Below are 111421 nucleotides of genomic sequence, written 5' to 3'. Positions count from 1 at the left end.
AACAGGCATTTGCAAACATCGGTGCGCCTTGTCAGTTATCGTTGCCCCGGACAAAACTATTTGAATAAGAACTATGGATCTCAAACGCACGCGCTGGGTTCGCCGTCTTGAAGATGGCTCCTACACCATTGAATCGAACACTAGCCTGAACAAACAGAAGTTGCTCTGCGACCTGTGCGGCATTGCGTCGAAGTGCCCGATTAACGAAACCCGGCTCAAACTCCACGACGCCGGGGCGCACTTCCACCTGAACAACTGCATACGTTACGTGCCACTGCTGGCATTTCGTAAACCGATCATCGGATTAGACGCACCCTACTTCAACACACTCCGCTCTGGTGTAACATGGCGAGACCGGGTCGAACCTGGCAAGCTCGTTTGTCTGGTTGAGGCTGATACTGGAAATATCATCCGGTTCGGGAGAGTCGATAAGGTCTACTCCGGCCCGGTGGATGAGATGCTGCGGAAACACAGCCGGTTTAACCATCTCTGCATGGGTGGAGAGAAGATCGAGAAGGTTGGCGAAGTGATCCGCAAATCCTACGGACACTTCCTGAACGACGACAGCCTTCTTACGGCCATCTACATTCGCCATGTCGATCGGGAGTTCGATACGGAGTATCACAGTGCTGAAGAGTTGAATCTTGTCGACCCTCGCCCAAAAGCTGGGGTAATCGACATCAGCGTAGCGCGTCAGAAGCCCCCTGAGACGTTTTAAACGTAAACTCATGGTTTTACCGGGGCATAAAATATGGTGTCTTAGAAAGACACTGAGAGCTTTAGGGATTAATACATGAGTGAATTTTATTCAAGGGCAGCAACTGTGGCAGACATGCCATTTATCATGGGTGAGTTCGAAGACGGCGCACGCAAGGGTCACTTCTACGAAGAGATCCTCACATCAAAGGGGGGTAAAACCTTTGAGAAGCAGACCAGGCTGGCCATCAAGACGAACGAGCAGGGCCAATACTCCGGGCATTATATCTACATCCTGCTGCGCCGTTCTGATGACAAAAAAGCAGGGCTAATCTGGTTCTGTGCCGCACTCGATCCAACCGGTGCGCCACGACTTGAACTCCGTGCCGTCAGTATCGTCAAAGAGCTACGCGGGAAAGGCTATGGGTCAATGCTGGTGTCCGACATGATCGATTCAAACCCGAGCCAGCCGATGATGGCGAAGTGCTACGTCAAATCCTCGCAAATGGCCGACATGCTAAAACGCAGAGGTTTTCACCTTTTCGACACGTCCCCCAAAGGCACGCAGATGCTGTTTCGCGATCCGAAGTAATAAGCCCCCATACGGTTGAGATATTGTCACCACCATAAAAATAAGTAGGTATTTACTTATATATTTTGTCATAATCGTGTGCCTGTAGATTTTCTTCTGTGCCGTGTTGTCTGGGTTGCTCGCCTCTCAAACACGCTTAACATCTGTATCAAAATAACCACAAAGGAAAAGACACATGACATTGCCATACGGGGTGATATCAGATCCCCATTATCATCGTTGGGATGCTTTTGCGACAACAAACGCTGACGGGCTGAACTCTCGACTGGAGATCCAACTGGACGCCACGAAAGAAGCAGCCAAAGCCATGAAAGCTGCGGGCTGTAAGTACATGCTGGTGGCTGGTGATACTTTCCATGTTCGTGGTGCTATATCACCTTCCGTCCTGCATTTCGTGACTGAAACTTACGAGTGGATCATCAAAGAGTTGGGCCTCGAAGTGGTTATGCTGGCCGGCAACCACGACCTCGAAACCAACGATTCCGTATACAGCGCCAATGCAGCGGCCTCTCTGCGCTCAATCGGTGTGGAAATTGTCTGCGGCAAACGTCCTCACTCCATCAAAATGGGCGACGTAACCGTCCACCTGATTAGCTGGCGTAACAACCACGCAGAGCTTATTAGCGACCTCAAAACACTGCGTTCCGGGCTGGATGGCGACAATCACGATGTCGTTGTGCATACCTCGATCAACAAAGCGATCCCCACCATGCCAGATGTCGGCATCGACGCACAGGAACTGAAAGATATCGGCTTCCGTTTGTTGCTGTCCGGACACTACCACAACCACAAAGAAGTGCTGCCTGGAGTGGTTAGCATCGGGGCGCTGACGCACCAGAATTGGGGCGATGTTGGCTCGCTGGCTGGCTTCATGATCGTCAACCCTGACGGCACATTCACCCACTACGAAACCTCCGCACCCAAGTTCGTCAACCTTGAGGACGATGTGGAAGACGACCAAATTCGCGGTAACTACGTGCGCTTCCGTGCCGTTGTGGAGAGCGATGAAGAAGGCATCAAAATCCAGAACGTCCTGAAAACAATGGGCGCGAAGGGTGTCGTCTGCAACTTCATCCGCAAGGCATCGATGATGGAAGGCACTGCCAGTACTGCGGAGACCAGCAAAATAGACAGCCTGGGCGAGTCCGTCGCGGCGTACTGCAAAATCGTTCACGACACTGACGGCGGCTTCGACCTGAGCAAGCTGGACATGCTATGTCAGGAGATCCTGACCGAAGCGGAGAGTGCGGAGGCAGTGTGAGAACGAGCCATTCTGGGAGCTTTCGGGACTTCATCTCCACGATGAAAAGACTTGAACGAGGCCAGACGGTGATGTTCCACAAGCCCTACCCACCCAACGGAAACCCTGTGGCGTTTTATCTGGGAAGACTGAGCAAACAAGGCGTACTGAAACGGAGATCTTTCCCGGCCCACACAGAGTTTCAACTGCGAAAAGGCCAGCATTTGAATCAAAAAGTTAGAGGCATTGTATGAAATTTCTAAAGCTCCAGGTTGAGAACTTCATGGCGTTAGCCAGCGCCGAAGTTGAGTTAGACCAACGCGGTCTGGTGCTCATTCAGGGTGTTAACAGTGGCGACTCTTCTGCTGCCAGCAATGGTGCGGGCAAATCGACATTGATGAACAGCCTGATGTGGTGTCTGTATGGCGAAACTGCGCATGGCGTCAAAGGTGACGACGTGCTGTCTACAGGTCACGAGAAAAACTGTCGTGTGATGGTGACTGTTGAGGATGAAGGAAAGCGTTACGCCATCATTCGCCACCGCAAACACAAAGAGTTCAAGAACCGGCTGATCGTCCGTGGCGAAGACGGTGATATGACCAAAGGCAAAGACACACTGACGCAGGAGTTCGTTGAACGCCTGATTGGTGCATCGAAAGAGGTGTTCATGGCGTCCATCTACGCCAGTCAGGAAGCAATGCCTGATCTGCCGGGTATGTCCGACAAGAACCTCAAAACCATCGTTGAAGAAGCCGCTGGCGTCGACCGGTTAACGCGAGCCTATGCCATTGCTCGCGAGCGTGCTAATGCAGCTGCCGCACGCATGGATGTTACCAAATCCAAAATGGACGCCTGTCTCACGCTTATCGAGACCGCGCAGTCAGAGATTGAGGCGGCCAAAGCGTCCTCTGATAGTTGGGAGCGCGATCGCGGCGAACGTCTGGACAAGGCCCGCGTCGATTTGGCTGGCGCGGAGGTAACGCTGTCCGAAGTCGTGATGGAAATTCGCTCGCTGCCGGAACAGATCCGGGATACGGAAAACGCGATTGCTGGCGAACGCAGTAAGCTGGCCTCCAAAGAAGAGCATGACGCCAAACTGCTGAAGGTGCGCGGTGCGATTACGGAGATCCGCTCAAGCATCCGCACTTCAGAAGCGGCACAGAACGAGTCCATGAACCGTGCTCGCTCGTTTAAAACCAAAGCAGAAGAGGTTGGCACAAAGGTCGGAGCACCTTGTGTTACGTGCGGAAAGCCCTACTGCGAAGAAGATTTGTCCACCGTAAAGGAGAGTTTCATTGAACAAGCGCGTAATGAGATCGGCCAGGCGCAGGCATCAGCAGCGGCAGTGGCTCAACACAAAGCTCGTCTTGAGAAAGCGCTCGGCATCGAGTCTGCACTGGTCGCAGCCACACCCGACGTATCAGAAATCATCGCCAGAATCGAACGCCTGACCAATGAGCTAAGTGCGCTGCGTCATCGAGAACGTGAAGTTGTGGCCGTCGAAGCGATGGTGGCGCGGGCACGTACCGACATGAATCGCATTATGGCAGAGGTAAACCCATTTCTGGCCGTTATTAAACGTCATGAAGACAACCTTGCTGCCAATAAATCTAATCATTCAGTACTTAAAAATGAGTTAAAGAGTATTCAGGAGCAGGCTCTGTTGCTGGAGAAAGCTCGCCAGGTTTACTCCCCAGCTGGTGTGCGTTCACACATCCTGACCTCTGTTACGCCTTTCCTTAACATCAGAACTGCGGAGTATCTCAACACGCTGTCGGACGGCAACATCGTTGCCGAATGGTCGACAATGGAGACAACGAAGAAAGGCGAGTATCGCGACAAATTCAATATCAGCGTAACCAAAACAGGCTCCAGCAAATCCTTCCAGACGTTGTCTGGTGGCGAGAAGCGTAAGGTACGCATTGCGTGCTCTCTTGCTTTGCAGGATCTGGTTGCCAGTCGCGCCAGTAAGAATATCGAGCTGTTTATCGGCGATGAAATTGACGACGCGCTCGACACTGCCGGTCTGGAGCGTCTCATGGGGATTCTGGAAGCCAAAGCGCGTGAACGCGGCACAGTGATGATCATTTCCCACAAAGAGATGAAATCGTGGTTCCGGGAAACCATCACAGTCGAAGTCAAAGAGGGTCGCAGCTATGTCGTTTAACTTGAGCCGAACGCAGTTTTTGCAGATGTTTGCCGTGATGCAGTCTATAAAGCTGATAAACCACCATACGGCAAAAGCAGCTGCGCCTGCACTTTTGTGGAAAAACGAAAACATCAATGACGACCAGTTCTCGGTATTAACCAGTCTGCTGTCATCGACTCCGTTGATGCCGAGTTTGTCTATGCTGCCGTCAGGAAGCACTGCGCCGATCCTTATTAATCCATTTACGGAAGGTGGATATCTCCCACATTCTGGGCCGGGGTTCGTTGTGATTCCTGAAACCGGAACGCTGAACATCCAAGAAAATGCGCTCTTCAATGCGATGGAGACGCACATCAGCACCGCATTCACTAATCTGATTCGACACGCTAACGCACGCGCGGATCACGTTGCAATGCCGGGTGCTGCTTTCGCCAGCTTCTCTGTTGACTATGACCGACACGCGCCAATTTCAAAGCGGGCGAAACTCTGCTTTTACGAGGAGGGATGTGAAGTAGCGATTATTGAAGTACTTCTCCCCCATGTATTCAGCGCGAATGAAACGGCTGCACGCCATCTGATCGACATCATGCGGCATTTCATCGGCCAGAGCATGATCGATGCAGACATTGCTGCAGGCGTTCTAACCAACGATAGCATTCACGTTGTTAGCGACATTCCGAAGCCGCCAACTCGCGAGCCGGAAAAGACACTTGAACAGAAACTAATGGAATGCCCAACCTGGGCTACGTGGTAAGGAGACCAAAAATGAGTAAAACCATTCGTGTGGTCGGCGTCGACCCTTCAATGAGCAACTTTGGCCTGGCGATTGGCACGCTGGATCTGGAAACGGATAAGCTGGACATTCATGGCCTGACATTGGTGGAAACCAAAGCTGGCGGCAACAAGAAGACGGTTCGCGTAAACAGCGACGATCTGCGCCGCGCTAATGAAATCTGGCGTACCGCCAAGCCCATAATCGAGCAGGCTCATATGGTGTTTTGCGAATTGCCGGTTGGTAGCCAATCGAGTCGCTCTCAGACCTCATACGGCATCTGTATTGGCGTACTGGCGTGCGTGGATAAGCCACTGATACAGGTCACGCCAAACGAGATTAAGCACTATGTCGGGAATAAGCTGACCACGTCGAAGGAAGAGATCATTCAGTGGGCTACGCAGAAGCAGCCAAACGCCCCGTGGTTGCGCCGTAAGCAATCTGGTAAGGAAGTGCTGGTGAATAAAAACGAGCACCTTGCGGACGCTGTCGCGTCGATTTACACCGGTATGCAAACAGATCAATTCCGTCAGGTTCGCGATGTTCTTGCAGGAATTTTATAAGTCGGTAATTGATAGGTAAGTACTTATCTATTAACATGAGGCCACTATATTTAGTGGCCTTTTTTATTGGGTGATACATGATAAGCATCGTAAAACGTAACGGTTCCACTGAGCCGTTGTCAGAGGAAAAATACAACCGCGTTGTGATGTGGGGAGTCGAAAACATTCGCAACGTTAGCGCGTCTGCTGTCGCTATGGGCGCTGCTGCCAGCATTTTCGACGGAATGACCACCTGCCAGCTGCATGAGGCGCTGGTAAAGTCCGCTGCCGATCTGATCTCTCCGGAAACCCCGAACTACTCGCAGGTTGCCGCGCGACTGAGCCTGTTCAAGATCCGCAAGGACGCCTTCGGCCAGTATGACTACCCGAATTTCTACAATCACATCGTCAGCAACGTCAGTCGTGGCGTTTACGATGAAGACCTTCTCAAGTACTACTCTCAGGAAGAAATTGCCGAGCTGGGCGTGTACATCAAGCCTAAGCGCGACGAATACTTCGGCTATGCCGCCACCGTGCAGCTGGCGAGCAAGTATCTCGTTCAAAACCGAGTAACTGGCGCTATCTACGAAGGGCCACAGCAACTCTACATGCTGGTCGGCATGTGCCTGTTCCAGAATTGGGAAGATGGCTGCGCCGGTAAGACGCGTCTGGAGATGGTCAAAGGCTTCTACGATGTGACCAGTACATTCAAGCTGTCTCTGCCAACGCCAATTATGGCCGGCGTGCGCACCCCTACTCGCCAGTTCTCCAGCTGCGTGCTGATTGAAGCTGCTGATAGTCTGAAAGGGATTAGCGCTGCGTCTTCCGCAATCATTGACTACGTGTCACGTCGCGCGGGAATTGGTATTGGCTTTGGGCGTCTGCGTGCGCTGGGAAGTGAGATCCGCAATGGCGAGGCCACCCACACTGGCGTTATTCCATTCCTGAAACACTTCCAGACAGCTGTGAAATCCTGCTCTCAGGGCGGTGTTCGCGGCGGCGCTGCTACAGCGTTCTATCCGATCTGGCACTTGGAAGTTGAAAGTCTGCTGGTACTGAAAAACAACCGTGGCATTGAAGAGAACCGCGTTCGTCATCTCGACTATGGCGTGATGATTAACCGTCTGATGTATCGCCGCCTGGTGCGCAACGAAAACATTACGCTGTTCAGCCCACACGATGTGCCGGGCCTGTACGACGCGTTCTTTGTTGATCAGGACAAGTTCGAAGAGCTGTACCTGAAGTACGAAGCCGACGAGAGCATCCGTAAGAAATCTATCCCGGCCGTCGACCTGTTCTCTACGCTGATGCAGGAGCGTGCCTCTACTGGTCGTGTTTACATTGCCAACGTCGACCACATGAACGATCACGGCGCATTCGTTCCGGAAATTGCACCGGTACACCAGTCCAATCTCTGCATGGAGATCACGCTACCGACCAAGCCACTGGCGTTCACTGACGATCCGAACGGGGAAATCGCGCTTTGCACTCTGTCTGCGTTTAACCTGGGCGCGATCCGCACGTTGGACTCACTGAAAGACGTGGCGTTCTACGCTGTGGCGGCACTGGACTCTCTGCTCGACTATCAGGACTACCCGATGGCTGCTGCAGAAATCCCGGCTAAAGCACGTCGTAGCCTGGGTATTGGCGTAACCAACTTTGCCTACTATCTGGCGAAGAACGGCTTTAACTACTCTGACACTGCGGGCAACCAGCTGGTGCATGAGACCTTCGAAGCCATTCAGTACTACCTGCTCGATGCGAGCTGCCGACTGGCCGAAGCGAAAGGTGCATGTGACTGGTTCTCCCACACCAAATATGCACAGGGCCAGCTGCCAGTCGACCACTATCGCAAAACGCTGGATACCAACCCGGAGACCTCTTTCGAGCTGAAAATGCCGTGGGAAGAGCTGCGTGGCCGTATCCGTGAGCATGGTCTGCGTAACTCCACTCTGACCGCCCAAATGCCGTGCGAGACGTCCAGTCAGATCACCAACTCCACCAATGGTATTGAGCCGCCCCGCGGCCCGGTGTCCGTGAAGTCGTCCAAAGACGGCATCGTGAAGATGGTCGTTCCGGACTTCGCGCAACTGAAAGACCAGTACGAGTACCTGTGGGATATGCCGGACAACCGCGGCTATCTGACTAAGGTGGCCATCATTCAGAAGTTCTTCGATCAGGCCATCTCTGCGAACACCAACTACGACCCGACTCGCTTCCCTGGCGACAAGGTTCCAATGATGAAGCTGCTGGAAGACCTGCTGTTTGCGTATCAGCAAGGTGTGAAGACGCTTTATTACCACAACACGCGTGATGGCGCTGGTAAGCGTGATGACGACGATCAGGTGTCAGAACCTTCCGCTGCGGAGGTTGTTGAGCCAGAAGATGAGTGCGATGGCGCGTGCAAAATCTGATGAGCGTGGGGAGAAATCCCCACCTTTTCATTGAGTTGAGTACCTTGTTTAAACCAATAAGATAACAATTTGTTTAAAGCCACTCGATAACATTCAGAGGGAAATACATGACTTATTCTACTTTCCGTTTGGGCGCTAACGACGCAACGAAGGAACCTATGTTCCTCGGCCAGTCTGTCAACGTAGCACGCTACGATCAGCAAAAGTACCGTGACTTCGAAAAGCTGATTGAGAAACAACTCTCGTTCTTCTGGCGCCCTGAAGAAGTCGACATTACCACTGACCGCATCGACTTCAATACCAAGCTGCAAGAGCACGAACGCCATATTTTTCTGAGCAACCTGCGTTACCAGACGCTGTTGGATTCCGTTCAGGGTCGCAGTCCAAACGCAACACTGCTGCCGCTGATCTCCATTCCTGAGCTGGAGACATGGGTTGAGACCTGGTCGTTCTCTGAGACGATTCACAGCCGCAGCTATACCCACATTATCCGCGGTATGGTGGATGACCCGAGCATCGTTTTCGACGGCATCGTCACGGACGAAGAGATCATCAGCCGGGCTGTAAGCATCTCAAGCGAATATGACAGGCTGTACGAAATGACCTGCGCTCGCCAGCATCTTGGCGAAGACGAATTTGAACGGCTGTATGTCAGCGAGTTTGATGGCAAGCCCTACCCTCTCCAGCGCCAGCTGTTCCGAACACTGGTGTCGGTGAATGCACTGGAGGCGATTCGCTTCTACGTGAGCTTTGCGTGTACGTTCGCCTTTGGTGAGCGGAAGCTGCTGGAGGGCAACACGAAGATCATGCGCTTCATCGCGCGCGACGAGGCTCTGCATTGCGAAGGTACTGAACGCATGATCCGCTTTATGCGTACCGGTCGTGAAGGTCTGATGTGGAAGATGATTGCCGCAGAAGAAGAGAGCTTCATCTATCAGACCATGATGGACGTGGCCGGGCAGGAAATGCGCTGGGCTGACTATCTGTTTAAAGACGGCTCAATGATTGGCTTGAATGCCGACATCCTCAAAAGCTATGTGAAATACCGCACCAACCTGGCAATGCGTCGTCTTGGGCTGCGACCGCTGTTCCCGGAAATCAAAGACGATCCACTGGTATGGATGAATAAATGGCTGCTGTCAGACACCCTGCAGATCGCTCCGCAGGAAGCTGAACAAAGCAACTACCTCGTTGGCCAGATTGACTCCGCTGTCGATCGCTCCGGCCTGAGCCAGTTCGCAGACCTTTAAGCCGAGTTTAACCACTTTGTGGCCTGGCGCTGCTGGGTCACAATTGACGTATCAAATGAAGTCCAAAGGAAAGAAAGAAGACATGAAATTTACGAAACTGACCGATCATCTGAAACTTGCCGCAGACAAACTCGTGGGATTTAAGCCAGAGCCTTACGAGTTGAATCCCGGTTTTGGCAAGGCAACGGAAAGCATCTACCTGATGGTTGACCAGTTCCACACACTGTTTCAGCACCCACGCCGTGCCATTCCAGATCCGGCACTACTGCGTCTGCGTGCCAAGCTGATCCACGAAGAAGCTGTTACCGAGGGCATCCCGGCAGCTAAAAACGGGGACATGACGGCACTGCTGGACGCGATGGCTGACTTCCTTTACGTGGGCGTCGGCACAATGGTGGCCATCAAAGGCGGCATCTCGACGGGCATGAGTTACTACACCCAAGAGCAGAGTGTTGATCGCTTCATCCACACCATCATGGTTCCAGGCAACACGGTCTTTGACGACATGGCCATCCCGTTTGAAGAAGCAAAAGAAGCTGCATTAATGCTGAATGCGCTGGCTGACAAACTCGAAGCGAAGCCGATTAGCGATTCCGAATTGGTGCAGGAGCTGCGCCGCGTGATGAATAAAATCTACGTTGCCTGCATGATGACCTACCGCCTGGCTGATTTTCTCGGTATCGATATTGTTGAGCTGGTGGCAGAAATCCATCGTTCCAACATGACCAAGCTGTGGCCGGCTGACGCCGAAGAGCGTCGTGTGGCGGTAGAGAATTGCAAATACGACAAGGAAGATCTGGGCTTCCGCCACGCTGAAGGGACTGACATGATGATTGGCTTCAGAGTTTCTGATGGCAAGATCCTCAAATCCCCAACCTACAGCGATGTGGATCTGACTCGCTTTGTTGAGAAGGCGAAAGCCTCATCTCTTTACGAGATGGTAAAAAAATAATTGTAAGTATCTACTTATCATTATATATTGCCTTGGCGTGTTTTATTGTCCAAGTTCTTAATTGCTCATTGCAATGGTGGCCTAAGAGCCACCATTTTTTTTACTTCCCTCCTAGCCTTACACACTTCTGACAGATAAACTTGTATAAAATAATATGTATGTACTTACTTATCTTATGTGAGGTTGATTTTGTCTATCCTACTGAATCGAGACTTTACGAACGGTCAGTTTGCCAGTGGTTCGTATGCCAAAGTGGTTGAAACGGTACTCAACACTGGCGTTCACGCGGGTGATCGCACCGGAACCGGCACAAAAAGCGTTTCATATGTCCCTTCCTACTACATGCTGACGGGCGGCTCTGTTCCACTTATCTCCGGAAAAGCCGTCAACCTGAAGCCGTTACTGGTTGAGCTGGAGTGGTATCTCAAAGGAACGGGCAACATCCAGTTCCTGAAAGACAATGGCGTCAAAATCTGGGATGCCTGGGCTGATGAAAATGGCGATTTAGGCCCGGTCTATGGCAAACAATGGCGTCGGTGGGAAGATACCCGCATCGTGAGCCATAGCGAGTATTTGAGCAAAATCGACACGTTCCGTGAGCGCGGGTACAAGGTCGAGGGGTATCTGGGCGTAAGTGAAGATCGCGTTGTGTTGTCCCGTGAAATCGACCAGCTACAGCGTATCGTTCACACGCTTCGCACCAACCCGACAGATCGTCGCATCCTGCTGAATGCCTGGAATGTTGGCGAACTGGAAGATATGAAGTTGCCGCCATGCCATTTCGTGTTTTCACTGTGGAGTCGCGAGCTGGACTTTGAGACCCGACTGACGATGGCCACCGACATTGGCATTCAGCACAACCGCCACGGCCACGAGTCCATTTACACCCAGATGCTGTGTCTTCTGGAAAGAGATGGCGGCATTACTGAGAACATGCTGGACGAGCTGGGCATCCCGAAACGCATTCTGAACTCATGCCTGGTGCAGCGCAGCGTCGATACCTTTGTTGGTATGCCGTTCAACATCGCCGGTTACGGCATTCTCACCCACTTCCTCGCGAAGATCACCGGCCACATGGCTGGCGCATTCGTGCATTTTGGCTTTGACGTTCATCTCTACGACAACCACATGCAAGGCGTTGAGGAACTGATGAAGCGCGAGCCGCCCAAAGAGTCCGACCCGGTTGTCATCTTCCCGCATGAATGGGCCGAACTGGACGACTTCAAATGGGAAGGTGTGCAGGTGTGCGGCTACAGCCCTCTTCCGTGGATCAAGGTTCCAGTGGCGGTGTGATATGGCCAGAGGGATGTATGTGTTGTGTGAAATTGAAGGTGTGCTGGCGAGAGCCAGCCATCGCAAAGCAGTGTCTGATGCGGATGCAGGCGCTCTCATTGCCGGTGATGAACTCATCTTTCCCACCAGCCGCATGTTGCGTGGTTTTGCTCGCTCCGGTGCTGAAGTGGTGCTTATCAGTAGTCGTCCGGAAGCGCTCGAAGGCCCAACCAAACGCTGGCTGAAGGACTTCGGCATTGATTATGACTGGCTCCACCTTGTTCCGCGCGGTGTCAGTTTTGAAACCCATATCAAGCGCACGCTGGCAGAGCACAAAGGCGACTTACTTATCGCCGCACTGGTTCATGATCCGCGTCTGCGTTCTGCGCTGGCAGATTCTCACCAGCGACCAACCATCTATGAGGTAAGCCAATGAAGATGATTGCAGCTGTCGGCCGCAACTATGAAATCGGCATTGGCAACGAACTTCCCTGGCGTTGCCCGACCGATCTGAAACTGTTCAAACAACTCACCAAAAACGCCACTGTCGTGATGGGACGCAAGACGATGGAAAGTCTCAAGCGCCCGCTGCCAGAGCGCCATAACCTCGTTTTGACGCGCTCTCGTGGGTATATCCCCAATGGGTTCTACCCCGCTGGCATCGATGACGTTTTGAGACTGCCAGATCCGGTATGGGTGATTGGTGGCGGGCAGATTTACTCGCTCTTTATGCCACACGTAGAAGAGATCTGGCTGTCGCATATTGGCGTGGATGTGCCGGGCGCGGATGCGTTCTTCCCGGCGCCAATGATGCGTTCTTTAGGGTTCGTACCAGTCGAAACGGCTTATACCCAACGTGCAAATGAGGATGAGTCTGGCTTTTTGCAGATCGTATACAGAAGGTCGTAATGGATTACCGGATTGGAATCACTGGCGCACAGGGCAGTGGAAAAACAACCCTGGCAAAATACATCGATGCGCATTATGGCATTCCGTATGTGGATGCCGGTGTTGGCAAGCTGATGAGCAGTCTGGGGGTGAAGGTTGGCGAGCGTTTGCCTCTTTACGAACGTCTTCAGGTTCAGATGGAGATTGCCAGACACATCGAGATGATCACCCGCGGCGTTGAAGGTTTTGTCATCGACCGCACGCCAGCCGATGTCATGGCTTATACGCTTGACCTGGTCGGCCAGACCAACGAAGACCGTTGCATCGAGCTTGCTCTCGATATTGAGCAGTTTTGCCACAAAGCGGCCATTTCCAACTTCAATGCTATCGCGGGTCTTCGCCCGGGCGTTGAGCTTTCCAGCAAAGATCTCGCGCGTCCCCAGCGAGGATCGCTTGACCGTCTCTATGTTGCTCGCATCGATGCACTTATGTGCGGTGAGCTGACGAAAATCAACACCCTTCCCCAAACCGGCGATCTGCAGGTGTTCGTTATCTCTGAAAAGTGTCGCACGGTTGAAGCGCGAGCCAGATCGGTATTGCGAGTGCTGGACAGAGCCGCTGAAAACATTGAGCGCCGTATAACAGGACGAGTGACCTTCCACTGAATGTTGCTCCCCTGTTGGGCAGTGTAACAATAAGACACACGAAATGAATCGAGGAAAAACAGAATGATAGACGAACTTCCCCTCTCGGATGAATTAGATCGTAAAGCGATTGAAGCACTGATCCGCATTGCTGACGAACAATCCCGCTCTTTGATGAGTGAACGTGAAGCACGTCTGGCTATCCGCGCAGTGTTTGAGTCCGTTCAAGGGCTTGTTGGGGAAGAGGTTGGCGAAGCCATCAATGTGGCGATGTCGCAGTTCAATGGCGGCACCAAGCGCCCTCTGTTTCCTATGCACCTCAAACTCTCAGGCGGTACGGTTCTGTACGTGTCCGTTTGCCTGGAGACCAACCAAATCCAGATCCTCAACACATCAACGGGCGAATGGCGCGAGCCGGTCGTCTGCGAAAGTGGCGAGGACGCACTGAAAAAGGCTGCTCAGTTTGTGCGTGGCGCACTGCTGAAAGGCGCGAAGAAGCTGTAAGGAGTACGAATGACCACGATTGTCGGTGGCGTCGATATTGAGTCCACAGGGCTGGACTTCACATCCGGCCACAAAATTATCGAAATCGCGATAACCCGTTATGAACTGGAAACCCAGAAGCACATCGACAGCCTTGAGATGCGCTTCAACCCGCGTCGCAGTATCGATCCGAAGGCGCAGGCAGTACATGGTATTTCGCTGGAAGATCTGGCAGCAGAACCGCTACTGGCTGATCACGCAGGCAAGATTGCTGCATATATGGGTGCATGTAGCGCGTTAGTTGCCCATAACGGAGAGGCTTTTGACCTTCCGTTCATTCGCCACGAGTTCGGTAGCTATGGGGTGAAATTGCCAGATATCCCTCTGGTTGACTCCATGCTGGATGGCTTGTGGGCTACCGAGGATGGGAAGCGCCCACGCCTGGAAGAGCTGGCGTTCTCACTTGGGTTCACTTACGACCGTGAGAAGGCCCACAGCGCTCTCTACGATACTGACCTGATGATGCAGTGTTTCTTCAAAGCCCGAGAGAAATACGGCTTCTTCAAACTCCCATTCGAAAGCGCCTGATGGCGCTTTTTCTTTGCCTTCAGTTCTTCTAACTGCCTGTAATTATGACTTTTCCGCCTGATAGGTTTTGCCAGAATACGCTCAACCAAAACGCGGAAACGCACCAACGAAAACATAAGGAGTTAAAAATGAGCGCAGTTACAAACACTGTTAAAAACGATGACCTGGACGAACTGACTGCAATGTTGCAATCTCTCGACGAACCAGTGCAGAAAGCTGCGAAAATGAGCGGTGTCGACGAGATCGACGATCTTCTCTCTGGTCTGGATGACGCAATCGCAAAACCAGTCGAGGCGGTGGCGGATGAAGTCATGAATGCCAGCTCTACCGGCGATCTGAGTAGCGTTCTGGAAGAGCTTGAGATTGAGCACGAATCGGTGAAGGTCGAGGAACCAGAGCGTGACCTTGTTGCGGAGATAGTGAACGAGCCAGCGCCTGAACTTGACGCTCGAAGTACTGAGACTACCGGTACAGATCCAACCCCTTTACCTTCAGTGGCGTCAGAGCCTAAACCTGAAGAAGAGCAGCCAAAACGCCAGAAGGCAAAATCAGAGCGTACCCCGGCCAAACCTCGCTTCACGCTGGAAGGTAAGGACGAATCGTTCTATGCGACAGCCGGTCTGGAAAGTGAGAGCTTTACTGCCGCATTCGAAGGGGCGCCAGTCAAAGCGAAAGACAAGATCTTAAACCTTTTGAACTGGTTTAGTGGTGGGCCGGAAATCAGCGTCTACACGGTAATCGCAATGCGCCATATCCTTGACGCGAACACGGCGACCAGCAATAGCATTAAACTGGCGCTAATGAGCAACCCGGAGAAACCATATCCGCTCAACACCGCTTCGACTCAGGCTGGCCAGATGATGGCTGTGTTTCCAACTACTGGCATTGCCACCAGGGAAGGTGGAAATCTAACCCTTAATAAAGAGTCGCCGATCGTCAAAAAATTCATAGCGGAGTATTCCATTGGATGATGTTCCCCTACCCGATCTAAAGCCCCCTGACAGCTTTAGGACGCTGGGTAAGCTAATTGCATACCCAGCATCGATAAAACGCGCCAGAGAGCTTCCCGTTTGCGAATCTGGCGCGTTCTTCTTTGTTTGCTATCCGTTGGATTAAATGAAAAAATAGGTAAGTGTTTACCTATTAAAGCAAAGTAATGATCGCAGCCGAAAAAATCAAAAAGCGAGAGCGTGATGCCTCTCTTCGCGACCTTTGGCGCACACCGCAGTGGTTGTTTGTCGCCATCCAACGTTACATAGGCGTAAAGTTCGATGTGGACGTCGCCTGCAACAAAGATAACGCTCTCCTGCCGAACTTTATCGGTGTTGAGCGTGATGCGCTCAAGTGCAGCTGGGGAGAACCTGGCACTGTGGCGTTCCTTAACCCGCCCTACTCCAAAATCACCCCCTGGATAGACGCAGCCATCCGCGAGCAGGCGCGTGGAGTGACGACGGTCATGTTGATACCACAATCCCTCGATACGCAGTGGTACGAGCGTGCGGCTGAATGCGCCAACGAAACCGTCATCTTGTCTGGCGGCCGCGTGGCGTTCGTTGAGCCAGATGTTGAACTTGGGCTGGTGGAGGTGAACATCAACCCTGGTGGCAGCATGTTGCTTATCTTCCGTGGCTACTGTCAGGAAGCTGGGCACACCATCAACAAGATACCGCTGGCGGTGATGAAAAAGCTGGGTGGTTATGATCCTGCCAATGTTGTCAGGAAGAAGAGACCACGTAAAAAGGCAGCGTAAACACCAGTCTGGGAGTTAGTTTGAGAACCTGCGTCTGTATATATAAATAACTAAGTACTAATTATTAATATATACAGACGCAGGCTTTTTAAGACGTGATTTCCAAACAACTCCCAGACCGTTTTACACCTCCAGAACCCACTGGAACCCCTCTTCAGACGCTCTAGAATCGATTTTATGAACCACAGTAAGGAAAACTATCATGGTATACCCGACGAACGTCGTAGCGCTCGTTGAGAGCGATTTTCTGGCCAAAGTGCGCGACATGATGAAAGATCGCGATAAGGCTTTCAGTCTCTACGAATGGTCGCTCAAATGTCTTCATTCAGGCGAGCACAAAGAGCTGGTGGAGCAGCTGTTAGGGGAACTCATCAATGAGGTGTTTGCCCTGAACGTCCAGCTTCATGGGCGAGAAAATAATCAATCGAAATAATCGGTAAGTACTTACCATTTAAAACGCAGATCGCCAGTGATAAAATCTACCCGCTTTCCGGATTGATTCCGGCAGCTCGACCTGATGGGTGGGGGATAGCGTCACTGGCGTCAGGTTTAAAAAAGCTCACTACCAGCGTAGAACCGGCACCGTTTAGGGGTTGGGGAAGGGGGAACCAAAGTGAGCAGAGAGAAGGGTCACTTTATGATTGTCGAGTCTGGAGTGTTTCGAGAGGTTGAATCCAGTACTCCCCTTCATAAAGTGTGGGAAGATCTCGGTTCTGGGGTGCTGTCATCCATAACTTCCCAAGCCTAAGCTGGCAGTAGACTTAGGTCATAACTTTTCAGGTTATGTAACGACCAGGTTGGTGAGGAAATTTTGTACTCACCTCCCTGGGAGAGTATTACCTGAAAAGACAACCTCTCACTTCGTTCGAGGTGAACTTCACTCACTTCGTTCGTTCAGTTCAGGTTTTAATAAAACCTGTTCTGGGAAGTAAGTTTTTCTTTTCTAAAAATTTTTAATATTTACACGCACGCGTGCGCACACGCGCGAGGGAAAAAAAATCGTCGCGGCGCGCGATTCTGGAGCCAAAATGACGACCAAGACCCCAGCCCGGCAACATACTGGCTGCCGCACGAAGTCCAAAGCCAGATACCAAACCCACCAGCAATCCCGTACCAACTTCAAAACCCCCGTAGTCGAGTTCAATCCCCAGCTCAAAACCGTAAAAGTATTCAGTGATGGCTCTTGCCTCAAAAATCCGGGCGGGCCGGGCGGTTACGGCATCGTTCTCCAGTATCGAGGCGAAGAGCGCGAGCTTTCTGAGGGCTTCCACAGCACGACCAACAATCGGATGGAGATGATGGGCGCCCTGATTGCGCTGGAGCGTCTGAAGTACCCCTGCAACGTGATCCTGCATTCCGACAGCCAGTATTTAAAAAACGGCATGACGCTCTGGATGAAAGGCTGGAAGCGTAACGGATGGATCACGTCTGAGAAGAAGCCAGTCAAAAACGTCGATCTCTGGAAACGTCTCGATTCGGCCGCCAGCCGTCACAATGTCCGCTGGAAGTGGGTTAAAGGTCATGCCGGTCATCGCGAGAACGAAATGTGTGACCGCCTGGCGAAGATCGCCGCCTACTCCGCAGCTGATATGCCTCACAAGCGTGACATTGGATTTTTGTCACAAAATGATAAGTAAGTATTTACCTATCATTTTAAATCAGGTATCTTACCGTTCGTCAGGATGACGAAGTACCGGTTAGGTACTGTTCCAGGATGGAACGCCAAAAGGCGGCTGGCCAAGCCAGCCGCAACTCTTTCTGACACAGAATGGAATCCAAATGGCACGTCAAACGCCTTTCACTTCTTTCAATAAACGTCCCCGTTCAATTCGCCTGGTTCTGGCCGAGCTGTTTAGCGGTCGTGTTTCTGCACGCCTTGCGGAACTGGAAGAACGAGTGTTTGAGCTGGAGAAGCGCATTGATGCGCAAGCTACCGCCATAGCAAATCTGGGTGCGACAGTAGGCATGGGGAAGGTGCGTGATTCCGTCGCCTCTCGTGTGTTGCGTGAATCCCAGGCACACAAGGACAGTTCCCATGGAAAATTTTCAACGAAATCGACTGAAGCCAATGGCCTACGGAGTAATTTTAGCAACCCTGGCAGCGGTAGCCGTGCCAGCCGGTCAGAGTCTGTTGATACCGGACACAACTACTTCCACCACAACCTTGCAGACGACACCCCTGCCAGAACGACCTCCTGTCTCTCTGGATGGGATGCTGCTGGACACGATTCCAGCTCGACCTGCAACTCCGGATCTTCCTTCTACTGTGACTGAGGCTATTGCATGAAATGGAGCTTCCAGAAAGTCACCGCGATGATTGTTGGCCTCGCCATTTTTCTGCTTGGTGGCTGGATCATGAATCTGGTGAAACTCGTGAACGGTGGCGATCTTCAGTTTGATGCCGGAATGACACTTGCGCGTGTCGTGGGAATTTTCGTTGTTCCGGTGGGCAGCATTCTCGGGTTCTTTTGATGCCGAATCCATTTTCGGCACTGTTAAAACAAATTGTTTAGCCAATTAACCAATGAGAGTTAACAACAAGGGCCACTGACGGCCCTTTTTACACTGAATGGAGAATGTATGTTTGAGATGACTACTTTATCGATTCCCGGTGTGCTCCCGGACAGACCATTGATGTCCTCAAAAGAAATCTCAAAGCTGACCGGTAAACGACACAGCGACATTCTTCGCGACATCCGTAGCGTGCTGAATGAGCTGTATGCCGACGATTACCATAACGCAAAATTGCGTTATGAGAAAAATCAGTTACTTACAATTGTTGAAGGCATTGTTGTCAACATCGATTACCGGGGAATGGAAGGCGAGTACATGCTCGACCGAAAGCATACCGATGTTCTCATTACCGGCTACTCGTTGAAGTACCGCGCTGCTGTCATTGAGCGCTGGCATGAGCTGGAAATGAGTGTTTCAAGCGGGGCGCTTTACGGTGCCTACCCCAGCATCCCGGAAACCTTTTCAGAAGCACTTCGACTGGCAGCCGATCTTGAAGAACAGCGTGCTGATCTTGAGCGCAAGCTGTCGGTGGCAAGGCCAAAAGCCATTCTCATGGACACCATTTGCGGCACTGCTGATGAGCTTTATGGGCTGAATGAAGCTGGTCGCATTCTCAGAACGTCCGGGGCTGTTCTGGGTGCGCTGATGGACTCGCTGGGTGATGTGTACGTTAAGCGCAAATACACCACTGTTAACCGCCAGTTCCTCAAGATCTTCATTGACCGCGGATATGGCAAAAACGTTGTCATCGGAAACGGACGCAACCAGGCCAAGTTCACTTTTAAAGGACTTTGCTTTGCTGCCGTGAAGCTAATTGCTGCCGGGAAAATTACCGCCAGCGCCATTGAGTATGAGCCGTGTCGTGAGCATGTCGAACGTGAAATGAAGGAATCCAAACGTCTTCATTAACCGTCAGTGTGGGCGTCCGCCTTTACGTAGCGTTTGCCCACCTTTTCAGTCACGCCACGATAACGCCATCGAGAAAACAACTTGTTTAAAAACATAAGGAAAAAACACATGTGCGAAAAATGCAAAAAAACTAATGCCAAAGTTGAAAGCGTGATTAAAAAAGTTGGTGCGGCCGAACTGGTTGAGATCATGGGTCTTGTGGTTGGTCACGAAGACGACGCCTCCCCTATCGACCGCCTTTTCAGCGTTCTCAAGTTCTCAAGCATGATTGATGATCCGATTGAAATTGTGATGCTGGCGCGTCATTTCGGCGAAGCGTATCTGGAAGAGAAAGAACGCGCCGACAAACTTCAGGCAACTCTGGAAATGGTAAGCAAGCCGAAGTGCTCACCGGATTCAGTCAAGGCAGATGAAACCAACGCCAGCAAAGATCGCGAAATCGCCGGACTGAAGTCTTCTCTGGCGATGTTGCTGGCCGCCTTCAAACTGATGTCTTCCCAGGCTGGGTTCAAAATGCCTGATCTGAACAGCGACGATCCGATGGCCGTTCGCCAGCTGCTGGGGACAATGGCCGACCAGCTTGACGACACCAAGAGCCGTCTTGAAGACATGATGCGCGAGCTGACCCATCGCCACGACCTGAACAAACAGCCGCACAAAACGCAGCACGTACACCACTAATTTCTCACCTGCCGACAGGGGGCGAAAGCCCCCTTTTTTACGCCTTAAATCAGCTGCAACGCCTGTGAATGCTGCTTTTACGCCTTTTCAACTTTGGGAAAATAACACCAACAAGAAAACAATTTGTTTAATGGTGCAATCATGAATACAGCCCTTTCCATCATTGACGCTATCACCCCAAACACTGATATCGACTACCGGCAGGAAATGAACGTCATCCACGAAATTGTGGCCGAGTGCGAGAAAGAGATCGCATTTATGCATCAGGTTCACGACTTCGTTTATGGCGACGAACGCCACAACATGATTAACCGCCTGCTGCGACTCAACCACCGGCCGGATGACGAGCGCACACGCTTTAACAGAGCCTGGCTGGACAAGGTCGACCTTGAATGGGTGAAACAGAATATCTGGGCCGAGTACTGGAAGAAGGTCACGGATATGACAAACGTTCTGCTGATCATGCCAGCTTCCCGCCGCGACGAGTGGCGTGAGCAGTTTATCGAGGGCAAGCAGGAGACCATCAGGACTGACAGAACCGGCTACCAGATGAAGGTTAAGGAGTTCGTTGGTGTGCCGGAGTTCAAAGCAGAAACGGTCATCCCAACGATGCTCAATCTGCTGAATGACAGGCACAAATATCTCTCTGAGCGCGTGTATGGCTTGTTTAAAGCGCTGAGTCCTGCCCACAAGACCAATAAGACGAACGGCTTTAGCGAGCGTCTGATCATCGCCAACTGCATTTCCGAGTTCTGGCGGGACAGCGTCAGCGTGAACTACCGGAAAGAGGACTACATCGACGACCTGCGCGTCATGCTTCATTTCTTCGCACACAAAGAGTTCATCACCATCAACCGCACAACTGAGATGCTATCAGCTGCGTACCGGGCAAACGACTGCCAGACCGGTGACTGGATGAATGTCGACGGAAACCTGATGCGCGTGAAGATGTTCAAGAACGGCAACGTTCACTTTGAAATACATCCTGACGTGGCCTGGAAGCTGAATGAGGTGCTGGCTTACAGTATGCCTGCAGCAATCCCGGCGCCATGCCGTACTGCACCCAAAACACGGGCACCAAAAGAGTTCGGGTTAATCCAGAAGACGATCTCCGAGCCGGTTCGTACCGCGCTGCGCGACGGGCGATTCAGCAAAGACAAAGGCGTCTGGTACTTTTCTGATTCCAACCTCCAGAAGTCGCAGGTGGAAGAGCTTGAGCGCACACTGAACTTCATTGGCGGCGTACAGGAGAAAAAGCACTGGCAGTTCCCGTATGAGATCGGCCATACGCTCAATACGATTGTGGCCACCGGCTTAATACCGGATACAAAATCACACCAGTTCTACCCTACCCCACGTCTGATAGCGGAGTACGTTGCCAGAGCCATTGAGCTGAAGCCAGGTGAGAAGCTGCTGGAGCCTGAAGCCGGGCGCGGAGATCTGCTGGCCTGCATCGACGCCAATCCGGAAGACGTTACCTGCATAGAAGTCGCACCTCTCTTCGCTGATATCCTGCTTGGCAAGGGGTACACAAATACGGTCTGCTGCGACTTCATGAAGTGGTCTGAGGACAACGCAGGTTATCAGTTCGACAAAATCGTCATGAACCCGCCCTACTCTCTTGGCCGTCACAGAGAGCATACGCTGGCCGCGCTGGAGCATCTTAAAGTCGGCGGGCGACTGGTGGCTGTACTGCCGGGTGATGCGCCAGTTCTGAACTGGATGTCGCTGGATAATTACGTTTATGCCAAAGGGAAGTCGTTTACTGACGAGTTTGAAGACACCGGAATCACTGTCAGCGTATACGTTTTCAAACGTGTAAAATGATAGGTAAATACTTACCTAGTTTATGTAAGAATAGAGCCACTTTATCAGAGGTAAACACATGAGCGAAAAATCGAGAATTACATTCGCCAGCGTTGAGCAGGCGAAGCTGCCATTTAATTTAGTGCTACAGGGGAACGCAGGAGCGCCTGCCGGAACCATCAAAATCGACAAGGAGCTTGTGACGTTCGAAGGTAACTTTGATGAATCGGCGCAGGTTTTTATCGACCATCTGGCACGCCGTTGGAGCCAGCAGTGGAGAGACCTTGAGAAACGCGCCAATGAGTTTGCCCGGTTCATGGACGCAATGGACACAGCAAAAGAGGCTCTGGCTGCCGGCACTCCGTTAGATCTGGAGCGCGTGGGAGGCTGCATGAAGGTCGAGAAATTAGATGTTCTTTCCTTTGTGCTGACGGATCTGGAACGTCTCGACCCGGTACGCGTAATGATTGAAAACTACGAGCCGGGTAAGGGAAGAGTCACCATAACCTGCTATGGGAAAGCGTGGACTGCCGCCTGGTTTGCGATGGGCGGTGATGATGTTCAGACATTTATTAAGCGAGTGAGTGATGATTACTTGATTGGCTGCCTCGCCCCTCAACTGCGAAGTACGGTCGGCGATGACAACGACGCAAATCTGATTTTCGTAAAGTCCGAAATCATAAAGTTGCGCAGAGAGAGGGAAATCGACGCAGAAACGGCCAGAAATATGTGGGACGAAGCTGAAAACGCTGATGACGTAAAAGAGAGTTGCTGCTGTTTCGGAGTAGGTAACGAACTGCTGAGTTTGTTTGGCGATGAACCGTGGTATGCAGGCTGGCCAACGGTGCCAAATCCAGCATACCAATACCTTGAGCGTATGTCAGAGCGGTACGTGATGGACTGAAAGTGGTTGACGATCAGTCGAGAGAAGCAGTTGGTTAAGTGATATAGTCAGGCGCTTTTGTATTTATGGAGTGAATATGAAAAATATCCTACTGGCATCATTGTTGGTGGCATCGCCGGTCTCATTTGCAGCCAGCTTTGACTGCCAAAAGGCTTCGACAGAAATCGAACACAAAATCTGTGACAACGAACGCCTGTCAAAATTAGACGAACAACTTAGCGCAACCTATTCCAGCGCGCTCAAGGCTAACCCAGAAAATGCAGATACCCTAAAGACGGTTCAACGACAGTGGGTAAATATGCGTGGAAAACTCACTGATGATAAGGCTCTGGAGCTGGCTTATCTTATCCAAATTAATGGTCTCAATGGCTTAGGTGTTCCGGCCGCTACAGCAGCGGTCAATGAGACACCGAAGCCGACGCAGAAACAGCCTGAAGTTCAGGAAAAGACAAGCAAGGCAGACGCAAAGCCGGCCAAGAAAGGTAATGAGCTAACTCTGGAATCATTCCGGGCTAAGTATATTGAGGTCAATGGTGAGTACTACAGTACGACATCTCTTCCCAGAGGGAGTTCGTTTTTGTTCACCTGCGCCAGTCGCATTGCTGACGACCAGGTAAATGTCTGGAAGAAGCACGCAGCAAAAGAGGGCAAGATCGACCTTTTCTTTGAGCTTGAGAATCGCATACACACCGCGATGTTGAATGCCAATTTTCAGCAGCTGAATAGTGATTTAACTAAAACAGGCATTTGCGATCTGATTACCGCTGTGCCATAAGACAGATAAGGCCACTAATTGTGGCCTTAAACAATTTGTTTTATTGATGGTGAAATCAATGGAACCCCAGGCGAACTAAATCCATTGGGCAGAACAGACCTTCCACACCTTCGATAGACACGCAGTCAGAGCGGCGTAATTGTTCTTCTGATTTGCCTTCTCCACAGATTTCCCAGATGACTCCCGTTGCACCATTCGTTGCCACCATCACCCGGCTGCCGGCAGTGATAGCGTTACGGTTGCGATCATAGGTCTTCATCGTTTCCTCCTTTCACATGGGTCAAATCAGGTCTCAAACGTTGTCGTTTTCCATGTATGTGCAATTACCGAAATCTCAAGTGCCGAAACAAATTGTTTTCACCACCTAGTTATTTAATTAACCATCAAAGTTGATTCATTGCATCTAAAATACTACTGTTTATACATACAGTATTGGGGTGTGTGAAATGGGCAGAGAAAATTCCAAATATGTGATCGTCTACAGGGGAGAAGTGCTCAAGTACTTAATACCTGGACAGTTCGTTTTCTTCCAACGTAAAAAAGAATACGGCGGTGGATTCTGGCTTGGTAAAACGCATGAGAACGGGTTCGAGTTTGTGCTGGAACAACCCACTTCACTTAGTTACGGGCTTGCATATCTGATCAGACTGTCTAGTGTTGAAGCCAGACATATGGAGTTCGTGGACGACATAGATGACTTTAAATTGACCTAATTACCCCTTAAACATTTTGTTTTCAGCCTTTTGTTATCTGAGATAATAACGAATATAAGAAAACAATTTGTTTAAGGAGTTGGTATGTTGAAGTTCACGGAAGTCTACAAAACGGCAGTGATCAGCACCGCCCACGTAACGGCAGCGGATTCAGAGCGGCTACCCATTGCCTGCTTCGACCCACTTACCGATCGCGGGTTGAATTGGGTACACGGTACACAGTACGGCTGGATTGTTCGTGCTGGAATGCGTGGCAGTGACTGGAAAGAAGAGCTAAGTGAATACGGCATTTCGAAAGAGGCGATCTCCAACATACAGGCCATACTGGATGCCGGCTTTGACGCGGTGCAATTCGATTGCGACGCCGAGCTGGTGGATGGGCTGCCTGCATGGGACTGGTAATTGCTTGTTCCGAGTGGACAGATCGGCTCTCTGTGTGAGATACAAGACGGCAGAGTCGATCTAATCAGGGACACTTTATGCATGGAACTATTCCAGTACCTTCAGTCGCGATACCCGCCGCTGACCCCACAGAACTGCAAAATTCATTTAGCTAGCACCAACGAGTATAAAGAAAACCCGATAACGGAGTTCGTAAACAAGACGTTTGATAGTTGGCAATGTCTACAGAAGCATAAAAGCTTTGATAGAACTTATGTTGTCTCACTCATTCAGACTGAAGATAAGGAACGATTTCTCTATGCCGGGACCTATATCAAGAAGGGGTGTAGTCTGACGGCATCTCATTATGTCCCAGGTCGGAATGAAACATACAATCTCTATCAACTGACCCCTGTTACTGAACTGGATGAATATCGTGGGCGTATGTACGTTCGCACGGCTCGTCCTCGCAACTTTATCCTGAAAGGTGAGACGCTAGCTGGGACGATGCAAATCGTCGAGATCTCCCCTGTTTGTCTCTCGTTTGGTGAGTTTCCCGGCTACAAAAACGTGGTACTGGATAGAGTCAGTCTGGGAGCCATCATCCGGCAGGAGCTAAAATCGTGGAAAACAGCGCTGAGTATTGTCAAAGGCATTTACCTGCTAACCGATGTCGATGGAGAGAAGCTGTATGTTGGCCAGGCTAACGGCAAAGACGGAATATGGGGAAGATGGAAGACCTACTTTACGACGGGACACGGTGGGAACGCCGGACTGATTGAAGCGTTCGGTACCTGCGACGAGGAACGGCTCAAAAACGTCACGTTTTCCATTCTGGAGATCATGGACAACAACAGCGACAAACACGAAATCAACAGGCGTGAAAAACATTGGAAAAGTATCCTGCTTTCGCGCTCAATAGGTCACAACCGGAACTGAGCACCGGTGAGTTCGGATTATGGTTTTGTTTGCGAATATAAGAAAACAAGTTAATAACACCGATAAGTAAACAAGGAGAGTCAATGAATTTTCGTTTGACCTGTGCTTTCGCGTTGGGCATATCGTTTTCCGCAGCGGCTGCTGAAAGCACAGATGAATTGATACGCACAGCGCCACCGGCAGGACGCGATACCATGCTGCTCTGCAACGCAGAGCTTCTTTCAGGCAAAACCGCGACCCAATTGTCTGGAAAAGCCTACCTAGAAGGCGTGGGAGAGCAGATCTTGTTTGCGATAATCCCAACCACTAAATCTGACGAATACATGCAGGCATTTTTCAGCGCTTGGGGATTCACGCCATTTGGACAGGTCGAAAGCCGCGAGCAATTCCACAACTGGGCACTGATTCATCTTGGACGGCAAAATCTCGTTCGTGGGAAGACTTCCGATTACACCTTCGTTAATGCTACGCCACAGGACAACATCGATTTTCAGATGCGGGATATCCTCCGCTTTTACGACTGTCAAAACCAGAATGCACGTCCTGACTGGACCCGACAAGAATCCGCCACCCAAAAACACTTCAATGGGAATGTCTATTAGACATTGAGCCAGGACTATCAATCCATTGACATTGGCGGTCACAAATTGAGGATTTCTATAAGAGTCCGTTGATCGCCACTTTCCCCACCCTTCCAACCTACCCCAGCCCAGGCGTGACAAGGCATTTAAGTCAATTACACTCATAAGAAAACAAATAAATAACACATCAACGAAATGTCAACGATTTCCCCTGATTTGGTCTAAAAAGTTGACGTTTTCGCACGCCATCTCTTATACCCAAAATCCTGCGCACCAGAACCCATCTCCCTGCGACCAAAACGTCAAAAACGACTCGTGATACCACCCAAAAATAGACATGCTCAGAAGCGCTCCCGTTGCGTTGTATTGGATATCTAAACAAGTTGTTTTCAGGTACAGGAAAACAAGTTAACCACACCCACAGGAAACCCAGAGACGCCATTACCCAAAATCCCGGAAACACCCACCTCTTCCTGTCAGGCTACCGGAAAGACCCACCTCTTTGCCCCAGGCTACAGACCACCCACCTAATCTTCCCAGGCAATCGAGAACGCAGCTCGCGCACGCAAACCCCGAGACGCCATTACCCAATACACGGAGAAGAACAGCCAGAACGAAACCCCGGACAAACCAAGACCAGAACAGAACCGTCGCAATCTCGCTTACCCACTATTACCCCGAAAGATTACGCAAATTCCTGAATAGCAGGGAACGCCATTACTTCATATGCGGAGAACAACAAAAGCGCCCTACTGCCATTACCCACACTTCCATCATTTCACGTAAACGAAGAGAAAAGCGCACCTGCCATTACTCCATACACGGAGAAGAACACTCACCAAAACGACGAGAACGACCCAGACGAAAACACAGAGAAGAGCCACCTCAAGAAGAACGAAACCACATACGCCGGTAGAGAGAACAAACCTCCCGTTTCACCCAAAGAAATACTCGCCGTATAGAGCGTTATCAGGGGGGAGGTATACGCCCCCATAAGAGGGAGAATTAGAGGTAGGTATAAGTGGGAAGGGGAAGAGGGGGATCGCTACTTCCTCCGTAGAAATTCAAGCCATAGTTTTCATCCCCCGTGACGTCCATTTTCACCCCTTCGGTCAGCCTTCGGGCCATCCAGGGAAAAGGTCATGTCCCTTTTCAGGAACGGGAGCGTCGCCGCAGGGAAAAGGCTGGAGGTTTTCAGGGAAACGGTGGGAATCCCGCTATACGAACCGGGAAAAGGCTGGCTGCCGGTCGGGGAACGGGTACATCCCGGTACAGAGAGAGGGACGACTGCGGGAGTATGCCTTATTCCTCATTCACCTGAAGAGTGCGGGAAATGGTGAATCCCGCAGTTAAGCGTTGAGACCAGATCAGCTTCGCACGCTCATGTCGGGAAGCCAGATCTAGTGTAAAGGGTTACGGGTTTTGGTGGCGAAATCGCCGATGACGCTTATTCGAAAATCTCACTGCCCTGATTCGCATCGTCCCTGTTGTCCCACAAATCATCGAGCGCCTCTTCTCTTGTCCCGAAGGGGCCGGAGACGACAGGTGCGTCTGAACTGGTGTCGTCCAGCTCTGTATAAATCTGACCGTTGGTCAAAATGATGCGTCCGACAGAGATACCGCCATGTAGCAGTTCGCCTCTCTCGACGTCGATGCTGAAGTAACCGTCTGTGTAGTTGTTAGTGCTCATCACATTCCCTCTGAGTTAGCCAGATACATACATAGCAATAAATCGACACAAACACATCAGCCTTTAATGAATACTTTTTCCCCGCTTTCTTATTGCGATAATAACAACAACAAGAAAACAACATGTTTATTTAACGGAGATAAGCGCATGACCATTTTCATTTGCCAGCACTGTGGCCGCGAGTATGAAGGCGCTACAGTTTGCGCCTCTGACGATTGCCCGGGGAATGAAATTAAGATGCCTGTGCTGGTGGAGGTATGGAGTGTGGATTCGCTGGCCGAATGTCTGGATGCTGTAGGGCCGGAACTGCACCGCAAGCTATGGTCGTTCGTCCCGGCAGAAGGGGAATCGCCCAAAGGGAAGGATATCTGGCACCTGCTCAGTGAAGATGAACAGCGGGAGCTGGTGGACGCGGTACACATTGAGTTCCCGGACGACGAAGATTAAGAGTGAGGCCACCAGCACGGTGGCTTTTTGCTGTTTGCAACCTCCGGGGCAGCGCAGCGCCGTAACGCTATGCTTTGTAGCCGTTTTCTCGCTGGTATTATTTACACAAATAAGAAAACAAGTTGTTTACGGAGTGAATTATGAAAAACGCGATGATCACCAAACTGAGTGCGGGCCAGCCACGTAAAGAAAAACCAACCGCAATGAGCCAACTGACCCTGCTCGATATCATCGCCAATGGCACTGCCATTCGCCTGTTCAAAGAGACGCTGGTCTCGTTCGACAATGGTTCCCGCACGCGTTACGTAATGAGTGTGCGTCGCCAGAGTGGAAGAGGGTGGATGGCAAAACAAGTTATCTGGCCGGAAGGAGAACTGGAAATGGCGCTACTGGAAGCGAACAAAGTCGCCCAGCAAGAAATCCAGCGTGCTTCTCTTCTGGCGACAGCCTGACATGTGCAAAAGCGATTAGTCGACCCTACGACAGCCCCGTTCATCCTTCGGGGCTTTTTTAGCCTCTTGTATTGTAAGTACATACCTATGACAATAATATAGGTTAGTCAACTACAGGGAGATAAAGATGACTGTTTTACGCGAAAATCTTGTGATGGATTTACATTATGCGTCCGAAACCACCTTCGGCGAGAAAGTTGCCAAACTGACCGTCGTTCTGCGTGACAACACTACCGGAACGGAGGTTCACACCAGCACCTTAGTGCGCGAGGGAGAAGGTGAAAGTGCGGTATACACCGTAGGTTATCAGAACATCAGCAACGCAACCGACCCGCTGCTGCTAACGCTGGAAGCGTATTTCCGCACCGCAGACAAGGCGATGTTCGATAAGCTGATGACCAGAGTGGATACGCTGTTTACCTCTGATTTGAACTCTAACAGCACCTGGATGGGTCAATACGGTCTGCGTATCGTTTCCAGCGCGATGGTAGACGAATTTATTCCCGAAAGCGTGTTTGAATAATCCCTCCAATGGCGCGTACCCCGCGCCATTTTCTTATCCCCGATAACAAAATGTTTTCTGCCTTATCCACACTGCGATAATTAAACAAACAAGAAAACAAGATGTTTACGCATGGAGGATATGCACATGACCGATTTCACTATCTCACCTAAAGCTGAAAACGTATGGCTGGAATCCTGGCTCGACCTGTCGCCGGAAGAGCAGCTGGAAATGGATCACATTGAACAGGACGAACAATGTGATGCCCGCTTCTTCCGCTTTGAGGACAGCGTTTATGACATTGCCGACTTCATGCGCGATGACCGCTTCCCGGACTGGCACGCAGGCTACCCATTAAATGCCTTCGCCATGCTGATGATCCGCGTGGATGGCTCAGGCGATACCATCGACGTCGGTCTGCTCCACTAAGAGAACGAGGCCCCCATGCTGGTGGCCTTAAATGACCATCCTGTTTCCCGCAGGCAAAAAACACCCACCTCTTGTCGCCAGGCTACCGAACAACCCTCCGACTCCCTGCCGGCCACCAGCTGCCGGAACAGAACGCTTGGACGCCTTATGCGCGTAGCGATAATTAAACCAACAAGAAAACAAGTTGTTTAAAGGATTATCACCATGAACTTTATCGCTACCGTTAACACCCCTGCGCATGGCCATATTTCTGTGACGTTCTCTGATAACGAGAAAAGCGTGCTGGGCGCCTGGCGTGACAATGTAACCATCGAGCTGTCCGGAAAAGAGAAACAGCAGATCACCAATGACATAATCTGCAACCGTCGCCATAAGCGCGTATTTGAGAAAGCGTATGTCTCCACTTCGGGATTTGGCATATTCATCTTCCCGGTACGCAGCGGTCGCTTCTGCCAGTCAAAACTCATCGAGTTCGCCACGCAGATCGCGCTATGGGTTAAAACAGAATCTGGGTTCGACTTCAGCGAACAGGAAGCAGTGGGGGAGGGGATGCGTATCGCCAACAATGCCATCAAGTGCAAAAACGTCATCTACGAAGCAGGAATCGACTCGTGGAGTGTCTCGTGCGGAGACTATGTGAAAGAGGTGTACGGAAACAACCGCATTCACATCATGGCTGGCAAGTAAGAGGGAGGGGCTGGAAACGGCCCTCTCTTTTCGTCCACCAGCTGCCGCAGGGATATTCAGAAACGGCCAGAGAGCTGTCCGGGGAACCGAAGGGAAACGGCCAGGGAATTTTCGGGAAACGGCTGGGTTTGCCTTTATGTAGAAAACCGAGCGGGAGAAGCCCAGAATCCTGCGAGAAAATATCGCAGGGTCGCTGGGGTAGCGCTGGTGGGGTTTCAGCCCCTGAGCCATCCAGATAGCTTTCGCTATGTGATTATGTGAATCCGTGGGTAAACCACAGGAAGCGCGTACACGTCGCGCCAACGTGCTAATGATACGCGAGCGCCCACGGATAGCGCCAATATTGCCGACACGTCCCGAAGGATAGCGCGGATCACGTCGCCAGATATCGCCAGACGATCACGCCCACGACACGACAAAATAAGCCACGCGCTAAAATGCTGTAAAACGTGCTATAACGTGTTTTTTATTGTGGGTAATGGATATGTACCACCACACATAAAAACGCGTTAAATTGGCGCGTTTATGGCGCTTATTTTGGTCTGTTTTGGCTGACTTCAGACAATAAAAAACGCGCCAACAATGGCGCGTTATGGTGTGCGGATCTTGAAACGAAAAAAGCGCCCATGGTGGGCGCTATTGCTTAAATGCTGTTTTGCAGTTTTCCGATCATTTCAGATAAGCGCAAATATTCACGTTTGCGTTTACAGTCTCTTTTGCTGTTAAGCAAATCAGAAAACGTAAAATTTAATTTGTCACGTTGCGCTTTTAAGTCGTCGATTAATTCAAGTTTATAAGTGCGATATTTTGCGCGATATTCCGCGCGGATCTGGTCATAACTAATCATGATTTTTATCCTTAAAACTAGCGGCCATAGTGGGCGCTATATCCGTCTAATTACGCTTTGAAAGCATCAGCCAGATAGTTATAAAAATCATTCTTGATAAAGCGATATTGCTGAGATCCGTTTTTCGCTGCGCCCATTCCTTTGATCTTCTCCACCAGTCCAAGACGCTCGCAAAGATTGATTAACTGGTTGGCTTGCGTATAGCCAGCGTCCAATTTAATTTCATTTTCTTTTTTCGCTTCATTCATCAAATCGAAAACAGCGCCATTTGTGAATGTTTCTAATTCATCATTAATCATTTCGATTAATGCGAATACGCGAGATCCGGACATATCAGCGACGGAATAAACGCATTTACCAGACTTGATAGATTTAACCAGATAAACCAATTTTTCGAGAGAATAGCTATTTGTCATAGCTTCGCGGAAAAACACTTCTGGCGCTTGTTTACTTGCTTTAATCGCGTAGTAAAACACGCCAACCAGTTTATCATCATTAACAGCGTTTAAAACGTTGTTGGTGAAATAAGCCAGTTTAGTAGTCGCTGCAAGCATGTTAGCTTTATCTGCTTTTGTGTGCGTACCATTCTGATAATGATTGTTATAAGTCTGAGTAGCATTGTTGGCAGCTACTTGTAATTCGTTAGCGATAACTACAGCAGCGTCGATGATGGATTTTTTAGAGATAGCAACGTTAGACATGATATTAATCCTTAATAAGAGTAAAAATAAAATTCTTGTATCGTTAGCGTGTTCGCTTTCGATGTGAGTAATTATCGATATGCAGAAATTAAAATCAATAGTTTTTTACGCGGGAGCGAAAAAAATTTTCTTCAATAAAAATCAAAGCCTTAGAAATAAATCGCGTTTTCTCGAAGGTGTTGCCTAAATAAGTTCTCTATTCGGTCAATCACCCTTATATATTTAAAGTGGAATCGGGGTTAGGGAAAATAAATATAACGGGAAGTGACACATAAAATAATAACCGGACTTAGCCGGTTATCACCCTTATAGATTTAAAACGGTAAAATCCGTTCGACCCAATCGAAGAGAACTATCGCTCGTCCGCGCTCGCCAACTCTCATTGCGACCTGACAGGCATCAACGCCTAACGAACACCCCTCAATTTCACGGCCATCCGCCATGTAGACCCTTATAGACTTTTGCGCCTCATGAGCTTGACGACAAATTTTGAAGAAATCGCGGCGTGATGGCCGATTGTCCACATAGTCAGGGTGTACAGTGAGCCTACCTGTAAACATCTTGTCCACTTCGACAGGTGTAATTGTTTCTATGGTGCTAACTCGCTCCAATGGAAGACGAACACGATGTTCTTTACTTCCTATAACGGGAGAAAGATCTAGCTTATTGCGTGCGGTAAGCAGACCAATAACGTAAAGACAAAACGTCTGACCATCATCGATCGTGACCCTTACAGGTATATTCCTTGCCCGTAGGAACTGCAAACTAAACTCCACGTTAGAGTAGTCGCGGGGCCAGACCTCTGCTGGGATGCCGTATGTAATGTCTGTGATCGTCATTAGTCTACCTTAAGTGGCGTGTCGAGAAGCCCAAACTTAAACTGCTTGCTACCTGCCACGAGAAAGGGGGCTTCGATGTAAATGGTTTTGTTGTCGATATCTGATTTTGCGGTCTTTTTGATGTCTTTTAGAAGCCTAATTGTTGCTGCGTTGTCCAGAACAAGTACTTTGCCGGTCGCATCATTGCCGATTTTGCCGTATGTCGTGAACGATTCATTACTGCCAACGCGGATATGAATCGGGCAACCGCTCTTGGCGATCTCATCACAGTACATAGTTCCATCAATCACATTTAGTAGACCGTAGGTTGGAACAAGAGCCTTGCCAGAGTTGGTGCTTGTTCCTTCTTTGACAGCTGTACCCATGATTTGAAGGCGCATATGTTCTGATTCACCGGAAATCAGTGTTTCTTCCGCGTTATCGGAATACCTGAACCATACAGGTTGAACTGTTCCTCTGGCCTCGTATTTTACATTGTCTAGGGTAGTGAACTTGCTGTACGTTTTTTGCATGTCAGCAATCATATCTGACACTGCACTGGCTGAGAATGAGAGAATATATGTGATTACTAAGATAGCTAAACGAGTCATTCCGACCTCAATTTACGATATGCTAGTTCTAACAGAAGATGCTGCTTATATACGCCACAAGATGAAATCTGAATAATTTATCTTTGAAAAATAACTTTCTCGCCATGAGTGATTTTGCGTTCTGGCGAATTAAGAATTTCGTTAACAGAAATATTCATCCGCCACCTCTGGCTCCATTTCCTCGGTTGTGAAGCCTACAAATATTCATCAACTGATCAAGAACTTTTTTCAACCGGAGGTGGGCTAAAGTAAAAATGTGATACAAATCACATGAAGGCGTATGCATACGCCTTCATGTTGATGATTATTTACCCAGAACTTTGTATTTGTTCATAATCAAACGTTCGCCCTTTCTGGTAACTGTAAAGCCAAACGGCGCTTTGCCGTTTTTACGCAACACGCTTTCAGCGAGCGCTTCATCGGTAGGTTGTATGGTTGAATTGTCTATCCAGTCGATGAGGGCAAGAAAGTTTAAAAGTTTCATGCTCGTGATGCCCATCTTACATGCAATGTCGTGGATGGTGCGAATCTGCCTGTATTTTGTTTCATGTGCTTCGATAGATGTCTTTGGATTGTTTGGTGCCAGCAACGTATCCAATGTATTAAAGAACCCCCTCGCGGATTCAGATTTAATAAGACCTGAGTCGCTCATATCACACGCGATCCGGTACAGAACATTGCTGTTATTCATGAAGGGATAGTTCTCAACAAATTTGATGAATTCTTGTGCATTTTTCTCTCCGCATTTGTAATCCAGCGGGTTGTTCACGCGCCAGAAAAAAGCGTTGTTGTTTTTTCCATCAAAAATATCAACGAATGGTAGTTTAGTTAAATAGTTCATCATGTGCTCCTTTGTGTCTGGACGAGCACATGATGAATTTTAAAAGAAGGGGAAAAAGTGGAAGTTTACGGCAGCCGTTTAAGAATATCGGCCAGATCTTCTTTGGTCATGCCAGAGGATTCGTAAATCTTCATGACCTTTTCACGGGCCTTTGCAGAAGCCTCTAATGACGTAGCTGCCTTATCAAAATCAGCCATCGTCATGTTGGACAGCACCAGATTGATGATGTCTGCCTTTGACAGCTTAATATTGCGTTCACGCAGTCGATTCTGAAAGGTTTCCAGCTTGTCGTTTGCTTTTTCGGTTAACTGAACCTGGCAGTGTATAGCGCGTTTCTCGCTCATGCTTACTCTCTATTCAAAACAGTGAAATCGAATGTGCTACCCACCGGCAATACTCCCTCGGCAAATCCAGGCGTCGTGTCGATAATGTGCTTCCGCTCATATGAATGCGACATGAGGTATTTGTTGCTCACGTCAATGAAGTCGGTAATAAAGCACACGTTAGCCTGATTCTTTTTGGCTCGAAGACCGCGACCAACACGTTGGCGCATCTCAACTTCAGCTTTGCCGCCACCACCCAGAATCACCGCACCTACGCTTGGAACGTCGACGCCAACATCCAGAATGGTTGAACCAATCAGAACATCTATCTTGCCTGCCGCCAGACTGTTGAGCTTTGCTTGTCGGGTAGTCTGGTTTGATTCTCCGTAGATGAAATCGACCTTCAGGCCGCTCTCTTTCATCATTTCCATCAAGATCTGACCATGACGCTTCAGGCGAACCAACGTCATACAGTTCAGACCGTGGCTCTTGTACATTAACGCTTCACGCACAATAGCTTCGTTGCGTCCCAGATTATAAACGATGCCTAACTGATAGGCTTTCTGGTAAGCCGTACTCATTCCAACCCGAAAATTCAGGTGTTTTGACGCAAGTTCGGCTCTAATCCGCACCTCGTCTGGAGTGTACGCGATTTTATGATATAGAAAGTAGGGTTTGGCTAAAATACCTCGATCGATCAAATATTTCTCCGTGACCTTTATCTCAATGCGACCAGCAACAGCCATGAGACGCATATTTGCTTCAGTCGAGTCCTTCATGAACGGCGTTGCTGTCAGCGCCAGACGGTAGTCAGCATTGATGCACAACCGGGCGATGTCGTAGAAGTTAGAACCAGATGATTCGTGTGCCTCTTCCAGAATCAGCAGAGAAACGCTGGACAGGAAGCGTTTAACCAGTTCCCGGCGCTTCAGGTGGTACTGTTTTTTCTCCGGTGATGCGTCGCGCGGTGGCTCTTCGAGAAAACTGGCCAGGGTCTGCACCGTGGCAACGTTGATATGGCGCGAGACCTGGAACTCACCCGATCCAATCACCCCAACTTTCTGACCTTTCAGCCACGGCTCGCCATTCTCCGCGCGGTAGTCGATGGATTTCTGGAAGTTCTCTGCCATCTGGAACATCAGAACCGATCGCGTGGTTAAAAACAGCGTCATACGACCAATGCGAGCAGCTGCCTTACACGCTACGTTCGATTTACCACCACCCGTCGCAATCTGGGCAATCATCATCCCTTCGCGCACCAGTGTTTCCACAGTCTGATCCTGATACGCATAGTCCGGGTTATACGGGAATGGGTTAACTACCGGGTTCGGCTTGCCCAGCGCGGGGGCTTTTTCCTTGCGCACATGCACGCATTTGATGCCAGCTTTCAGAAGGTTGGCTGCAACTGGCTTCGCAAACCCAGCCGGGAACGCGTTTTTGCTCCAGTTGAACATCGTGCTGGTCCCTTTCCAGTCCCCAGCCTCCACTTCATAGCTCAACATCTCCTGAACGAGCCGTTTCACGTTGTCATCAGCGCCAGAAATCAGCGCATTGACTGCATTCGATACAATCCGAACTGTCATAAACCTCTTTCCTTCGTGCCTTTTGTATGGTAATTGGCTATTATAGTAAGTAAGTATTTATACAATGGATTGTATCAGAATTATGGGTGTGAAAATTACGATTCTGCAGGTGGAAGTCGCGAACCTGCGTCCGAATACCTGGAATACCAACTCCGTTGGGGCGCAAAACTTCGAAAAACTGAAAGGCTCTATCGAAAAATTGGGCTTTTTTAAGCCAATTCTGGCGCGGGAGCTGGACGGGGGCATTTTTGAGATCCTCGGTGGCGAACACCGCTGGCGTGCCGCGATGGAGCAGGGCATTTCAACGGTTCCCGTCATCTCCGTGGGCAAAATTAACGACCTGGTGGCCAAGCAGATGTCCCTCGTCGATAACGAGCGCTACGGCGAAGACGATCAGGTCGCTTTGCAGCGCTTAATCGAAGAAATCCAGTCTGAAATCGACTACCGGTTGTCCGATATCGCCCCGTATGACGACGAGATGGCGGCAACACTCGCCAAAGCGTCCGTTATCGATCTTGAAGCGCTGGAAGCGCTCTCCCGTGGCGATGACGAGTCGGTCGATGAGGACAAACGCGAGAAAACCGAGCGAGTCGGCGCTGAACACCAGACGATGCGCTTCAAGGTGACGTTTGATGCGTCAGATCGCGTCGCCGACACCATCAAAACCATCATCAAAGAGCAGGGAATCAATACCGGTAACGAAATGGAGAACGCCGGGGAAGCCCTGGTGTGGCTGGTCGACTACTACAAGGAGCGTATGTAATGACCAAAAACTTTGAAATCGTCTATCGAAACCCGGCAGAACTCATCCCGTATGAGATGAACGCCAAAAAACATGACGAACAGCAGATCCGCGATCTAGCGGCCGCCATCAAAAAGCGCGGTTTTGACCAGCCGATCACGGTCGACAAGCACGACGTCATCATTACTGGCCACGGTCGTCGCGAGGCAGCACTTCTGGCTGGTCTGGAGCGTGTGCCGGTCATCGTTCGCGACGATCTGAGCGAAGAAGAAGTGAAGGCGAAGCGTCTGGAAGACAACCGCCTGGCCAGTATTGACTACGACGCCATCAAATTGCAGCAGGAACTGGAATCCCTGGTACTGGGCGACGTCGAGGTCTTCGGTTTTGAAGAGCGTGAGCTGAACGTGCTTGTCGGCAGCATGACCGAAGAGATGGAAACCGGCTCTCTGGTGCTCGATCTGGGCGAAGAGACGGAACGCCAGAAAGAAGAGCACACCGAGATCAGTCGCGAAGTAGCCTCTGAAGAAGTCCGCGTCATCGACGTATTGGGCTTTAAAACGCTCCCTGCTGGCTCTGCAATTGTGGTTGGGGATTTGCTTGCCCACATGGAAGAAATCACGGGAGAGAGCGGGGTAGACGCTTTCGTGGCGTATGCGGAGAAAGTTTCTTCTGGGGAGCTGGCTGCATGAGCAAATACACCATCAACGTATCGTTTCAGACCCGCGTGAACAAAACCACGCGCACGCTGGAGATTGCCGAATCGTTCGGTCTTGGCCTGGACGAAAAAGAGTGGACGCTTTACGACAATCTGGAGCTGGAAGTGAAGCAGGGCGATGTGGTGTACATCACCGGCCAATCCGGTTCCGGTAAATCCGTTGTGCTGCGCGAGCTGCAACGCCAGATGAAGGATGAAGGTCTTTCTGTAGCCTCCATCGATGACTTTGCCTTCGACAATGAGGTTAACGTCATTGACCAGCTGGGCAAAACCACCAGCGAAGCGCTGGGGCTGCTGTCTATGGCCGGATTGAATGACGCCTATCTCTTTGTGCGTAAGCCATCCGAGATGTCTGACGGCCAGAAATACCGTCTCAAGATCGCCAAGCTGATCGAGTCCGGCGCGAAAGTCTGGGCTGCCGACGAATTTGGCGCTGTTCTCGACCGTGTAACCGCTCAGGTTGTGGCGTCGAACCTCCAGCGTGCCGCTCGTAAGGTTGGTGCGACGGTAATGGTGGCGACGACCCACGAAGACCTGAAGAACGCGCTGTGCCCGGATATGCAGATCACCAAGCACTACAAAGAACGCGTGAAGGTGGAATATGCCTGATTTGAAGATCGTAGAGCTGAAGCCATCGAAAGAGGCTGACAACAACAACGTTGAAGTCATCCGCCTGCTGGAAGAAGCACTCCAGTACGCCAGAGAAGGCAAAAGCCAGAGCCTGGCGCTGCTGATGATCAACAACGACGGCAGTGTTCTGGATTGCTGGCATAACGGTGGGCGTCCATACGTCATGGTTGGGGCGATGGAATCGCTTCGCCTGGACTTCATCAATGCCAATATCGAGCGCAGGTGATCGACATGACGGACATCATTATCAAACGCTACCGCCCGGAAGAGTTCCCGTGTCATCTGGACTTTCTGGAGCGTATGACCGTTACCAAAGGCACGGTTGAAGACTGGCACGCGCTGAAGTCGCTGCACTACAAGACGGATGGTAAGCCGTTCGCGCCAACGTATTATCGCTGCGAACTGGACGGCCGGCTGGTGGGTGTCGTGGTTATGGCTTACCCGAAACTGCTGCTGGCGCCTCGCCATCGCATGTTTCCTAAGCTGAAGCCAACCACCAATACCACCGTTGCCAACCAGTATTGGGGCCGGTACGTGAACAACAACTTTGCGGTGATCAGCCGTTCCGTTGTGGACACTCAGTACCGCGGCGTCGGCGTCTCCTATCGAATGATTAACCTGGTTAGCAGGATGCACGACCGGCCAATCATCGAGATCCAGTCGTCGATGAGCAAATACAACCCGTTCGCCATGAAAGCAGGGTTCCAGTTCATCCGTCCGGAGCGTCCGAAGAGCTATGAGAGTGCGTTGCGCGTCTTCCAGCGTCATTTCCGTTCCGACCCTGGCGACAACGAAGCGATCGTCAAAGAGCTGTTCGCCATGAGTGAGTCTCGCCGTCGTCGTGCGCTGCGTGATTTGGTCGCTGACTACCACAAGAACAGTTCCCTGGCCAAAGCCGGGCGTAATCGTGGCACGACTATTCAGGACATTGCCGACAGCCTAGTGGACGAGGCCAGCATCGTGAAGCTGCTCAAGGACATTCACAACCTGAGCTTCACGTCTCCGCTGTATGGCGTGTACCGAAACCCGGACTTTGGTCGTCAGCTGCCGGACACGCTGCCACTGCTGGCATTCGACAAACAGCCTTTGAATAAACCTCTTGAAATTGCATTACCGGCATAAGGATTTGCCATGACGTTGACCGACAAACAAAAAGACATCATCAAAACCATCAATTTAGGCCATGAGCGTGGGCATCTGCTCGATCTGGACGAGCTGCTTGAAGTGCTGCCGTACAAAACGACCAAACAGAGTATGCAGTTCTCTATCCGCGCACTGGTGAAAAAGGGGCTGGTGGAGAAAGGAATGTGCCGCCAGCGCGGTGATTCCGGCTACCACCGTCGCACGCTGGGACTGACCACGTTAGGTCGTGCCAGAGCCAAATTACTGGTGATGTAAGTCGGTCTGGGAGCCAGTTTGAGAGCCTGCTTCCGTATATATAAATACTAAGTGACTTATTAAATATATACAGAAGCAGGTTCTGAATACTCCCCAGCCCGGTTTTAAACACCCAGAAAACAAATTGGTTAGGCACAGAATTAAACAAGTTGTTTAGGAGCGCAAGGATGCGCTCTGAGTGTTTTAGAGGGATCTATGACTGTAGAAAAAGACGAGAGCAAAACTCGCCTGACGCCAGCTGAGTGGGCAGAAGCCGAAGCGAAGTGGACTTCCGGCGAATACACACTCTCCAAGCTGGAAGAAGAGTACGGCATTCGTCGTGAAACGCTCTCCAGACATTTCAAAAAGCGTGGATTGGAGAAAGGCGCGGACTCCGTTGGGAAGATGGTTCGCGAGTCGCTCAAATCCGACGCAGAGCTGCGTGCGAAGGCGCGTGCAGAGAAAATCGAAGAGCGCCGGACTCGTTACGACGATTGGGCGTTCGCACTCGGTCGTATGGTGATGCATGAGGTGGCCACAGCCAAGAAGGACGGCAGGCCACTGGCAGCCATCGAAGATGACCTGAAGAGTCTCCAGCGTGCCAGCGGCACACTCGCTAAGTGCTTCGAAATATCGTCGAAAGCGCTCGGTATGGATCGCGCAGAGAACGAAGACGACGAAATCCCGAACCTGGTATTTGGCGAACTTACGCCTTCCCAGGTGGCGCAGCTGCGTAAGGAAGATGATGAGCCGGATCTGATTGATGACGATCTGCTTGAGTCACTCGAAGAGGAAGCACTGAGCGAAGCAGAGGGCGATTCTGACGCGTCTGGTGATGAAAGTGATGGGAGCGTCTAACTATGGCCATCCCGTCGTCTCTGAGTCTCGTACAGCTGCATTCTGGGCAGATGCAAGTCTTCCAGTCACCACATCGTTTCAAAGTGGTGTGTGCGGGTCGACGCTGGGGTAAATCCCGGTTGTCGATCTCCACCATCATCCGCGCGGCAGCCAAAGAGAAGAAGCAACGTGTCTGGTACGTCGCACCGACTTACCAGATGGCTCGCCAGATCTTGTGGGATGACCTGCAGGAAGTTCTGCCGCGCAAATGGGTTCGTAAGAAAAACGACACCACGATGACCATCGTGCTGAAGAACGGCTCTGAAATCGCGCTGAAAGGTGCGGATAAGCCCGATACGCTTCGTGGTGTGGCACTGCACTTTGTGGTGCTCGATGAATTTCAGGATATGAAGCCGGACACCTGGTACAAGGTACTGCGTCCGACACTGTCCTCTACCCGTGGCGGTGCGCTGATCATCGGTACGCCAAAAGGCTTCTCCGAGTTCCACAAGCTGTGGACTATCGGTCAGAACAAAGATTTGCAACGCAAAGGGCAGTGGAAGAGCTGGCAGTTCGTTACGGCTGATTCTCCGTTCGTACCGAGCGCAGAAATCGAAGCGGCGAAGAGCGATATGGACCCTAAATCGTTCGCACAGGAATACCTGGCCAGCTTCGAAAACATGTCCGGACGCGTTTACTACCCGTTCGACCGCAATGTGCATGTGAAGCCACTCCAGTTCAATCCGAAACTGCCGATCTGGGTTGGTCAGGACTTCAACATCGACCCTATGTCATCGGTCATCCTGCAGCCGCAGCCAAATGGTGAGTTGTGGGCCGTGGACGAGGTTGTGCTGTTCTCTTCCAACACGGCTGAAGTGTGTGATGAGCTGGAGCGTCGTTTCTGGCGCTGGAAGTCTCAGGTCACAATCTTCCCTGACCCGGCAGGTGCGTATCGCCAGCACGCACGCGGTGAATCGGACGTCGATATCTTCAAGGAAAAAGGTTTCCTTCGAGTCGATTATCCGAAGAAGCACCCGCCGATCGCAGACCGTGTTAACGCAGTGAACCGCATGTTGATGAGTGCCTCGGGCGAAACCCGGTTGTACATCGATCCGAAGTGCAAACACCTCATCGACTCGTTGGAGAAGGTGATCTACAAGCCAGGCTCACGCGATATGGATAAGACTGGCGGCATCGAGCACAGTGCGGATGCGTTGGGTTATCCGGTTCATCGTAGGTATCCGGTGAAAAATCGTGTTATTCTTGGTGGATCTAGATAGGTAAGTGCTTACCTAAATGGAAAGGAAAAGCAAATGGAATTGACTGACAAGCAAATCAAAGACCTTGTGGCACGACGCCACCCTGAATATGAGAAGAAAAAAGAACATTGGGACTTCCTCGCCAGCACCTACGCTGGCGGGCGTGCCTGGTTCAACGACAATATCTTCCGTTACTTCAAAGAGGGCGATCAGGAGTTCAAAGAGCGCCTGGAACGCGCTTATCGCTTCAACCACACTCGTGAAGTGGTAAACCTCATCAACAAATACCTCTTCAAAGAGGTCATTCACCGCAACACTGATGAAGCGCCGGAGCAGATCCGCAATTTCTGGAAGCGAGCCACGCGCCAGAATACCTCCATCGATGCGTTTATGGCGGCTATCGATCTGCAATCATCCATTTATGGCCGTATCTGGGTTGTCGTGGACAGCACCATGAACGTCGATGTTGAGTCTGTTGCAGACGAGAAGAAAAATGATGCGCGTGCCTACGCTTACTGGATTTCGCCACAGCAGCTGCTTGATGTTGCCTGGGATGAAGACGGCAATATGTTGTGGGCGCTGATTGTTGAAATCGCGCGCGACGACGAAGATCCGTTCACGTCAACCGGGCAGGAATACCAGCGTTACCGTCTGTGGACGCAAAACGAGTGGTATCTGTTCCGTGAAGAAGTGAAGAAAGGTTCCGGAAATAGCGGTCGTCGTCAGGCCAAAGTCGTTCTGGAGGATAGCGGCGAGCATAATCTTGGCGTGGTGCCGGTGTTCCCGGTGGATTGCATTGGTGAAAGCGAGTCTCCGTATTTCAGCCCGTCGTTGATTGACGACATCGCCTATCTTGACCGCGCTGTGGCCAACTACCTGTCGAACCTTGACGCGATTATTCAGGATCAGACATTCAGCCAGCTGGCGATCCCGGTTCAGTCATTGCTGCCGGGCGATGAAAACCACACCAAAGTGCTCGAAATGGGGACAAAACGCGTCTTCACCTTCGACTCTGAGAGCGGTAATCAGCCATTCTACCTGTCTCCGGACCCGAAACAGGCCCAGATGATTATCACCACGATTAAGACGGTGATTAACGAGATCTACCATTCCGTTGGCGTGGCAGGTGAGCGAACCAAGCAGGATAACGCACAGGGCATCGATAACTCTTCGGGCGCAGCGAAGATGTACGACTTCCAGCGCGTTAACAGTCTGCTGGTGACGAAAGCAGAACGTCTCGAAAGGGCAGAGCGCCAGATGATGCAACTGGCAGCGAAATGGATGGGTGTCGAACTGGATGAAGACCACTCTCTGATCGCATACCCGGAAAGTTTCGACATTCGCGGTCTGACTGACGAGTTTGCCGTTGCCGAGAAACTGTCGATGCTTCAGGCGCCTGATTCTGTTCGTCGTCATCAGATGGAAATGCTCATCGAGAAGGTCTTCCCGAACATTTCCGAGGCGATGCAAAAGGAATTTCAAAAAGATCTCTTGAAATTTCCTCCAAAAAATGATCTTAACACCCTTGAAAATAAGTCAGTACTTACTTATGATCAAGATGCAGCCCAAGAAAGCGGGCAAGATCAACCCCGAGGGAATGGGGACTCATCTACTCAAGAGACCGAGTGATAAGTAACGAAAAGGAATTTCTATGAATCTGTGGCAAATGCTTATGGCCCGTCGTGGCCTGATGGATGTAGCTGAAGCGCATGAGCGCGGAGGCGCTGGTGGCGGTGCTCCTGCTGGAGACAATGAGCAGGGCAATCAAGACCCAGGCAAACAGGGCGAGCAAAAAGAGCAACCGAAGGGTGACGACGACGAGTATGCCGGTATGACTCAGGAAGAGTTGCTGGCAGAACTGCGTAAGTCCAAGAAAGCCGGTGCTGACCTGCTGAAAGAGAACATGAAGCGCAAGGAGAAAGAGCGCACATTGGCCGATCAGCTGGCTCAGTACGGTGATATTGACCCGGCGCGTGCTCGCCAGCTTCTCGAAGCTGAACAAGCCGCAGAAACCGCACGTCGGGAGGCGGAGCAGGCTGAACTGGAACGCCGTGGTGAGTTTGATGCTGTGAAAAAGCAGATGATCGAAGCACACCAGGCTGAACTGGCACAGCGCGACGAACGCTACTCCGCTCTGGAGAGCGAGAACGCCGCACTGAAGGCTCAACTGGTCGAAATGACTGTTGGCGCTTCCTTCAGCGGCTCTGCCTTCCTGCGTGACAAAGTTCTGATGACTCCGGCTAAGGCTCGCGTTATCTACGGCTCTCATTTCGAAGTGGGTGAAGACGGTAGTGTTGTGGGCTTTGATAAGCCAGCCGGTCAGAAAGAACGTGCAGTTCTGGTTGACGGTGAAGGCAAACCGTTACCGTTCGAATCCGCGATTGAGCGCATTCTGCGTGCAGATCCGGAAGCTGACGCACTGTTGCGCAGCGAAGCCAAGCAGGGTGCTGGTTCCAATAGCAAACCGACCCACAAAGTAAACCAGCCGAAGAGCAAGTCGACTATGGATAAGTTGACCTCCGGTCTGGGGAAAATCGGACTCAAGTAACATCTTAAATCATAGGGAAATGAAAGATGCCATTACTGCGTGATGAAGCTGAAAAGCTGTCTAACAACGAACTTGAGCAGGGTGTGATCGAGACCATCATCGATCGCGATGACCTGTTCGCTGTTCTGCCTTTCATGAAGATTAATTCTAAGGCATACCTCTACAACCGCGAAGCTACCCTGAGCGAAGCAACCTTCATTGATGTGAACGACACCATCACCGAAGGCGCTGCAACCTTCACCGAACACGTTGCGAAGCTGCGTATCCTGGCAGGCGACGTAGACGTCGACAAATTCCTGGCGACCACTATGTCCGACACCAACAACCAGCTGGCAATCCAGGTTCGTCAGAAGGTGAAAGGTCTGGCTCGCGCATTCCGTCGCAACCTGATTCTGGGCGACTCCACCACCAACACCAAAGCGTTCGACGGTATTCCGAAGCTGATGCATGACGATCAGAAGATCGACATCGAAGGCGCTTCCATGACCTTCTCCATGTTCGACGAGCTGGTCGACGCTGTGAAAGATCTGGGCGCAGACTGCATCATGATGCGTTCCGAGCACCTGCGTGCTTATCGCGCTCTGCTGCGTACCGTTAGCCTCGGCCCGTCCGAAATCATGATGGAAAACTTTGGTCGTCCGATGCTGTGCCACAACGGTGTACCGTTCATCGTGAACGACTTCATCCCGACTGATTCTGGCAAAGCAAGCATCTACTGCCTGCACCTGTCCGAAGAGAACGGTGTGACTGGTCTGTATGGCGGTGAAAACGCCGGTATCGTTGTTGAGAACATCGGTACTGTTCAGAACAAAGACGCAACCCGTACCCGCGTTAAGTGGTACTGCTCTCTGGCGAACAAGCACGACAAGGCTATCGCCGCGCTGACCAACGTAAAAATTTGATCAGTATAGTAGGTAGGTAATTATCTACTTTTTAAGGGTGGGCTATACGCCCACCCTTTTTGTAGGAGCGAGAAATGCCAGCACAAAAGATGAAGATCACGGAAGAGGCGTTTGCGGATTTCACGGGGCATATGTGCCGTGCCGGATTCACTAATTCCATCTCCAACGAGCCTCTGAGCGAGCGCCAGCAGAATCATCTTGCGGCTTGCTTCCGGGCAATTCCGTTCACTCAGTCTGTCACCATTACACCGGCTGCGCCGTCCGTATTGGTGGGCAAAACCGTTCAACTTAGTGCAGGTATCACCATGAGCAAAAGTGCAGATTCATTCACCTGGGCGTCGGCCAATGACCAAATCGCCACTGTCAGCGGTACGGGTCTGGTTACTGGCGTGACTCCGGGCAAAGTGAAGATCACCGCCACCGATAAGCAGACTCAGCTTTCTGCGTCAGTCGAAGTGACCGTTAAGCCTGTCAGCGTGGAGTCCGTTACGGTAACGCCAGACTCTACCTCTGTTGAGAAGGGGAAATCGGTCAAGTTGCGCGTTGATGTACAACCGTCAAACGCAACCAATAAAAGAGTCACCTGGACTTCCAAAAATAGCGACAAAGCGACCGTTGACCAGAACGGTAACGTAGCTGGCGTAGCCGTTGGTACGGCAACCATTGAAGTGGTTTCGCAGGATGGCAGCCATAAAGCTACTGCTACGGTTGAAGTCACTGAGCCTGTCGTTGCTGTTACTGGCGTCTCTGTCGATCCGAGCACCACCAGCGTTGAAGCCAACAAAACGGTACAGCTGACCGCGAACATCGAACCGGCTGGCGCAACCAATAAGCGCGTAACCTGGGCGTCAAAAAATGCCGAGTTCGCGACGGTTGATAGCGCAACTGGACTTGTGACCGGTGTGGCTGCAGGTACTGCCACTATCGAAGTCACCACGGAAGACGGTAGCCACAAAGCCACTGCGACCGTTGAAGTGACCGCAGCACCGGCTGCGTAACCAACACATGGGCGGCGATGCCGCCCATTAAGTGAGAAGAAGAATGAAACCAGCAAAAATTCGTTTATTGGAGCCTCAATTTTTGGGATATACGGGCATTCTCTGCGGTATCCAGTTTGTCGACGGCATCTCGGTTTCCGAACTGCCATTCATCGATCAGCAGCGGATTTGTGCCTCCATGCGTGCCACTACCATTGAAGGCAAAAATGTATCTCCTTCTGCCGCGTACAGCAGCCGCAATGATTTGACTGCGGACGACATTGTCGAGACGGCGGCCCCGGATATTGTGCCAATGAAACGTGGTACGGCTGAAGTGGAAGCCAAACCGGAACAGCGCTTTACTCGTGAAGAGCTGGAGTCGATTGCGGACTGTGAAGGTATTGCGGGTCTGCGTCAGATCGGCAACCAGATTGGCGTGAAAGCCAAAGGTATCGTTGAAATGATCGAAGGCATCCTGAAAGCACAGGGCGGTGAGTAATGGCGCAGATCGACACGTACCGTAGCGGGGAAGCAGTTTCCCTGTCGTTTGCATTTAACGTTCTGGATATTGAGTCGGCCACGTATACCGTCAGAGATGGCGCAGGTGCGATCATCGTCGATAACGAACCTCTCGATATTACTGAGGGGCAGATGTCCATTCCGGTTGTCGTGTCGGCCGAACACAACCTGCTTTCAGATAAAGAGCGCGATCTGCGACACGTCATTGTCAAAGCGGTGGCATCCGGGCTGACGCATGAAGAGCGCAAGATGTACGTTCTGCTGAATAGCTTCGAGCTGTCAATTCCAGGCCAGTCATTCGCAACGGTCGCAGACGCCCAGATGCAAGCTATCGATATGCTGAACGGCGACACCCTGTTAGCTGATGGCGAAGGGCTGATGCGCAAACGTCTCATTGAGGCCACCAGACGCGTCAAAACGCTGCCGTTCTCAATCCGCAAAGTCCTGCGTATCGACTTCGACCGGTACGATCGCCCGCAAAACATGCTGAACGTCTATGACATTCCGTGGGGCGCTGACGGGGCATATCGTCACGATCTGATCGATTGGGAGCAGATGACGCCTGAGAAATTCGACGAGTTCCCGGACTACTTCAAACAGGCATTAATGCTGGCCGTGGTTAATGAAGCCTGCGAAATCGCTAACGGTAATGACGTAGCGGCAGCCCGCGAGGACGGCATTCTGTCTGAGTCCATTGGTGAAACGACTAATATGTACCGCACCGGCAAAGCGGCAAATGTGCATGTGGCTCGCAGTACCTGGCGACTGCTGGTCAGTTACATCAATAACCGCATGATTGTTCGCCGTGCGTAACGCCAGTCGCATTATTTACTTCTGGTCGAAAGGCTCAAGACGAGCAATCGCGCCTTCGCCTGGTAATGAGTGCGGCTGCCAACCACAGGGAGAGTGCATGAACATTTCATGGCAAACAGAGATAGCGATTTACCGTCTGGGTTCGAAGAACGTCTACGGTGAAGCGCAATTGCAGTTCGTCAGGAAGACGAACGTCGGCGTCGTTAAGTTTGAGCAAAGTAACGAGAAGTCATCGGTACGTGCGGACAGCTCCGGCAGTCGCGGTAAAGCGAATCTGGAATTGTTCGATGCTGTTCTGGTGATCCCACTTGAGGCCGCAGTACAGCTTGATGACGTTCTCATTCTGGAGGGGCAAAAGCTGAAGGTATCCAGCGTGCATCGTCGCTGGGGACTGCGTGGGCGCCCTGGGCATCTGGAAGTAGGGGCAAACATATGGGTCTGAAGTACGACGCGCATCAGTTTAAGCGTGCTGGCGACAGGCTCAATAACAGCCAGAAAGCCTTTAAGCGTTATCTCATCCGTGACATGGAGAAGCTGGCGCGTCTGGTTGAGCGTCTGGCGCGGGCAATGGCCCCGCTGGAGACCGGCTCACTCGAAAGCGCGATCTTCGCGAGAGTGGTCAAAGAAGGTTATACCGGGCTTCGTATTGAGTTATCGGTATCTGGAGCCAAACCACGCGAAGGGCATCCGGGCGTTGAGGTTGGCGATTATGCGGAGTACATGGAGTTGGGCAAGTATCGTCTCGGCTATCTCTCTCGCATGAAGAGCGTCACCAACCCGCCAGTCGCTGGTGTGAAGCCACGAGTTGGGCCTTTGTTCCTTGAGAGAGCCGTACAGATCAGTGAAAAACAGTTCACTCAGACGATAGCAGAAGCGGCAAGGAAAGCAGGTTTTACGAGAGGTTGATGTGTTTATTGAAGCATTTGCGAGCCTGATGCAGAAGGCGAAGATCGGTACAGTCGGCGCTGACATTTTCTGTCACTACATGCCAGCCAATGTGAAGTCCGGTGTTCTGTTGGTTAATCCCAATACGGGGATCGCTATTGACCATGAGTTGAAAGGCTTTTATCACGACTCTTTTACCGTCATCGTGCGTAATGCGACGATCACAAAGGCGGTGGCGAAAGCCAATAAGATCATGGATATGTTCCCGGTCGAAGAAACCGTGTCAGAGGGCGTTTACTTCCGGTTGGTTCGGCCAATGTCTATGCCGATCACTTATCCCAAAAACGAAGGCTCATTAATTGAAGCGGGTATCCCGATTGAATTTGCGGGCTATTTGTTGAATTAATAAAATAAGTAAGTATATACTTACCATTAGCGCCATGAAGGTGCTGATTTAACGGAAAAAGGAGTTTTCCAACAATGTCCAATACCCATGTAAAAAACATCAAACTTGGCGCCTGCAAAGTGTCGTTTGGTGGCGTTGATCTGGGTTACACCAAAGGCGGTGTTCAGGTTGAGGTTGCGACCGAAACTCTGAAAGTCACCGTAGACCAGCTGGGGCAGACCACCATCTCCGAGCTGGTGCAGGGTCGTAACATCACTATCACTGCGCCGCTGGCCGAGTCTGTGTTGAAGAATATGGTCGATCTGATGCCGGGTTCTACCCTGAGCGAAGAAGATAACGCTGTAACCATCACCTCCGCACAGGGCGTCAACCTGATCGACGTAGCCAAAGAGCTGGTTCTGACCCCGCAGGATACCACCGACTACGTTCTGACCATCCCGAAAGCGGCGACCGCAGGTAACTTCACCATGACTTACCAGTCTGATGATGTTCGCGTGTTCTCCGTTCAATTCACCGCTTACCCGGATGACGACGGCGTGCTGGGGAAAATGAGCGGCCCAAAGCCGGTTAAAACCGTCTCTATCTCTCCGGAATCTCCGGAAGTTAAAGCCGGTGAGACCGTGCAGTTGACTGCCCAGATCACCCCTGCAGATGCCGGCGACAAAACCGGTGTGTGGGAATCCGACAATCAGGAGAAAGCAACCGTTGACCAGACTGGTCTGGTTCGCGGAGTAGCTGAAGGTTCGGCAAATATCTCCTTTACCAGCAATAGCGGCGGCAAGAAAGCGACCAAAGCAGTAACGGTTAATTCTGCCCAATAATCGCGATGTAACTAAGCAGAGGCTCAGGAAGAGCCTCTCTTTTAAAAGGACTTTAACCAATGACCAAATTACTCGATCTCGACTCCATTCTGCCTCCGAAGAAAAGCATCAAGTTCGGCGGTCAGGAATATCCCATCGTTGAAATGACTGTTGGCCTGTTCGTCTCCATCAAGCAGATGGAAGGCAAAGACCTTCAGAACATGTCGCCTGTTGAGCAGGTTACTGCTTACGCCGACCTGGTTCGCAAGGTCATCCCATCCGTGCCGGACGCTGTACTGGAAAAACTGACTGTTCCGCAGCTCCAGCAGATCTTCACCTTCGCTATGGAAGTGATTGATGAAGAGAACGAAAAAGCGGCTGGTGAAGGGGCAAAGTAATTTCCCGCGATGAATCCGGGGTAAAGACCGTATCGATAGATCTCGGATTCTATTTCAGTCGTGTAGTTGCTCACTACGCCGTGTCGCCATTAGAGCTGCTGGGCGTCCCTCTAACGATGTTCTGGATGCTCAGTCGCAACATCGACCGTCTGCGCGCGGAAGAGGATGTCCGCAACCTGCAAGTCGCTCGCGCTGCCCAGGCAGATGGCGAGGGCGTGAAGGCGTTCATGGAGGGTTTGCAACTCAGGATTGGAAGACCAGTCGTAACCGATAAAGTCTACGATCCGCGCAAGGATAAGGCAGACCCTGACGCCAAAGAGCAACTGATGCAAATTTTTGGCAGAGGATGACAAGGGAATGTCACAAAACGTAGAGTTTATCCTGTCGCTGGAAGACAAGCAGTTTACAGCGTCAATCGACCGGGCGGGTAAGCTACTTACCAGATTCGGGGAGCAGGCCACAAAGCCCGCTCAGAAAATTAACAATCTGGAACGCTCGTTGGGTTCGGTCTCCCGCATCATCGGCGTTCTGGAGTCCAAGCTCGATGCCACGGCAGACAAACTACAGGATGTAGCTGCCGGCTTCGAGCTTGTGTCTGATGTTTCGCGCAAGACGCGAGGCAACATTACCAGCCTCAACTCAGGTCTCAAAACTCTGATTGAGCGCGTCGACACAACCACCTCATCCGTTAATAAACTCACCACATCGCTGCGCAAGGTTCAGTCTGAACTCAATGAGTTTTCCGATTGGGCAACGTTCGCTGGTAAGAGCGCCAGCCGCTTCGGTACGGAGGTAAAAGAAGCCTCTGCATCCGTGAGTGGCATGAATACGCGCCTTAACACCACGACGAAGCGTCTCAGCAATTGGGGCGTCACAACGAGCCAGGCTGCCGAGGGGCTGAAGAAAGTCCGCGATCAGATGGATGCGGTGATTGGCCGCCAGCAGCTGATCAGCAAGCCGGTGCGTGTGCGCACCAGCGGCTACGGTGAGGGCGGTGGTAATGGCGGTGGCGGTCGACACAGCGGTTCCTATGGCCACGGCGGGCGCGGTGCTGAAAATGGCGTGTTCTCTGGTCTGCGAGGCAATATTTTCCTGCTGGGCGAGATTGGTGATGCGGCAAGAACGGTAACTGACATCCTGTTCGGCTGGCAGAAGCCAATCGTCGAAGCTGCCTCCGAAATGGAGCGTATGCGCGTCATGTTGCGCGGGCTGAACAAGGACAAGGCCAACCCTGGCAAAGCAGCCGCAGAGGATATGCAGTACATCGTGGATATGGCGCAAAACGCCCCGTTTGCGATGCAGGCGCTGACCGATTCCTTCGTTAAATTCCGCTCGGCAGGTCTCGATCCTACTGACGGATCGCTGAAAGCACTGGTGGACTCCGTTGCACGCTTCGGCGGCGATAGCGAGCTGCTTAAACGTGCTGCCGTGGCTGTTCAGCAGATGTCCGGTAAGGGCGTCGTGTCGATGGAAGAACTGCGTCAGCAATTAGGTGAAGCCGTTCCTAACGCGATGAAGGCGATGGCAGACGCTGCCGGTATCACTATGGGGGAACTGACCAAAGCAGTCTCCACCGGCACTGTGGAAGCGAAGCAGGCGCTATCGCTGATGTTCGTTGGTCTGCGTGCAGAGAACGAAAACGCCGCCAAAGACATGATGCAGACCTACACCGGTGCGCTGGCGCAACTGCAAACCTCATTTACGCTGTTTGCCGATCGCGTCGGTCAGGCGGGCTATCTGGATTCTCTCTCAAAGGGAATGAAAGAGCTGGCCTCCATTATGAACAGCGCTGAAGGCATTTCGTTCGCTAACTCATTAGGTTCCGGACTTACCACCGCAATCGACAGCTTACGTGAGCTGGCGCAGTGGCTGGCGAAAAACCAGGAGTTGATTGTCAACCTGGGCAAAGTAGTGGCCGCTATGGTGGCGTTCAAACTGATGCGTGCGGGTATCATGGGCGTGATTGGCACTGCCGGGCAGATGGTTAACACGTTTGCGACGATGTCGACTGTCATCCAGGCGCCGTTCAATCTGGGCGCGACAGCTGTCACCCGCTTTAATCGTGCGGCTCGTATGGGGCTGGCTCCAATCCCATCGCTGATCTTCGCTATCCGTGGCGCGATTACGGGGCTACAGGGGGCATTCGCTGGGCTAACTGCGTTCATCGCAGCAAACCCCATTGGTGCAGCGTTCACCGTCGCTACCGTGGCTGTGGCTGGGCTGATCACGTATATGACCATGCTCCGCAGCGAAACGTCAAAAGTCGTTGACGAGATCCGCAAAATCCCGGAAGCGATGACGGCGGCCAAACGTGCGCAGATGGCAGAGCGTGCGGAAAAGCTCGAAAAAGAGATCATCGCAGACCAGCGAGCGCTCAAAACAGGCGAAAGCGTGAGCTATGTGTCCAACTCTGTTGGCGCTGTCACTCACAAAGAGTCAAAAGCCGATATCGAGGCTCGCCTGAAGAAGAATCAGGAAGAGTACCAGAAGATTACCGGCACCATTGCGCTGGGTGACGGGGCTGTAGCCAAACGTCTGGCTAAAGAGGCAGCAGAATCCCAGATTGAGAAAATCCGGGCCGACAATCAGGTCTTCTCTGCGACATTTGTGAAAGCACGTCAGGAGGCTCTGGACAAGATCCAGAAAATCAATGACGACAAATCACTGTCCGACGATGAGAAGAACAAACTTCTCGCACCGCTCCGTGAAACGGTGAACAAGTCATACCTGGAACCGGCGCAAAAACTGGTCGATTCCCTGTCCTCCCGTAAAAACGCGACCGAGAAGCAGATTGCCCACTACAACGATCTGCTCGAAAAAGCGAAGAAAGAGGGCAATACCGAGCAGATTCAGAAGCTACAAGGCAGTATTCGGGGCTATCAGGAGCATCTGGAAGCTGTCGCTCAGGAGTTGACTCAGGCCGAGTTTGAGCGTGATAACGCTGCCAAAACTGGTAAGGGCGTCATGTCCAACCAGGGAACCGTTTTGGGGCTTGGTACGAGCGACAAGGCGGCCCAGAAAGCTTTGGCGCAGTACATGCGCAACCAAATGGACTCCGCAACCTATCAGCGCACGTTGCCAGACGGTACGGCGATGCTGGACTTCGAAGGTAAACCGATCATTGGGCCGAAGCAGCTCAAAACCCAGCTGAACCTGCAGAAAGCCTCCAGCGCCAGCTCTCTGGAGAAAATGAGCGACGAGGAACGTGCAGCAGCGATCGCCGCACTAACCAAAGCGCGTGAGCAGGATGCAGCAGCAGCGGAAAAAGCCGGCCAGCGCACTGCCAATGCTTCTCAGCGTGCCGCGAGGAAGGAAGAAAATGCGCAGCGTAAGCTGGCGGCCGGCTACCAGAAAGCGCTGGATAAAGCCGATCAGCTTATGGGGCAGATGGGTGAAAGCTCTAAAGCGACCGTGTCGTTTGACCAGTCTCTACGCGATACCACCAAATCGCTGACCGAACTGGCCAACGCCGTACCGAATGAGTTCATCACTCAGGAGATGATCGACAAAGCCAAGTCACGCCTTGCTGATCTGGCTAACGCGAGCGACGACTACCGCGAGATGTTCAACCGCCGCAACGTCGAGCAGATGATCTCCACCTGGGCGCCGGAATCCGATTCCATCATTAGCGCGGGTTACAAGCCGTCTCGTGAAGAGAAGGTGGCCGATTTCAACGACACCTACAACCGTAACCTGAAAGCGTTGATGGATCTGCGTGACCAGGCTTCTGATCCGAAAATTGTGGCGCTGTACACCAAGCAGATCAATCAGCTTGTTGCCGCTGGCAATACCGCGCTCATCAAAGAGACCGGCACGGCCACGCAGAAGCTGGCGCTTGAGTATGAAAATCTGGCCGAGCAACTGGAAAATAGCTGGAGCAATCTGTTCAGCAGTCTTACCGATACGCTCACCGACTTCGTTATGAAGGGGAAAATGGACTTCTCCAGCCTGGCAGAATCCATTCTCCGCGACATCACCAACATGGTTGTGAAGACGCAGATCACCCTGCCTCTCATGAACATGCTGGGGATGGGAACGACGGCAGCTGGCAGCTCTCAGAGTGGCAATCTGCTTTCTGGTGTCGCGTCAGCGGTTGCCAATCAGGGCGTCCGTATGAATGCGGTCAACGGTGACAAGTCAGTAGGTGAAGCGACGAAAGAGACCTCCAGTTCTGTGTCCGGATTGGGTCAGACGACTCAGCAAACGACCAGCGCTATCGGTACGGCAACCAACGCGATTGGGAGTTGGGTGTCGGGGCTGTTCAGTAGCACCGAGGCCAAAGACGCTGAAACTAAAGCAGTGAAGACCTCCATCTTCTCAATGCAGAATCTCAGCTCTGTTACTGGCGCACTCTCCGCTGCGTTCGCCATGTTGGGGGCAAATGCTTCCGGATCAGGCAACAAGTGGTTGAGTTTCGGTTCGACAGTGGTTTCCGGACTGGTATCAGCCTGGGCTGGTGGCGGGTTTGATAGTCTGATGTCGGGTTCTTCTGGCAGCTCCGGGTTTAACAATCTGACTGGTTCCGCGGCAGATGGTACGAATGGCATTCCTTCAATTCCTAAGTTCGCTAAAGGCGGAATTTTCGGGAAAGACGGAGTGGTTCCGCTGCGGGCGTACCAGAAAGGTGGCATCGCGGATTCCCCACAGCTGGCGTTGTTTGGCGAGGGAGACATGAACGAAGCCTACGTTCCGCTTCCGGATGGTCGTTCCATCCCCGTCACGCTCAATGCAGAGGGTATTAAAGGCGGTGGCGGCGGCGTGTTCTCCCCCGTCAGCATTGAGATCAACGTCAACAGCGACGGCAGTGTCACGGAGAACAGCAATTCCGAAGGCGCATGGAGTCAGGCCGCACAGCGCATGAAGGCGATCGCGCTTGAAACCATCGCTCAGGAGAAGCGACCAGGCGGTTCGCTCAACCCTAACTCTCAACGTAACTAACCACGGCTGCCCCGGAAGGGGCAGTCTCACAAGGATGTGAGATGGAAAGACTGACTTTTAACTGGTATCCCGACTACGAGTCGGAAAAGACCGTGAAGCCTAACGTGGCGGTTCTGAATTTCGGTGACGATTACGAACAGCGCCAGGCCAAAGGTCTCAATCGCATCAAAGAAGAGTGGAGCCTGACATTTACGCGCTCTTACGACGTCATCAATGCCGTCGATGACTTTCTGACGGCACGCGCGGCCGTTGAGTCGTTCTACTGGACGAACCCTCGTGGCAAAAAGATTGTTGTGGTGTGCGACAGCCATACGGTCAAACGTTACCAGGGCTATCAGGTTCTCACTGCGACCTTCAGACAAATTTATGAAGGATAATTTAACCCACTAGATAAGTAATCACTTATTTACTATTATTTATAGGCGCTGACAGGATGTTGGCGCCTCTTTATTTCAAGGAAGAAACGATGGGTATTAAAGCTGATATTCAGAGCTTGTCGCCCTCCGCGCTCATTGAGTTGTTCGAACTTGATATGTCGAACACCACCTCTGGGGGCAAGCTGTTTTTCCACGCCGGCACAAACGAACTGATGGAGCCAGTCGTTTGGCAGGGTGTGTCCTACGAACCGTGGCCAATCAAAGCGTCAGGCTTTGATAAGACTGGTCAGGGTACTTTGCCGCGTCCAAAAATCCAGGTCTCCAACTTTGCCGGAACTGTCTCCGCTGAAGTTCAGGCAAACGACGATCTGGTGGGGTGCCGCATCATCCGCAAGATGACGCTGGCGCGTTTTCTCGATGCGGCCAACTTCAAAGACGGGAATCCAACCGCAGATCCAAATCAGCACTTCCCGGATGAGATGTGGTTCATCGAACAGAAGACTCTCGAAACTCATGAGGTCGTCGAGTTTGAGCTGTCGAGTGTGTTCGATCTGATGGGCGTGCAGCTGCCGTACCGCCAGATCATCAAAAACACCTGCCCGTGGAAATACCGCGGCCCAGAGTGCGGCTACACCGGCCCATATTTCGACAAAAACAACCAGCAAACCACCATGTCAGGCGCGGATTACTGCACGAAACGCTACGACTCATGCAACGCTCGCCGTAACTACTTTGCCAATGGCGTAATCCACTTTGGCGGGTTCATCGGAGCAACGCGTTATGGGTAATAAGGCGCTCCCTGAGCTTGGCTCGGACGTTATGCAACAAATCTATCTGACAGCCATCAAACGCTACCCGAACGAAGCGTGTGGCTTTCTGGTGCGTACCACTGGCGAGAAATATCGCTTCATTGAAGCCCGGAACGTGTCGGAGTACCCGGAAAACACGTTTGTTATGCACGCTGACGACATTATCACTGCGGAAGATGCGGGGGACGTGGTTGCCATCTGGCACTCCCACACTGACGAATCAGCTGATGCGTCAGACGCCGATCGCGCCGGATGCGAGGCAACGGAAGTTCCGTGGCTGATTCTGGCTGTTCGCAAGAACGTCGAGGGCGATGCGCCATTTCACTTCAGTGAGATGAATGTGATCACCCCAGACGGCTTTGAGATGCCTTATCTGGGGAGACCCTATGTGTTCGGTGTCTTCGACTGCTGGATGCTTTGCCGCGACTATCTCAAGCGCGAGTTTGGTGTTGAGCTGAATCCGAATGCGCACCTGCATATCCCGTCATGGTACACGGGCGACAACGACATTCTCGACCAGAACTATCGAAATGAAGGGCTGGTGCGTCTTGCGCCAGGGACGGAACCGCAGCGCGGCGATGTCTTCTTCATCCAGTACGGAAAAATGCCTGACCACTGCGCGGTGTATATCGGAGACGGCATGATCCTGCATCATCAGATCGACCGCCTGAGTTGTCGCGCTTATTACGGTGGCATGTACCAGAAACACACGACGCACCACCTGCGTCACAGAGACTTACTCAAGGGAGATGAGACGTGTCTGAGTTAGTTCATGTGCAACTTGGTGGCCCGATGGCCAGACATTTCGGCCGCCACTGGCATTTAAAAGTGCGCAACACCAAACAGGCGTTGGATTTGGTCGAAGCCAACCGTCCGGGCTTAAAAGCATGGATGAAGCGCAACATGAAGACCTACGACAAGTACCACATCCAGATCACCAATAAGCAGGGGCATAAGTGGTCGGTTGATGAGAGCGAGTTTCAAATGATGGGGCAGTCCGACAACATCGCGAAGATCCGCATCACGCCGGTTCCTCGCGGTAGCGGTGGCTCTGCATTCGGCTGGTTTCAAACAGTGGTAGGGGCTGCGTTGATGGTCGTATCGGCTTTTATTATGCCTGCTCTAGTCCCGCTCGGCTTGTCGCTAATGATGGGCGGTATTTCTCAGCTAATTTCTCCCCAGGCGACCAATGACAGCGTAAGGCAGGCAGATAACTCGAACTCGTTTTATTTCGACGGGCCACAAAACACCACTAACCAGGGCAACCCGGTTCAGCTCATTTATGGTGAGGAAATTCTGGTCGGCTCACAGGTAGTGAGTTCTTCGATCACCATCGACCAGCTTTAGTAAGAAGGGAATTTTTGAACATGGAACAGTTCAAGAAGAAGAGACTGCCTCTCCTGATTGCAGGTGCTGGCGGTAAGAAAAGCAGTGGCTCCAGCCGCACGCCGGTTGAAGCTGACGATACCGTAAACTCGCGTGCTATGGCGTCAATCCTCGACCTGCTCGGGGAAGGTGTCATTGGCGGGCTGGTGGATGGCGCAAAATCGATCTTCATTGATGATCTGCCAATCCTTAACGAAGACGGGTCTCCAAACTTTAGCGGTATCACTTGGGACTTCCGCGATGGTTCACAAGACCAGACGCCGATGTCCGGGTTCGATTTCGTTGAAACGCCGAAGTCAGTCAACATCCAGCTGAAAAGAATGCACGACGTTACGATTGCCATCGATAACGATGAGGCAGACCGTGTCCGCGTCATTCTGAAGTTCCCGTCTCTGCGTAGCATCGACAAAAAGACCGGTGATACCAACGGTACGACCGTGAAGTACAAATTCCAGATTGCCAATGGCGATAATGCCTTCAAGGACGCCATCGCAGAAGGGGAGAGCACTTCCGAAATTACGCTGACGGCAAAAAAGACGGGCGTCTACTACCGCAGCTATGAACTAAAACTGCCCAAGCCAGGCCGTGCCTACAAGGTTCGCGTGCTTCGTCTGACCGATGACAGCAACACTCAGTACATCTTTAACGATACGTGGGTGGACTCTGTCGGTGAGATCGTCGATACGCCAATGAACTATCCGAACTCTGCGCTTGTTGGACTCAAGGTTAACTCCGAGCAGTTCGGTAGCTCTATGCCTTCTCGTTCGTATCTGGTGCGTGGTTTGAAAATCCGCGTGCCGTCAAACTACAACGAGAATACCAATACCTATGTTGGTGTTTGGGACGGTACGTTTAAGCTGCTGTCATCCTCTAACCCAGCCTGGATTCTCTTCGACGTTCTGACCAACGCTCGATATGGCCTTGGGCAGTTTGTCTCTGAGTCCATGATTGATCTTGGACAGATGTATCAGATCGGTCGCTATTGCGACGAAGAGGTTGACGATGGTTTCGGCGGCAAGGAGAAGCGTTTCGCCATCAACACCCAGATAACCAGCCGGCAGGATGCCTATCGACTGATTCAGGATATCGCTGGCGCCTTCCGCGGTATGGTCTTCTGGGCTGGTGGAATGGTCAACGTCATGCAGGACAGCCCGTCAGATCCGGTCATGATGTTTACCAACGCAAACGTCAAAGATGGCCTGTTTAGCTATAAAGGTTCAGCTCGTAAAGATCGTCCTTCCGTTGCGCTTGTCACCTATAACAACAAAGAAGACGGCTACAAACAGAACATCGAGTACGTCGAAGACCAGGAGGCGATGCGTCGTTATGGCGAGCGCAAAACCGAAGTGGTTGCGTTCGGTTGTACCAGCCGTGGCCAGGCGCATCGTGTCGGTTTGTGGTTGCTGTATACCGCTCGCATGGAGTCTGACGTTATTACCTTTACTGCCGGTCTTGACGCTTCGTTCTTAATGCCTGGTGAAACCGTGCTGATCCAGAACAAGTACCGTTCGGGCAAGCGCAACTCCGGTCGCATTATGTCCTTTAACAAGAACAGCATCACATTAGACGCACCAGTATCGTTGAAGAAAAGCGGCAGCTACATTCGCATCTTGAACCAGGAAGGCAAGATCGTCGAACGCGACATTCTGGAGACGGGGGAGAATATCACTAAAGTGACGTTCTCGAAGTCTCTGGCATCCGGCGAAATGCCAGTAATGAATGGCATCTGGACTATCACCGAACCAGACCTGGAGCCAATGCGAGTACGCGTTATCAACGTTGCGCAGGGTGATGCTCAAGGGTCTTTCGATGTGACGGTCGTCCAGAATAACCCTTCGAAGTACGAAGCGATAGACAATGGGGCTACGCTGATTCCGGAGAACAACACCGTTCTCGATCCAACATACTCGAAGCCGACAAACCTGCAGGTGACGGAAGGAACGTATATTTCCAGCCCTGGCAACCTTTCCATCAAGCTTATTGCGACCTGGGAAGGTAAGTCTGCTGAATATTGGATCAGTTGGCGTCGCTCGGACGAGAACAACGTTTCTAACTGGCAGTCCGCGCGTGTCACTGAAGAGCAGTACGAAATCATCAATATTGCCGAGAATGGCCAATATGATATCCAGCTTTATGCTGTGTCATTCAGCGGCAAAAAGACTGAGATCATCAGTACAGTCTATAAAGTTCAGGGAACGATGACACCGCCAGGCGCACCGACTGCGTTGACGGCTGTGGGTGACTATCGCAACGTGATTCTGAATTGGGTTAACCCTGATTCAATCGATCTCGACCACATCAACGTGTATGCGTCACAGACCAACGACCTGGACACCGCAAAACTGATTGCCGAGGCCGCCAGTACTACTTTCACCCATGCAGGTCTGGGGGATAGCGAAACGTGGTTCTATTGGGTTCGCGCGGCAAATAAGAGAGGCATGTTGAGTCCGCCAAACTCCAATTTGGGTACCGAGGCGATGACAAAGGATGTTCTCTCATTCCTGACAGGGAAAATCACATCTTCTGAGTTGGGACAGGAGTTGCTTGAGGAAATCGACTCTAAGGTTTCTCAGGAGGCTGTTGATTCTATCTATCAGCAGATGGAAGAGAGCCTCAAAGATCTCGATGACAAGTTGACAGCGGCAGATCAGAGACTAGAAGAAGCGCAAAACGGGCTTAAAACGGAAGTGTCCGGCACTTTGGATAAGGTCAATGACGCTCTGCAACAGGTTGAAGATTCCAATGCGGCTTTAGTTGAGTTACAGGAAACTGTATCCGAGCAGGGCAAAGCCGTAGCCGGCGCGGTCGAAGCAGCTCATGCAGCACTCGATAATGCCTCTGCATTGATTGCCGAAGAACGTGAGGCCCGAGTAGAAGGCGATATGGCGAACGCCAAACAGATTGAGGCGATGAAATCTTCTGTTGACGATAGCGTTGCTGCTGTTGAAGAGATGAAGAAAACTGTGGCCGAAGTCGAGCGAGCCAGCGCGGAAGTGACCACCAATATTGAGGCATTGGCCAAAACCAATATCGATCTTGCTCTGCGTCAGGATGAAGACCAGCACAAGCAGATGGTCAATAACGCGAAGATTGCCACAACTCAGAAGACGTTTGCCGACGATATGTCTGCAATGGCCTCGAAAGTGGAAGAGATCCGCGCAGAAATTGGTGAAGATATTCGCGCTTCTATCACTGAAGAGACAACGGCTCGCGTAGAGGCTGATAAGGCTATTGCGACGCATATCTCCAAGCTGGAAGCCCAGCTCAACGACGATATTTCAGCGGCCATCGTTGCTGAACAAGAGGCTCGTGCAACAGCGGATGAGTCGTTGTCGAAGCAGATCACAACATTGCAAGCGAAGGTTGAGGGAGATATCAGCGCGGCGCTGGCCGAAGAGCAGATTGCAAGAGCGACCGCCGACGAATCGTTGGCGCAACAAATCACAACACTAAAGGCCCAAACAGGCGCCGACATTAAGGCGGCTGTTGCGGAAGAAACGAAAGCCAGAACCGATGCCGACTCTGCGCTGGCAGGGCAAATCACCAATTTGCAGGCTCAGACAGGAAAAGATATCAGTGCCGCAATTACTTCTGAAGCAACCGCACGCGCGGAAGCCGATAAAGCACTAGGTGGTCGTATTGATACGATTAAGGCTGAAGTAGACGGCAACTCGGCCACTATCCAGCAGCAGGCCCAGGCAATTGCCGATACCAACAAAAAGGTTTCGACAGCGTGGACGCTTAAAATGGAGACTTCCACGAGCGGTGGCCAGAAATATGTTGCCGGTATCGCGCTGGGCATTGATAGCACAGGTCTTTCTCAGTTCCTTGTTCAAGCAGACCGCTTTGGTCTTGTGAACTCGGTTAACGGGAAAATCACCACGCCGTTTGTGGTCGAAAACAGCGTTGCTTACATGAACGGCGCTTTTATCAAGGATGGAACAATCACCAACGCCAAAGTTGGCGACCTACAGTCCACCAACTTTGTCTCTGGCCGTTCGGGATGGCGCTTTGGGAAAAATGGCGTGCTGGAGATCAACGGTAATAGTGGCGGTAACGGTCGTCTGGTCATCAACGGCCAGCGTATCGACGTCTATGACGACAACAACGTTCTCCGGGTGAGGATTGGGCTTCTTTGACAGTAGAAATATTTCTTCATATCGGTAAAAATAAGTAGGTACTTACTTAATGACGGGCAAGGATGCCCGTCTTATCAAGGAGCGAATATGTGGTACAGGGAAGGTACTATCACATTTACACAGGGGAGTGACACACTCACCGGCACTGGTACGTTCTGGAACGTTACCGCGAATGGTGTGCTGCCGGGCATGATTGTCATTGGCCCTGATAACAAACTGCACGAAATTAAGCGCGTACTCAATGACACCAGCCTGCTGCTGGTGGAGCCGTATTCAGGCGAAACCCAGACGGAAGTTCCGTGCCGCATCATCACAACCTATGAAGGCGACTTAACGCAGTTCAGCGCACGTTTTACCGCGCTCATGACCCGTATGTCAGCCGACTCGAAGACGATGCGCAGCTGGTTGACGGCTGTTGATGAGGTCACGCTTGAGCGCGAAGACGGTACAGAAGTGACTGTGAAGTCACTGACGCAGATCGTCAATGAGCACAATGCCAATCAGCAATGGTACAAAGACAATACCGACGCTATCGATGCCGCTGGTGAAAAGGCCAAAGCAGCCGCTGCCAGTGCAGCGGCCGCTGCGGAAAGCGCCAATACAGCGACGACCAAAGCCACCGAAGCAAACCAGAGTGCTACCGCCGCAGCTGCATCAGAAAGCGCTGCCGGTGTAAGTGCATCCGCTGCCAAAACGTCTGAAACCAATGCTGAAAGCCTCAAGGTCGATGCTGCTGCGTCTGCCGCGACCGCGTCGGCCAAAGCGACTGAAGCTGGTGAATCAGCCACGAGTGCCGCGGCATCCAAAGATGCGGCTAAAGCATCTGAAGCACAGGCTGCGACCAGTGCATCCGAAGCCTCTGCTTCAGCGTCTGCTGCGTCTGACTCTGCTGCTGCTGCAAAAACCTCTGAAACCAATGCCTCTGCCTCAGAGCAGGCCGCCGCTGGTAGTGCAGCTGATGCGCTGGCCTCGAAAAATGCGGCTAAGGAGTCAGAAACTCATGCTGCTTCGAGCGCCGGGGAGTCGGTGGCCAGTGCTGCTGCGGCCAAAGCTTCAGAAACCAACGCCGACGCATCGCAGAAGGCTGCTGCTGGGAGTGAATCTGCCGCAGGTCTGAGTGCCGAGGCTGCGGCTAATAGCGCTACGGCGTCTGGCGAATACGCTGATGCTGCGTTAGCAAGCAAAGAAGCCGCTGCATTGAGCGCAGGTGAAGCTAAGAAGTCAGAGACGAGTGCAGCTGCGTCGGCAACAACAGCGGCAGATTCTCTGGCTGGGATAGAAGTCAAAGCGAATGAGGCGGCTGAGTCCGCTGTGCTCGCATCGAAGAAGGCAACCGAGGCGTCAACCTCCGCGGGTGAAGCAAAAATATCCCAAACAAAAGCGAAAGAGTCTGAGGATAAGGCGTATGAGTATGCTCAGAATGCCCAATCAAGTGTAGCGAGCGTGAAGTGGAAAGGGACTTCCGCAGAGATGGACCTAACTACCGATTCGCCTAAATGGGTGAAGATTTCGCGCGCACGTATGCCGCAGTCGACCAGCACCGTTTATATCGAGATCATTGGAGGTGCGGGATATGAAGTCAACAGCCCTTATCAGGCGGCAATGGCCGACATAGTGCTTCGAACAGCTAGTGGCGATCCGCGTGGCCTGAATGTAGTTACCTATCGCACAATGGATTCTGCCGTGCAGAACGTAGCCACTGTGAACACCGATGAGGACAACTACGATATCTATCTGAATGCCGGTGCGGGTGCTCAGAAGCTGATTGTTAACCTTCAGTTCTCTGGCGCAGCGGTAGAGACCCTGGAAGTTTTTGAGGTTCTGGATACGCTACCGGAAAACGCCGTTGTGGGAGTTGTTTATCATCGTGTGCTTTCCGATGCAGATGGCTCTATTACCGGATCGCTCATGGGTAACGCAAGTTCAGCGACTGTACTGCAGACCGCTCGCAGCATCGGTGGCGAATTGTTCGATGGCAGCAAAGATATCGTGCTTCCGGGGGTGAATGCTCAGGGCAACCAGAGTACTTCCGGTAACGCTGCAACGGCGAGCAAGCTCCAGATCGCTCGTAGTATCGGAGGTGTGTCTTTCGATGGCTCCGCAGATATCAATCTACCAGGCGTAAATACTGCGGGTAATCAGAATACTTCCGGTAATGCAGCCACAGCGACGAAGCTGCAGGCGGCCCGAAAAATTGGTGGGGTTTCTTTTGATGGGTCAGCCGATATCAACTTACCTGGCGTAAACACAGCAGGCAATCAGAGCACTACGGGCAATGCTGGCACGGCGACAAAACTGCAAACAGCGCGAAAAATTGGCGGAGTTTCTTTTGATGGGTCAACTGATATCAATTTGCCGGGCGTAAATACTGCGGGTAATCAGAGTACAACAGGCAATGCAGCAACAGCGACTAAGCTACAGACCCCAAGAACGATTAATAACGTGTCTTTTGACGGGTCAGCAAATATCTCCATTCCCACACTTGTGTCACGCGGGAGAGTCGCAGCGCTGGAAGCTAACTCCCAGGGGGCAATGCCCGGCATACAAATGTATGAAGCCTACAGCAACAATTACCCAACGACTTATGGCAACGTCATTCATCTTAAAGGTGCGGCGTCTTCAGGTGAAGGTGAACTATTGATTGGCTGGAGCGGAACGAGCGGTACTCATGCGCCAGTTTACGTTCGTTCTCGCCGTGATGCTAGTGATGCAAATTGGTCGGCGTGGGCACAGCTCTACACCACACTCAACAAGCCGAGCGCCGCAGATGTGGGGGCTTTGCCTTTGTCCGGTGGCACGCTTTCAGGTGGTCTGACTGCAGCAGGGGATATCATTTCCAGATCGGCCAACGCCTACCGCGCGGCATATGGCAACTATGGTTTCTTTATCAGAAATGATGGGGGGAACACCTATTTCCTTTTGACCGCATCTGGAGATCCGCTTGGAAGTTGGAATGCTTTACGACCGATTACTATTGCAAACGCAAGCGGTGCAGTTTCAATGGGGAATGGCTTGAGCGTTGGGGGAGGGGTGGATGTCACGAGCGGAAATATCCGAATCCCGACGTCGAGCACATCGTGGATCGACATGAGGACTAACGCTGCGCTTTCAAACAGCTCCGCTGTAAATACCTCCTCCGCATCAGCAATTGTTCGTCAGGAGCACGCCGATCGTTACTTTATGGTCGGTGGGTTGGGGAACTCGCAGTTCGGGTTCTACATGATTAACAAATCGCGTACTGCTAACGGAACGGATGCACAGGCTTTTCTGCAGAACGATGGCGTGTGGTATTGCGGTGGCAATGGTAGTTTTAACGACGTTTATATCCGCTCTGACCGTCGTAGCAAACGTAATATTCGCAAGATTGAACGGGCGCTCGACAAGTTAGAGCGGATTGAAGGCGTTCTATATGAAATTCAGGTCTATGACCGTTACGAACAGTCTGGCGGTCTTATCGCGCAGGACGTTCAGAAGGTCCAGCCTGAGCTGGTAACTGTCGACCACAATGATCAGTCCGGCCAAGCGCGTTTACGTCTGAACTATAACGGTGTGATCGGCATGTTGGTCGAGGCTGTGAAGGAGTTACGTGAAGAAGTGCGCGAACTCCGTGGAGAAATGTCTGTTTTAAAGGGAGGTAATTGATGGCTATTGGCTCCGGATGGGTCGGGTCGTCAGCCGTCGCAACAACTGGTCAGCGGTGGATGTCCGCCGCTGGCTCGGCTGTTAAGGTCGGCACACCGTTCTGGATGAGTGGCTTGGTTGGTAAATCTACTGCCGACTTTACCATCACAACTGGACGCAGTACTTATGATGCCCGCGTGCAGGTAACAAACATGCAGTGGGTCGTTGTGTCCACTAACTACACCGGTTTTGCAACCGCTACAGGCAGTATCCAGAATGTACTCAGTAACGTTCTAACCGTGCGCCCTACTGGTTCTCTAAGCGGTAGCTTGTTTGGTTGTGAAATCCGACATTTTTATCAACCAAGCGGTTATCAAAATCTCTATTTGGGATTGGTTAATGGGCCTGCACAAAACTTTAATCTATCTCTTAATGGTACTGTGCTGTCGTTTGTCAATTATATGTACCTGAATGGGGTGCGGACTTATTACGCATTAACTGCACAAAACTGGTTTTTCAATCAGGTAGGAGCGACGTTTACCGTCTCCAGAGTCTGATTTTAAGAGGTACGTTAGTGCCTCTTTTCACGGAGGGAAAATAATGAGTTATGGAGCAAAAATCTGGTCGCCTAGCCGTCAGGAAATGGTTGACGCATTAGCGCCAATTTATTATCTGGATTATTTTCTACCGACAGGTAGTGGCAGCAGAAGTTATGCAATTGAGCCAGGTATGTCAATTGATTACTACATAATGGAAACAATCAATGGATATATTGGAAGTGTTTCGGTATCGGGCAACTCGATTAACTGGTCTGATGCTCGCGGTACAATTTATATATTGGTGTTTCAGAAATAATGTACGGAAGCAAAATTGTTCGTTCTGATGGGAAGGTCTGGATGTCTCCAAGTCTTACCCCGATGGTGTTCCAAAGTAAGCATGTGGTGTCGTTGCGAGGCGGAAGTGAGTTCAATACTGGCCTGTCTCCAGATCGGTCGCCTATTGTTTTCGTTGCTTATTCAAAGGCTGTTTCGCTGCTCGCAAGCCGATTAGTTCGCAATAACCAGGTTATTTACAGCTTCGGCGGGGTAGGCAGCGACTCCAGTGTAACGGTGTATGTGTTCGCAACTGGCATTTCAAAAAAAGAGAAGTGGGGGATGAGTTTCTTTAATTCATCGGGAGTGGAGATCTATAACACGGCAAATATTCCATTGTCATTTACGTTTCTTGATAATAAGAGCTGGAACAGCGGAGATAAACACAACTTTGATTATCCAGTAGCTATTGTGCCTACATATGCTAACGCATTCGCCATACCGATGCCGGGTGGTGCGAAGACCCTAGTATACGGTTACACATGTTATGGGAACACCGTGAGTTCGATTCTCGTTAATGAAATTAACGGTGGGGCTACATTAGCTATCAATAACCGAGTTCCAGTTTTGAACAGAAACCTCTACGGATAACGGAGAATAGAATGAAAAAGATGATATTAATTTTAGGTATGGCTTTAACTTTGACTGCGTGCCAGAAACTACCAGAGCCGGTTTGCTATGGGCGAGCAATGGTAGGCGGCGTTGACACTGGTGTGCCAATCTATGCGATTAAGAAAGAAGGGCATTACACATTATACCGTGCAGGTAGTGTCTTTAACTGGCGTTGGGTCGGCTCTGGTGCTTTCACCTCACTAAGCTCATGCCCAAAAATTTAAAACTCATTTTGTAGGTAAGTGCTTACCTACAAAATACAGTTATATTGTGATATAAAACTGCCATCCCGATTTGACTTTTCATGGAGGAAATCATGTCGAACGAGATGGCAGGCGTAACGCCTGAGCAGGTTGAACGCATTGCCGCAATCGTTGCGCGTGAAGTCGTTGGCAAATTAGGTAAGGAGTTGCGTGAAGAAATTGGCCAGGAGGTCAATGACCAGCTCAAAACCTACTTTGGCGATATGACGCCTGCACAACACAGCATTCAGCACTCCAACCTGGACAAACTTCTTAACCGGCTCGACACCATCTCCAGCGGGTTCTTTGGCGGCATTATCTCAAAGATTACGTCGTTCCTGATTACCGCGCTGCTGCTGGGGTTAGCCGCCTACGGCGTCAAGAATGGACTGCAATAAAGGAGATCAAGGATGAAAACTCCAAGAGGTATTCGTAACAACAACCCAGGCAATCTCGATAAGGGGTCGCCGTGGCAGGGGCTTATTAGCAACCCTTCCGAACCACGTTTCTGCACGTTCAAAGATCCTGTATGGGGGATTCGAGCGCTGGCGGTAACGCTCATCACTTACCACGACAAGCGCCGGGCGAAGGACGGCTCAAGCATCGATACCATTCGCGAGGTCATCGAGCGCTGGGCGCCGCCAAACGAAAACAACACCAGTGCCTACGTGAACGAGGTATCTAAAGCCGTTGGTGTCACCCCGGACATGATCATCGATCTACACGACTACGACACTCTGCGTCCGCTGGTAGAGGCGATCATTCGGCACGAGAACGGCCGTGGCCCACTGAAAACGCCAAACACCTGGTATGCGGCAGAAGTTATTGAGGAAGGTCTGCGTCGCGCTGGCGTCGTTAAGCCGATCAAGACGGTTAAAGCGGTTCCTGTGACCAAAGAAACGGCTGGCGCAACTGTCACGGCAGGTATTGGGCTGGCGCAGCTGGCCGACGTAATGCCCCAAGTGTCTGTGGCGATGGATAAGGCACAAGGTCATATCACCAGCGGTGATACGGTTCGTATCATTTTTGGCGTAGCCACCATCATTGTGGCCGGCTTTATTGCCTGGTCTCAGGTACGCAAACACCAGAAAGGGATGGTTTAAAATGTTCGGCAGCCTGGTTTCGAAGTTGAAAATTGCTCTGATTACCCTGGCTGCCGTTCTTTTCGTGCTTGTCGGTGCTTATGCGATGGGTGGTCGTGCGGCTCGGCAAGCGATCGAAGAGAAGGCAAGGCAGGAAGACAGGAAAAGGCTTCAAAGTACAGTGGACGTCAAAAATGAGACATTTAATGAAGTGCGGCGGAAAGGCGCTTCTGCTGTTCATCGTGAGCTGCATGGTAAGTGGGTGCGTGATTAAGACACAGACTTCCGGCGTGCTCTTCTGCGATGCAGCCAACCCTATCTATGTGAGTAATGAGGATTTAATGACCGAAGAGACAGAGCGACAGATCTTGACTCACAATATGGTGGGCGAGCGTTTGTGCCAATGGAGCGGCAAAAAAGCAGACGGAAGCGCGTAAGCGCCCGTGGTTAGCGGGGTTTTGGGGAGTGGTCAGGTTGCAATTAGTTTGTGACTGATGTAGATTTAATCAACGAGTGTCAAGGCATTCATACATTATTTCAAAGAAGCGCTGCATTCTCGTAGCCTCTAAACCCCGATGGGGTCGCCGCACGACATCAACGTCTTAACGGCTAAGGTGGAAACATGCTCAACTATCATGACAAAACACGTACTATGCAAACGATCCGCACGAACACTGCGGTAGTCGATAGCTTCCCTATGCGTTTTCATAACAGTGAAGACTCAGTGGAAGTGCGCCGCATGTTATGTCGCGAAACAGCTGACCGCCAGCACTTCATTGTCACATTCAAAAGCGATGTTACTCGCGCAGAGAACATCTCCAACAGCACCTCAACTGTAACTCCTTTGGCAGAGGTCGTTGTGCGCAATAACAAATTGCGCTTTGTTCTCAAGCCGCAAGAACAGTACCCCGAAATTGTTGATGTTAAAGAATCCATTGTTCCAAAAATTGAGAAAGCCGTTGTACAATTCATGAAGAATAAGTTCAACGACCTCAAGGAAAGCGTTTTACCAGAACGCAAAAAAGAACAATGGCACCTTCTTTAATTGATGAACGCTACCACAAGCAGTTGAACAAAATGCCGCTCTCTATGGGCGGCTATACTATTTTAGAGACCTTTCATTTCGCGACACCAGAAGGCGATGTTGTTCGTCTGGTGGAGATGCGTGCCGATAAAGGCGAGTTCGACAACTTTCTCGTTGTGTATCTTTTGCCCTCCTATAACTCAGATTATCAATTTGACGAAATCACGCGGGTTATGGATGACGAGGGGATGAGTGCGTTTGAGGCTGCCGAACACATCATCAAAATTGAGATCGTGGATGCGACTCTTAGCCCAGAAGAGCTGAAGGTTGTGGGTCGGTTTGCCTATAACGATTTTTCGTTTATTGGCGTCGATGGGAATGAATACCTCGGTAAGCAAATCAAAGGCGCTTATCTCGAACCGCCTTTTGACTCAGCCCGCATAGGCTCTACAGCATATCGCTTCATACTGGACAAATACCGCCACCTCGTTTGCGACAATTTGCAAACCATTCTGGGTGCGTCCATGTGGTCAGGTACTATGCGGAGATATGGCGAGGTTATGATCTACGATACCGTGAAAAAATGTTGTCTTGACCAGCTCGGCGACAAGGCAAAGGGTTCTACCACCGGCTTCCTGCCGTGGGATATTGGCAGTTTGCCTTTAAGTCGCGTAACAGACGAGTGGGGAGACCGCGAGCTGCGACTTGATAAAGGCTCTTGTACGCACATCGTCAACATCATCTCTCTCCCATAAACCCGCTACGGCGGGTTTTTTGATCCCACGCTCCACATTCCTCAAGTACCTATCATTTAACCTTTACACCGCAGCCGTAGGCATTTAGGCTATATCACATATAAGAAAACAAGTTGTTTCATACGACAATAATTCACGCAAAGGGAACTCACCAATGACCAAGATCATTGTGGTTGGCGGCACAAAAGGCGGCCCAGGCAAATCTACCGTTGCCCAGCAAATTGCGGTATGCCTCAAAGTTAAAAAGAAAAAGAAGGTTCACGTCACCGATATCGATATCCAGCGTACCACGACGAGCTGGTGTGAAGACCGTCGCCAGAATGATGATCTTGAGCTGATTCCCTTCGCATATGTTCAGGATGATATCGTCAAACATCTTAAATCGCTTCAGGGGCGCACCGATTATGTAGTGGTAGATGCTGGTGGCTTTGACTCCGAAATTCAGCGTCTGGCGATGCTTATGGCTGACGTGATAATCATCCCGCTGCGTCCTAAACGTCGTGATTTGAAATCTCTGCGTGATATCGACCCGATCATCGACAACGTTCGCAATGTGAACGAGACAGTGAAGATCCGCGCGGTAGTGAACCAGTGTCCGTCACTGCCTTCCCAGGCATCACGTATTCTGGCGGCGAAAGAAATTGTCGAGACATTTGGCATCGAGGCTGCGCCGGTTAATCTGTACAACCGTAACGTTTATGACGATGCGGAAGAGGCCGGTCGTTCTATCTTTGAAATGACCGGCGCGGAACGCGATAAGAAGGCAGAAGCCGAGTTCGAAGAGTTTGTAGATTACATCATGAGTCTGGAGGAAGAATAATGTCCATGAGAATGGGAGACCTTGCAAAGCGCAAAGAGCCGGAAGAGCAGCCAAAAAGCAGCACCCCAATGCGCCAGCCAGTCAGACCGCAGGGGCGTCCGACTCGTGGGAAAGAGAAGATTAAGAGCCGCACAATGTCGCTGGAAGACGAGTATTTCGATCTGCTGGAGATGATGAAATTCATCCCTCGTTTCGAGAAATTCACCCGTTCTGACGTGATTCGTGCAGCCATTTTCCATCTGGCAGAGAAGTCGCCGCAGGAAATCGAAGACATCGTGAAACTGAACGAGGCGATCACAGCTGCCGACGTCACGATGCGCACCGATGAAATCAAACGTGAGTTGATGAAGAAAGGTTAAATAAGAGGCGTCGAAAGACGCCTTTAACTCAAAAGGACTTTGTTTGTGCTGTACAAATACGTAGGGCATGAAGACCCAAACGAATTAATCAAAATTCTTAAATTCTTCATCGAAGATGGAACCATCCGAGCCACCCGGCCACACGACTTCAATGACCCTGCCGAGTTCAAAGCCAAATTTAGTTTTGACGCCACGATCCCGGAGAAGCGTGTCCGATATTATGAGATGTGGCCTGGCAAAAGCGACGAGGACGGTGAGAACTGGTTAAGAGGGCGAACCAAAAACGCCGAAGAGTTTGACGCCTATATGCTGCGCGGAAATCTGCTTTTGAATACCGGTGTGATATGCCTCACCAGAACTGACACCAATTACCTGATGTGGTCGCATTACGCCAGCTCCCACTCTGGATTTTGCATAGGGTTTGATGACGCTATTGTGGAAGCGCTGGATGACCAACACACAGCGTTAAACGGTGATGTGGAGTACGTGAAATCGCCGCCTGAAGTGAACTTCTATACCGCTGATGTGTACGACATTGTCAGAGCCATCTTTCTGCACAAGGGTGAGAGCTGGAAGTACGAAGAAGAGTTCCGGATTATCTCTGAGCTGCCAGGGATTAAGAAGTTCGACACCTCGCTCATCAAAGAGATTTCTATCGGATGCAAACCCTATCCAGAGCTGGAAAGTTTTGCCCGTGAACTGCTGGACAGCAATCTGGCCGTGTACAAAATGCTTTGCCCTACCGACTCGTACCAACTGAAGCGTGTGGAGCTGGACAAGAACCTTACTTTTCAAGGTTACTAGTTCTGGCAGCTTCAATTAAGAACCTGCTTCCGTATATATAAATACTAAGTTACTTATTATTATTTATACGGAAGCAGGTCTTTTTCTATGCCAACTTCCCAGACACATTCCCTTCCGTTTCCACTTCCAAAAAACATCTCCAGTCGCTATGATTCGCCCATTATGATAAGTAAGTGACTACCTATCGGCGGAGCACATGAGCCAGATCTTCTTTAACACTATTAACAACGACCAGTACGACTTCATGACCGAGTGGGACACCACAGTCATGGACAAGTGGGTGGCCGAGAATATTGGGCTGTCACGCTGCAAGGATGAGGCTGAGTTGTTCGAGACAAAGTGGTTTGATTACCGCGACATGCACCCGCTTATGGCCACATGCCTTTTCACTGAGGCATACAAGCGCCAGTACTCATACATCATGCTGTCGCATGGCCGCGAACACTATGAGACGGCCCCATTCACAACCGGTTTGAAACGTGTGCCGTATCAGGAGCTGTCGACGGCGAACAAAACGTCTCTCTGGAAAGCACGCCAGTTTGCCGACCAGTACTGCTGCTCTTATGACTACTTCATTTCTACCGTTCTGTCCGCAGCTGCACGCCGTCTGTGGGACAAATTGCCTCGCCCCCAGCATCTCTGGCAGCCCGAGCTGATCGAGATATTCGAAGAGAAGTTAGCCAAACGCGCTGTAACCCGTCTGGATGACTCTCTGGTGAGTTTTAAGCATCTGGGAGATATGCAGCACGACCCGATTCAAGAACGCTATTTTGAGTGGGTTCTGGAGCGTCTGCGTGGCATTACCCGAGACAAGCGCGTCCGCATCATCTTCTCCGCTGTCTGGTTGATGGAAATCGTGCCTGAGCGTGTGATTTACGCGCACTTCCCGGAAGAACTGGAAGAAGCACGGCGATTCTGTTGATCCCCTATCTGGCTTTTTTAGTATTAGAAAACAAATTGTTTAAGCACCAAAGGAAAGCACATGACCGAACTTTGCCACACAGGACGAGGGTTGTCTGAAGAGTTCGACGACGACTTCCAGAATCGACTCGCAGCCTACTTCTGTCGCGACCATGAGTTTCTGACTCGCGCCGGTGATCTGGTTGCGCCAAACCAGTTCTCCAATGCGGCCAACGCCATTCTGGTGAACATGGTGTCGGGCTACTACAGAATGTATAAGAGCGCACCATCATCGTCGGCCATACTCGACATGCTCAAACGCGCCAAACGCGATAAGACGATCCGCGAAGAGCTGTTCCCCGACGTCGTTGAGGCGTTTAAGCGGATTCTCGCTGAGAAGCTGTCAGACACGGCGTACATGGTCGACCAGGTCGCCACGTTCGCCAAAAGCGTAGCATTCGACGACGCGCTGATTAAAGCGGCTGAGATGAAAGAGAAGGGCGATTTCCAGGGCGCGATGGCAATCATGGCTAAAGTCCAGCAAATCGGCTCTAACGAAGCGACCGGCATTTACGATTACTTCTCTGAATCAGCAGAGCGTTACAAGGCGCGTGAGTATGAAGCGTCCGACGATTACGTGCCAAACAGCATCACAACGGGTCTACCGCTGCTCGACAAGCTGCTTTACCAGAAAGGCTGGGCAAAGCGTGAAATGGTGCTGTTCATGGGCTTCGCGAAGTCTGGTAAATCGACGGCGATGGGTGAGTTCTCCATCAACGCCACGCTTGCCGGTTACAACGTCCTGTATCTGTCGCTGGAAGTTCACACCTCCATTCTGTCAGATCGCTTTGACGCCCGTCTGTCTGAGACCGAAATGTCCAAGCTGGTGGAGCGCCGCGACGACGTCCATCGCAAACTGGCAGAGCTGGGCGCGACGAAAGGCGTGGGGAGCTTGTGGATTGTTGAACGACCGTCCGGAAGCATGTCGCCTGCAGATCTGGATCGTATGTTGGGCAGCATGAAAGCCAATGGCATGATCCCCGACATGGTCGTGGTCGACTACGCTGACCTGATGCGTGCCAGCTACGACCTCCGCGACGACCGCGCCAACATTCGCAGCATCTACACTGACCTGCGTGCGCTGTACGACAAACACAACGTTGCCGGCATCACTGCATCGCAGACTAACAGGGAAGGTGGTGCTTCTGAGGTGGCAACAATGATGCACGCAGCGGACAACATCGAGAAGGTGCGTATCGCTGACCTCGTTATCACGATCAACAAAACGGAAGAGGAAGAGGCGAAAGGCGAAGCGCGTCTGTACTTCGCTGGTTCACGTAACCAGAAAGGCGGCGTAAGCATCCGCGTTAAGCAGAACCTCGAACAAATGCGATTCATCGAACGCATTATGGACGTCCTCTAAAAAAAGAAGGCGTGGAGAAACGCTCTCCACGCCGGTCTCCATAAGAGAACAAATTTTCTCTTTTGCCAAAGCCACAAAAGAAAAAACACATGAGCCTTTATGGTATTCAAATACCGAGGATTATCAAGATATTACCTGCAAAAAGTAGGGTTAAGAACGTGAGCGACTTGAAAGAATTACTGACCGAGCTGGATTTTGAACAATGGCTCGATATGGAAGGAATCATCTACCGTCGTGGTGGCGTCAGTACTCGTGGACGTGAGGTGAATATCAAGGAGTGTCCGGTATGCGGCAGCTCAAACTGGAAGGTTTATTTCAACCTGACCAATGGCGTCGGCAAATGCTTTGCTGGTGATCATCCCGAAGAGATTCAGTTCAACAAGCTGGTCTTCCTCAAGCACTACAGCGGCAAATCCCGTCGCGATTTTGAAGAGTACGTCCAGAACGCGCTGATCTCACAAGGATGGGCGCCGAAGACGGAAGAGGTCGTGCTGGCCAGCAAGGTTGAACTCGAAGGGCCAGTAGCTCTCCCGCGCCATTACGAACTCCCCATTGACGGTCGTCTTCCTGATTATCTGGTGGAGCGCCATATCTCCCCGGAGCTGGCCAAATACTTTGATCTGCGTTACTGCGTCGAAGGCAAGCACGCATACGTCGATCCGTACACAGACCAGGTCAAAGGGCAGGTGTTTGATATGCGCATCCTGATACCGGTTTACGATCTGGATGGCGTGATGAAGACCTTCCAGGGGCGTGACATTACCGGTGCAGCAGAACGCCGTTATCTCTTCCCCATGCAGCTGCCGGCGTCGGGTAAGTTTCTCTACAACGGCCACAATGCAGTCGGAAAACAAACGGTCGTTGTGTGTGAAGGGGCATTTGACGTAATGGGCGTGAAGCGAGCCATCTTCGACGAAGAGACGCTGCGGGATTATGTAGAGCCAATTGGCACGTTCGGGATGCACTTGTCCGGAAATATGAATGAGGACGCTGAAGATCAGTTAGGCGCGTTCCTGACGCTCAAGGCGCGTGGATTACGCAACGTCATCATGATGTGGGACAGCGAAAAGCAAGCGATCCGCAACACCATGTCAGCGGCCAAACGTCTCACCAGCATCGGACTGAATGTCAAAGTGGCCTGTCTGGGCGAAGAAGGTCTCGACCCCGGCGACGCGACGCCAGAGCAGATACTAAAAGCCTATTATCGTGCCAAGCCGTACTCCAGACAGTTGGAGCTACAAAGCAAGGTACTCGGCATTAAAGCTCTTGTATAAATTGCACGCCTTTAATGATAAGTAGATACATACTTATTTTTCTGTAAGAATATGCTCGACGAAGGAATTGAGGAACCTTTATGAAAGCAGATATTCAGAAGTCCGTTACCGAAATTATCGACAAATCAGGCGTAGAAATTGATACAGAAGAGCGCCAGAAGATTATCGATGAGGCGATCCAAACTGCGCTGGAGCACATCGCCACGTCTGTGAGCACAGCACCTCTTGGGGAAGGCTCGAAATACATGCGGGTATGGGTTCGTTTTGGAGAGTCCCCGGAGCTGCCTGGTGTTAAACAGAAACGCGCGGCACTCGTGGCGTTCACTCGCAAAATGAAGGACGCAACGGTCGAAGTACGTGCCGGTGCATGGTACGACGGTCGCGTTGTCTACACCAATCAGGCGGTGTGTGATGAAGGTGAACGATTTGAGGAAATTGTCGACGCAACTCTTCGCGCGATCAAAGGCAGGGCTGGTGTAGAGGATGATCCGTCTATCGCGGCGTTCCTGAGCATTGTCGAACTGCCTGAAGTTACCGAACGCGTTACCGATCTGACAACACCACCTGGTTTGCTGGAATTGGTGGTCAGTGGCGATACCAAAAAAGCCGTTGAGCGCATTCGTGAGGTGGAATACGGCATCATCTGCGATATGTGCCGCAGCGACTTAGACCTGGTGCGCATCATTGTTGACGCGGGTCAGGCATGTGACGGTGTGCTCGCCAGTTTTGCAGGGCAGGTGGCACGCCTGGCCAACGAGCTGCCGATGATTAAACAGGAGGCAAAATCATACGCCGTCCACCATGCCAACGATTTACTGGAGCCATACCGGTTCGAAGCCGCTCAGGACAAAATGACTGGCTGGGCGACCTGGTAAGCCTCGAAAAACCATTTAGCCCCCTGGTGGGGCTTTTTTAAACTGCGCTTAATAAGTAAGTACACGACTACGGTTAGAAGCATGTCCACAAGAACAGATTTGTCGAAAATCCCGTCTATCTCCGGAAACAACGGTTATTCGCTGCGCTGTCCGGAAGTGAAGATCAACGGCCATGAGGCCCATTGCAGCTATACAGTCTGCCAGCACACCATCCTCGCCTACAAAGAGAAGCGCCTCCCGGCGACATCGTTCCAGTCCTGCGCTGCGGCCATTGCTGCTGGCAAATGCCAGGCGCTGAAGATGATGGTCGAAGAGATCCGCAAAGGCGAACAGCTCTACTTCATCGATATGGCTGCGCTTATCAAAGAAGTGGAAGAGCAAAACGACCACGCCAGAACGCTAACCCGGAAGCGCAACACCATGACGATTAACAGTCTGGTTAAACGCACGAAGAAAACAGAACCAGCCAAACCCGAAACCACGTCCACCGATTCACTGGCGCCCGTCACTGACGTGTACGCGGCACTCATTGAAGAAGCAACCAAAGAAAACACATGAAAACTCCCGAGCGACCGATGGAGGTTAAACACTAATGGAAAAACTGATCGCCCTAAAGCACAAGCTGGATGCCATAAAAACGATGGGAACCAACGCCAAGAAAGAGGCGCTGGCCAACCTTGATGAATTTGAGCAGAGCATGGTCTCGCTAATGCTCAACCCATTCATTCGATTCGGTGTGAAGAAGTACAAAGTGGCCGAGCCACTCGATACTTCCGTACCCAGCGATCAGAAGGTAGTCGAGCTGCTGGAGAAGCTGGCGGCGCGCGAACTGACCGGGAACGCGGCCATTACTGCTGTCGAATCACTCGTTGCCTCAATGTGCGCTGACGGGCAGGACGTGTTTCGTCGCTTCCTGCTGAAAGATCCGAAAGCCGGCGTCGGCATTAGCCTGTGCAACAAGGTGTTCGAAAACCCAATTCCGAAGTTTGAGGTACAGCTGGCGTCTCCGTACAAGGAGAAAGGCGACAAATACCCATTTAAACAAAACCCAAAGGCCAAGTGGCCAATGATCGGCAGCCTCAAACTCGATGGTCTCCGGGTTATCTGCGAAGTTATCGTTGACGAGGAAGAGGTGAACTTCTTGACGCGTACCGGCAATCCGATTACGTCACTCGATCACCTTAAACCAGCCATGCTTGAGCGAGGCAGACTCTCCGGTTTCAAGCACATCTTTTTCGATGGTGAGGGTACTGCAGGTACGTTCAACCAGTCCGTGTCGGCGCTTCGCAAGAAGAACGTGACAGCCATTGGTGCCGTTTACCATATCTTCGATTTCTTCTTACCGGAGTGGCGTGCTCAGGCAAAAAGCAAAGAGTACCTGAAGACCGGCATGAAGCTGAAAGAGCGCCTGGCTATGCTGGTGGCGTTATTCCGCAACACTTGCGGGGAAGATTACGCGCAAGATATCCACCTGCATCCGTTCTACATCATCCATAGCCATGAAGACTTTATCGAACGCTTCATGAAGCGCCTGGATGAGAATGAAGAGGGGGAGATGGGCAAAGATCCGGATTCTGTTTACGAGTTCAAGCGTACCCGCAGCTGGTGGAAGCTGAAAGACGAGGATTCCGAAGACGGTGAAATCATCGACTTCGAGCCAGGCGACCCGGACTCTGGCTTTGCGCATACGCTAGGCAAGATAGTGATTCGTCTGGAGAACGGCGTCATCGTGCGTGCCAGCGGTATCAAACATAAGTACCTGGATGAGATCTGGAACAATCAGGAGAAATATCGTGGACGCATCGTCGAGGTTCACTGCCATGAGAAAACGCCAGACGGTAGCTTACGCCACCCACGTCTGAAGTGGCCGAAATGTCTGCGAGATACCGAAGACCGTATTGGAGATAAAGACTGATGCTCGGCTGGATGATTGTATTTTTGGTCGTCGGCATTGTTATCGGCAGTCTGGTTATGTCCAGCTGCATCAACGATTACGTAAAAGCCGGTGTCATGCAGAGGCGCGGCCGCATTTACCGCATTGTAGATATCACGTACACACTGAAGGAGATTAAGGATGATCATGTTAAGTAAACGGGAGAAAGAAACTCTGCGTGAAATCAGCCAGTGGAAACAGTTCTACGCCAACTGGAAGCCAAAGACCCGCGCCAAACTGGAACGTATGAATCTTGTCGCTAACGTTTCGCCAAAAGGATGTGTGGAGAACTATCAACTCACTGAAAAAGGACACTCACTGTTACAGCAATTGACTGAGGCGGGGGCGTTCTGATTATTCCATACATCCTGTTATCTTTTGCTGGGGGCGTGGCCCTCGGCTTCAGTATCTGTCGCGATCTGGTCAGGCAGGAACTGAAAACCAAAACGCTTCGCATCGGTAAGCGTCTGTATCGGGTTGTTCACGAGACGGGAGTGCAGAAATGAGCAATTTGACCTCATTCGACTGGTGGCTGGCAACCTACCTTGTGGCGGCCGGCTTCGGATATGCCTTTTACATTGGTCAGTTAATCGTAAAGCTACTGCTGATCAGATTTGCCAGCCATAAACGCATAGACGACGGTCTGTGGCGCCTGGGTTCTCTGCTGGAGACTCACTACGGCGAACTCAAGGAGAACGAAACTATCACTATTCAAGCGAAGCGTTTTACGGCCATCATCACGAGAACGCCGGAACAGAAGGTGAGTTTGATCAAAAAGATAGCAACTGAACGAGTCACAGAAAAATAAGTATTTACTTACTTATCTAATATGTATAAGATTCACTTGTTTTCGTTGAGACGCGACTGTTTGAACGTTAAATATAACTGCAAACGAAGATACGTACCTGGCAGTAGCCTAAGAAGCCAAACACCAGCGAGGTCAGTTTCCAGCCTCGTCACCGAAATGGGACACACTGAGCGAGTGTGATTGCAGAACGCAGGATAGGGCATGTTGCACCACCCATGCCCTATTCGATGAAGTAACAGGATGGGCGGTTGGTTTTCCTCATTCCATTCCATCATCCCGGTTTCAGCCAGCTGACCGTCCATCCTGTTACGTCATTTCCATTACTTATGTCGTTTAATCTTGGGTTAAAAGCGGCGACGTAACCCGGCTGGCTTGGTTAGCCAGCGCACAACGTTGAGGTCACTGTTTTTCTTTTAATCATACAGGTGATTCCACAGAGCTGTAGTGACTGATCAATATGTTGGGTCGAACATAAATCGGTTCAGTGGCCTCAACGTTGTGAAAGCAGGATTCTTTAACCCTCTGGTGAAATCATTGTTGCCTATGTAGCCCCTGGTTTCACAACATGGATGATTCCATACATCCAATAAGATCGAAGAATCTGGCGGCCATCAACCGCCGAGAAGGATTCCAGATCTTCGCTCTATGTGAGCAAGCCACAAGCCTCGTCTGGCACTAACGTAAAGTGCAAGTTGCGGGAAAGTTCTTGGTTGCCTGGTTGTCCATGAACAAGTACCGCCGCGAATAATGATGGTGTAGCTCAGTGGTAGAGCGGTTGACTGTTAATCAACTGGTCGGTGGTTCGAGTCCACCCACCATCGCCAACACAGCGCTGAACGGTTTGGAGTTCGCCACCACCGTCCGAACGGAAAGACTCCGCAAATGTCGCCAGACCGTTCAACGCTGTGATAGACACGGCAGACGTTCTTAACCATAGTGCTTCTTAGCATCGTAGTTACACTTTTTTCAGCGCAAAATCCAAAGGGGCTTCGGCCCCTTTTTTGTTGATGGTTCTCGTCGCTTCCCACTGCTGTAATGCTATTTGTTGCCGGAATGAGAGGGTTAATGCTAATGTACGCGTACATTAGCATTAACCAAGTTTCGATAACCGCGCAGCAACAGTCTTCCAAAGACTGAAACAATGAGTCTTGAATGTCTCATAAAAATGCAATTGATAAGTAATGACTTACCTATTATTTGTCGGTATAGTTCTTTCGGTGACTCACTTGAAAGGACTCAATATGGGGGTCGTCTCAGAAAACGGAATCTATGGTCACTCCCGTTTTTGCAACACCGATTTTGACGATAAATTGGCTTGCTTGAATCTATCCGGCGTCTGAATGGGATTTTATTCCCGCGCCTCGATGAGTTCCGCGCCTGATGAACCTCCAGAAAATATACGGCTTCAATGAGCCTTTCCGTTTTACAGGTTCCTCAACAGGCCGGTGGGCCGTTAGTATCATCAATATCAGTATTCGCAAAACCAGATCAGTGATTCTTTAAACCGGTGTATTTCTTCCGTTATGCTACATAAGTTTGCTGTCGTGCCGTTAGGGCCCAGGCTATTCTGGCCAGCTTGTTTGCCAGAGCACAAGTGACGACAAAGTTGCTTTTCCTACACAGTAGATCCCTGACCCAATCGGCCAATTTGCCAGACTGGTGTTCCAGTTTTTGTATGAATACCCTGGCACATTGAACCAACAAAGTTCGGATCTTTTTGTTACCTCGCTTACTAATTCCCAGCAATGTCGTCCGACCTCCCGTGCTGTACTGTCGAGGCACTAGCCCTGTTGCCGCCGCAAAGTCACGACTGCTGGCGTACTGCTTCCCGTCGCCAATCTCAGTTGAAATAGTACTCGCTGTCAGTGTTCCGACGCAGGGAATGCTCAGCAAGCGCTGTCCAATCTCATCTTCGTCCAACTTTCGTTTCAACTGGGATTCCAAATCTTTAATCTGCTCAACAAGATAGTGATAATGCTGTTGTAATTTCAGCAATAACTGGCTGAGGTATAGAGGCAAACTATTGTCCTCAAGAAGGGTACTCAGTCGGCTAATAACGGCAGCTCCTCGTGGAACGCTGATGCCAAATTCCAGCAGAAAAGCATGCATCTGATTGGTTGTTTTTACCTTATCCTGAACCAAGGATTCACGGACACGATGCAGCGCACGCATTGCCTGCTGAGATTCAGTTCTGGGCTGTACAAAACGCATAGACGGACGCGATGCAGCTTCACAAATAGCTTCGGCGTCGACAAAGTCGTTTTTGTTACTTTTAACGAATGGACGGACAAATTGTGGTGATATCAGCTTAGGAAAATGCCCCAACTCTTCCAACTTGCGTGCCATAAAGTGAGAGCCACCACAGGCTTCCATTGCGATGGTTGTAGCGGGGCATGTCGCCAAAAATTCGATTAACTTTGGCCGTGTAAATTTTTTACGGTAAACAGCCTTGCCGCGACGATCCTGGCAATGAATATGGAAAGAGTTTTTACCCAGATCGATACCAATGAGCGCAATGTTTTCCATGATAGTTCTCCGAATGAAAGCCTATCCTCAGCATAGTACCGGGAAGGAGGGAGTGACCATCTCATTAAATAAAGCACGCTAAGCGTGCGTGGAGGCTGGCACCCAGCGGTACAGCGTCGGAATGGACACGCCGAGGTTCTTGGCCACGTCCTTGGGCGGCACCCCGCTGGCCAGCAGCTTCTTGGCCGACTCGATCTTGCTGTCGGTCATCTTCGGCTTGCGGCCGCCTTTGCGGCCGAGCTGCTTGGCGACTTCCAGCCCGGCGCGGGTGCGCTCGACGGTCAGCTCGCGCTCCATTTCGGCAAGGCTCGCCATGACGTGGAAGAAGAACCGCCCGGATGGTGTGCCGGTGTCGATGGAGTCGGTGAGGCTCCTGAACTGGACACCGTGCTTGTGCAGATCGCCGACCAGATCGACCAGTTGCTTGACCGACCGGCCCAGCCGGTCGAGCTTCCAGACGACCAAAGTATCGCCTTCGCGCAGCATTTCGAGCGTCTTGGCCAAGCCAGGCCGGTCTGCCCGCGTGCCACTCACCTTGTCCTCGAAGACCTTTTTACATCCGGCCTTGCTCAAGGCTTCGCGTTGCAGCTCCAGGTTCTGATCCTGCGTCGAGACGCGCGCATAGCCAATCAACATGGCTTGTCTCGCGCCCGGTCGATGCGTTCCTGCATCGCCTGCATCACTTCTTCGTGGGTGTACGATCTGGCGTTGGCGTCGGTGGCTTGCCGCAGGGCTTCCTCAACCTCGCGCGTCATCCGCTCGTAATCCTCCGGCCACAGCGCTTGCTCCATGCGCAGCGACGCCTGACCCAGCAGGTGCAGCAGGCTGAACAGCCGCATGTCGTTGGTGGCGACGATGCGCTCCCGAATCTGCTCCTGAATAGCTTCGCTAGCCCGATGCGCTTGTGGTGTGGCAGTCCCCTCGTAGTCAGCGGGGAATTCCGCTTCCTCGGCAATCCTTGCCCAGGCGCTGGCCAGCGCCTCGATGGTTGACGTGCTCATTTCCGCCGCTCCTGTGCTCTTTGGCGAATCAACCGGCCAAGGGGCCTCGACGCGAAAACCAGCAGCATCACGCCTATCGGATACCAGGTCGAGAAGACCACCAAGGCATCGAAGGCTGGCCGTCCGGTGTTGGTAGGCAGTACGGCGGTCACAGCCATCAACCCGCCGACCGTCCAGATGATGCGCCACACGTAGGGCATCACGCGGGGCACGTAGCCGTCATCGAAAGCGGTCTGGTAGTAGCGGCGCAGGCCGCGCTCGGCAAGCGCCTGGCGCTGCCGCTCCGACAGCGCATCCGTCCGGCCATACCAGCGCCGGAATGGTGGACAGCGCAGCAGCAAAGGGGTGAAGAGGATCATCACCGCCACGATCGCGACACCCCACGCCATGACGGCGCCGGCATCGGGCCGCTTGGCGTTCTCGATCACGGGCGCGAAGACGCCCGGAGCACCGATCATCCAGAACAGCGCAATGTGCTGATGGAAGGAGAGCTTCATTTGCTCATCCACTTGCGCAGCAGGCGCTTTTTCAGGGAGGCGCGTTCTTGCGGGTTGCGTCCCTTGTGATTGGCGATGCGATCCGCCGTGGCGGCCTGGCGCTTGACGGGCCAGTAGGAGCGGCCATCCTTGCCCATCGACCAGACGCTGCTGGCCTGGTTTTCCAGCAGGGGCAGATGGGCGCTCAGGGCTTCGGGCGACGCGCTGGTCAGCGCCGTGCGCTCACGGGTGCGCCAGCGCTGATGCCAGAGCTTCTTGTCCTCGCGCTCGCTGCCGCAGGTCGTGTGCCCGACGATGGGTGTTTTGCGGCGGCTGCGGCTCATAACGTAGTGGTCTCCAAGAACATTCAGGACTGATCCCAGGCGTCGATGGTCAAGACCTGATCGGCAGGACAGGCGGCTACGCGGTCGGGAACTGGATGGTGTTCAGTCTCATGCCGACCCCATTCGATTGATCGCGTCGCTTGCGGCACGCTGCGACGCAAGGAGGTTTGCGACCTGGTTTAGCAGCCGTGTCCGCTGCATGTCTGTTACCTATCTCCCCGACCGCTCATTGGACCAACTCCAGAGATTGGGCTCTATCGCTCAGCCAATACGAAACCGGCATTGGCTGATGCCACAACCGAGACTAACACAAATGGCTCGGTACCTGTATTTCGCGCCCCGTGCACTTGGCCCGGTCTTGCCACGGCTATCTCACCTTCCCTGAGGGCACGAACAATCCCATTGCCCTGAAAGTAATCAGCCATTCCCGACAAAACAGTCCACGTGTCTTGGCCGTGAGGATGAATGTGAGCCGCAATTTCCTGCCCGGGATGGACATGCCAAACCACGATAATTGAGTCTCGGGTTTCAAGCACAACGGAACGAATAGGCTCGCCTTCGGACGGCTGAACATACTCGGCTACAGAAAATATTCTCGATTCAACAGTCATCGGAGATCCCTCTTTCACAGTTGTCGTTACGGTCTTCATCGTCGGCATCCTGACGCACGGCGGGCAATTGCTGGAGCAACGCCGGCAGCCATTCCTGTACCGTCTCCCACACCACATCGAGGTTGATGTCGAAATAGCCGTGAGCCATGCGATTACGCATATTGCGCATGCTGCGCCACGGCACGTCGGCATGCGCCTGGGTGAACTCGACGTAGCCATCCATCACCTTTGTGGCCGCCTCGCCGATGACGATCAGGCTCATGATGACGGCCTGCTGGGTGCGCTTGTCGGCCAAGAAGTCGTCCTTGGCCATCCCTTCCACGAAGCTGCGCGCATCGGTTGCGGCCTGCTGAATGTGGTCGAGGTAATCGGGCAGGCGGTTCTCGCTCATATCGGTTGCGCCTCCGCGAGCACCTTGGCCCGGAACTTCGGCGGCAGGTCGCCGGGAGTCAGCAGATCGACGTCAACGCCGAGCAGCGATTTCAGTTCTTCTTCCAAATCGCCCAAGTCCAACAACGTGGCACCGGGCAGCGCATCGACCAACAGGTCGAGGTCGCTGCCATCCCGGTCGGTGCCATGCAGCACCGAGCCGAAGACGCGCGGGTTCGCGGCGCGAAAGCGGCCTACCGCTTCACGCACTGCGCTTCGCTTCATGTCAAGCACAACAGACGGTCGCATGCGCATCCTTTCTTATCGAAACTCGTTGAGATGATATGCAATCAAGAATAGAATTTCAAGAACTATTTTCGAGAATCGCAATGCCTTGATTCCCGTGCCGCGCCGGTTGCCTTGGCGGGCTTGTCACAAACCTACGTTTTCAAGAAGAAGGAAACCGCATGCCCCGCCGTTCGATCCTCTCCGCCGCCGAGCGCGAAAGCCTGCTGGCGTTGCCGGACACCAAGGATGAGTTGATCCGTCACTACACGTTCAGCGAAAGCGACCTCTCCATCATCCGGCAGCGGCGCGGCCCGGCCAATCGGCTGGGCTTCGCGGTGCAGCTCTGCTACCTGCGCTTTCCCGGCGTCATCCTTGGCGCTGATGAGCCACCGTTCCCGCCATTGCTGAGACTGGTCGCCAACCAGCTCAAGGTCGGCATCGAAAGCTGGGACGAGTACGGGCAGCGTGAGCAGACCCGACGCGAGCACCTGGTCGAGCTGCAAACGGTGTTCGGCTTCCAGCCGTTCACGATTGGCCACTACCGGCAGGCTGTCCAGTTGCTGACCGAGCTGGCCATGCAAACCGACAAGGGCATCGTGCTGGTCAGAGCCTTGATCGAGCACCTGCGGCGGCAGTCGGTCATTGTGCCCGCCCTCAACGCCGTCGAGCGGGCGAGCGCCGAAGCGATTACCCGCGCCGTGTTCTTCAACCGCCTGGGGGAAATCCGCGACCGCAGCTTCGAGCAGCAGCGCTACCGGGCCAGCGGCCTCAACCTGGTGACGGCGGCCATCGTGCTATGGAACACGGTCTATCTGGAGCGGGCCGCGAACGCCTTGCGTGGCCACGGTCAAGCCGTCGATGACGGCCTGTTGCAGTACCTGTCGCCGCTCGGCTGGGAGCACATCAACCTGACCGGCGATTACCTCTGGCGCAGCAGCGCCAAGATCGGCGCGGGCAAGTTCAGGCCGCTACGGCCGCTGCAACCGGCTTAGCGTGCTTTATTTAATGAGATGGTCACTCCCTCCTTCCCGGTACTATGCTGAGGATAGGCTTTCATTCGGAGAACTATCATGGAAAACATTGCGCTCATTGGTATCGATCTGGGTAAAAACTCTTTCCATATTCATTGCCAGGATCGTCGCGGCAAGGCTGTTTACCGTAAAAAATTTACACGGCCAAAGTTAATCGAATTTTTGGCGACATGCCCCGCTACAACCATCGCAATGGAAGCCTGTGGTGGCTCTCACTTTATGGCACGCAAGTTGGAAGAGTTGGGGCATTTTCCTAAGCTGATATCACCACAATTTGTCCGTCCATTCGTTAAAAGTAACAAAAACGACTTTGTCGACGCCGAAGCTATTTGTGAAGCTGCATCGCGTCCGTCTATGCGTTTTGTACAGCCCAGAACTGAATCTCAGCAGGCAATGCGTGCGCTGCATCGTGTCCGTGAATCCTTGGTTCAGGATAAGGTAAAAACAACCAATCAGATGCATGCTTTTCTGCTGGAATTTGGCATCAGCGTTCCACGAGGAGCTGCCGTTATTAGCCGACTGAGTACCCTTCTTGAGGACAATAGTTTGCCTCTATACCTCAGCCAGTTATTGCTGAAATTACAACAGCATTATCACTATCTTGTTGAGCAGATTAAAGATTTGGAATCCCAGTTGAAACGAAAGTTGGACGAAGATGAGATTGGACAGCGCTTGCTGAGCATTCCCTGCGTCGGAACACTGACAGCGAGTACTATTTCAACTGAGATTGGCGACGGGAAGCAGTACGCCAGCAGTCGTGACTTTGCGGCGGCAACAGGGCTAGTGCCTCGACAGTACAGCACGGGAGGTCGGACGACATTGCTGGGAATTAGTAAGCGAGGTAACAAAAAGATCCGAACTTTGTTGGTTCAATGTGCCAGGGTATTCATACAAAAACTGGAACACCAGTCTGGCAAATTGGCCGATTGGGTCAGGGATCTACTGTGTAGGAAAAGCAACTTTGTCGTCACTTGTGCTCTGGCAAACAAGCTGGCCAGAATAGCCTGGGCCCTAACGGCACGACAGCAAACTTATGTAGCATAACGGAAGAAATACACCGGTTTAAAGAATCACTGATCTGGTTTTGCGAATACTGATATTGATGATACTAACGGCCCACCGGCCTGTTGAGGAACCTGTAAAACGGAAAGGCTCATTGAAGCCGTATATTTTCTGGAGGTTCATCAGGCGCGGAACTCATCGAGGCGCGGGAATAAAATCCCATTCAGACGCCGGATAGATTCAAGCAAGCCAATTTATCGTCAAAATCGGTGTTGCAAAAACGGGAGTGACCATAGATTCCGTTTTCTGAGACGACCCCAATATGGGAAACAAACGTAAACAGGCGCGTCGCGCAGCTCGTCAGGCACTGAAGTCAAAGCCACGCATCCACGGCTACGAAATTGACACAATCATCGTTGACGAGCTGGCTGCCGCCCCTGCTCTGCCTCCGAAACCGAAGCGCGACAACTCTCCTCTCGAAGCGCGAAACGAGGCCCAGGCCCACTATCTCATCTCCCTCGATACCAAAACGCTAACGTTCGCCACTGGCGAAGCTGGCTGCGGTAAAACGTACCTGGCCGCGGCCGTTGCAGCGCAGCGTCTACTTAATAAGGAAGTGGACAAGATCATCGTGACTCGTCCGGTATTGCAAGCAGACGAAGATCTGGGCTTCCTTCCGGGCGACATGAGCGAGAAGTTCGCTCCGTTCTTCCGGCCCGTCTATGACGTGCTACAGAAGCGTCTGGGTGGCTCGTTTCTCGAATACTGCTTAAAGCCAGAGGTGGCCAAAGTGGAGATTGCCCCCTTCGCTTACATGCGTGGGCGCACTTTCGAAAACGCTGTGGTAATTCTGGATGAAGCTCAAAACGTGACAGCGTCACAAATGAAAATGTTCCTGACCCGTATGGGAGAAAACGTCACGGTTATCGTTAACGGGGACATCACCCAATGCGATCTTCCTGGCAGCGTCAAATCCGGGCTGGAAGACGCTATGGAGCGCTTTAAGCCGTCTGAATATGTTGGACGGATCGAGTTCGAGAGCGAGGACTGTGTACGGTCTGAGTTATGCAAAATTGCGCTTGAAGCCTACCAATAAGGAGATAAGCGTGACCAAAGAATATCTGCCTCACCAGCAGCGTGTGATAGAGGAACAGGAAGATCTGTCGCGCCGTATTTTCAAGCTGGAGTGCTTCACAGCCACCGAGATTTTTAGTCGTCTCCCTCAAGTCGACCGCAACATGCTCATTAAGCAGCTGGACGCGATGAAAGCCTATGAGCTAATTCTTCGTGCCCGAATCGCTCGTTTTTAACGTAAGGAAACCAAAATGACCGATATGGATATCGAAAAAGAGATTGTGGCCAAAGGCAAAACGGCCGCGCGTGTTACCCCGGAACGCATTGAAGCTGTTATCTCAGGCGAATTTTACTTTACCGGCGCGGACGGATATCGCAGCTCACCGTTGTGGCTGAAGCAGGAAGAGCCTGAACCGGCCCCGCAATCACTCGAACTGCTGACATTCTGCGTTCTTGTGCTGGAGAACGGCTACACCGTAACCGGCGAGTCTGCGTGCGCCAGCCCGGAGAACTTTGATCCGGAGATCGGACGTAAAATTGCACGCCAGAACGCGATTGCCAAAATCTGGCCCCTGGAAGGCTATCTTCTCAAGCAGCAGCTGCACGAGGTGAAGTGATGAAGGTCGTTATCTACGGACGGGATAATTGCTCATACTGCAAACGTGCGGTCGAGCTGGCGAAGCAGCTGCACGGCCACGGCTTTGGCGATTATGAATACATCGATATTGTGTCTGCCGGGATCGACAAAGAGAAGTTGAGCGACCTGGTTGGCAAGCCGGTGGAGACCATACCGCAGGTGTTCGTAAATGGCGAACCTATCGGGGGTTATACGGAATTTGCTGCTTTTGCGAGCACCCTGTAATACAATACGGCTCCTTTTGGGGCCGTTTCTGTTTGTCGCAGTTTCAGGGAACGCGTACACTTAGTTACGAGCCAGCAAAAAGCAGGCAGATAAATCATGAAAGACTCAATCACCAAAATCGCAATGGTTGTGGCACTGGCACTAAGCAGCCTGTCACACGGTTCTTATGCCAAAGATCACACCCATGAACGCAGCGCTATTACTTCAGGGGCGAGCGCACCATCCCTCGCAGAACTGCGCGAAAGTGTGGGTAAAATCCAGGAAGTTACCGCTGATGGCCGTGAAATTTACGCCAGACTGGATGCGTTGGCAGAACATGATTTTGAGCAGGCAAAGTTTGCCGCAGAAGGCTTACGTGCTGATGTAATTGGCTCCCTGGCAATTGCCGAGTTCTTATTCCAGGCATTACCAGAGATGTCGATCATCCGGTCTTACGACAAAAACTCCACTGAATACAAGCTATGCAGGGCTGTCGCTGAGATGCGTCACGGGGCCAAAAATCTCGATAATCTGGTTAATCAGATCCTGACAGTTAGCCCTCTTCGCGAATCAGAAATTAGCCATGCGGCTCTTGCTGTTCTGGCAGCCAGTGGCACAGAGGCTTCGACCAAATGGCTCTGATTGTCGAGATCAACCCCGATACACGCGCCGCATTTTTAGACCCCACTTTCAAAAAGTTCCCTGGATTGGAACAGCAGCTCATAGAGGAATTTATTTACTGCAAGGAGCACAACGCCACAACGGATACCTTCGGCAGTGACGCCGTCTTCACTTTTCCACCTTATGCCGTAGACGCTCAACTCGCTCGCATCCACATCAAGCTACCCGACGAACAGCCCTGGCCACCTCGCACTCCAGATCGGCAGAAGAAGAGTAATACTTATTTAGTTTATGCACAGCATTTGTGGAATCCGGACAGATACTCCATTCTTGCAGTTGTTACCCCAGCACACGATCTCATGAGCGCCGCCAACACACAGTTAATCTCCCACTTTTCAGCCTGTGCTGAAGATTTTCACAACCGCTAAAATCATCTTGCTTGTTTCTCAGATTTAAAAAAATCGACTCTCAATGATTCCATACCTATTAAGTATGGAATCATTGTACAAAACAGGCTATTTTATGGTTGATCATACAAAAACTTAAGCCTAATATACTGTTCATACATACAGTAAAAGGTTTCACTCAGTGAGTGGACGATGAAAAACACCTTTGATAAAGCACGCGCAGCAGAAAACACCTCTCGGGAAGCCATCGAGTACCTCGAACGCGCTTCCGGTTTGTCGGCAGTGTCGACCGCCAATTTCGACGGAGACATGTCGTTTTCTTCCGCCTTCATATTATTCACTCGCTTATCTTTACTGATAACGAGACGTCGACCTGAAATAGCCGTTCATTGTGTTTTGATACATATAATGCCGCATATCTCTGAAGTAAAGGTAAGTGATATAAGTAGGGTCTTGGTCAACCAACTGGTGAACCCACTGATACTGGAAGGCAAGATCGTCCAGGGCAGACGCGTATTCTCCCTAATGAAACAGTTCCTGAGCTGGTGCGCTTTTCAGGGGCTGATTGATACATCACCGTTGAATGATATGTCGCTCAATAGAGTTGCCGGTGGCGCAAAGCCAGTGCCGCGCGAACGTAAGCTGACGGACGCCGAGGTCTGGGTATTCTGGAACGTCTGGGATTACTTCAATGTGTGCGAAGGCACAAAGTGGGCGGCCAGGCTCTGTCTTGTCGCCGCCAGACGACCCGATGAAGTGCTCCGGGCCAGAAAGGATGAGTTCAACCTTCAACGTGATGTATGGAATCAAGGTACGCGAAACAAATCGGCCAGACAGCACGCGCTGCCGTTAAGCCCATTGATGCGCCAATGCGTAGAAGGGTTGTTTGAGTACGGGAAAGGCAGCCAGTGGCTCGTTCCTTCGAATAAGAAGAAGGGCGTGGATACGCCAATGTCTAAGGTGGCCATTGCCCAGGCACTGAGAAGGATACTGGAACGACCTGAGTTGATGGAGGTTGAGTCATTCACCCCACGCGATCTGAGACGTACAGCGCGTAGTTATTTCCCTGCTCTGGGGATTAATCAGGAGGTGGCCCGTAAGATTATGAACCACAGTCTTGAAGGGATAGATCGCGTCTATGATCGCCACGATTATATGGATGAGATGCGAGACGCCTTGAATAACTTCTCAACGTACATCGCATCTATCGTGAATCAAACAGACTTAGACGAGATAGACCACAAATTCAAGGGAGATCGTCTAGCCACCGAGCTTATTCGTGTAAATTTCTCACAGTGACTTGATGGCCTCTACCACCTTTTCTGACGCTCCCTGTTGACCGTCAAAACGGTTACGGAACGCTTCTAGAACGAGTTTTTCATCAGCGGAGAGCGGTGCAGTGCCCTCTTCGCGAAAAAACTCAAGCAGCTCAGGATGACGTTCTTCCAGAACCATCAGCATCAGTCGAACCGGATCTGCATCCAGCGCTTCGGCTAATGCTCGAACCTTATCTACTGGAAGTGGGATTTTGCCGCTTTTGATGAGAGAGAGATTGTTGGCGTTCTTGTACCCAACCTCTTTGGCAATGGTAGCCTGACTTTTAGGCGAGATTGTGATTAACGAGTCAATGTAAGCTGCGTAGCGACCTTGTTTGATCTCTGTTTCGTTGGTAGCCATGTAGTGAACCTTGCGTGTTTTGTTTATCTCTGGTAAGTGCTTACTGATATTACAGCAAAGGCCAGGGTTGTAAAGACTTATCTATTTAATTTCGATAGGCACAAAACCCCAGCATACCGCCATTATACTATGGTTTTTAGGCGATTTGTCACTATTCGCTTACAGAGAAAAGTAAGACGTATCTGATATAGGTGCATTCCATATTGATACAATAGGTAGTAGTATTGCCGAACTTTCAAATGTGTTCAGTTGGATGATATGAAATGAAAAATATAACTTCTAAATTGACCGCCCTTGAGGTTGGACACGCATATGCGATTGGGCTGGATGGCGTTGCGACGATCCTGACAGAACTAGAATCTGAAGAGCTTCCCGTGGAGATGGTTGATACGACGGTTTTCACTTTTGAACTAAAAAATAAACATTTCACACTCATCAATACTGGTTGCGGCTCCCTTGCCGTGAGAACCATTTAACACACATTCCTGCCGATAGAAGCCTGTACGAACAGCTTAGTCGCCTGTTCGTACAGTGATAAATTACGCACATCAGAAAACAAATTGTTTTAATAACAAGGAAATTCTCATGTCCAAAGCCATGACCAGAGCTGTGCTGAAAGAGGTACAGGACTTCCGCGACTGCGTAAAACGAGTTGTAGCGATGCTATCAGGCAAACAGATACCTGTTGCAGAGCGAGGCAATGAAGCATATGTCCGCTACAACCGGCGCGGCGAACCAGTGCTGGTAAACATCCCATCTATACCGGACGACGCGTCACCAACCCTCATGAACGCAGTACGTGGTTTTCTCGACCATGAGGTAGCCCATATCCTCTTTACTGATCCGAAAGTCGCAATGAAGATGCGCGAGAGAGGAAAGGCTCCGTCTACCGGGCTTTGGAACGCGCTGGAAGACGTTTTTATTGAACGCAGAATGGGACAGGTATTCAACGGAACCCGTCGCAATTTACTGGCCACACAGAACCTGGTGATCGACAAATACTTCAAGGGCAAAGTGTCAGAGGCGGTTTCAATCTGCCACGGCAACCAGCGTGAATTGTTCCTGAAATTCTTCCTTTGCCCTGTCGTCCGCGCCTGGGATGGCCAAAGCCCTTTCATCGACTTTATGGAAGAACACTGGCACCTCATCGAGAAGCCTATAGCCTTGCTCAAAGAGCATGGTATCGACGTGGCCGTTCGCAATATGTCGAACACAGAAGACTGTGTGAAGGTCGCAGCTGCTATCGCCCAAATCATGCAGGATATGAAAGACAAGCCAGAGGGCAAATTACCAGAGCTTAAATCGTCTGCTAGGAAGCCGTCGAAGAGTGAGGATGAGTCAGAGGAAACCCCAGAAGCCGGTGATGAACCGACTCATAGTGAATCAGCACCAAAGCGTACCAAAGGCGAAGACGACGACAAGGAAGAGCAAGAAGATGATGCCTCAGAAGAGGAAGAGTCTGGGGATTCTGATTTGCCCGAATCAGTAGATAAGGACTTACCTACAGAAGATAAAGAAATTAGTGATACAGAAAGTAAATATACAGAAGCAGGCGAAGAGGAATCAGGAGACACCCCAGAATCCGATGATGCCGGCATGGAATCAGGTGATTCTGATGACGAAGGTGGTAGTGATGACACTGGCTCTCCAACGCCTGGTGATGGCATTCGCGATGACGCCGATGACTCCGATGGTTATGGCTCTGGCGCCGCTGGCGATGGCGATGGTGATAGTGATGACGGCGAAGACTCCGATGCCGGTCATGGGGAGTCCGAAGGAGAAGGCGAAGAGGAAGATGACGCCGCCGATCACACAGACGGCGAAGGTAAAGAAAATGAGGATGCCGCGGAAGCGCCTGAAGACAGTGAATCAGGCTTTGTTCCTGCTCCGGATGAAATGACTCTGGAGGACGCACTCAAGGCGCTCGACGAGATGGAAGACGGAACAGGCGAAATGACCGAAGACGCACTGTCGGCCACCATCAGCAAAGAGCTTATGAGCACCTCACTTTCTGAGTATCGCCCATACGATCGTTCATACGACTTTATCGGGTTGATTGATGAGGCTGAAGAGCATGTAAAGCGCACCAGAAAGACGTTCGGCGCAATCCCAATGCACTCACCTGTCGATCGCTACCGCATGGTTCCGGAAGGCAGAAAGCTCTTTGAACTGAAAATCGAAAAACATCTGTCAGCAGGCGTTTCTTCGACTCTGGCCAAAGACCTGGAGCGAGCTATCGCCAGCCGCAACCGAGTTCAGTTTATCCCAGGCCAGAGACGTGGGCGGATACATGGCGCGAACCTGTATCGTCTGGCAATGAACGACGACCGCGTGTTCCGCAAAAAAGAAGACCACAGAGCGGTGAACGCGTGCGTCCAGCAAGTGATCGACTTGTCCGGCTCAATGGGCGGCAGGAAGATTCAGTTGGCACTCGCAAGCGCCTACACCATTGCGGATGCTCTGGATCGTATCAATGTGCCTAACATCATCACCGGCTTTACCACGTTTGGTAGCCCAGATTATGAAACCATGTCGAAGCGCGGGTTTACTCGCTTCGAGGCGCTAATGCTGCCCATTATCAAAAACTGGAATGAGAAAGCTAACTCTCCAGAGATCCGCGCCCGCATGGGCTGCGTGTGTGAGACGTTCCCCCTGCTCAATAACGTCGATGGTGAGAGCGTCGCGCAGCTGGCGACTCTGTTTGCAGGGCGAATGGAGGACAAGAAGATCATGCTGGTTATGAGCGACGGGGCGCCATGTGCTGCAGGCGATGGGTTCCATCAGCATTTACGAACCGTCACCAAAGAAATTGAGACGTTGAGTGACATCGATTTGATGGCTATCGGCGTTCTGACCGACGCACCACGGCGTTACTACAAAAATTACGCACTGGTAAACAGCGTAGAAGAGTTAGGGCCGTCAGTCGTCACAGAGCTATCTCGTATCATTCTTGGGTAATTGCTTTACCCGTAAAAATAAGTAATCACTTACTATACAGCCTAATATATTTATATAAGATATACCCCACGAACGACAAACAGTAAGGAAAAACACATGACCGCTACTGCACTACAGCAAGAAGAACATTTGCCGGAAGCCATCGTCTGCAAGTGGTGTGGCAAATCCTTTCATTACCTGAAATCCCATATCTCTATGGGCCGCTGCGAGAACATTCCTGAGTCCGCGAAAGGTCTGGACGTGGACGAGGTGGTGAAAATGTACACCTCTGCGTTTCCGGATGAACCAACGATCTCTCGCACGGCACTGGCCAAACTCAATGAGAAGCGTGCCGAAAAGCATTCAGGCGAAGGAAAAGTAGCGGAGATTAGCGCACATCCGGGCTACGCAGGAACGGTCGAATACAAGACCGAACTGGTGGCCGCGCACGAGCTGCTTGGCGTAACGATCAAAGAGCTGGGAACGCCACGCGGAAAACCACTACAGGTGACAGTCAACGTCAACACGCCATATCCGGAGTTCGTACCGGAAGCGAAGAAGAACTATGTGTATGGCGACTTCGACCTGATTAAAGACATCTTCATGATGCTGGAAATCGGAATCCCAGGCTATCTCTGGGGTCATGCAGGAACCGGTAAATCTTCTCTTCCTACGCAGCTATGCGCCCTGCTGAATCGACCACTGATCCGCGCCCAGCATACGGCGTCTATGGAAGAGGCACACGTTACAGGCCAGATCCTCGCTCGCGATGGTTCCACCTACTTCGAGCCTGGTTTGCTGGCGCTGGCGATGAAAAATGGCTGGGTGTACCTCGCTGATGAATATGACTTCGCGTTCCCGCAGATTCTGGGTGTGTACCAGCCAGTTCTTGAAGGAGAACCGCTGATCATCAAAGAGGCAACTCCGGACTGGCGCCGTATCACTCCGCATAAACGCTTTGCCTTCATTGGCACTGGCAACACTAACGGCTCTGGCGACGAAACGGGTCTCTATCAAGGAACGAACATCCAGAACGCGGCGAACTTCTCGCGCTTCGGCATTGTTTCGAACGTGAAGTACATGAGCACTAAGGCTGAAGTCAACATGCTGGCTGAGGCTGGCGTCATCCGCGAATACGCCGAGAAGATGGTGAAATTCGCGAACCTTGTCCGTGAAGGTTATGAACAGCATCTGATCAGCCAGCCAATCGGCCCTCGCGAGCTGCTGCTGTCCGCAAAAATCGGAATGATGCGCGGTGATTTCTCTGCCGGCATCGAAAAGTCGTTTATCAATAAACTTCCATCCACGTCTGCACAGGCAGCGCGTGAAGTGGTTCAGAAGATCTTCGGTTAATCGTGCGTAAAGGATGTTTCGGCTCTCTTATCGCAGCGTCTGAAACTGGCCGGGCTTGTCTGGCGTGTCCGGATAGGCCCGAGTGCCACCAGTCAGCCAAAGAGGTTGCGATTTCGATGTATGGGAAGTTCGTTGGCTTCCCCAATGACAAAATCAAGAAAACCAGAAAGGTAAAAACACATGAAGGCTCTGATGGTCAGAACTGACTTCTCCCTGGGAGAGTCGGCTCTAAAAGCAGAAAACGCGGTGAAAATCGCGAGAGAAGCTGGCTACACCGCTGTCATTTCCGCTGACAGCATGAACATTGCCAGTGTGATCCCCCTGCAGCGTGCCGCTGGCGACGACATGGCGGTTATTTGTGGTGTTAAGCTGAATGTGGTCGACGATCCGACATACGAGCACCGCGCCCGCCTGGCGAAAGAGTCAGGGGGATGTATGGAATCATTGGTACGTGATCGCAGCTACTGCTTTACGGCACTGATAAAGAATGAGCAAGGTTATCGCGACGTGTGCGAACTGATGACCTTAGCCAACAAGCGCGAGCAATTCTACTTTGTCCCTCGTCTGGCACTTGACCAGCTGGCGACCGCATATGCCAAAGGCAACATCATCCTGCTGACGTCCGACATTGGCAGTGTATTCCAGCACCGGGACTTCACAAAGATTATCGGGACGCTGGTGACAGCTGGAGGACGCGATAACTTCTACAGCGTGGTTTATCCGCACCCTACCCCATTCTACGACCAGATTAACGTCCGGGCGATGAAAGTAGCGAGCGCACTGAAAATAGAGCCAGTGGCGTTCTATCCCGCTTATTACGAAGCGGTCGACGACGCTGACATTAAAGACATTGCGCACATGGTTACGAACAACATCAAAATCGACCAGCCGCATCGTCTGCGTATTCCCCACCAGCGAGATAATGCCGTTAATGGTCGCCGCCATCTCCTTGAAGCGCTGAAAGCCTTCTCCATTCGAATGGATGTGCCGGTAACAGCTGCAATGGCCTCAACAACGCAGGACACCATTATTGAAGCCTGCACATGGCGCTGGCATGAATTGCCACCAGCACTGCCCAAGATGGCAGACGACGAACCTGCAACGCTGATGAAGCTGGCTGTCGCGGGGCTGCGCAAGCGTCTTACTACCAAAGAGTTTGGCTACACACCACCGGCTTCTGAGCACCGTGTGTATGTTGATCGCCTGAAGTACGAAATGGACACACTGACCCGCCTGGGCTTCTGTGGCTACTTCCTGATGGTGCGCGACCTGATGAATCACAGTCGTGAAACTGGCATTCCTGTCGGGCCAGGTCGTGGTTCCTCTGCCGGGTCTCTGGTGGCGTGGTGCATAGGCATAACCAACGTTGATCCTATCCGTCACGGTCTTCTGTTTGAGCGTTTCATTAACCCTGAACGTCTCGACTTGCCGGATGCGGATCTGGACTTCAGCCAGGCACGTCGTCATGAGGTGATCGAGTATCTGAATGAACGCTATGGCGAAGATTACGTTGCCGGTATTCCGAACTTCACCTATCTGGGCGCTGCTTCGGCGCTGCGTGACACTGCGCGTATTTACGGTGTCGACGCTGCGGATATGGCGGTATCCAAAGAGTTCAAGAATCTGGAAGACGATAGCCTGTCGCTGGAAGAGCTGCGCGAGCAACTGGCCAGCCTGGACAAATACGCCACGAAAAACCCGGAAGCGTTCAAAGCGGCGTGTAAGCTGCAAAGCCTGATGCGTGGTTTTGGTCGTCACGCTGCGGGGATGATCGTCGCTGGTGTTCCATTGGTAGAGCGCACGCCCGTCGAGCTGCGTGGCAATGCTCGCTGTATTGCGTTCGATAAACGTTACTGCGAGGCGATGGGGCTGATTAAGCTGGACGTTCTCGGTCTGGCAACGCTCGATCTGCTGGATAGCGCGAAACGCTACATCAAAGAGAGTACCGGGGAAGACATCAATCTCGATGCTATCCCACTGGACGATCGCAAGGTTCTGGATGGGTTCGCTGCAGGGTACACGCAGGGCGTATTCCAGCTGGAGTCCGGCCCCATGCGTAAGTTACTTAAAGATCTGGGCGGTGGCATTGAGCCAATGAGCTTTAAAACCGTTGTCGCTACTACCGCGCTATTTCGACCTGGCCCGATTCAGTCAGGCATGTTGGACGACTATGTCTCCGTAGCCAAAGGCTTCATGGCTCCACATTCAATTCATCCGCGTCTTGAGGAAGCAACTAAAGAAACCAACGGCGTTTTACTCTATCAAGAGCAGATCATGAAAAGCTCTCGCGTACTCGCTGGATTCTCTATGGCTGAGGCTGACGCTCTGCGTTCCGCTATCGGTAAAAAGAACATGGATAAGATGAAAGCGATCGGCAGCGATTTTGTAGAACGAGCGCAAGCAGGTTGGGTGACACTGTCACTTGAAAACGGAAGCACAGTAGAAGTCCACAAAAAGGCCAAGCTGATGTGCTCTGACGGCAAACGCAGAACCTATGACGAAGCGATTGGTGATAACGCTGATATTGTTGATTTTGGAGTTTGACGGTGGAAGAAATTTGGAAATCCATTCCTGAGTTTGAAGGTTATTACGAAGCATCCAGTTTAGGTCGCATTCGCTCTTTAGATGTTATACGAACAGCCCCCAATGGGGGCGAATGGGTGAAGAAGGGGCAAATCCTCAAACCTCGCGTAATCAATGATTTTGGACATCTGGGCGTGAAACTAAGCGTCAACGGCGTCAAATGCGACCGCACAGTTCATTATCTGGCAGCAACTGCATTCCACGGAGAACGACCAGAAGGCTTACTTATTCGTCATCTTGACGGAAGACCATCAAACAATGCGCCCTCCAATCTCGCGTATGGCACTCAAGTCGACAACATGGCTGACGCCATTGCACACGATACCGTTGAGTTTGGTGAGAGGCGCTACAACGCCAAGCTAACCAACGAAGTCGTCATTGCTATTCGCATTAAAAAGTCAGAAGGCGCTCTGAACAAAGACCTCGCGGCCGAATATGGTTTAACTGAGCTTTACATTCACCATATCGTCACCGGGAAGAAATGGGCACGAGTTGGTGGGCCGATCGTTGTCTCAAGAGCATCCAAAAAACTGGATGCTGAAGCAAGAGCTGAGGTGGTCGCCTTGCGCAAGGCTGGCGCAACCTATGAAAAGTTGCGAGAAAAATTCGGCATCTCTAACACTCAAATCGCAAATATCTTAAAAAAAGCTAGCGTTTGAAGCAAATGACGGGAAAAACACATGAAAATTGCCAAAGTTATTTCCGAGCAGGAAGGTCTTAGCCCTGAGAAAGCCCAAGAAATATGGGACGCCTTTGAGAAGTTCGGTGGATATGCCTTCAACAAATCACACTCCGTTGCCTACTCGCTGATCAGCTATCAGTCTATGTGGTTAAAGACACATTACCCTGCTGAGTTCTTCGCTGCTGCTCTCACCATTCTGGGCGAGGATAAGCACCAGGGGCTGGTTAAGGATGCGCTGACCTATGGCATTCGCGTATTGCCACCAGACGTTAACGTGTCATCTAACCGAATTGAGATCCGCACGCTGGAAGACGGCAGCCAGGTTCTGTATGCGCCATTCTCTGCTGTGAAAGGCTGCTCTGAGAATGGTTGCCAGGCCATCATGAGAGCGCGTGAGAAAGTTGGCGGTAAATTCGAGTCACTTGAGCAATTTGAGGAAGCGGTCGAGAAGCGTGCGTGTAACAGCCGGGTACGCGAGTCACTGCAAAAAGTAGGTGCGTTCGCATCGATTGAGCCTGGCAGTCTGCCAGCGACAGATCCGGAACGGCTGCGCGACCAGGCAGAGTTGATGGGCAATCTGGTGATCGACGCTGTAAAAGCCTCTCGACCGTTCGAGATGAACCCTAAGCGCTCTGCTGAAGTGAATGTACTGATGACTCGCATGGCGGCCGAAATGGGTCTGGGAGACGACCTGATCCGCCCAAGCATTGGCATTAAGCCGAAAATCATGGTCATTCTGGACAACGCGAACGGCAATGATGGGCGTACCGGCTACTTCATGGAGAACGGCTACGACGACTTTAAGGCGAAGTTGCTTACTGCAGGCGATCTGCGTATGGGCGATCTCTACGTCACCGGCGTGTGCAAAAAGGTGAAGGACAAAGAGAAGGACTACACCAAAGACGAAATCGGCCAGTTCATCGACTTTGTGCGTGAAGAGATCAATCTGGTGCGTCCGACCTATGTGCTGACGTGTGGCAGCCGGGCGACGTCACTCTTCAACAACAAGAGCAAACCATCCGACCTGGTTGGACGCAAAGAGTATCTGCCAGAGCTGGATGTGACCGTTTTCTACGGATTTAACCCGAACATTTTGTACTTTCGCCCAGAGGAAGGCGAAAAGCTGGAAGCAATTCTGGCAGAGGTAGCGGAGACTATTAGCAAATGAATAAAGAGAACACCATGAACGAGGCACAGAAGATTGCACAAGCGCTGGCGGCTATCCCCGCGGATTTTCAGGATAAAGCAGTTGCGGCCACCATGCGGTCGCAGTTCTGGGAAATCATCGACTGCCCGGTCACGTTAGATCTGGCGCTGGCGTTCGCCGGGCTGGATGGCGCCGATAAAGTCAGTCGTCTGCGTAAATGTGCCAGAGCGCTGGCGCTTAAAACGCAAGATCCGAAGGCGTGCCAGTATCTGCTGGAGATCTACGAATCAGATAACCCAGAGGAACAGCTGGAGGCATTCAAAGTATTCCGCAATCGGCTGGTACTGAAGGTGGCCAAAGAATTTATGGAAGTTAACAAAATTGGCGATGTGAGACAGTACAGGCTGAAGCGCCAGATAAGAGTCACTCTATCCAACATTTTTGGTAAGAAAGTCGCATAAAGCAAAAACCCGCCAAATGGCGGGTTATATGATCTAAATTATTCCGGTTTGAAGCCTTTGAACCGAACGAATACTGCGCACAAATCTGTCGGCAAAATAATACCTCCCTCAAACCCGCCATTGTTTTTCCCCAACCCAGCATTAACAAATGAGAGTAAAAGCGCTTCATCTGATATTTGATGGTGGTTATTTTCATCGTATTTGGAAAAAGTATCTAACTCATCAATCTCAAAGGAAGGGATACGTTCAAGCGCAACCATTAAGCGACGTAATGTAATAAAATCAATGTGCTCAAACGCAAACGCTTTCAAGAATGCTGCTGCAATTTCTGGCTTATTTTCACTCTCCATGCGGTCAATGATTTCAATCAGTCTATCGCCGGCCTTACCCGCAAATTTGTCATTTTCATTCAACCGATTGGCCATATTTATTCGTGTAGCATCGTCTAGATCGGCGAAGCCAGAGATGAAACGAATTAACTTTTCCGTAAACCGACGATCATGCACTGAGCTAACCGTCTTGAAAATTCCAACGAGAGTATTGAGTAAAGGAATCGACTCAAGCGTTCCCGATTCAAGGGCAGAGTCAATAGCTATCTCACCGTATTCCTTGAACAGATCGGTTACATCATCAGATTTTATAACCTCAACCAATTCACTACCACGTTTGGAGTCTTGGGCCATAATTCCTCAATTGCACATCGTTATTAATATAAAATGGAGGGGCAGTAAGACCAAACGCGTAAGGACTATGAAATAGTTTTACGTCGACGTTCGATTAGTGCTGCCGCTATTGACTCAACTTCTTGAAAATCTTTTGAAGCGCTTGCACGTAAGGCAAGGTTCCATTTACTCAGCACACGAGCGTTATTTACCAAGTTGCTGTCTTCTTTTAATCGACCGTTCTTTAGTAACCATTCGGCTACATCAGCCCAATCCCAGAGTGGGGATTGGCCTTTAATGCGTTGGACTGGGCAAGGGAAGTCGCCGCTACCGCGAGTGCCATCTTTCAACATTGCAATCGCCTGTCGGGACATTTCTGTAATTTCTGCAATGTCGCTCAGGCCAACAAGAGCAGAGTCGACAGATTCAACAATAGCGCCGATACCGGCTGATTCGATATTGTCAATCGCTGATGCAATAGCAGCATCCAGCGATTCGGCTTCGCGGTCGAACTCAACATAGACGGAGTTTCCATATGCGCAAATCAGCGCATCGTCACAGCCGCTTTCGTACAGCGCGTCTTCCAGTCCTTCGGTCTCATACGTTACGCCTGAGAGTGTCAGAGTGAAGTTAAAAAGCGCCATAGTACCTCTTCGTTTAGTATTCAGAGTATTCTCTTATTTATTCGGTAAGGAGTTGTTGTAGCAACTCCTTACCGGGCAAAATCAATCGCAGCGTTTAACCATACGAATGATTTGCTTGGCATGGTTTTCAGCACTTTTCGGCGTTGACCATACACTCATTTGGTGATCTCGGTGTTCACCTTCTGGATTGCCACAGCGCAATTTGCAAAAACAGTGTGCAGAATCGCCTGGTGGAACCCAAACCCAGCCTTGAGTTACAGCATATTCAATGGCCGCTTGAATGTGCTTATTAGGATGCGTCTTCAGATACAATTTATCTCCGGCATATTATATGTTCGATGTTGACAACTGTCAACGGCGAGTAAACTCAATCCGTCCGTATCTCCACCACATTGTCGTACGCTGTCTACGGCCAGCTTTTAACGGGGCATAGAGTACCAGAACCGCCTGATTTTTCACTGGCTTACCTATCTCATAACCTCCATTTCATCGTGTCATAATCTCCAATGCCTGTTTCCATTATGATAAAATTGATACATATAAATAAGCAGGCAATTAACACTATGAGCACCGATATCTACGAAAAAATCATGTCCGATCTTGAGTTCGATCGCGACAATCTGGAGGAAGTCTGGCGTCAGCAGCCGCGTCTTTTGATGGAGTACGGCTCTAAGCTGGCGCGGGCAGAACGCGAGGTCGCGGATGCAAAACTCTCCCTCGATGCGATTGAGGCGAAAATCTACGATAATGAGCGTAAGAACCTGAGTATGAACGGCATTAAGTTCAATGAATCCGTACTGGAGGCGAAGGTGAGAACCAACCCGCAATACCTCGCAAAGCGCCAGAAACTCGACGATGCCCGGCACATTGCAGATCTGTACAAGCACGCTGTGGCCGCCTTCTCTCACCGCCGCGACATGATTGTCCAGGCGTCCAAAATGGCTATCGTGGAGATTGAACGTTTGGGCGCCGAACGTTTCCACTCTTCCCGTTAATTTATGCTAGATCGTAAGTAAGTACTGATCTATCATCCTTCTCGCTCGAAAGAGCCACGAATAAACGAACGCCCAACGCGCATAGCGCCAATGGCCACAATCACAACAAGGAGAAATATATGTCTAAGTCATTACTTGATCTGCTTAACAAGACCCGTGGCGATATTGCTTCTAAACGTGGCAATAACGTTGATTTGACCCGTCTGAAAGACGGCAATAACTATCTGCGCATTTTTCCGAACAAGGACGACCCGAATGGCGTGTTCTTCCAGACTTTCGGTATGCACTACGTTAAGCATCAGAATGAGGAAGGCAAAGATGTAACAACCGCCTACATCTGCGAACAGCACACCCACGGCCACGCTTGCCAGCTGTGTGAGATGGTTATGGAAGGTCGTGCTCGCTTTAAGGGCAACAAAGCGATGGAAGAGCGCATTAACAGTATGCGTGCTACACCGCGTTATCTGGTCAACGGTGTTCTGTCTGCGCGTGAAGACTTTGCAGACGCAGAGAAATGCCAGTTGATTGAGCTGCCGTCTACGGTCTTCGACGATATCTGCAAAGTGATGTCCGAAGATATTGCGGATGATATCGGCAACCCACTGAGCAAAGAAGAAGGCTATGCGTTCCTGATTAAGCGTACCGGTTCCGGTCGTGACACCAAGTACGACGTATCCCCGAAACGTAAAGTCTACAAAGGCGACATTCCTGAGAAGCTCTGGACTACCCAACACGATCTGATCGCATACGCGAACCAGGCTGACGAAACTCGTCTGCTGTCTACGGCTCGCACTATGGGTCGTCTGATTGGTATTGCGGCTCCGGCAGCAACAATGTCCTCTCCGGCCATTTCTTCCGCTGCAAAATCAGCTGCTGCTGAACTGCCAGGCTTTGGCTCTATCACTGGTCATACGGAAGGCGCAGCTGCTGTCGCTACAGCACACACTCCGGCTCCAGAGTCCACCAGTCTGGTTGATGAAGAGATCCTGCGTGCCGCTGAAGCTGAGTTCAAACCGGAAACTAAACCGGAAGAAGTTAAAGCTCCGGAAGCCGCCGCAGCTGCAAGTGCTTCAGCATCTGCTGCCGCTGCATCTGCACCAGCTGACGAAGGTCTCGACGACCTGCTGGCTGAACTGGACGCTCTGTAATCCCATAACGTGACCAGTAAGGCGTCTACGGACGCCTTACTTTTTGGAAGGAGTGTACCGGTGAATTATCTCTTTGTGGACGGTAACAGCCTGGGCTATTACCACCAGCAATCCGACAAATTACACAACGGCGAGATGGAAGTTCAGGCGGCTTTTGGCTTCGTGAAGAACGTTCGTCGTTACGCCTCAATTCTCCATGCCCGCCCAATGATCTTGTGGGATGGATTCAGCGACAAACGTCGCGACTTCTACCCGGAGTACAAAGCGAATCGCGATGACGACCCGGATATGAAGAAGATGAAAGAAGGCTTTGCCATCCAGAAGCCGTACATCTTGAAAATGATGACCGCGCTGGGCGTTAACCAACTCATTGCAAAGGACGCAGAAGCGGACGACCTGGCTGGAATGCTGGTCTCTCGCCTGGCTCCGCAGCCGACCGTCGATCACATCTACCTGCTGACGGGCGATGGCGACTGGCTCCAGTTGGTTCGCGAGAATGTGAGCTGGGTAAGCCTGCGTGAAGATGCCAAGCACAAGCAGGTGAACTTCGAACAGTTCGCAGAGCTGACAGGTCTGCCAACACCACGCGCGTTTCTGGAAGCGAAAGCGTTGCAGGGCGATAACTCGGACAACATCAAAGGCGTCGGCGGCATTGGTGATGGTGGCGCGAAAGAGCTGCTTCATGAGTGGGGAAGCGTGGCCGCAATGGTACGCGGCATTAACGACGGCTCCATTGTCATCAATAAGGGTCGCTATAAGACGGCATTCAACAAGCTGGCAAAGAACGCCTTCAACGAGAAGACGGGCTGCCGGATGCTCGAAGCCTTTAAGCGCAACATGATGCTGATGAACCTTATCGACACAAAATTCCCACCCAGCGAAATCGAGTCGATTAAAGGCGCACGCGACATGAATGCCTTCGAACAGATGTGTTACGAGCTGAATTTCCGGTCGTTTCTGGAAGATCTGGAAGTGTTTGTTCTGCCATTTGAGAGGTACTGCTGATGCTGAAGTCCATCATTAATGGCGGGGCAACTACGCCAACCATGCTGGCTAAAGAGATTGTCTTCTGCCACGGCGAGCACGCTGTGGTGGCGCTGCCGAACATTCTGGGCGCTGCTGGCATTTCTGCAACTGAGCGCGAGTTCGCGCTGGTCAGCGAGCAGGTCGTGAAGATCATCGCTCGCGTCGCCAAACACCTGAACCACGACGCAATCAAGTTTGACGAAGCCGCTGCTTCGAAGCGAATCAACGAATCAAAAGGAGCCTAATCATGGCAAAAGGCAAATCCGCACTGGCACTGGCGCTGAAAAAGAAAATCGGCAGCAATGACGAGATCCAGAAGGTCTCCCACTGGATTGACTCCGGTTTCCCTCCACTAAACAAAGCCATTTCCGGACGTTACGACGGTGGTTTTCCGTGTGGACGTATCGTTGAAGTCTTCGGGCCACCAAGCGCGGGGAAATGTGTTACCGCAGACACCATGCTGCTGACGGAGCGTGGAATGGTAACAGTGAAAGAACTGTTTGAGATTGAGGGGCACAAAGCAACATGCACTACTCGCGATGTAGAGCATAACGTTGGACTCATCAATGAAAATGGCGTGATAGAGAAGACCTCACACCTGACATGGAACAACCGTCGCAAATTCAAGCGCATTAAGCTGGCATCAGGGGGTTACATCGAGGCTACGTTCCGTCACCCAATTCGTGTGGTTGACGACTTAGGCAATATCGTCTGGCGGTATGCTGAAAAAATCAGTGTAGGCGACACGATTCCTTCAATGGTTGGCACACATCAATTCGGCGATCAGCACTTGGATGCCAATATCGCAAAACTGATGGGCTATTTAATTGCTGACGGATACGTGGCCTCTGAAAATTCTGTGCATTTTTCTAACACAGATCCATTCATCAAGGATGAGTACTACCGCCTCATTTCGCTGGTATCAAACAAGATGCCAGTTACGAGAAAACATAACGGCTCGGAAGACCATGTGCTGTTTAGCAAAGAGGTGCGTTCGCTGCTTTTTAAAGAATATGGTCTGGAGTATGAGAAAGCTGCTGGCAAGCAGGTTCCGTTGAGTGTGCGTCGCGCCAATAGCGAGGCTCAAATTGCATTCCTTCGCGGCTACTTTGAGCTGGAATGCCACGTCAATGATGGTCGCTGCATTGAGGTTGTGAGCGCGAGTGGGCTGCTGCTACAGCAAATTCGCCTCATGCTCCTGAATCTGGGGATTACGTCAACTATCTCTGAAAAACACGTCGCAGGTTATAAAAACATATATTACCGGCTGTCATTCAGTGGCTCTAACTACGACCTTTTCCTGTCAACGATTGGGTTCGAGTCTCCGGCTCGTTTAGCAGTGGCAACCAAACGGGACATTAGTTTTGACCGCACTTATTTAGGCTACGTTCCGCACATCAGCGGCTTAGTGAAATCACTCTACGAGTCACTCACCAAGACCTCTCGTAAAGACTACGTTCTGGTAGATCACGTTATTGGCCGCGGCGATCGTGTCGGAATAGACAAACTGCGAGAAATCTATGTCTCCTTCATTGGCAGAAAGAATCGTTTTAACGAGCATCTGTTTGCACAACTGGCAGCGGTAATTGACTCTAACTTGTTCTACGACGAAGTCGTGGCTATTGAGGAAGGTGAAGCACCAACGTTCGACGTAGCGATGCCGGAAACACACTCTTTCTGGTCTAACGGGATTATCAGCCACAACACATTCCTCGCGACGGCAGCGATGGTGTCAGCACAGAAACAGGATGGTCTGGCCGTGTTCCTTGACCACGAAAACAGTTTCGACGTTGGTCTGGCGGTAGCGAACGGACTGAACGCCGACGAAGACGACGGTCAGTGGGTCTACAAACAGCCGGATACCTTCGAAGACTCCGTAGAGCTGATCGGCACAATCCTCAAGCTGGTGCGCGACGAAGAGCTTATCCCGGAAACAGCTCCTATCTGCATCGTTGCCGACTCTCTGGCGTCGATGGTTCCGAACTCGAAGGCTGAGAAGTTCGACAAGATGGCAGAAGGTACTGCGAAGGACAAAGATCAGCTGAACATGAACGACAACACGGCGCTGGCGCGCGCGACGAGTGCGAACTTCCCTACTCTGGCGCTTTGGGCGCGTAAGTACAACGCGTGCATCATCTTCTTGAACCAGGTGCGTACCAAAATTGGCGTGATGTTTGGCGATCCGACGACGTCTCCAGGTGGCGACTCTCCGAAGTTCTACGCGTCGGTGCGCATCCGTCTGGGCGCATCCGTTATGAAGGATGGCAAAGAGAAGATCGGACAGGACGTTGGCGCCGAGTGCATTAAAAACAAAGTCGCGCCTCCGTTTGGCAAATGCTCATGGAAATTCTACTTCGACCCGACTCGCGGGCTGGACGTCATCGAATCGCTGGTTGAGTACATGCTGGAGGAAGGATACCTGCCCAAGAACGCCAGCGGGCGTGTGGAAATTGGCGATAAGAAATACACCAAATCGCAGATCGTCGAGATGTACCGCGAGAAGCCACTCCCGGAAATCATCGCAGCACTCCAGGCGATAGACGAACGGCGAGCGAAAGAGTCGTCCCCAGCAGAGACAGAAGAAGCGTAATCACAAGGCGTCCACTTGGACGCCTTTTTTATTTCCGTATTATCACCAACAAGAAAACAAATTGGTTACTAATACGGAATTAGCATCCGTAGAAGTACAAAGTGACAACGCCACATAGTTGTTCGGCAACGGATGAGAAGGAGATCGGGAATGAAAAATTACAGCGAGATGACGGACTTTGAGATTAACTGCCTGGTCGCGGAAGCCACCGGCCATCGACCGCTTATCTCACAATATGGCTGGAAAGGCTCACAGGAAGGCGATTACACAGCAGTGGTCGCCATCGGCCCGAACGGAGCCGGAACCTTCGACTGGTGTAACGATCCGGAAGATGCGTGGGACATTATTTATCGACACAGAATCGGCGTAATCCCCACCAGACAGCCTGGCGAGTGGAGAGCGGCCCACAGAAAGGTGGATAGCTCAACGCCACAACATCTGATCCAGAACCCTAACCCTTTCAGAGCGGCAATGACCGTGTTCCTTTTAATGCAGGAGAAAAAGCGTGAAGAAACTGTATGACGCGGCCAACGCTGCGCTGGATGTAGTGGATACCGAAATTGCCCAGGGCTTCCCGGAGCCAGAATGGGCGACGCAGCTGCGTGAGGCGATTGCAGAGATGAACGCACCGGAACCTTCAGAAGATGAAGCCGACTGGCAGCGTTTCATCAGAATGTACGCGGAAGAGATTGGCCCGACGCCCACCGCTGAACAGGCCATGCTGCTCAAGTACTTCAAGGAGGCTGGAGAGAATCTGCCGGTTGATGATACACCGCACTGGTTTCACGCCGCCTGGCGTAAGTTCGACGTGATCTACACCCGCGGTATGGGAAGTAAAGATATGGTCGTCTGGCATCTGATGCACATCGATAAAGCTGTCGACCGCACGCTGGAGAAGTTCTTTCCACCAGCCTGAACACAATGATTGTGCGCCGCATGGCGCACATTAATATAAATAAGTACTTACCAACAAGGAGAAGACACATGAAGATTTTGGTTCGAGTTTCAGCCAGCACCGACTATGACGTTTACCCGCTATTCATGGTCAAGTGCGATGGGCTGAACGATGAAGAAATTCAAGCGGCAATTGAGCGCAATCTCGTTGAGTACACTGGCATGGATGCAGATTCTGTGTATGTCGACGATGACGGTGTTTGTTGGCACAACGGTAGTTGCTGGTACGTCGACGACACGATGCCGGTAAGCGATGAAGACGCGGCTCATCTTGAGCGTATCTTAGGTATCAGCACTTTTGAGTGATATTTACAGCAAAAAATATATAAGTTAGTATCTACCTATCATGAAAACTGTATTAGACACTTTATTACTTATTGTCTCGATAGCTTTTGTGCTCGATTGCATCTTCACCGGAGCAATCCGTAAAGCGCTGGCGCCTGTTAATGGCGCGATGATTAATGCGCTGGCCGTAGTGCTGGTATTCGACTCAGCATTTGGCGTTATCAAAGGAGTCGTGGCATGAAGAAAATAGCCCTGGCTCTGGTGCTGCTCTCCCTCCCAGTCTACGCGGACACATACGTCTATGAGTGTGAGATGTCAGTGGCCGAAGTGAAAAACAACGTGATCCGCAATGTCGTCAAAGCCAGCTACGGCGCGATGGTTGTGGACAGCGGCGAACAGTTTTATGTTGTGCGCGATGATCGCGTCCTGTCTTCCCCCTATCTCACCGAACGTAACGGCAAACTGACTGGCGTGGGTGAAGATAAGTTCGTTTACAACAAATCAGGTGATGTCTACGGCGTTCACGCGAAGAACGCCAGCTATCTTTTCGATGACTGCAAGGAGGTTGGTTGATGGCGGTTACACTGGCAGGTCTGGAAATCGAAAAAACAAGCGGCTACTGGCGTGCCAAAGGGTTTAAGCAACCTGGCGTGCTGGAACGTCTGGAACGTGAGGACGGTGTCATTGTCCACCAGCGTCGCGAATGGCGCATGTACGATCCGGAAACAGGTAAGCTCACGACGAAGGCCGGGACACTCTGGGGTCTGCTGAAGAAAATCCACTGATAACACTAACCACTGCGGTGAGTAGCCAGCTCACCGCGTGCGTATCCTGCTCATAACCACTGTGGTGAGTAGAACACCATTCAGGTATGCAATCCAACCACTGTAGTGAGTAAAACGCCTGCCGTGACATCCGGTATCCACTGTAGTGAGTAAAGTGGCGATTATCGACGTCGCTATCCACTGTAGGGAGTAAACAGGCGTTCATTCGCAGCAAACAACCACTATAGCGAGTGATGGAATGCGCTCTCCAGCGGATATCCACTATAGAGAGTAAACCTTCACTGTTTTCAGCGGATATCTACTCACTACAGTGGTTAGTAAACCCAGCCAACCGATTCTGCTCTCCACAGTGGATAGCCAATAACGAAGGGAACAACGATAACCACTATAGAGAGTAGATTTAACAAGATACCCAGTGACCACTAACCTCGCAGCCCTTGATTCATCTAGGTTTGTAACCACTAACATTTATTTCGTTGTTTGCGTGCCACTGCCTACAGTGGTTACTCTTCGGTTGCTGTTACTCACTACAGTGGATAGCGGATTCCAGATAAACAAAAGGCTCACTACAGTGGATAGTGAGCCTTTCTACTCTCTACAGTGGTTGGGCTATTTACGAGTTTTAGCTTTGCGCAGCTCTTCGAGAATCGCCAGTTCTTCCTTGCTTAACATGACCATCTCACCGTCTTTTTCTTCAGGAACAACATCGATGATGTCCTCCTGATCATCACCAGGCAAGCTATCTTCCTGCTCTTCTGGTTCTTCCGGCGCAGCTTTAACTGGTGGCAATGCCGGGCGTAACTTCGGCCGCCTATAGTGGATGATGAAGTAGACCGAGCTGCCGCGCTTCACTTCGGTGTAATCGAGATAGCCGATCTCACGCAGCTGCTCCATCGCCTTCCTGACTGTCGCGTTCTGGGTAATGGTGCGGCTGGTTAAGTTAAGTCTGGCGCGTAAGCGAGCCAGCGAGATTGGTGCCGGGTCAGGTGGCAAACTTTCGATGAAGGTGTAGAGCGCCTGCGCGGATTCTTTTCTGGAGAGTTCGTTAATTGCCCGGAGTTGCAGAAGAACCTTTTTGTCGAACTGGTAGAGTTCGAAAATCTTAGGATCAGCCTGCAGCGAGACCGTGTCGTTCTTTGTGCTGTACTTTGCTGTCTGCACAAGGTGCGTCACGTAATACTCATCAGAGCCTTTACTGCGGAATGAGATAGTGTTTGTGGCAATACGAGTTAGAGAACTGTCCAGGCGCTTGCGTAACTTCGCGGACGATCTGGCCGTTGGTATGCCACAGAGCCTGACGAACTCGACGAACGGTAACGTGACGGTGTCGCCAACAACCTTGTGCTTGGCGAACGCGTGGATGATGCCTACCCACGTTTTGAAGTCGTTATCCATATCCAGACGAACGCCGGAGATCCTTATGTCCTCGTACCCTTCGGCTTTGGCCAGAGACAGCTGTTTGAGTTCAGCAGAGGCGTCCATAGAGACCATTTGCCCCTTTCTGCCCCTGGCGGTCGATTTCAGCGTCGGAACGAAGAGACCAAGACGCATCAGAGCAACAGGCTGAACTGTGTTGTTGGTGTTAGGAACTAACGTAACAACTTCACCGGTCTTTTTGTCTGTTTCTGAGAATGCTTCAACGATCGCTATGTTTTTATTGCCGTTTTCGCTCAT

The 111421-nt window shown here is 51.4% G+C and carries 130 protein-coding genes, 1 tRNA gene and 3 pseudogenes; 112 read left to right on the top strand and 22 right to left on the bottom strand.

The window, feature by feature from the left end:
* Positions 1-73: 73 nt before the first annotated feature.
* The 27 genes and pseudogenes from ACQG0S_RS23305 (at position 74) to ACQG0S_RS23175 (ending at position 23821) form a co-directional block, all read left to right on the top strand.
* On the top strand, positions 74-718 hold the full coding sequence (locus tag ACQG0S_RS23305; protein WP_049002211.1) for a hypothetical protein: 645 nt from the start codon (positions 74-76) through the stop codon (positions 716-718).
* Positions 719-832: 114 nt separating this feature from the next.
* Positions 833-1288 carry a GNAT family N-acetyltransferase gene (locus ACQG0S_RS23300; protein WP_227880427.1) on the top strand — a complete coding sequence of 152 codons (456 nt, stop codon included), beginning with the start codon at positions 833-835 and terminating at the stop codon, positions 1286-1288.
* Positions 1289-1463: 175 nt separating this feature from the next.
* Complete coding sequence (locus ACQG0S_RS23295) at positions 1464-2549, top strand: metallophosphoesterase family protein (RefSeq protein WP_022649910.1); 1086 nt, start codon at positions 1464-1466, stop codon at positions 2547-2549.
* The gene (locus tag ACQG0S_RS23290) at positions 2504-2782 is read left to right on the top strand and encodes a hypothetical protein (protein WP_045261882.1); all 279 of its coding nucleotides are present in this window, start codon (positions 2504-2506) and stop codon (positions 2780-2782) included. The genes ACQG0S_RS23295 and ACQG0S_RS23290 overlap by 46 nt, the downstream gene beginning before the upstream one ends.
* Positions 2779-4695: an AAA family ATPase gene (locus ACQG0S_RS23285; protein ID WP_022649911.1), complete on the top strand. Its 1917-nt coding sequence runs from the start codon at positions 2779-2781 to the stop codon at positions 4693-4695. Before ACQG0S_RS23290 ends, ACQG0S_RS23285 begins: the two co-directional genes overlap by 4 nt.
* Positions 4685-5431, top strand: a complete 747-nt coding sequence (locus ACQG0S_RS23280) for a hypothetical protein (RefSeq protein ID WP_004110014.1) — start codon at positions 4685-4687, stop codon at positions 5429-5431. Before ACQG0S_RS23285 ends, ACQG0S_RS23280 begins: the two co-directional genes overlap by 11 nt.
* An 11-nt stretch (positions 5432-5442) precedes the next feature.
* Positions 5443-6012, top strand: a complete 570-nt coding sequence (locus tag ACQG0S_RS23275; RefSeq protein WP_004110012.1) for a hypothetical protein — start codon at positions 5443-5445, stop codon at positions 6010-6012.
* 77 nt (positions 6013-6089) lie between these two features.
* On the top strand, positions 6090-8405 hold the full coding sequence (gene nrdA / locus ACQG0S_RS23270) for a class 1a ribonucleoside-diphosphate reductase subunit alpha (RefSeq protein WP_022649913.1): 2316 nt from the start codon (positions 6090-6092) through the stop codon (positions 8403-8405).
* A 107-nt stretch (positions 8406-8512) separates the two neighbouring features.
* Positions 8513-9655 (top strand): class Ia ribonucleoside-diphosphate reductase subunit beta, encoded by a 1143-nt coding sequence (gene nrdB, locus ACQG0S_RS23265; RefSeq protein WP_002231164.1) that lies wholly within the window; start codon positions 8513-8515, stop codon positions 9653-9655.
* Between the two features lie 82 nt (positions 9656-9737).
* Positions 9738-10607, top strand: coding sequence for a phosphoribosyl-ATP pyrophosphohydrolase (locus ACQG0S_RS23260; protein ID WP_057102246.1), 870 nt, complete (start codon positions 9738-9740; stop codon positions 10605-10607).
* Between the two features lie 189 nt (positions 10608-10796).
* On the top strand, positions 10797-11900 hold the full coding sequence (locus ACQG0S_RS23255; RefSeq protein ID WP_057102247.1) for a thymidylate synthase: 1104 nt from the start codon (positions 10797-10799) through the stop codon (positions 11898-11900).
* Between the two features lie 19 nt (positions 11901-11919).
* On the top strand, positions 11920-12315 hold the full coding sequence (locus tag ACQG0S_RS23250; RefSeq protein ID WP_160859100.1) for a hypothetical protein: 396 nt from the start codon (positions 11920-11922) through the stop codon (positions 12313-12315).
* A gap of 2 nt (positions 12316-12317) precedes the next feature.
* On the top strand, positions 12318-12788 hold the full coding sequence (dfrA51, locus tag ACQG0S_RS23245; protein WP_161805923.1) for a trimethoprim-resistant dihydrofolate reductase DfrA51: 471 nt from the start codon (positions 12318-12320) through the stop codon (positions 12786-12788).
* Complete coding sequence (locus tag ACQG0S_RS23240; protein ID WP_004109994.1) at positions 12788-13432, top strand: AAA family ATPase; 645 nt, start codon at positions 12788-12790, stop codon at positions 13430-13432. The genes dfrA51 and ACQG0S_RS23240 overlap by 1 nt, the downstream gene beginning before the upstream one ends.
* A 63-nt stretch (positions 13433-13495) precedes the next feature.
* Complete coding sequence (locus tag ACQG0S_RS23235; protein ID WP_004109992.1) at positions 13496-13915, top strand: hypothetical protein; 420 nt, start codon at positions 13496-13498, stop codon at positions 13913-13915.
* Between the two features lie 9 nt (positions 13916-13924).
* The gene (locus ACQG0S_RS23230) at positions 13925-14482 is read left to right on the top strand and encodes a 3'-5' exonuclease (protein ID WP_057102248.1); all 558 of its coding nucleotides are present in this window, start codon (positions 13925-13927) and stop codon (positions 14480-14482) included.
* Between the two features lie 128 nt (positions 14483-14610).
* The gene (locus ACQG0S_RS23225; RefSeq protein WP_057102249.1) at positions 14611-15453 is read left to right on the top strand and encodes a hypothetical protein; all 843 of its coding nucleotides are present in this window, start codon (positions 14611-14613) and stop codon (positions 15451-15453) included.
* Positions 15454-15638: 185 nt separating this feature from the next.
* Positions 15639-16232, top strand: a complete 594-nt coding sequence (locus ACQG0S_RS23220) for a phage N-6-adenine-methyltransferase (protein ID WP_057102250.1) — start codon at positions 15639-15641, stop codon at positions 16230-16232.
* 202 nt (positions 16233-16434) lie between these two features.
* Positions 16435-16665, top strand: a complete 231-nt coding sequence (locus ACQG0S_RS23215) for a hypothetical protein (protein ID WP_000262979.1) — start codon at positions 16435-16437, stop codon at positions 16663-16665.
* 525 nt (positions 16666-17190) lie between these two features.
* Positions 17191-17869 (top strand): annotated as a pseudogene (gene rnhA, locus ACQG0S_RS23210) (ribonuclease HI).
* A gap of 142 nt (positions 17870-18011) precedes the next feature.
* Positions 18012-18506, top strand: a complete 495-nt coding sequence (locus ACQG0S_RS23205) for a hypothetical protein (RefSeq protein ID WP_049002215.1) — start codon at positions 18012-18014, stop codon at positions 18504-18506.
* A 9-nt stretch (positions 18507-18515) separates the two neighbouring features.
* Positions 18516-18704, top strand: a complete 189-nt coding sequence (locus ACQG0S_RS23200; protein ID WP_000872126.1) for a hypothetical protein — start codon at positions 18516-18518, stop codon at positions 18702-18704.
* Positions 18705-18812: 108 nt separating this feature from the next.
* Positions 18813-19655: a Rha family transcriptional regulator gene (locus tag ACQG0S_RS23195; RefSeq protein ID WP_049002216.1), complete on the top strand. Its 843-nt coding sequence runs from the start codon at positions 18813-18815 to the stop codon at positions 19653-19655.
* Between the two features lie 108 nt (positions 19656-19763).
* Positions 19764-20336 carry a hypothetical protein gene (locus ACQG0S_RS23190; protein ID WP_049002217.1) on the top strand — a complete coding sequence of 191 codons (573 nt, stop codon included), beginning with the start codon at positions 19764-19766 and terminating at the stop codon, positions 20334-20336.
* A gap of 141 nt (positions 20337-20477) precedes the next feature.
* Positions 20478-22163 (top strand): DUF4942 domain-containing protein, encoded by a 1686-nt coding sequence (locus ACQG0S_RS23185; protein ID WP_049002218.1) that lies wholly within the window; start codon positions 20478-20480, stop codon positions 22161-22163.
* Between the two features lie 58 nt (positions 22164-22221).
* Entirely contained in the window at positions 22222-23046 is an 825-nt protein-coding gene (locus ACQG0S_RS23180) for a hypothetical protein (protein WP_227880419.1), read from the top strand.
* 76 nt (positions 23047-23122) lie between these two features.
* The gene (locus ACQG0S_RS23175) at positions 23123-23821 is read left to right on the top strand and encodes a lysozyme inhibitor LprI family protein (protein ID WP_022649925.1); all 699 of its coding nucleotides are present in this window, start codon (positions 23123-23125) and stop codon (positions 23819-23821) included.
* Between the two features lie 55 nt (positions 23822-23876).
* On the opposite strand, the gene ydfZ is transcribed toward ACQG0S_RS23175, so the two are convergent.
* Positions 23877-24080, bottom strand: coding sequence for a putative selenium delivery protein YdfZ (gene ydfZ / locus ACQG0S_RS23170; protein ID WP_426750862.1), 204 nt, complete (start codon positions 24078-24080; stop codon positions 23877-23879).
* Between the two features lie 187 nt (positions 24081-24267).
* On the opposite strand from ydfZ, the gene ACQG0S_RS23165 reads away from it, so the two are divergent.
* From ACQG0S_RS23165 to ACQG0S_RS23150, 4 genes are all read left to right on the top strand, one after another.
* Positions 24268-24534, top strand: a complete 267-nt coding sequence (locus tag ACQG0S_RS23165; RefSeq protein WP_022649927.1) for a hypothetical protein — start codon at positions 24268-24270, stop codon at positions 24532-24534.
* An 84-nt stretch (positions 24535-24618) separates the two neighbouring features.
* Positions 24619-24936: a hypothetical protein gene (locus ACQG0S_RS23160; RefSeq protein WP_022649928.1), complete on the top strand. Its 318-nt coding sequence runs from the start codon at positions 24619-24621 to the stop codon at positions 24934-24936.
* Between the two features lie 81 nt (positions 24937-25017).
* Entirely contained in the window at positions 25018-25854 is an 837-nt protein-coding gene (locus ACQG0S_RS23155) for a GIY-YIG nuclease family protein (protein WP_022649929.1), read from the top strand.
* Positions 25855-25937: 83 nt separating this feature from the next.
* Positions 25938-26456: a hypothetical protein gene (locus tag ACQG0S_RS23150; protein ID WP_022649930.1), complete on the top strand. Its 519-nt coding sequence runs from the start codon at positions 25938-25940 to the stop codon at positions 26454-26456.
* 1426 nt (positions 26457-27882) lie between these two features.
* On the opposite strand, the gene ACQG0S_RS23145 is transcribed toward ACQG0S_RS23150, so the two are convergent.
* Positions 27883-28125 (bottom strand): hypothetical protein, encoded by a 243-nt coding sequence (locus ACQG0S_RS23145; protein WP_022649931.1) that lies wholly within the window; start codon positions 28123-28125, stop codon positions 27883-27885.
* Between the two features lie 231 nt (positions 28126-28356).
* On the opposite strand from ACQG0S_RS23145, the gene ACQG0S_RS23140 reads away from it, so the two are divergent.
* From ACQG0S_RS23140 to ACQG0S_RS23120, 5 genes are all read left to right on the top strand, one after another.
* The gene (locus tag ACQG0S_RS23140; protein WP_161496784.1) at positions 28357-28572 is read left to right on the top strand and encodes a hypothetical protein; all 216 of its coding nucleotides are present in this window, start codon (positions 28357-28359) and stop codon (positions 28570-28572) included.
* Between the two features lie 140 nt (positions 28573-28712).
* On the top strand, positions 28713-29024 hold the full coding sequence (locus ACQG0S_RS23135) for a hypothetical protein (protein ID WP_016051706.1): 312 nt from the start codon (positions 28713-28715) through the stop codon (positions 29022-29024).
* 127 nt (positions 29025-29151) lie between these two features.
* Positions 29152-29547 carry a hypothetical protein gene (locus ACQG0S_RS23130; protein WP_049002219.1) on the top strand — a complete coding sequence of 132 codons (396 nt, stop codon included), beginning with the start codon at positions 29152-29154 and terminating at the stop codon, positions 29545-29547.
* A gap of 126 nt (positions 29548-29673) precedes the next feature.
* Entirely contained in the window at positions 29674-29955 is a 282-nt protein-coding gene (locus ACQG0S_RS23125) for a hypothetical protein (protein WP_039264869.1), read from the top strand.
* A 204-nt stretch (positions 29956-30159) separates the two neighbouring features.
* Complete coding sequence (locus ACQG0S_RS23120) at positions 30160-30642, top strand: hypothetical protein (RefSeq protein ID WP_049002220.1); 483 nt, start codon at positions 30160-30162, stop codon at positions 30640-30642.
* Positions 30643-31285: 643 nt separating this feature from the next.
* Here ACQG0S_RS23120 and ACQG0S_RS23115 read toward each other — a convergent pair.
* The 7 genes from ACQG0S_RS23115 to ACQG0S_RS23085 all read right to left on the bottom strand — a co-directional run bounded on the left by ACQG0S_RS23115 (position 31286) and on the right by ACQG0S_RS23085 (position 36366).
* Positions 31286-31489 carry a hypothetical protein gene (locus ACQG0S_RS23115; protein ID WP_057102235.1) on the bottom strand — a complete coding sequence of 68 codons (204 nt, stop codon included), beginning with the start codon at positions 31487-31489 and terminating at the stop codon, positions 31286-31288.
* A gap of 50 nt (positions 31490-31539) precedes the next feature.
* Entirely contained in the window at positions 31540-32190 is a 651-nt protein-coding gene (locus ACQG0S_RS23110) for a hypothetical protein (RefSeq protein ID WP_057102236.1), read from the bottom strand.
* 314 nt (positions 32191-32504) lie between these two features.
* Positions 32505-33029 carry a transcriptional regulator gene (locus ACQG0S_RS23105; RefSeq protein WP_039264872.1) on the bottom strand — a complete coding sequence of 175 codons (525 nt, stop codon included), beginning with the start codon at positions 33027-33029 and terminating at the stop codon, positions 32505-32507.
* Positions 33029-33619, bottom strand: a complete 591-nt coding sequence (locus ACQG0S_RS23100; protein WP_057102237.1) for a hypothetical protein — start codon at positions 33617-33619, stop codon at positions 33029-33031. Before ACQG0S_RS23100 ends, ACQG0S_RS23105 begins: the two co-directional genes overlap by 1 nt.
* A gap of 304 nt (positions 33620-33923) precedes the next feature.
* Complete coding sequence (locus tag ACQG0S_RS23095; RefSeq protein WP_150115593.1) at positions 33924-34463, bottom strand: hypothetical protein; 540 nt, start codon at positions 34461-34463, stop codon at positions 33924-33926.
* Positions 34464-34525: 62 nt separating this feature from the next.
* Entirely contained in the window at positions 34526-34804 is a 279-nt protein-coding gene (locus ACQG0S_RS23090) for a hypothetical protein (RefSeq protein ID WP_039264874.1), read from the bottom strand.
* A gap of 2 nt (positions 34805-34806) precedes the next feature.
* Positions 34807-36366 (bottom strand): DEAD/DEAH box helicase, encoded by a 1560-nt coding sequence (locus ACQG0S_RS23085; RefSeq protein ID WP_006812522.1) that lies wholly within the window; start codon positions 36364-36366, stop codon positions 34807-34809.
* A gap of 59 nt (positions 36367-36425) precedes the next feature.
* On the opposite strand from ACQG0S_RS23085, the pseudogene ACQG0S_RS23080 reads away from it, so the two are divergent.
* The 49 genes and pseudogenes from ACQG0S_RS23080 (at position 36426) to ACQG0S_RS22840 (ending at position 80051) form a co-directional block, all read left to right on the top strand.
* Positions 36426-37129: pseudogene (locus ACQG0S_RS23080) on the top strand (ParB/RepB/Spo0J family partition protein).
* Complete coding sequence (locus tag ACQG0S_RS23075; RefSeq protein ID WP_000164561.1) at positions 37129-37797, top strand: ParB/Srx family N-terminal domain-containing protein; 669 nt, start codon at positions 37129-37131, stop codon at positions 37795-37797. Before ACQG0S_RS23080 ends, ACQG0S_RS23075 begins: the two are co-directional and overlap by 1 nt.
* A complete protein-coding gene (locus ACQG0S_RS23070) occupies positions 37794-38432 on the top strand; it encodes an ATP-binding cassette domain-containing protein (protein ID WP_323643685.1) in 639 nt (212 codons plus the stop codon). Before ACQG0S_RS23075 ends, ACQG0S_RS23070 begins: the two co-directional genes overlap by 4 nt.
* Positions 38425-38679 carry a hypothetical protein gene (locus ACQG0S_RS23065; protein ID WP_001113021.1) on the top strand — a complete coding sequence of 85 codons (255 nt, stop codon included), beginning with the start codon at positions 38425-38427 and terminating at the stop codon, positions 38677-38679. The genes ACQG0S_RS23070 and ACQG0S_RS23065 overlap by 8 nt, the downstream gene beginning before the upstream one ends.
* Positions 38680-38684: 5 nt before the next feature.
* Positions 38685-39575: a hypothetical protein gene (locus ACQG0S_RS23060; protein ID WP_323643684.1), complete on the top strand. Its 891-nt coding sequence runs from the start codon at positions 38685-38687 to the stop codon at positions 39573-39575.
* 9 nt (positions 39576-39584) lie between these two features.
* Entirely contained in the window at positions 39585-39851 is a 267-nt protein-coding gene (locus ACQG0S_RS23055) for a hypothetical protein (protein WP_000176291.1), read from the top strand.
* A 195-nt stretch (positions 39852-40046) separates the two neighbouring features.
* Positions 40047-40688, top strand: coding sequence for a DNA-binding protein (locus ACQG0S_RS23050; protein WP_000215412.1), 642 nt, complete (start codon positions 40047-40049; stop codon positions 40686-40688).
* 2 nt (positions 40689-40690) lie between these two features.
* Positions 40691-41947, top strand: coding sequence for a phage terminase large subunit (locus ACQG0S_RS23045; RefSeq protein ID WP_323643683.1), 1257 nt, complete (start codon positions 40691-40693; stop codon positions 41945-41947).
* 33 nt (positions 41948-41980) lie between these two features.
* Entirely contained in the window at positions 41981-43555 is a 1575-nt protein-coding gene (locus tag ACQG0S_RS23040; protein WP_323643682.1) for a hypothetical protein, read from the top strand.
* 22 nt (positions 43556-43577) lie between these two features.
* Positions 43578-44474 (top strand): DUF6651 domain-containing protein, encoded by an 897-nt coding sequence (locus tag ACQG0S_RS23035; protein WP_045339224.1) that lies wholly within the window; start codon positions 43578-43580, stop codon positions 44472-44474.
* A gap of 26 nt (positions 44475-44500) precedes the next feature.
* A complete protein-coding gene (locus ACQG0S_RS23030) occupies positions 44501-45376 on the top strand; it encodes a major capsid protein (protein ID WP_332965614.1) in 876 nt (291 codons plus the stop codon).
* A 74-nt stretch (positions 45377-45450) separates the two neighbouring features.
* On the top strand, positions 45451-46374 hold the full coding sequence (locus ACQG0S_RS23025) for an Ig domain-containing protein (protein WP_323643680.1): 924 nt from the start codon (positions 45451-45453) through the stop codon (positions 46372-46374).
* Between the two features lie 43 nt (positions 46375-46417).
* Positions 46418-46852 (top strand): hypothetical protein, encoded by a 435-nt coding sequence (locus tag ACQG0S_RS23020; protein WP_151353235.1) that lies wholly within the window; start codon positions 46418-46420, stop codon positions 46850-46852.
* Entirely contained in the window at positions 46852-47685 is an 834-nt protein-coding gene (locus ACQG0S_RS23015) for a hypothetical protein (RefSeq protein ID WP_000057119.1), read from the top strand. The genes ACQG0S_RS23020 and ACQG0S_RS23015 overlap by 1 nt, the downstream gene beginning before the upstream one ends.
* 97 nt (positions 47686-47782) lie before the next feature.
* On the top strand, positions 47783-48127 hold the full coding sequence (locus ACQG0S_RS23010; RefSeq protein WP_057102241.1) for a hypothetical protein: 345 nt from the start codon (positions 47783-47785) through the stop codon (positions 48125-48127).
* The gene (locus tag ACQG0S_RS23005) at positions 48118-48591 is read left to right on the top strand and encodes a hypothetical protein (RefSeq protein ID WP_000523626.1); all 474 of its coding nucleotides are present in this window, start codon (positions 48118-48120) and stop codon (positions 48589-48591) included. The genes ACQG0S_RS23010 and ACQG0S_RS23005 overlap by 10 nt, the downstream gene beginning before the upstream one ends.
* A gap of 1 nt (position 48592) precedes the next feature.
* Entirely contained in the window at positions 48593-48976 is a 384-nt protein-coding gene (locus ACQG0S_RS23000) for a minor capsid protein (protein WP_057102242.1), read from the top strand.
* A 74-nt stretch (positions 48977-49050) separates the two neighbouring features.
* Complete coding sequence (locus ACQG0S_RS22995; protein ID WP_057102243.1) at positions 49051-49797, top strand: Ig-like domain-containing protein; 747 nt, start codon at positions 49051-49053, stop codon at positions 49795-49797.
* Between the two features lie 59 nt (positions 49798-49856).
* Entirely contained in the window at positions 49857-50174 is a 318-nt protein-coding gene (locus ACQG0S_RS22990) for a hypothetical protein (RefSeq protein ID WP_000163862.1), read from the top strand.
* 125 nt (positions 50175-50299) lie between these two features.
* Entirely contained in the window at positions 50300-50524 is a 225-nt protein-coding gene (locus ACQG0S_RS22985; RefSeq protein ID WP_000952684.1) for a hypothetical protein, read from the top strand.
* Positions 50525-50531: 7 nt separating this feature from the next.
* On the top strand, positions 50532-55112 hold the full coding sequence (locus tag ACQG0S_RS22980; protein WP_332965613.1) for a tape measure protein: 4581 nt from the start codon (positions 50532-50534) through the stop codon (positions 55110-55112).
* A gap of 41 nt (positions 55113-55153) precedes the next feature.
* Positions 55154-55489, top strand: coding sequence for a phage tail protein (locus ACQG0S_RS22975; protein ID WP_016051623.1), 336 nt, complete (start codon positions 55154-55156; stop codon positions 55487-55489).
* 89 nt (positions 55490-55578) lie between these two features.
* A complete protein-coding gene (locus ACQG0S_RS22970) occupies positions 55579-56277 on the top strand; it encodes a phage minor tail protein L (RefSeq protein WP_016051624.1) in 699 nt (232 codons plus the stop codon).
* On the top strand, positions 56270-57067 hold the full coding sequence (locus ACQG0S_RS22965; protein WP_016051625.1) for a C40 family peptidase: 798 nt from the start codon (positions 56270-56272) through the stop codon (positions 57065-57067). Before ACQG0S_RS22970 ends, ACQG0S_RS22965 begins: the two co-directional genes overlap by 8 nt.
* On the top strand, positions 57055-57645 hold the full coding sequence (locus ACQG0S_RS22960; RefSeq protein WP_039264885.1) for a tail assembly protein: 591 nt from the start codon (positions 57055-57057) through the stop codon (positions 57643-57645). Before ACQG0S_RS22965 ends, ACQG0S_RS22960 begins: the two co-directional genes overlap by 13 nt.
* 20 nt (positions 57646-57665) lie before the next feature.
* The gene (locus tag ACQG0S_RS22955) at positions 57666-61823 is read left to right on the top strand and encodes a phage tail tip fiber protein (protein WP_332965612.1); all 4158 of its coding nucleotides are present in this window, start codon (positions 57666-57668) and stop codon (positions 61821-61823) included.
* A gap of 87 nt (positions 61824-61910) precedes the next feature.
* Positions 61911-65465 (top strand): tail fiber domain-containing protein, encoded by a 3555-nt coding sequence (locus tag ACQG0S_RS22950; protein ID WP_057102245.1) that lies wholly within the window; start codon positions 61911-61913, stop codon positions 65463-65465.
* The gene (locus ACQG0S_RS22945) at positions 65465-66001 is read left to right on the top strand and encodes a hypothetical protein (protein WP_022649954.1); all 537 of its coding nucleotides are present in this window, start codon (positions 65465-65467) and stop codon (positions 65999-66001) included. Before ACQG0S_RS22950 ends, ACQG0S_RS22945 begins: the two co-directional genes overlap by 1 nt.
* Before the next feature lie 43 nt (positions 66002-66044).
* A complete protein-coding gene (locus ACQG0S_RS22940; protein WP_022649955.1) occupies positions 66045-66299 on the top strand; it encodes a hypothetical protein in 255 nt (84 codons plus the stop codon).
* A 41-nt stretch (positions 66300-66340) separates the two neighbouring features.
* Complete coding sequence (locus ACQG0S_RS22935; protein ID WP_016051631.1) at positions 66341-66907, top strand: hypothetical protein; 567 nt, start codon at positions 66341-66343, stop codon at positions 66905-66907.
* Between the two features lie 11 nt (positions 66908-66918).
* On the top strand, positions 66919-67152 hold the full coding sequence (gene cor / locus ACQG0S_RS22930; RefSeq protein WP_016051632.1) for a phage exclusion lipoprotein Cor: 234 nt from the start codon (positions 66919-66921) through the stop codon (positions 67150-67152).
* Between the two features lie 92 nt (positions 67153-67244).
* Positions 67245-67568: a hypothetical protein gene (locus ACQG0S_RS22925; protein WP_016051633.1), complete on the top strand. Its 324-nt coding sequence runs from the start codon at positions 67245-67247 to the stop codon at positions 67566-67568.
* A gap of 12 nt (positions 67569-67580) precedes the next feature.
* Entirely contained in the window at positions 67581-68273 is a 693-nt protein-coding gene (locus ACQG0S_RS22920) for an endolysin (RefSeq protein WP_016051634.1), read from the top strand.
* A gap of 1 nt (position 68274) precedes the next feature.
* Positions 68275-68526, top strand: a complete 252-nt coding sequence (locus ACQG0S_RS22915; RefSeq protein WP_016051635.1) for a hypothetical protein — start codon at positions 68275-68277, stop codon at positions 68524-68526.
* A 348-nt stretch (positions 68527-68874) separates the two neighbouring features.
* Positions 68875-69297 (top strand): hypothetical protein, encoded by a 423-nt coding sequence (locus ACQG0S_RS22910; protein WP_016051638.1) that lies wholly within the window; start codon positions 68875-68877, stop codon positions 69295-69297.
* Complete coding sequence (locus ACQG0S_RS22905) at positions 69282-70031, top strand: hypothetical protein (protein WP_022649959.1); 750 nt, start codon at positions 69282-69284, stop codon at positions 70029-70031. Before ACQG0S_RS22910 ends, ACQG0S_RS22905 begins: the two co-directional genes overlap by 16 nt.
* 154 nt (positions 70032-70185) lie before the next feature.
* Positions 70186-70851 (top strand): division plane positioning ATPase MipZ, encoded by a 666-nt coding sequence (locus ACQG0S_RS22900; protein WP_022649960.1) that lies wholly within the window; start codon positions 70186-70188, stop codon positions 70849-70851.
* A 5-nt stretch (positions 70852-70856) separates the two neighbouring features.
* Complete coding sequence (locus ACQG0S_RS22895) at positions 70857-71210, top strand: hypothetical protein (protein ID WP_161496783.1); 354 nt, start codon at positions 70857-70859, stop codon at positions 71208-71210.
* Positions 71211-71255: 45 nt separating this feature from the next.
* Complete coding sequence (locus ACQG0S_RS22890) at positions 71256-72014, top strand: DUF2971 domain-containing protein (protein ID WP_022649962.1); 759 nt, start codon at positions 71256-71258, stop codon at positions 72012-72014.
* 196 nt (positions 72015-72210) lie between these two features.
* Entirely contained in the window at positions 72211-72936 is a 726-nt protein-coding gene (locus tag ACQG0S_RS22885; protein WP_022649963.1) for a hypothetical protein, read from the top strand.
* Between the two features lie 60 nt (positions 72937-72996).
* A complete protein-coding gene (locus tag ACQG0S_RS22880) occupies positions 72997-74337 on the top strand; it encodes a DnaB-like helicase C-terminal domain-containing protein (protein WP_006812582.1) in 1341 nt (446 codons plus the stop codon).
* Between the two features lie 158 nt (positions 74338-74495).
* The gene (locus ACQG0S_RS22875) at positions 74496-75611 is read left to right on the top strand and encodes a hypothetical protein (protein ID WP_022649964.1); all 1116 of its coding nucleotides are present in this window, start codon (positions 74496-74498) and stop codon (positions 75609-75611) included.
* Positions 75612-75691: 80 nt separating this feature from the next.
* Entirely contained in the window at positions 75692-76486 is a 795-nt protein-coding gene (locus tag ACQG0S_RS22870; RefSeq protein ID WP_022649965.1) for a hypothetical protein, read from the top strand.
* A gap of 81 nt (positions 76487-76567) precedes the next feature.
* On the top strand, positions 76568-77044 hold the full coding sequence (locus ACQG0S_RS22865; RefSeq protein WP_022649966.1) for a hypothetical protein: 477 nt from the start codon (positions 76568-76570) through the stop codon (positions 77042-77044).
* Positions 77045-77078: 34 nt separating this feature from the next.
* Positions 77079-78401 (top strand): hypothetical protein, encoded by a 1323-nt coding sequence (locus tag ACQG0S_RS22860; protein ID WP_022649967.1) that lies wholly within the window; start codon positions 77079-77081, stop codon positions 78399-78401.
* A gap of 11 nt (positions 78402-78412) precedes the next feature.
* The gene (locus ACQG0S_RS22855; RefSeq protein WP_172687143.1) at positions 78413-78577 is read left to right on the top strand and encodes a hypothetical protein; all 165 of its coding nucleotides are present in this window, start codon (positions 78413-78415) and stop codon (positions 78575-78577) included.
* On the top strand, positions 78561-78773 hold the full coding sequence (locus ACQG0S_RS22850) for a hypothetical protein (protein WP_022649968.1): 213 nt from the start codon (positions 78561-78563) through the stop codon (positions 78771-78773). The genes ACQG0S_RS22855 and ACQG0S_RS22850 overlap by 17 nt, the downstream gene beginning before the upstream one ends.
* A 148-nt stretch (positions 78774-78921) precedes the next feature.
* Entirely contained in the window at positions 78922-79227 is a 306-nt protein-coding gene (locus ACQG0S_RS22845) for a hypothetical protein (protein WP_004110169.1), read from the top strand.
* A 749-nt stretch (positions 79228-79976) separates the two neighbouring features.
* Positions 79977-80051: transfer RNA gene (locus ACQG0S_RS22840), tRNA-Asn, on the top strand.
* A 697-nt stretch (positions 80052-80748) separates the two neighbouring features.
* Here ACQG0S_RS22840 and ACQG0S_RS22835 read toward each other — a convergent pair.
* The 8 genes from ACQG0S_RS22835 to ACQG0S_RS22800 all read right to left on the bottom strand — a co-directional run bounded on the left by ACQG0S_RS22835 (position 80749) and on the right by ACQG0S_RS22800 (position 84863).
* Entirely contained in the window at positions 80749-81753 is a 1005-nt protein-coding gene (locus ACQG0S_RS22835) for an IS110-like element IS4321 family transposase (protein ID WP_000427620.1), read from the bottom strand.
* Between the two features lie 78 nt (positions 81754-81831).
* Complete coding sequence (locus ACQG0S_RS22830; RefSeq protein WP_003100847.1) at positions 81832-82389, bottom strand: recombinase family protein; 558 nt, start codon at positions 82387-82389, stop codon at positions 81832-81834.
* Positions 82383-82754, bottom strand: coding sequence for a hypothetical protein (locus ACQG0S_RS22825; RefSeq protein WP_003100853.1), 372 nt, complete (start codon positions 82752-82754; stop codon positions 82383-82385). The genes ACQG0S_RS22830 and ACQG0S_RS22825 overlap by 7 nt, the downstream gene beginning before the upstream one ends.
* The gene (locus ACQG0S_RS22820; protein WP_003100856.1) at positions 82751-83251 is read right to left on the bottom strand and encodes a hypothetical protein; all 501 of its coding nucleotides are present in this window, start codon (positions 83249-83251) and stop codon (positions 82751-82753) included. Before ACQG0S_RS22820 ends, ACQG0S_RS22825 begins: the two co-directional genes overlap by 4 nt.
* On the bottom strand, positions 83248-83574 hold the full coding sequence (locus ACQG0S_RS22815) for a hypothetical protein (protein WP_003100858.1): 327 nt from the start codon (positions 83572-83574) through the stop codon (positions 83248-83250). The genes ACQG0S_RS22820 and ACQG0S_RS22815 overlap by 4 nt, the downstream gene beginning before the upstream one ends.
* A gap of 254 nt (positions 83575-83828) precedes the next feature.
* Positions 83829-84185 (bottom strand): cupin domain-containing protein, encoded by a 357-nt coding sequence (locus ACQG0S_RS22810; RefSeq protein ID WP_000215515.1) that lies wholly within the window; start codon positions 84183-84185, stop codon positions 83829-83831.
* The gene (locus ACQG0S_RS22805) at positions 84175-84576 is read right to left on the bottom strand and encodes a HepT-like ribonuclease domain-containing protein (protein WP_001293886.1); all 402 of its coding nucleotides are present in this window, start codon (positions 84574-84576) and stop codon (positions 84175-84177) included. The genes ACQG0S_RS22810 and ACQG0S_RS22805 overlap by 11 nt, the downstream gene beginning before the upstream one ends.
* The gene (locus tag ACQG0S_RS22800) at positions 84573-84863 is read right to left on the bottom strand and encodes a nucleotidyltransferase family protein (RefSeq protein ID WP_001247892.1); all 291 of its coding nucleotides are present in this window, start codon (positions 84861-84863) and stop codon (positions 84573-84575) included. Before ACQG0S_RS22800 ends, ACQG0S_RS22805 begins: the two co-directional genes overlap by 4 nt.
* Before the next feature lie 158 nt (positions 84864-85021).
* Here ACQG0S_RS22800 and ACQG0S_RS22795 point away from each other — a divergent pair, with 158 nt between their 5' ends.
* The 9 genes from ACQG0S_RS22795 to ACQG0S_RS22755 all read left to right on the top strand — a co-directional run bounded on the left by ACQG0S_RS22795 (position 85022) and on the right by ACQG0S_RS22755 (position 91117).
* Entirely contained in the window at positions 85022-85834 is an 813-nt protein-coding gene (locus ACQG0S_RS22795) for a DUF4158 domain-containing protein (RefSeq protein WP_426750846.1), read from the top strand.
* A 78-nt stretch (positions 85835-85912) separates the two neighbouring features.
* Positions 85913-86917, top strand: coding sequence for an IS110-like element IS4321 family transposase (locus ACQG0S_RS22790; RefSeq protein WP_000427620.1), 1005 nt, complete (start codon positions 85913-85915; stop codon positions 86915-86917).
* Positions 86918-87197: 280 nt separating this feature from the next.
* A complete protein-coding gene (phoH, locus tag ACQG0S_RS22785) occupies positions 87198-87971 on the top strand; it encodes a phosphate starvation-inducible protein PhoH (RefSeq protein ID WP_022649889.1) in 774 nt (257 codons plus the stop codon).
* A gap of 10 nt (positions 87972-87981) precedes the next feature.
* Positions 87982-88185 carry a crAss001_48 related protein gene (locus ACQG0S_RS22780; protein ID WP_022649890.1) on the top strand — a complete coding sequence of 68 codons (204 nt, stop codon included), beginning with the start codon at positions 87982-87984 and terminating at the stop codon, positions 88183-88185.
* Between the two features lie 15 nt (positions 88186-88200).
* On the top strand, positions 88201-88566 hold the full coding sequence (locus ACQG0S_RS22775) for a Gp49 family protein (RefSeq protein ID WP_006812571.1): 366 nt from the start codon (positions 88201-88203) through the stop codon (positions 88564-88566).
* Positions 88566-88811: a GrxA family glutaredoxin gene (locus ACQG0S_RS22770; protein ID WP_006812570.1), complete on the top strand. Its 246-nt coding sequence runs from the start codon at positions 88566-88568 to the stop codon at positions 88809-88811. The genes ACQG0S_RS22775 and ACQG0S_RS22770 overlap by 1 nt, the downstream gene beginning before the upstream one ends.
* Before the next feature lie 96 nt (positions 88812-88907).
* Positions 88908-89432 (top strand): hypothetical protein, encoded by a 525-nt coding sequence (locus ACQG0S_RS22765; RefSeq protein WP_006812569.1) that lies wholly within the window; start codon positions 88908-88910, stop codon positions 89430-89432.
* A complete protein-coding gene (locus ACQG0S_RS22760) occupies positions 89423-89839 on the top strand; it encodes a type II toxin-antitoxin system YafO family toxin (protein WP_006812568.1) in 417 nt (138 codons plus the stop codon). Before ACQG0S_RS22765 ends, ACQG0S_RS22760 begins: the two co-directional genes overlap by 10 nt.
* Positions 89840-90010: 171 nt before the next feature.
* Complete coding sequence (locus tag ACQG0S_RS22755; protein WP_022649891.1) at positions 90011-91117, top strand: tyrosine-type recombinase/integrase; 1107 nt, start codon at positions 90011-90013, stop codon at positions 91115-91117.
* Here the strand turns inward: ACQG0S_RS22755 and ACQG0S_RS22750 are convergent.
* Positions 91109-91495 (bottom strand): transcriptional regulator, encoded by a 387-nt coding sequence (locus ACQG0S_RS22750; RefSeq protein ID WP_022649892.1) that lies wholly within the window; start codon positions 91493-91495, stop codon positions 91109-91111. The genes ACQG0S_RS22755 and ACQG0S_RS22750 overlap by 9 nt on opposite strands.
* 263 nt (positions 91496-91758) lie before the next feature.
* Between ACQG0S_RS22750 and ACQG0S_RS22745 the strand changes: the two genes are divergently transcribed.
* From ACQG0S_RS22745 to ACQG0S_RS22715, 7 genes and pseudogenes are all read left to right on the top strand, one after another.
* Positions 91759-91971, top strand: a complete 213-nt coding sequence (locus tag ACQG0S_RS22745; RefSeq protein ID WP_004110118.1) for a hypothetical protein — start codon at positions 91759-91761, stop codon at positions 91969-91971.
* 109 nt (positions 91972-92080) lie between these two features.
* Entirely contained in the window at positions 92081-94453 is a 2373-nt protein-coding gene (locus tag ACQG0S_RS22740; protein ID WP_039264847.1) for a cobaltochelatase CobT-related protein, read from the top strand.
* Positions 94454-94549: 96 nt separating this feature from the next.
* Complete coding sequence (locus tag ACQG0S_RS22735; RefSeq protein WP_022649894.1) at positions 94550-95785, top strand: AAA family ATPase; 1236 nt, start codon at positions 94550-94552, stop codon at positions 95783-95785.
* 180 nt (positions 95786-95965) lie between these two features.
* Positions 95966-98329 carry a DNA polymerase III subunit alpha gene (dnaE, locus tag ACQG0S_RS22730; RefSeq protein ID WP_426750841.1) on the top strand — a complete coding sequence of 788 codons (2364 nt, stop codon included), beginning with the start codon at positions 95966-95968 and terminating at the stop codon, positions 98327-98329.
* 2 nt (positions 98330-98331) lie between these two features.
* Positions 98332-99027 (top strand): NUMOD4 motif-containing HNH endonuclease, encoded by a 696-nt coding sequence (locus ACQG0S_RS22725; protein WP_022649896.1) that lies wholly within the window; start codon positions 98332-98334, stop codon positions 99025-99027.
* Between the two features lie 51 nt (positions 99028-99078).
* A pseudogene (locus ACQG0S_RS22720) lies at positions 99079-100218 on the top strand (DNA polymerase III subunit alpha); the annotation flags it as partial.
* Complete coding sequence (locus ACQG0S_RS22715) at positions 100215-100658, top strand: hypothetical protein (protein ID WP_022649898.1); 444 nt, start codon at positions 100215-100217, stop codon at positions 100656-100658. The pseudogene ACQG0S_RS22720 and the gene ACQG0S_RS22715, both read left to right, overlap by 4 nt.
* Before the next feature lie 38 nt (positions 100659-100696).
* Here ACQG0S_RS22715 and ACQG0S_RS22710 read toward each other — a convergent pair whose 3' ends face one another.
* The 3 genes from ACQG0S_RS22710 to ACQG0S_RS22700 all read right to left on the bottom strand — a co-directional run bounded on the left by ACQG0S_RS22710 (position 100697) and on the right by ACQG0S_RS22700 (position 102270).
* The gene (locus tag ACQG0S_RS22710; RefSeq protein WP_022649899.1) at positions 100697-101341 is read right to left on the bottom strand and encodes a hypothetical protein; all 645 of its coding nucleotides are present in this window, start codon (positions 101339-101341) and stop codon (positions 100697-100699) included.
* Between the two features lie 65 nt (positions 101342-101406).
* On the bottom strand, positions 101407-101964 hold the full coding sequence (locus tag ACQG0S_RS22705) for a helix-turn-helix transcriptional regulator (protein ID WP_022649900.1): 558 nt from the start codon (positions 101962-101964) through the stop codon (positions 101407-101409).
* Positions 101965-102045: 81 nt separating this feature from the next.
* Positions 102046-102270, bottom strand: coding sequence for a hypothetical protein (locus ACQG0S_RS22700; protein WP_071785233.1), 225 nt, complete (start codon positions 102268-102270; stop codon positions 102046-102048).
* 257 nt (positions 102271-102527) lie between these two features.
* Between ACQG0S_RS22700 and ACQG0S_RS22695 the strand changes: the two genes are divergently transcribed.
* The 11 genes from ACQG0S_RS22695 (at position 102528) to ACQG0S_RS22645 (ending at position 109747) form a co-directional block, all read left to right on the top strand.
* On the top strand, positions 102528-102959 hold the full coding sequence (locus ACQG0S_RS22695; RefSeq protein WP_022649901.1) for a hypothetical protein: 432 nt from the start codon (positions 102528-102530) through the stop codon (positions 102957-102959).
* Between the two features lie 119 nt (positions 102960-103078).
* Positions 103079-104107 (top strand): hypothetical protein, encoded by a 1029-nt coding sequence (locus ACQG0S_RS22690; RefSeq protein ID WP_004110098.1) that lies wholly within the window; start codon positions 103079-103081, stop codon positions 104105-104107.
* 60 nt (positions 104108-104167) lie between these two features.
* Complete coding sequence (locus tag ACQG0S_RS22685) at positions 104168-105112, top strand: 5'-3' exonuclease H3TH domain-containing protein (protein ID WP_022649902.1); 945 nt, start codon at positions 104168-104170, stop codon at positions 105110-105112.
* Entirely contained in the window at positions 105112-105378 is a 267-nt protein-coding gene (locus ACQG0S_RS22680; protein WP_000920226.1) for a hypothetical protein, read from the top strand. The genes ACQG0S_RS22685 and ACQG0S_RS22680 overlap by 1 nt, the downstream gene beginning before the upstream one ends.
* Before the next feature lie 2 nt (positions 105379-105380).
* The gene (locus ACQG0S_RS22675; protein ID WP_022649903.1) at positions 105381-107723 is read left to right on the top strand and encodes an intein-containing recombinase RecA; all 2343 of its coding nucleotides are present in this window, start codon (positions 105381-105383) and stop codon (positions 107721-107723) included.
* A gap of 150 nt (positions 107724-107873) precedes the next feature.
* Complete coding sequence (locus ACQG0S_RS22670) at positions 107874-108245, top strand: DUF2591 domain-containing protein (RefSeq protein WP_022649904.1); 372 nt, start codon at positions 107874-107876, stop codon at positions 108243-108245.
* Entirely contained in the window at positions 108229-108639 is a 411-nt protein-coding gene (locus tag ACQG0S_RS22665) for a DUF7238 family protein (RefSeq protein WP_004110040.1), read from the top strand. Before ACQG0S_RS22670 ends, ACQG0S_RS22665 begins: the two co-directional genes overlap by 17 nt.
* Before the next feature lie 68 nt (positions 108640-108707).
* Positions 108708-108983: a hypothetical protein gene (locus tag ACQG0S_RS22660; protein ID WP_022649905.1), complete on the top strand. Its 276-nt coding sequence runs from the start codon at positions 108708-108710 to the stop codon at positions 108981-108983.
* 40 nt (positions 108984-109023) lie between these two features.
* The gene (locus ACQG0S_RS22655; RefSeq protein WP_022649906.1) at positions 109024-109203 is read left to right on the top strand and encodes a hypothetical protein; all 180 of its coding nucleotides are present in this window, start codon (positions 109024-109026) and stop codon (positions 109201-109203) included.
* The gene (locus ACQG0S_RS22650; RefSeq protein ID WP_022649907.1) at positions 109200-109535 is read left to right on the top strand and encodes a hypothetical protein; all 336 of its coding nucleotides are present in this window, start codon (positions 109200-109202) and stop codon (positions 109533-109535) included. The genes ACQG0S_RS22655 and ACQG0S_RS22650 overlap by 4 nt, the downstream gene beginning before the upstream one ends.
* Entirely contained in the window at positions 109535-109747 is a 213-nt protein-coding gene (locus ACQG0S_RS22645; RefSeq protein WP_006812558.1) for a hypothetical protein, read from the top strand. Before ACQG0S_RS22650 ends, ACQG0S_RS22645 begins: the two co-directional genes overlap by 1 nt.
* A gap of 609 nt (positions 109748-110356) precedes the next feature.
* Here the strand turns inward: ACQG0S_RS22645 and repA are convergent.
* Positions 110357-111421: a replication protein RepA gene (repA, locus tag ACQG0S_RS22640; protein ID WP_016051671.1), complete on the bottom strand. Its 1065-nt coding sequence runs from the start codon at positions 111419-111421 to the stop codon at positions 110357-110359.

The sequence above is a fragment of the Enterobacter cloacae complex sp. 418I7 genome, assembly GCF_050030705.1.
Taxonomy (GTDB): domain Bacteria; phylum Pseudomonadota; class Gammaproteobacteria; order Enterobacterales; family Enterobacteriaceae; genus Enterobacter; species Enterobacter intestinihominis.
Note: the sequence above shows the minus strand (reverse complement) of the source record. Positions and strands in the feature narration are given on the sequence as shown.

What these genes read in the sequence shown, in the direction of transcription:
- ACQG0S_RS23305 (WP_049002211.1), top strand. Translation starts at nt 74, where the DNA reads ATGGATCTCAAACGCACGCGCTGGGTTCGCCGTCTTGAAGATGGCTCC.
- ACQG0S_RS23300 (WP_227880427.1), top strand. Translation starts at nt 833, where the DNA reads ATGCCATTTATCATGGGTGAGTTCGAAGACGGCGCACGCAAGGGTCAC.
- ACQG0S_RS23295 (WP_022649910.1), top strand. Translation starts at nt 1,464, where the DNA reads ATGACATTGCCATACGGGGTGATATCAGATCCCCATTATCATCGTTGG.
- ACQG0S_RS23290 (WP_045261882.1), top strand. Translation starts at nt 2,504, where the DNA reads ATGTCAGGAGATCCTGACCGAAGCGGAGAGTGCGGAGGCAGTGTGAGA.
- ACQG0S_RS23285 (WP_022649911.1), top strand. Translation starts at nt 2,779, where the DNA reads ATGAAATTTCTAAAGCTCCAGGTTGAGAACTTCATGGCGTTAGCCAGC.
- ACQG0S_RS23280 (WP_004110014.1), top strand. Translation starts at nt 4,685, where the DNA reads ATGTCGTTTAACTTGAGCCGAACGCAGTTTTTGCAGATGTTTGCCGTG.
- ACQG0S_RS23275 (WP_004110012.1), top strand. Translation starts at nt 5,443, where the DNA reads ATGAGTAAAACCATTCGTGTGGTCGGCGTCGACCCTTCAATGAGCAAC.
- nrdA (WP_022649913.1), top strand. Translation starts at nt 6,090, where the DNA reads ATGATAAGCATCGTAAAACGTAACGGTTCCACTGAGCCGTTGTCAGAG.
- nrdB (WP_002231164.1), top strand. Translation starts at nt 8,513, where the DNA reads ATGACTTATTCTACTTTCCGTTTGGGCGCTAACGACGCAACGAAGGAA.
- ACQG0S_RS23260 (WP_057102246.1), top strand. Translation starts at nt 9,738, where the DNA reads ATGAAATTTACGAAACTGACCGATCATCTGAAACTTGCCGCAGACAAA.
- dfrA51 (WP_161805923.1), top strand. Translation starts at nt 12,318, where the DNA reads ATGATTGCAGCTGTCGGCCGCAACTATGAAATCGGCATTGGCAACGAA.
- ACQG0S_RS23240 (WP_004109994.1), top strand. Translation starts at nt 12,788, where the DNA reads ATGGATTACCGGATTGGAATCACTGGCGCACAGGGCAGTGGAAAAACA.
- ACQG0S_RS23235 (WP_004109992.1), top strand. Translation starts at nt 13,496, where the DNA reads ATGATAGACGAACTTCCCCTCTCGGATGAATTAGATCGTAAAGCGATT.
- ACQG0S_RS23230 (WP_057102248.1), top strand. Translation starts at nt 13,925, where the DNA reads ATGACCACGATTGTCGGTGGCGTCGATATTGAGTCCACAGGGCTGGAC.
- ACQG0S_RS23225 (WP_057102249.1), top strand. Translation starts at nt 14,611, where the DNA reads ATGAGCGCAGTTACAAACACTGTTAAAAACGATGACCTGGACGAACTG.
- ACQG0S_RS23220 (WP_057102250.1), top strand. Translation starts at nt 15,639, where the DNA reads ATGATCGCAGCCGAAAAAATCAAAAAGCGAGAGCGTGATGCCTCTCTT.
- ACQG0S_RS23215 (WP_000262979.1), top strand. Translation starts at nt 16,435, where the DNA reads ATGGTATACCCGACGAACGTCGTAGCGCTCGTTGAGAGCGATTTTCTG.
- ACQG0S_RS23205 (WP_049002215.1), top strand. Translation starts at nt 18,012, where the DNA reads ATGGCACGTCAAACGCCTTTCACTTCTTTCAATAAACGTCCCCGTTCA.
- ACQG0S_RS23200 (WP_000872126.1), top strand. Translation starts at nt 18,516, where the DNA reads ATGAAATGGAGCTTCCAGAAAGTCACCGCGATGATTGTTGGCCTCGCC.
- ACQG0S_RS23195 (WP_049002216.1), top strand. Translation starts at nt 18,813, where the DNA reads ATGTTTGAGATGACTACTTTATCGATTCCCGGTGTGCTCCCGGACAGA.
- ACQG0S_RS23190 (WP_049002217.1), top strand. Translation starts at nt 19,764, where the DNA reads ATGTGCGAAAAATGCAAAAAAACTAATGCCAAAGTTGAAAGCGTGATT.
- ACQG0S_RS23185 (WP_049002218.1), top strand. Translation starts at nt 20,478, where the DNA reads ATGAATACAGCCCTTTCCATCATTGACGCTATCACCCCAAACACTGAT.
- ACQG0S_RS23180 (WP_227880419.1), top strand. Translation starts at nt 22,222, where the DNA reads ATGAGCGAAAAATCGAGAATTACATTCGCCAGCGTTGAGCAGGCGAAG.
- ACQG0S_RS23175 (WP_022649925.1), top strand. Translation starts at nt 23,123, where the DNA reads ATGAAAAATATCCTACTGGCATCATTGTTGGTGGCATCGCCGGTCTCA.
- ydfZ (WP_426750862.1), bottom strand. Translation starts at nt 24,080, where the DNA reads ATGAAGACCTATGATCGCAACCGTAACGCTATCACTGCCGGCAGCCGG.
- ACQG0S_RS23165 (WP_022649927.1), top strand. Translation starts at nt 24,268, where the DNA reads ATGGGCAGAGAAAATTCCAAATATGTGATCGTCTACAGGGGAGAAGTG.
- ACQG0S_RS23160 (WP_022649928.1), top strand. Translation starts at nt 24,619, where the DNA reads ATGTTGAAGTTCACGGAAGTCTACAAAACGGCAGTGATCAGCACCGCC.
- ACQG0S_RS23155 (WP_022649929.1), top strand. Translation starts at nt 25,018, where the DNA reads ATGGAACTATTCCAGTACCTTCAGTCGCGATACCCGCCGCTGACCCCA.
- ACQG0S_RS23150 (WP_022649930.1), top strand. Translation starts at nt 25,938, where the DNA reads ATGAATTTTCGTTTGACCTGTGCTTTCGCGTTGGGCATATCGTTTTCC.
- ACQG0S_RS23145 (WP_022649931.1), bottom strand. Translation starts at nt 28,125, where the DNA reads ATGAGCACTAACAACTACACAGACGGTTACTTCAGCATCGACGTCGAG.
- ACQG0S_RS23135 (WP_016051706.1), top strand. Translation starts at nt 28,713, where the DNA reads ATGAAAAACGCGATGATCACCAAACTGAGTGCGGGCCAGCCACGTAAA.
- ACQG0S_RS23130 (WP_049002219.1), top strand. Translation starts at nt 29,152, where the DNA reads ATGACTGTTTTACGCGAAAATCTTGTGATGGATTTACATTATGCGTCC.
- ACQG0S_RS23125 (WP_039264869.1), top strand. Translation starts at nt 29,674, where the DNA reads ATGACCGATTTCACTATCTCACCTAAAGCTGAAAACGTATGGCTGGAA.
- ACQG0S_RS23120 (WP_049002220.1), top strand. Translation starts at nt 30,160, where the DNA reads ATGAACTTTATCGCTACCGTTAACACCCCTGCGCATGGCCATATTTCT.
- ACQG0S_RS23115 (WP_057102235.1), bottom strand. Translation starts at nt 31,489, where the DNA reads ATGATTAGTTATGACCAGATCCGCGCGGAATATCGCGCAAAATATCGC.
- ACQG0S_RS23110 (WP_057102236.1), bottom strand. Translation starts at nt 32,190, where the DNA reads ATGTCTAACGTTGCTATCTCTAAAAAATCCATCATCGACGCTGCTGTA.
- ACQG0S_RS23105 (WP_039264872.1), bottom strand. Translation starts at nt 33,029, where the DNA reads ATGACGATCACAGACATTACATACGGCATCCCAGCAGAGGTCTGGCCC.
- ACQG0S_RS23100 (WP_057102237.1), bottom strand. Translation starts at nt 33,619, where the DNA reads ATGACTCGTTTAGCTATCTTAGTAATCACATATATTCTCTCATTCTCA.
- ACQG0S_RS23095 (WP_150115593.1), bottom strand. Translation starts at nt 34,463, where the DNA reads ATGATGAACTATTTAACTAAACTACCATTCGTTGATATTTTTGATGGA.
- ACQG0S_RS23090 (WP_039264874.1), bottom strand. Translation starts at nt 34,804, where the DNA reads ATGAGCGAGAAACGCGCTATACACTGCCAGGTTCAGTTAACCGAAAAA.
- ACQG0S_RS23085 (WP_006812522.1), bottom strand. Translation starts at nt 36,366, where the DNA reads ATGACAGTTCGGATTGTATCGAATGCAGTCAATGCGCTGATTTCTGGC.
- ACQG0S_RS23075 (WP_000164561.1), top strand. Translation starts at nt 37,129, where the DNA reads ATGACCAAAAACTTTGAAATCGTCTATCGAAACCCGGCAGAACTCATC.
- ACQG0S_RS23070 (WP_323643685.1), top strand. Translation starts at nt 37,794, where the DNA reads ATGAGCAAATACACCATCAACGTATCGTTTCAGACCCGCGTGAACAAA.
- ACQG0S_RS23065 (WP_001113021.1), top strand. Translation starts at nt 38,425, where the DNA reads ATGCCTGATTTGAAGATCGTAGAGCTGAAGCCATCGAAAGAGGCTGAC.
- ACQG0S_RS23060 (WP_323643684.1), top strand. Translation starts at nt 38,685, where the DNA reads ATGACGGACATCATTATCAAACGCTACCGCCCGGAAGAGTTCCCGTGT.
- ACQG0S_RS23055 (WP_000176291.1), top strand. Translation starts at nt 39,585, where the DNA reads ATGACGTTGACCGACAAACAAAAAGACATCATCAAAACCATCAATTTA.
- ACQG0S_RS23050 (WP_000215412.1), top strand. Translation starts at nt 40,047, where the DNA reads ATGACTGTAGAAAAAGACGAGAGCAAAACTCGCCTGACGCCAGCTGAG.
- ACQG0S_RS23045 (WP_323643683.1), top strand. Translation starts at nt 40,691, where the DNA reads ATGGCCATCCCGTCGTCTCTGAGTCTCGTACAGCTGCATTCTGGGCAG.
- ACQG0S_RS23040 (WP_323643682.1), top strand. Translation starts at nt 41,981, where the DNA reads ATGGAATTGACTGACAAGCAAATCAAAGACCTTGTGGCACGACGCCAC.
- ACQG0S_RS23035 (WP_045339224.1), top strand. Translation starts at nt 43,578, where the DNA reads ATGAATCTGTGGCAAATGCTTATGGCCCGTCGTGGCCTGATGGATGTA.
- ACQG0S_RS23030 (WP_332965614.1), top strand. Translation starts at nt 44,501, where the DNA reads ATGCCATTACTGCGTGATGAAGCTGAAAAGCTGTCTAACAACGAACTT.
- ACQG0S_RS23025 (WP_323643680.1), top strand. Translation starts at nt 45,451, where the DNA reads ATGCCAGCACAAAAGATGAAGATCACGGAAGAGGCGTTTGCGGATTTC.
- ACQG0S_RS23020 (WP_151353235.1), top strand. Translation starts at nt 46,418, where the DNA reads ATGAAACCAGCAAAAATTCGTTTATTGGAGCCTCAATTTTTGGGATAT.
- ACQG0S_RS23015 (WP_000057119.1), top strand. Translation starts at nt 46,852, where the DNA reads ATGGCGCAGATCGACACGTACCGTAGCGGGGAAGCAGTTTCCCTGTCG.
- ACQG0S_RS23010 (WP_057102241.1), top strand. Translation starts at nt 47,783, where the DNA reads ATGAACATTTCATGGCAAACAGAGATAGCGATTTACCGTCTGGGTTCG.
- ACQG0S_RS23005 (WP_000523626.1), top strand. Translation starts at nt 48,118, where the DNA reads ATGGGTCTGAAGTACGACGCGCATCAGTTTAAGCGTGCTGGCGACAGG.
- ACQG0S_RS22995 (WP_057102243.1), top strand. Translation starts at nt 49,051, where the DNA reads ATGTCCAATACCCATGTAAAAAACATCAAACTTGGCGCCTGCAAAGTG.
- ACQG0S_RS22990 (WP_000163862.1), top strand. Translation starts at nt 49,857, where the DNA reads ATGACCAAATTACTCGATCTCGACTCCATTCTGCCTCCGAAGAAAAGC.
- ACQG0S_RS22985 (WP_000952684.1), top strand. Translation starts at nt 50,300, where the DNA reads ATGCTCAGTCGCAACATCGACCGTCTGCGCGCGGAAGAGGATGTCCGC.
- ACQG0S_RS22980 (WP_332965613.1), top strand. Translation starts at nt 50,532, where the DNA reads ATGTCACAAAACGTAGAGTTTATCCTGTCGCTGGAAGACAAGCAGTTT.
- ACQG0S_RS22975 (WP_016051623.1), top strand. Translation starts at nt 55,154, where the DNA reads ATGGAAAGACTGACTTTTAACTGGTATCCCGACTACGAGTCGGAAAAG.
- ACQG0S_RS22970 (WP_016051624.1), top strand. Translation starts at nt 55,579, where the DNA reads ATGGGTATTAAAGCTGATATTCAGAGCTTGTCGCCCTCCGCGCTCATT.
- ACQG0S_RS22965 (WP_016051625.1), top strand. Translation starts at nt 56,270, where the DNA reads ATGGGTAATAAGGCGCTCCCTGAGCTTGGCTCGGACGTTATGCAACAA.
- ACQG0S_RS22955 (WP_332965612.1), top strand. Translation starts at nt 57,666, where the DNA reads ATGGAACAGTTCAAGAAGAAGAGACTGCCTCTCCTGATTGCAGGTGCT.
- ACQG0S_RS22950 (WP_057102245.1), top strand. Translation starts at nt 61,911, where the DNA reads ATGTGGTACAGGGAAGGTACTATCACATTTACACAGGGGAGTGACACA.
- ACQG0S_RS22945 (WP_022649954.1), top strand. Translation starts at nt 65,465, where the DNA reads ATGGCTATTGGCTCCGGATGGGTCGGGTCGTCAGCCGTCGCAACAACT.
- ACQG0S_RS22940 (WP_022649955.1), top strand. Translation starts at nt 66,045, where the DNA reads ATGAGTTATGGAGCAAAAATCTGGTCGCCTAGCCGTCAGGAAATGGTT.
- ACQG0S_RS22935 (WP_016051631.1), top strand. Translation starts at nt 66,341, where the DNA reads ATGTCTCCAAGTCTTACCCCGATGGTGTTCCAAAGTAAGCATGTGGTG.
- cor (WP_016051632.1), top strand. Translation starts at nt 66,919, where the DNA reads ATGAAAAAGATGATATTAATTTTAGGTATGGCTTTAACTTTGACTGCG.
- ACQG0S_RS22925 (WP_016051633.1), top strand. Translation starts at nt 67,245, where the DNA reads ATGTCGAACGAGATGGCAGGCGTAACGCCTGAGCAGGTTGAACGCATT.
- ACQG0S_RS22920 (WP_016051634.1), top strand. Translation starts at nt 67,581, where the DNA reads ATGAAAACTCCAAGAGGTATTCGTAACAACAACCCAGGCAATCTCGAT.
- ACQG0S_RS22915 (WP_016051635.1), top strand. Translation starts at nt 68,275, where the DNA reads ATGTTCGGCAGCCTGGTTTCGAAGTTGAAAATTGCTCTGATTACCCTG.
- ACQG0S_RS22910 (WP_016051638.1), top strand. Translation starts at nt 68,875, where the DNA reads ATGCTCAACTATCATGACAAAACACGTACTATGCAAACGATCCGCACG.
- ACQG0S_RS22905 (WP_022649959.1), top strand. Translation starts at nt 69,282, where the DNA reads ATGGCACCTTCTTTAATTGATGAACGCTACCACAAGCAGTTGAACAAA.
- ACQG0S_RS22900 (WP_022649960.1), top strand. Translation starts at nt 70,186, where the DNA reads ATGACCAAGATCATTGTGGTTGGCGGCACAAAAGGCGGCCCAGGCAAA.
- ACQG0S_RS22895 (WP_161496783.1), top strand. Translation starts at nt 70,857, where the DNA reads ATGAGAATGGGAGACCTTGCAAAGCGCAAAGAGCCGGAAGAGCAGCCA.
- ACQG0S_RS22885 (WP_022649963.1), top strand. Translation starts at nt 72,211, where the DNA reads ATGAGCCAGATCTTCTTTAACACTATTAACAACGACCAGTACGACTTC.
- ACQG0S_RS22880 (WP_006812582.1), top strand. Translation starts at nt 72,997, where the DNA reads ATGACCGAACTTTGCCACACAGGACGAGGGTTGTCTGAAGAGTTCGAC.
- ACQG0S_RS22870 (WP_022649965.1), top strand. Translation starts at nt 75,692, where the DNA reads ATGAAAGCAGATATTCAGAAGTCCGTTACCGAAATTATCGACAAATCA.
- ACQG0S_RS22865 (WP_022649966.1), top strand. Translation starts at nt 76,568, where the DNA reads ATGTCCACAAGAACAGATTTGTCGAAAATCCCGTCTATCTCCGGAAAC.
- ACQG0S_RS22860 (WP_022649967.1), top strand. Translation starts at nt 77,079, where the DNA reads ATGGAAAAACTGATCGCCCTAAAGCACAAGCTGGATGCCATAAAAACG.
- ACQG0S_RS22855 (WP_172687143.1), top strand. Translation starts at nt 78,413, where the DNA reads ATGATTGTATTTTTGGTCGTCGGCATTGTTATCGGCAGTCTGGTTATG.
- ACQG0S_RS22850 (WP_022649968.1), top strand. Translation starts at nt 78,561, where the DNA reads ATGATCATGTTAAGTAAACGGGAGAAAGAAACTCTGCGTGAAATCAGC.
- ACQG0S_RS22845 (WP_004110169.1), top strand. Translation starts at nt 78,922, where the DNA reads ATGAGCAATTTGACCTCATTCGACTGGTGGCTGGCAACCTACCTTGTG.
- ACQG0S_RS22835 (WP_000427620.1), bottom strand. Translation starts at nt 81,753, where the DNA reads ATGGAAAACATTGCGCTCATTGGTATCGATCTGGGTAAAAACTCTTTC.
- ACQG0S_RS22830 (WP_003100847.1), bottom strand. Translation starts at nt 82,389, where the DNA reads ATGTTGATTGGCTATGCGCGCGTCTCGACGCAGGATCAGAACCTGGAG.
- ACQG0S_RS22825 (WP_003100853.1), bottom strand. Translation starts at nt 82,754, where the DNA reads ATGAGCACGTCAACCATCGAGGCGCTGGCCAGCGCCTGGGCAAGGATT.
- ACQG0S_RS22820 (WP_003100856.1), bottom strand. Translation starts at nt 83,251, where the DNA reads ATGAAGCTCTCCTTCCATCAGCACATTGCGCTGTTCTGGATGATCGGT.
- ACQG0S_RS22815 (WP_003100858.1), bottom strand. Translation starts at nt 83,574, where the DNA reads ATGAGCCGCAGCCGCCGCAAAACACCCATCGTCGGGCACACGACCTGC.
- ACQG0S_RS22810 (WP_000215515.1), bottom strand. Translation starts at nt 84,185, where the DNA reads ATGACTGTTGAATCGAGAATATTTTCTGTAGCCGAGTATGTTCAGCCG.
- ACQG0S_RS22805 (WP_001293886.1), bottom strand. Translation starts at nt 84,576, where the DNA reads ATGAGCGAGAACCGCCTGCCCGATTACCTCGACCACATTCAGCAGGCC.
- ACQG0S_RS22800 (WP_001247892.1), bottom strand. Translation starts at nt 84,863, where the DNA reads ATGCGACCGTCTGTTGTGCTTGACATGAAGCGAAGCGCAGTGCGTGAA.
- ACQG0S_RS22795 (WP_426750846.1), top strand. Translation starts at nt 85,022, where the DNA reads ATGCCCCGCCGTTCGATCCTCTCCGCCGCCGAGCGCGAAAGCCTGCTG.
- ACQG0S_RS22790 (WP_000427620.1), top strand. Translation starts at nt 85,913, where the DNA reads ATGGAAAACATTGCGCTCATTGGTATCGATCTGGGTAAAAACTCTTTC.
- phoH (WP_022649889.1), top strand. Translation starts at nt 87,198, where the DNA reads ATGGGAAACAAACGTAAACAGGCGCGTCGCGCAGCTCGTCAGGCACTG.
- ACQG0S_RS22775 (WP_006812571.1), top strand. Translation starts at nt 88,201, where the DNA reads ATGACCGATATGGATATCGAAAAAGAGATTGTGGCCAAAGGCAAAACG.
- ACQG0S_RS22770 (WP_006812570.1), top strand. Translation starts at nt 88,566, where the DNA reads ATGAAGGTCGTTATCTACGGACGGGATAATTGCTCATACTGCAAACGT.
- ACQG0S_RS22765 (WP_006812569.1), top strand. Translation starts at nt 88,908, where the DNA reads ATGAAAGACTCAATCACCAAAATCGCAATGGTTGTGGCACTGGCACTA.
- ACQG0S_RS22760 (WP_006812568.1), top strand. Translation starts at nt 89,423, where the DNA reads ATGGCTCTGATTGTCGAGATCAACCCCGATACACGCGCCGCATTTTTA.
- ACQG0S_RS22755 (WP_022649891.1), top strand. Translation starts at nt 90,011, where the DNA reads ATGAAAAACACCTTTGATAAAGCACGCGCAGCAGAAAACACCTCTCGG.
- ACQG0S_RS22750 (WP_022649892.1), bottom strand. Translation starts at nt 91,495, where the DNA reads ATGGCTACCAACGAAACAGAGATCAAACAAGGTCGCTACGCAGCTTAC.
- ACQG0S_RS22745 (WP_004110118.1), top strand. Translation starts at nt 91,759, where the DNA reads ATGAAAAATATAACTTCTAAATTGACCGCCCTTGAGGTTGGACACGCA.
- ACQG0S_RS22740 (WP_039264847.1), top strand. Translation starts at nt 92,081, where the DNA reads ATGTCCAAAGCCATGACCAGAGCTGTGCTGAAAGAGGTACAGGACTTC.
- ACQG0S_RS22735 (WP_022649894.1), top strand. Translation starts at nt 94,550, where the DNA reads ATGACCGCTACTGCACTACAGCAAGAAGAACATTTGCCGGAAGCCATC.
- dnaE (WP_426750841.1), top strand. Translation starts at nt 95,966, where the DNA reads ATGAAGGCTCTGATGGTCAGAACTGACTTCTCCCTGGGAGAGTCGGCT.
- ACQG0S_RS22715 (WP_022649898.1), top strand. Translation starts at nt 100,215, where the DNA reads ATGAATAAAGAGAACACCATGAACGAGGCACAGAAGATTGCACAAGCG.
- ACQG0S_RS22710 (WP_022649899.1), bottom strand. Translation starts at nt 101,341, where the DNA reads ATGGCCCAAGACTCCAAACGTGGTAGTGAATTGGTTGAGGTTATAAAA.
- ACQG0S_RS22705 (WP_022649900.1), bottom strand. Translation starts at nt 101,964, where the DNA reads ATGGCGCTTTTTAACTTCACTCTGACACTCTCAGGCGTAACGTATGAG.
- ACQG0S_RS22695 (WP_022649901.1), top strand. Translation starts at nt 102,528, where the DNA reads ATGAGCACCGATATCTACGAAAAAATCATGTCCGATCTTGAGTTCGAT.
- ACQG0S_RS22690 (WP_004110098.1), top strand. Translation starts at nt 103,079, where the DNA reads ATGTCTAAGTCATTACTTGATCTGCTTAACAAGACCCGTGGCGATATT.
- ACQG0S_RS22680 (WP_000920226.1), top strand. Translation starts at nt 105,112, where the DNA reads ATGCTGAAGTCCATCATTAATGGCGGGGCAACTACGCCAACCATGCTG.
- ACQG0S_RS22675 (WP_022649903.1), top strand. Translation starts at nt 105,381, where the DNA reads ATGGCAAAAGGCAAATCCGCACTGGCACTGGCGCTGAAAAAGAAAATC.
- ACQG0S_RS22670 (WP_022649904.1), top strand. Translation starts at nt 107,874, where the DNA reads ATGAAAAATTACAGCGAGATGACGGACTTTGAGATTAACTGCCTGGTC.
- ACQG0S_RS22660 (WP_022649905.1), top strand. Translation starts at nt 108,708, where the DNA reads ATGAAGATTTTGGTTCGAGTTTCAGCCAGCACCGACTATGACGTTTAC.
- ACQG0S_RS22655 (WP_022649906.1), top strand. Translation starts at nt 109,024, where the DNA reads ATGAAAACTGTATTAGACACTTTATTACTTATTGTCTCGATAGCTTTT.
- ACQG0S_RS22650 (WP_022649907.1), top strand. Translation starts at nt 109,200, where the DNA reads ATGAAGAAAATAGCCCTGGCTCTGGTGCTGCTCTCCCTCCCAGTCTAC.
- ACQG0S_RS22645 (WP_006812558.1), top strand. Translation starts at nt 109,535, where the DNA reads ATGGCGGTTACACTGGCAGGTCTGGAAATCGAAAAAACAAGCGGCTAC.
- repA (WP_016051671.1), bottom strand. Translation starts at nt 111,421, where the DNA reads ATGAGCGAAAACGGCAATAAAAACATAGCGATCGTTGAAGCATTCTCA.